The organism is Veillonella tobetsuensis, assembly GCF_001078375.1.
Classification (GTDB): domain Bacteria; phylum Bacillota; class Negativicutes; order Veillonellales; family Veillonellaceae; genus Veillonella; species Veillonella tobetsuensis.
This window is the reverse complement of sequence record NZ_BBXI01000021.1, coordinates 57,672-173,014: the sequence shown is the minus strand read 5'-3', so window position 1 is coordinate 173,014 and position 115,343 is coordinate 57,672. Positions and strand designations below refer to the sequence as shown.

Sequence of the window (115,343 nt, the reverse complement as noted above, 5' to 3'; positions counted from 1 at the left end):
CGTCCGTTCTTTAAGATTACTAATAAGATTTTTGACTATCGAGATGAAGATATTCAAAATCCGCATCGTAGCACCGTAACGAGTGAGACACGCCTTGAGAAGGGCATTGAAAAACAGGTTGAAATCTGGGGCGAAGGCATGAGAGACTTTTACCAATCAGGCCCACAAGAAACGCGCCACATCAACAAGTGGCTGTCTAATATGTTTGGCGATTACTATACGCGTAAAGGCTTGACTACGCGTCAACGAGAAATGATTACCTTCTGTTTCCTCATGGCCCAAGGTGGCTGTGAAGCACAGCTAAAGGTTCATGTTATTGGTAATTTAAACGTCGGAAATGACAAGCAATATTTGATTAGCATTGCATCTCAGTGCGTGCCATATATTGGGTATCCACGCGTGTTGAATGCATTAACTTGTATTAATGCTGGCTTTGCAGAGTGGGCGGCTAGTCAATGATTTTTAAATTATAAGGAGTGTTATGATTCTTTCTGGTTTAAGTTTAATTATGATTATCGCCTCAATTCCGGCGCTAATCATCGCTGCGGCGGGGCATGAATATGCTCATGCAAAGGCAGCAGATTTATTGGGTGATCCTACGCCTCGTATGATGGGACGCCTTACGATGAATCCTTTTGTACATCTCGATCTAGTTGGTTCCTTAGCCCTTATTATCGGTGGCTTTGGATGGGCAAAACCAGTTATTGTAAATCCTACTAATTTTAAGGACCCACGGACCGATGACATGATTGTGTCCATAGCAGGCCCTATGGCTAATATTTTGATGGCCTTTATTGCGTATGTTATCATGCGAAGCTTAGATGTAGTGGGTTTATTAGAGAATGAGTCTCTGTACCTCGTATTGTTACTCATCGTTGTGTATAACATCAACTTCGCCATCCTTAATATGATGCCCATCCCACCGCTTGATGGCAGTCATATTTTGATGAACTTTTTGCCCCTAAAATGGCAAGTTCATATAGCTCGATTTAGTATCGTTTCCTTGCTCATTTTAATCGCTATTTTGAATTCCCCTATTGCAACTCGTATTTTCGTGCCATTGCAAAAATCTATTTTAGGGGGTTTTGAAAGCATCGTTAATTTAGTGCTCTAGTATTGGTAAACATTTATATGTAACTGGGACGGTAACAAACTATAACCCCATTAAAATATAGCCCCTTTTATTAAAGGGCTATAACAAAATAGTCCATTACACTAAAAAGGCTATTAGTTGATTGTATTTGATCAACTAATAGCTTTTTTGTGTTTTAAGCAAAAAGGGTCCCGAAGGACCCTTTTCGTTGGTATAATAAAATATATGCTAAATGCGACCTTGTTCTTTTAGTTCTGCTAGTAATTTTACAATGCGTGGGCCACAGCCTTTGCCGCCACAGGCACCGGTACCGGCTCTAGTGGCTTCTTTTACAGCAGGAAATGTATGAGCACCATTAAAAATGGCCTCTTTAATCGTTTTTCGTGTAATGCTGCGGCATGTACACACCTTTGTTAATTTATCCAGAATCGCTTCTGGCACTTGGTTATTTTCAAATTCCATATATTCCTCTTTGACTCACGTGAGTCATTATACACTAAATTACATCGAAACTTTACGATATAGTTTAGTATAGCATATATGAGGTTTATTTGTTAAGTTATTTCGGAGGTTCTGATGTTACGACGTATATTAGCAGCGACTATGGTTGGTGCACTAGCGCTAACGGCAGGCTGTGCTTTATCGAATCCGTTTGCTCACAAGGTGGAGGCTGTCACTTATGAATCGGTGGCACAGAGCGAGCTTTCACAAGAAGAAAAGGTAGATACATTAGTGGCGAATATGTCCGATGCGGACAAGGTAGGCCAATTGTTAATGATTGGTATTCATGGAAAGACACTAAATGATGATGCAAAGTTTATGCTCAACGAATATCGGGTGGGCGGTATTATTTTGTTCGACCGCAATATGGAAAGTAAGGAGCAGGTGAAAACGCTCATCACCGATATTAATAAGGTAAGTAGAAATGCTGGTCTTACGCCATTATTTATTGGTATAGATCAAGAGGGTGGTGCTGTGGCGCGCATGGACGATCAGTTGATAAAGGTGCCGCCAGCAGAAGAGTTAGGACAAGGTACTGCCAGTGATGCGGCTAATTTGGCAAAACAAGTGGGAACTGAGTTAAAAGACCTTGGTTTTAATATCAATTTTGCGCCTGATGCGGACTTGGGATTGACCTATGGTCGCTCCTATAGCACAGATCCTGACCGAGTTGTACAATTCGCTCATGCTATCGGCGATGCGTACGATGCATCTGGTTTATGGTATTCGTACAAGCATTTTCCAGGCATTGGTAAAACCGATGTGGATTTGCATGCGGACACGAGCATTGTACCTGCATCTAAAGATACCTTGCTCACTGAGGATACAAAGGTATTCGTAGATCTCATTCAGCAATCTAAACCGAACACATATATGATTATGGTATCTCATGCGATGTATCTGCAAATTGATCCAGATTATCCGTCTAGTCTCTCTAAGAAGATCATCACCGACTGGCTTCGTAAGGATATGGGCTATAAGGGCGTTGTTGTTACCGACGATATGGACATGGGGGCCCTCGCTAAACACTATACCTTTGGTGATATGGCGGTGCAATCCATCCAAGCGGGCAGCGATATCCTGCTCGTGTGCCATGAGTATGAACATATGCAGGCCGCTTATAATGGGCTTATGAAAGCCGTCAAAGACGGAACCATCTCCAAGGAACGCCTTGATGCATCGGTGAAACGGATATTGCTTATGAAATTGAGTTATGGTATATAAATACTAGTGTAAACCATAGTATATAGTGTATTCATAACAATATAGTATCAACTCCATACAGGATTTTTTGATACCGATAGAGAATTAATAAATATAGTTATTCTCTATCGGTATATTTTTTGCGTTAGTACGCGTTAGGAGTGATGTATATGGTTAGAAGAATTATGTTGAACGGTACGTCTTATTTTGGGCAAGGTGCGATTCAAGAAATTGTGAACGAAATTAAGAATCGCCATTTTAAAAAAGCTCTCGTTACATCTACACCTGATTTATTTGAGTTTAAGGTAGCTACAAAGGTTACGGACTTACTCGATGAAGCAGGTATTGAATATGCTATTTATGACGGCATTAAACCAAATCCTACCATCGAAAATGTAACGGCTGGCGTTGATGCATGTAAAGCGGCTGGTGCTGATGTTATCGTTGCTGTTGGTGGCGGTAGCCCTATCGATACAAGTAAAGCGATTGCAACGATTATTACGAATCCTGAGTTTGCCGATGTACGTAGCCTTGAAGGTTTAGCGCCTACTAAGAACCCTTGCTTGCCAATTATCGCTGTAACAACTACGTCTGGTACAGCTGCAGAGGTTACTATTAACTACGTTATTACAGACGTTGAAAAAAACCGTAAATTCGTTTGCGTAGATCCTCATGATATTCCAATTGTAGCTATCATAGATCCTGACATGTCCGCGTCTATGCCGACAGGTCTTTGCGCAGCAACAGGTATGGATGCTCTCGTGCATGCCGTAGAAGGCTATATCACAAAAGGTGCGTGGGAACTCACTGATATGCTTCATTTGAAAGCTATTGAAATCATCGGTCGCTCTTTACGTAGCGCTGTAGCAGGTGACTATGCAGGCCGTGAAGCCATGTCAGTTGGCCAATACATCGCCGGCATGGGCTTCTCTAACGTAGGTCTCGGTATTGTTCACTCCATGGCACATCCATTGAGTGCTGTATATGACATCCCTCATGGCAAAGCTTGTGCAATGCTCCTCACTGCAGTTCTTAAATTCAATGCGCCTGAAACAGGCGAAAAATATCGTGAAATCGCTCGCGTTATGGGCGTTGCTGATGTGGATGCGATGAATCAAGAAACCTATCGCCAGGCAGCTATCGATGTAATTCAAAAATTAGCTGACGATGTAGGTATTCCTAAATCCCTCAGCGAAGCAGGCGTGAAACGGGAAGACATTCCATTCCTCGCTGAATCTGCTTTTAACGACGCATGTACGCCAGGTAATCCACGAGATGCAAGTTTAGAAGAAATCATAGGAATTTACGAATCCATTTTCTAAGTTAGTATAATCTTATAACAATACATAGCAGCATCTATACGGCCGGTTTTGCCGATATAGATGCTGTTTTTATGAAATTATCCACAAGAGTATTCTTGAAAAAGTAGGGATACGCAAGTATACTAGTTATAAATATACTGATTATATTTATTCTGTTTTCGACATAGTGTATAAGGAGGCGAATCTATGAGGTTATGGAAACTAAATAAACACAGCTCTACCTTGGCAGATATGTCGATGAATCGTATTTTGCTATCTGAACTCATCGTCAAAGGGGCATTAGTAGGTATTATTGCAGGCTTTTTCGGAGCTGCTTATCGGTACTTAATTCTCGAGTCCGAGCATGTTAGGTGGCATTTGATGGGCGATATTTCTATCGAATGGGCCATAGCCTGGCTCATTGCCATGGTAGTGTTTGCTTTTATTATCGATCGATTGTTGACGTGGGCACCATTATCTGGCGGTTCAGGTATTCCTCAAATTGAAGGGGAAATGCTCGGTTTATTTGATATGAAGCCATATCGCACGCTTATTTCAAAGATGATAGGTGGCGTATTGACAGGCTTTGCAGGATTTTCTGTGGGGCGTGAAGGGCCAGCCGTACAAATAGGGGGCTCTGCTGGTAAAATCGTATCCTATTGGATGAACTCTGGATTGCGTGAACAGCGGATTCTTACCTCCGCTGGAGCTGGAGCTGGTCTGACCGCTGCCTTTAGCGCACCTGTATCCGGCGCCATGTTCGTCTTTGAAGAGGTGCATAAGAGTTTTTATCCATACCTCGTCATTCCTACCTTTGTGGCTACGCTCATATCGAACTACATTACGGTAACTATCTTTGGTCTTACGCCGGCCCTCGGATTTTCCGTAACTTCAGGGATGCCGCTTGATTATTTTCCGGTTCTGCTCGGTGTAGGTATTTTAATGGGGCTCTGCGGTGTATTGTTTTGCCGCATGATATTTGCCTTTAAGCGTTTCTTCGAGTGGATGAAATGCTCTCGTTTCTTAAAACTTGTGATTACTTTTGTGACTGTGGCCGTTATCGGCTTTGATTCCCAGCTTTTATTGGGCGGTGGCAATGATTTAGTAGGGCAGCTAGCCTTTCAATCTCATGGTGTATTGCTTCTCGGTGGCATTGTGCTGGGTAAAATCTTGCTCACTACCTTTTGTTATGGCAGCGGCGCACAGGGCGGCATCTTTCTACCGATGCTTGTTATCGGTGCATCAGCCGGTGCTTTTTGTGAAAGCCTGCTTTCATCCATGGGATTAATAGCTCCAGATTTTGTACCTCAATTTGTTCTTTGTGCCATGGGTGGCATACTAGCGGCCGCTATGCGCACCCCAATTTTGGCGATTTTACTCGTTCTTGAAATGACGGATAGCTTTTCCAATATCTATGCTATTGGTATCGTTACTATCGTGGCGTACTTGGTGGCAGAAATGCTGAAAGAACCACCTATTTACGATTCCTTATTACAAGCTATGAGCGGTCAAAGCAACTTAGAAAATGTGCAAACCTTCTTCCAAACTAAGGTTCCTGTGGTGGCCTCTTATATTAATACACCATTACAAGACCTTAATTTGCCTGATGGAACACTCATCGTTAGCATTCGCCGGAATGGTACATACATCGTGCCTCTTGGCGATGTGAAACTAGAATCGGAAGATGAACTGCAAGTCTCTTGTGAACGAGGACGTTTAAAAGCAGCAAAATCGTATTTCCAATCTAATTAGCTTTAAATCGTTTTGGACTGAGGTCCTACTAAAAAAGCCTCCACCGGCCGGGTCTGACTTCGGCCTACGGCCTTCGCAGGGCCAAAGTCGTTTTTTTAGTAGGACCTCAGTCCTTTGTCATTTAGAACTATTAAGATTAGAAATATGATTTTGCTGCATTATTACAGACAGTAGAGGAAGGGACCCGAAGTCGTTTTTTCGAGGCAGCTCACCTTTTTTATTTCTTCAATTATAGATTGGGAATACGATTTAGCTGCTTCTGAGTTTTTTTGGTATACTTATTATAAATATAACAGGAGGTGTCGATATGAAGACGTATTCTTTTCCATATGATTATAAAAGTGTAGATGTGTCTATTGATGAGCGGTTTGTGCAGGGGGTTCTTGTGTCTAATGCGGCGGCGTATAAGGCAGAGAAGAGTCCCGCTGAGCTTGTTGAGGATGCGCTTGATCACCCTATTAATAGCCCTTCTTTAGAGGAGTTGGTAGCAGGAAAACGCAATATGGTTATCATTACGAGTGATCATACGCGTCCTATGCCTAGTAAGGTGACGTTGCCGATTTTGCTTCGTCGCATTCGTGCAGTAAACCCTACGATTGATATTACGATTTTAATTGCCACAGGCTTTCACAGACCGATGTCTCACGAAGAGATGGTAAATCGTTTTGGCGAAGATCTTGTTAAGACTGAAAACATCATTAACCATGATTCTGAAGATGCAGCGAATATGGTGGAAATTGGTACATTGCCGTCTGGCGGCAAGTGCGTCATCAATCGTTTAGCAGTGGAAACAGAATTACTCATTTCCGAAGGTCTAATTAACCCTCATTTCTTCGCAGGATTCTCTGGCGGTCGCAAATCCGTGCTGCCGGGCGTTGCATCCAAGGTTACAGTGCTTGCAAATCATTGTGCTGAGTTTATTGAAAGTGAGCATTCTCGGACTGGTAAAATCGACGAAAATCCAATTCATAAGGATATGTTGTATGCTGCACGAACAGCGAATTTACAATTTATTTTGAATGTTGTCATCGACAGCAAAAAGGAAATTATCAAGGCTGTAGCAGGCGATTGTGTAGATGCGCATAAGGCGGGCTATGAATTTATTCGCTCCTTGTCTTCTGTGAAAGCTATGCCTGCAGATATCGTTATTACTAGCAATGGTGGATACCCATCGGATCAAAACCTATATCAATCTGTTAAGGGTATGACTGCTGGCGAAGCATCTTGTAAAGATGGTGGTGTGATTATTATTGCTGCATCCTGCAAGGAAGGCCATGGTGGTGAGGCTTTGTATGAAGCTATTAAAAACATGGAAAGCCCTCAACAAATTTTGAACGATATCCACGGTGTACCGCGTAATGAAACTAAGCCATACCAATGGAAAATTCAAATCTTAGCTCGTATCTTGAATCATTTTAAGGTTATCGTTGTTACCGAAGATTGTGACCATCAAGTCATCTGCGATATGCATATGACTCCTGCATCCACATTAGAGGAAGCATTGGGCATTGCACGAGGTATTATGGGAGAAGATGCATCGATTACCATCATTCCTAATGGGTCTACAGTGATTGTAGAGTAGGAGTATTCTTATGACTGATAATATAGTTTTATTCTATCTATTTTTTATCGTAGTTGGATTTTTTACGGCTATGCTTGGCACTATTATTGGTGCCGGCGGTGGCATTATATTTGTGCCGCTATTCATGTACTGGTTCCCTGAGTGGAGCCCATCTATGATTGTAGGGACCTCTCTATTTTCTGTTATGTGTAATGCCATTTCGGGATCGATTGCCTATCTTAGACAGAAAAAGGTATACATTAGTGCGGCCCTCATTTTTAGTGTGGCAACCTTTCCGGGGGCCATCTTAGGGGCTCAAATGTCCGATGAGTTTTCTGGACCGGGATTCAAATTTGCCTTTGGTTGTTTCCTGTTGTTTGCATCCTTCTTGATTGGCTTTAAGAACTTTGGTAAGAAGGGGGAACGCAAGGAAGAATCCCTTTCAATGGACCAAGTAAGCTATAATAAGCCTGTAGGTATCGGCATTAGTATCATCGTTGGGTTCATTTCCAGTATCTTAGGTATTGGTGGTGGTTTAATCCATGTGCCGGCCCTCATCTACATCATGGGATTTCCTACTCACTTGGCGACGGCTACGAGCCATGCCATCTTGGCGGTATCCACCGCAGTAGGCGTTATTACCCATCTCTTAGAGAACCATATTGTGTTTAGCATCGCCATTCCTGCTAGTATTGGTGCCGTGTTTGGTGCTCAAGCAGGCGCTCAAATTTCAAAACGCCTCAAGGCAAAGGCCATCTTGGCTCTTATGAGTATCGGTATCTTTGGCTTGGCTGTGCGGCTCATTATTGTTTCTGGAATTATTTTGCTATAACTAAAATGCATATATAAATTATATTGATAATTTTTAATATAATTTATGCAGAATACCATTTAAAAATGTATAAATATAAAAATATGCTTCCTTGTTACTATCTTATAAAAATAGGCGTATTCTCTTAAGAATCTCTAGATTTTTGAGAGAGGTATATGTAGCTGAAAAGAATGATATAGATATATTTTTATTGATACTTTTTAGTTAAAGTACAAATGAAGAACCAAGAAACTGAAAGTGGATTTCAACTAGGTATAGATTTATATGATGGAACTATAGAATTTATATTTCATATATAACTTATGCATAATTGTAGCGGTTGAAATGAGAAGGGCGTATACTAAATATACAAGATTTTACCCTTAAGATAGGATTGGAGGAAATTCAAGTGAGTACGCTTATTAGAGATTACGAACGCTTTGCTAAAGAGGCAAAAATGATTTGCAAAGATCGTGTGTATACGGATTATTTACGTCGTTATGCATATGGTGTAGATGCATCCTGTTATAGTTATTTACCAAAGGTGGTTGTAAAGGCAGAGGATGAACAAGAGGTAAGACGCCTTATTCGTTTATGTCAACAATGCGGCACACCATTTACATTCCGTGCGGCTGGTTCTTCTTTGTCTGGTCAGTGCTCCAGTGAAGACGTGCTCATCGTATGTAATGATGGCTTCAAGAAAATGGAAGTTATCGACGATGGCAAAGCCTTAAAATGTGAGTGCGGTGTTATTGGTTCCGACGCGAACGATTTATTGAAACCGTACAATCGTAAAATTGGTCCAGATCCTGCAACGCTTGCAACAGCATTAGTAGGCGGTATTTTAAATAATAACTCCTCCGGTATGTGCTGTGGTACGGCGCAAAACTCTTATAAAACAATTCGCTCCATTCGCGTTGTTTTATTAGATGGCTCTATTCTTGATACATCCGATCAAAAGAGCATCGACCAATTCCTCAAAGAGAAACCTCAAATGGTAGAAGATATCTTGCAATTGCGCAAAGAAATCTTAGCCGATGAAGAATTGACTCATTTGATTCATCACAAATACAAAATTAAAAACACTACAGGCTACGGTTTAAACTCCCTTGTAGACTTTGAAGATATTATAGATATCATCAATCACTTGTTCATCGGCTCTGAAGGCACATTGGGCTTCGTATCTGAAATCGTGTACAACACTGTTGAAGACGTACCTCATAAAGGTTGTGGTCTTATGTTCTTCAGCACATTGAACGATGCATCTCTTGCGGTTGTAGCATTGGCTAATATGGGGCGTGAAAAGGTTGTGGCTGCGGAAATGATGGACTATCAATCCTTGCGCGCTGTTCAACGTCTTGAAAATGTACCTGACTTTGTTCGTGAAGTGCCTGAAGGTACGAGTGCTATCTTGTTCCAAACTGAAAGCTATTCCAAAGAAACAGTAGATGAAAACTTGGCTTTCATTAAAGAACAATTGAAAGACATTCCAACAGCTATTCCAAGTCTTTATTCTCAAGATCCTAAAGAATACGATTCCTGGTGGGCTATTCGTAAAGGTATCTTGCCAATTGTTGGTGGTCAACGTAGAAAAGGCACCACTGTTATTACAGAGGATGTTTGCTTCCAAATTGAAGACTTCACTAAAGGCATAGAAATGCTTACTGAATTATTCTACAAATACGATTTCGTAGACGGTGGCGTAATCTTCGGTCATGCCTTGTCCGGTAACGTTCACTTTAACATCACTCCTGACTTCAGCGACCCTAAAGATACTAAGAACTTCGGCGATTTAGTAAAAGAAATGTCCGAACGTGTATCTGGCTTTGGCGGTTCTTTGAAAGCTGAACATGGTACAGGTCGCATGGTAGCACCTTTCATCGAAATGGAATGGGGTAAAAAAGCGTATGAAATTAACCGTCGCATCAAAGCTATCTTTGACCCTGAACGCATCTTGAACCCTGATGTTATCATCACTGATGATCCAGATGTGTACAAGAAAAATCTTAAAGCACAATGCGCTATCGACGATGCTTTCACAATCTGTATGGAATGTGGTTTCTGTGAAAAACATTGTCCAAGCCGTAATTTAACATTGACTCCACGTCAACGTATTGCGTTGTTACGCGAAACAAAACGCCTTGAAGATGAAGGTAATTATGCGCTTGCCGCTGAGCTTAGAAAAGGCTATGAATACTATGGTATTGAAACTTGTGCAGCATGCTCCATGTGTAAAGGCCTTTGCCCTCTTAGCATTGATACTGCACAAATCGCATTGTCCATGCGTCGCATCGATCCTCCTGCACCAGAATTGGCTAAAAAAATCTACAACAATTTCTCTACAACTATTGAAATGTGTCGTGCCGGTGTGAGCCTCGAAGGCATTGCAGGTTCTATCATTACGCAAAAAGCAATCTCTAAAATTACAGAAGGCTTGCATGGCGTAACGGGTATTACACCATATGTTCCTAAAACAACACCTAAAGCTAATCGTTATAAATTGAGAAACCGCATCAAACCTACTAACTTTGAAAAGGTTGTATATTTCAGTACTTGTGCGAACCGCGCATTCAAGCCTAACCAAGGTTATGACGATGACCGTAGCTTGCAACAAGTTGTAGAAAGTCTCTGCAACAAGGCTCATATCGATATTATTTACCCTCAACATATTGAAAATCTTTGCTGTGGCTTGAGCTTTGAAAACTATGACGACGTTCATGAACGGGCTGTCAAAGACTTGCATGATGCATTGATGAAAGCATCTCAAAATGGTAAATACCCAATCGTAATCGACCATAGTGCATGCTTCAATCACGCTTTCAAACATATGCCAGACTTAGAAATCAACGATATTTCTGAATTCTTGTGCAAATATGTTGTACCGCATCTCGACATTGAAAAATGCGATGAACGCGTAATCGTACATAAACAATGTAAGATTAAATCTTTAGGCAAATCTCAATACATTGAAGACTTGGCTCGTCTATGCACAGACCATGTATTTAACATCAAATCCTTCGCATGCGATGGTTTCGCTGGTCAAAAAGGCTTCTTTACACCAGAACTTAACAAATCTGCTACAAAAGACCTTGCTGGTGAAATTGCTGAATACGGTGCTACACTAGGCGTAAGCTCCAGTTCCACATGTGAAATTGGTCTTGGTGAAAGCGGTGGCATCCCATTCGTAGGCGTTGCATTCCTATTGGACCGTTGCTCTAAGGCTAAGAAATAATACTTGAATAAGATTCTAGTATTATCTATTAGGGGTTTGTTTTTCTATTAAGTATGATATACTATACGTAGGTAGTAGAGTGTATGAAATTACCTACAATATAACAAAAAAAGGACGAGTGGCAGCTCGTCCTTTTTCTTATATTATTATGCTATACATCTTGGAGATTATTTAAGAATGGAATATATGATATGAGAAGCATTTTATCTATATTTGTACTACTTATATTTATTAGTGGTTGTGGATTAAATCAGAATACAAATAATAGTAATATAGAAAGCAATACTACGAGTTCAAGTACACCCTCTAAAGACAGTAGTAAAGTGACTAATCTAGATAATCATTTAGTTACCGCTAAACAGGCTTTATCTGCTGGGGATTACACTAAAACCATCGAGGAGGCCACAGCCTCGATTAAAGATAACCCTAATAATTCCGAAGCTTATTCTGTGCGAGGTTTCGCAACGGCTTTACATGGCGATACAGCTAAAGGCTTAGTAGATACTAAAAAATCTTATGATTTAGATCCTAATAATGTGGCTAATTACTACAACATGGCTATGGTGTACAAGTTACAAGGCCAATTAAACGATTCTAAACAGTGGTTTGAAAAGGTATTAGAAAAGGACCCTAGTAATACTTGGTCCGTCTATGGTATTGCTACCATTTATGCAGACCAAGGGGATGATACTAAGGCCCTTGATTGGCTTGAAAAGGCGATTAAAATTGATCCATCTGTAAAAGCTGTGGCAGCAGAACAAGACCATTTCGAGCGCTTTCATAATAATACGCGATTTAAAACATTAGTTGGATTATAGCCTTATAAAACTCGAAAAGACTAGATTATTGATAGTAATGGGATTGTCATAATGGATAGTAAACAAATGTAGTCCTAATTTTGCTGAGCAATTAATGATATGAATTTACATTGTTTTCTCTACTAATGCTTCTTGTAGAATTTGCGAGAAATTGATACCTTTCGCTAGCGCTCTATCGTTAAGCCATGCAGGAATGGTTAAGGTTTTCTTTACGGATTTACTGTTTTTAGCTAAATCTATATCTGTTTGAACTAATGTAGGGTATGTGGTATCTGTGCATGGTAAGTCGCGAATAGAGGTTGGAGTAGGTAAGCTTTGTCCATCCTCTAGCGCGCCTAAAATATATAGCTCCATCGCTTCTTGTGCATTGGTTACTAATTCTGTTAGTGTTGAGCCCGTACTACTTGTATATTCTAAGTCTGGAAATTCAGTCCAGAAACCATCAGCGTCGTCATGGATTATGGCAGGGTATATAAATTTCATAGTTCCTCCTTATTTTAGTCCTGTTCTCTTCAAAATGGCATTTAATAAACCTATAGGTACATCTTTGCCATGTACGGCAATCACTTCGACTTGGTCATCTTTTTTTAAACGATGATGACTTCCTCGTTGGCGTACATCCTTCCAACCATTTTTTAACAGTAATTTCAGTAAATCTTTGTCCTTCATAGGCTCTCCTTTTATAGTAACACGTATATACGTATAAAACAATTGACAGGAGTATTACTTATCTCATCTGTAGTCTAGCACCGTTTTTAGCTGTATAGTGGTGACCATTGCTCACCTAGGTTCCTATTAGTTACTTGACTTTTTTGCTTTTTAATGATGCATGCGTTTTGGTTATTATATATGACTTTGAGTTATAACTTATATTTTGGTACATATGATTTACTGTTATATTCATTGACTTTGTGCATATTTTTACACTATATTGGACTTAGAACAACGAATACAGAGAATAGGTGTCGCAAGACTTAATAGAGAAATCGGTACAAGCCGATGCGGTCCCGCCACTGTAAGGACGAGCCTGCTTTCATACATGTCACTGGAGAAATCTGGGAAGGCGAAAGCGAGGTGATGACCCCGAGCCAGGAGAACTGCCTATTTGATAATCACCGTTATGTACCTACGAGCGATAGGAAGGGGATTGAGGTATGCTTTTTACAATAGTTTTAGTGTACCATTCAATATGTAACCTAACGTGTCACTCTCGGGTGGCACGTTTTTTTTATTGCCACGCTAGAGGGTCGTTCATATATGGCATAGGCTTAATAGTTTGACTGGAGATTCATCATCATGATGGACATATATTTGGCACCTATGGAACTCATATACGAAGCAACTCACTGGTACGGTGCGCTGTTCCCCTGTATGGTTTCAAGTTGAAAAGGAGGCACATATATGTCTGACAAAAAGACTTCAAAGGACGCTGAACGCGATTTACTGGCGCCTGTATCCTTTGATGAATTTGAGAAACCTACGTATGAACGATGGCAGGCTGAAGTTGAAAAGGCGTTAAAAGGTGGCGACTTCCATAAAAAGATGTTCACTCCAACTTATGAAGGTATTACGCTACAACCAATTTATACACCTGCATTGCATGCGGAGAATATTCCAAAAGGTGTTTACCCTGGAGCTGGACAGTTCCTACGTGGCACAATAGCCAGTGGCTATATTAAAGAATCTTGGGGCGTATCCCAATATGTTGATGATTCCTTGCCTAAGGATGCTAACCATGCAAGTTTATACGAAATTGTAAAAGGTGGCACCATCCACAATATTCGTCTTGATGAGGCTACACGCCATGACCAAGACGTACAAGTAGGCGCATCCGTTGGTGTGGGCGGTACTTCCTTGTCCACAATGGATGATTGCAGCCAATTAATTGAACGATTCAATTTTAAGGAAAATCCTTTATATATTGAAACTGGTGCATCTGCAGCCATTTTGCTCGGTATGTTGTCAGCAACTGTAAAAGCTTCTAAAAAGCAAACATCCGATTTGAAAGGTCTCGTTGGTGCAGATCCTATCGGCGTGTGGGCAAAAGACGGTGCATTGCATATGTCTTTGGACACAGCGTTTGATGAAATGGCGCATACTGTTGTGTGGGCTAAAGAACAAGCTCCAGAACTTAGAACAGTACTCGTATCTGGCGATGTGTACGCTAACGGCGGCGCTAACGATGTACAAGAGGTTGCTTATACATTGGCAACAGCCGTTTGTTATGTACGTCAATTGGCACAACGCAACATCGATATGAAAACCATTGCTAAGAGCATGATGTTCACATTCTCCATGGGTGCTAACTTCTTCATGGAAATCGCTAAATTACGTGCGTTGCGCGTACTTTGGGCTCGCATCATGGAAGAATTTGGTGCGGAAGAACAAGATCGTGCAGTTCATGTACACGGCAGAACATCTGCTTTCACAAAAACCGTATACGACCCATATGTAAACTTGTTGCGTAACACAACACAAGCATTCTCTGGTGTTGTAGGTGGTCTCAATAGCCTTGAAGTTTCTCCATTTGATCAACCAATTCGCAAATCCGATGAATTCTCTCGTCGTATTGCCCGTAACATTCAAGTTATGTTGCAAACTGAATTCGAATTGCGTCAACCAGTTGACCCTGTAGGTGGTTCTTGGTACGTAGAAACATTGGCAGCCGAATTATGCGAAAAAATTTGGGCTGAATTCCAAACTATCGAATCCAAAGGTGGCATCATTGCTGCATTGAAAGAAGGCTATCCACAAGCGCAAGTTAAGTCGATTCTTAACGAACGATTTAAAAATCTTGCGTTCCGTAAAGATGTGGCAGTTGGTAACAACATGTACGCTAATATGACGGAAGAATTGTTGGATCCAAAACCTGAAAATCAAGAAACATTACGTCAAAAACGTGTAGCTCATCTTGAAGAATACTTGGCTGGTGCAGATCAAGATGCTCTTGTAAAAGCACAAGCTACGTTAGAAGCAAGCACAACAGAACCAGGTGCGTTGATTGGCCTTATCGAATTGGGTGCATTACACAAAATGACAATTCGCCAAATTCGCAGTGCTTTAGAGGCGGGCGATATTTCCTCTGAAACTATCGAACCAATTACTGCACATCGCTGGACTGAACAATTTGAAGCACTTCGTATGCGTACTGAAGCGTATAAACAACGTACGAAAGACAATGTGAAGGTATTCTTGGCTAATATGGGCCCTATTCCTCAACATAAACCTCGTGCGGACTTCTCCACAGGCTTCTTTGAAGTAGCGGCATTCGAAGTAATTAAAAATGATGGTCATGAAACAACGGCTGATGCGGCAAAAGCGGCTCGTGAAAGTGGCGCCGATGTGGTAGTTATCTGTTCTACAGATGATACGTATCCTGAATTGGTTCCACCACTTGCGAAAGAATTGAAAGAAACTATGCCGAATGTAACGGTTATTTTGGCAGGGGCACCTTCTAAGGACCTAGAGCCTGTATATCGTGAAGCAGGTGTAGATGATTTCATCTCTGTTCGTGCAAACTGCTACGCTATTTTAAATACGTTACAAGATAAGAAAGGGATGTGAGCTCATGTTTAAAAATCCAGACTTCTCCTCTCTTGGCTTGGGATCTCAGTCTGCCACATCGCGCGATGCATGGCTTGCTGAACTTCAAAAAGAAACAGGAAAAAGCTTTGAAGACTTATATAACACGACAATGGAGCAAATCCAATTAAAACCTCTCTATACAGAGATGGATTATGAAGGGATGACACACCTTGATTATATGGCTGGTGTACCTCCATTCTTGCGTGGACCTTATCCTACAATGTACGTAACTCGTCCTTGGACAGTTCGTCAGTACGCTGGTTTCTCCACAGCAGAAGAATCCAATGCGTTCTATCGTCGTAACTTGGCAGCGGGCCAAAAAGGGTTGTCTATCGCCTTTGACCTTGCTACTCACCGCGGTTATGACTCCGATCATCCTCGCGTAGTAGGTGACGTTGGTAAAGCGGGTGTTGCGGTAGACTCTATCCTCGATATGGAAATTCTATTCTCCGGTATCCCTCTTGACCAAATGTCCGTATCCATGACTATGAACGGCGCTGTATTGCCAGTAATGGCGTTCTACATCCTAGCAGGTGAAGAACAAGGCGTTGATAAAAAGGTTATGGCCGGTACAATTCAAAACGATATCTTGAAAGAATTCATGGTACGTAATACTTACATTTATCCACCAGCTACGTCCATGCGTATCATCGGTGATATCTTTGCGTACACATCCCAATATATGCCTAAGTTCAACAGTATCTCCATTTCTGGCTACCATATGCAAGAAGCGGGTGCTACTGCGGATATCGAATTAGGTTACACATTGGCCGATGGCCTTGAATACATCCGCACAGGTGTAAATGCAGGCCTTCACGTAGATAAATTCGCACCACGCTTGTCCTTCTTCTGGGCAATCGGTAAAAACTACTTCATGGAAGTGGCAAAAATGCGTGCGGCTCGTATGTTGTGGGCTAAGATTATTAATAGCTTCGGCTCTGAAAATCCTAAATCCATGGCACTTCGTACACATAGCCAAACATCTGGTTGGTCCTTAACAGAACAAGATCCATTCAACAACGTAGCTCGTACATGTATGGAAGCGATGGGCGCCGCATTGGGCCATACGCAATCCCTACATACAAATGCGCTTGACGAAGCCATCGCGTTACCTACAGACTTCTCTGCACGTATTGCGCGTAATACACAACTTTACATCCAAGACGAAACTAAGGTATGTAAGGTTATCGACCCATGGGGCGGTTCCTACTATGTAGAAGCCTTGACTGATGAATTGATTCGTCGTGCTTGGGGCCATATTCAAGAAATCGAATCCCTTGGCGGTATGGCGAAAGCGATTGACACAGGTCTTCCTAAGATGCGTATTGAAGAAGCGGCGGCTCGTCGCCAAGCTCGTATCGACTCTGGTCGTGAAGCCATTGTTGGTATCAACAAATACCGTCTAGATAAAGAAGATCCATTGGATATCCTCGACGTAGATAATACGGCTGTACGGGAAGCGCAAATTCGTCGTCTCGAACAATTGCGTGCTAACCGTGATGAAGACAAGGTTCAATCCTGCCTCGAAGCGATTACCAATGCTACCGAATCTGGTGAAGGCAACTTGCTTGCCCTTGCACTTGAAGCCGCTCGTGCTCGTGCATCCTTGGGCGAAATTTCCTTTGCTGTTGAAAAGGTTTGTGGCCGTCATAAAGCGGTTATCCGCTCTATCTCTGGCGTATACTCCAGTGAATATGAAGATGACGATGTTATCAAAGAAGTACGTCAAATGGCGGATGATTTCGAAGAACTCGAAGGTCGTCGCCCTCGTATCATGATTGCTAAGATGGGCCAAGACGGTCATGACCGTGGTGCCAAAGTTATCGCTACATCCTTCGCGGATATGGGCTTTGACGTGGATATCGGACCTTTGTTCCAAACTCCAGAAGAAACAGCACAAGATGCGGTGGATAATGACGTTCATATCGTCGGATTTAGTTCTCTTGCGGCAGGTCACAAAACATTGTTACCTCAACTTGTGGAAGAACTCAACAAGCGAGGTCGTGGAGATATTTTGGTTGCCATCGGCGGCGTAATCCCTGCTCAGGACTATGAGTTCCTACGCGAACATGGCGCAGTGGCTATCTTTGGCCCTGGTACAGTTTTGCCAGTAGCGGCGAAAAAATTACTAGAAACATTGACTAGTCACGTTCAAGACGAGTCTCATGACTGATAATAAACGGCCTACTCCGGATGAATTGCGCAATACACAGGATGCAACTTTCACCACTGGTGAAGGTAAGGCCCCTGAATTAGGTGTAAAAAACGCAAGCACTGAGGGTAGTACGTATCGTCCCGACTGGGTGCCAGAAGATGCAAAGAAGGATGACACCTTTGCGTGTCATGTGATGAAAGGCGTTAAGGAAATGCACGACGGCCTCTTATCTAGTTCAGCTCATCTGGCTCCAGCGGTATGTCCCGTACAGCGGCGAAAGAAGTTAACTGTCGCTGATTATGTACGCGGTATCGAGCAGGGGGACCGCGTTATACTTTCACGGGCTATCACATTAGTAGAAAGTAATAATAAGGACCATTTCAAACTAGCTCAACAAGTATTGCAAGCCGTATTGCCTCGTACGGGCAAGGCGTTGCGCATCGGTATTACTGGTGTGCCTGGAGCCGGTAAAAGTACATTTATTGAAGCCTTTGGTAATATGCTCATTGAAGCCGGTTACAAGGTTGCTGTACTTGCCGTTGACCCAACAAGCCAAGTTACAAAAGGCAGTATCTTGGGCGATAAAACGCGGATGGAAACGTTGACGAAACATCCAGAAGCGTATATCCGTCCATCGCCAGCTGGTGGTACACTAGGCGGTGTAGCTCGTAAAAGTAGAGAGACTATGCTACTTTGCGAAGCTGCTGGATATGATATTATCCTCGTTGAAACCGTTGGTGTTGGGCAAAGCGAAGTTACTGTGCGCTCCATGGTAGACTTCTTTATGCTCATCGTCTTAACTGGTGCAGGCGATGAATTGCAAGGCATCAAAAAAGGCGTTATGGAATTGGCTGATGCTATTGTGGTCAACAAGGCTGATGGGGATAACCTCAAGCGAGCTCTCATTGCTCGTAGCGATTACGATCGAATGTTACATTACATTCGTCCAGCTACGGAAAAATGGAAAACCCAAGCCTATACTTGTTCAGCCGTTACAAAGGACGGCCTCGACGAATTGTGGGATGTTATCCAAGAATTTGCTGAACAAGGCAAAGAAAATGGCGTATTCTTAAAACGCCGTCAAGAACAATCCCTTCGTTGGGTACGTGATATGATTGACGAACACTTGCACAACCTATTCTTTAACAATGTAGTCATTCAAGGTCGTATGGGCGAGGTAGAAGCTGCAGTTTTAGATGGCGAAATGAGTGAATCTCAAGCCGTTGAAGAACTGATAGGCGTATTTGATAGATCATTGAAATAAATGATTATAATACGATACCTCTTTGATTAAACAATCAAACCAATACATAACTTTATATAAAGGCATAGCATCTATTTTGAAATCGGTCACTTAATCGATAGACCATTATAGATACTATGCTTTTTTATTTTTTTTCATCAAATGCATAAGTATTACTTTCGTAAAAGTTATACATAGGATATAATTTAATTATAGATGTATTTTATGGAGTTTAATAAAGGAGAGATTTATTTTGAATCCAGTAGTAAAGAAAATTACAACAGCAGTATTGTGTGTGACCGCACTCACATCTCCATTGTTCTTGACTGGCTGCAGCTTCTCTAAGGTTGCCAATAGCGTACAACAAGGTGTTCAAAAGGGATCACAAGAAGACGTTAAAGTGTTTAACAACTACATTAAAGCCGTTGGCGATTTTAATAGTCATACAGTACGCTTTGGCTATGCTATTGGCCCAGACATTCAAAAACTAAGAGAAGGTCAACATTTAACAAGCTTTATGGCACCACATTTTGATTCTTTACAAGAGAAATTACAAGCCGCTAAAGATGCTGGCGTGCCATATGATGATATGAAGGAACCTCTTGATAAGGTATTAGCTGTATTAAAGGATATTGTACCAGTAGCCAGTGAATTGGATACGTACTACCAAACTAATACATATAAAGCAGATAATTATGCTAAAGAACAACAATTAGGACCTAAATACGTTCAATTATATGATCAGTTCTATGCAGCGTATAACCAATTAGATGCAGTAATCCATAAACATAATACGGAAAACCAACAAGCGCACTTAAAAGAACTTAAAGAGTCTGGTAAGAAAAATGCAGCGGCAGCTCAAGAAGTTCATTTACGTTTAACTGCTTTATTGGATGGCTTTGAAGAAGGCAAGCAAATTGATGTAAATGCAGCTAACCAAGAGTTACAAGGCATCATGGATGTATCTAATAGTATTACTAGTCCGGAATATAACAGTGCTAAGAATTCATTAAATACAGCTATTGGTAGAATTCGTACATTCATAGGTGATCAAACAAATGATCATTACAATGATATGATTGAATCCTACAATAGCTTCATTGGCAGCATGAATCGTTTGGATATGAACAAACTTGATAAATAATATCTAACTATGTACGAACATTGTGCGCATTACTTGTGAAAGTCCATGTCTCATAGGAAGTACTAAACTGTAGATATAAAAATTTCATACAAAGGTACATAACGGATGTACCCTCAAGGGCTACCTTAAATAGCAATATTATTTGAGGTAGCCCTTTTTGTGTCTTTACCCATACTAGATCTGTTTTGTGTTCTCATATACAGCGTCTAGTATATTTTTACCCATCTATGGAGAGTCGCATATGTTTTGATGTTTTGAAACGTGGTATAATTATTAGATAGAGCCTGTATGGGTGTGGCTTTTGGAGGTTAGTATGAGTAGTAGTATTACACATTTATTTCTAGCTGGTGGTTTTGTTATGTATCCACTGGTTATGTTCTTAATCGTTACTTTGATGATTGGTATTGAACGATTTTTATTATATCGTCGCTTTCATAAAGATATGCGCCAATTTACAGCTGTTTTGGGCAATCATCCAGGCTGGATTATGTTACCTACTGTGCTAGAACGGGATACAAAGGAGTTAGGGATTCTTTTTGCTCGTGCTTTGCGCAACGCTAAAAACTACAATGGATTGGAAAACCGCTTGCAGGATTTGGTAGGCTATACTGATGAACGATTGAAACGAGGCCTTGGGTGGCTTAGTATGATTGTTACCATGGCACCTTTGCTTGGCTTGCTCGGTACTGTTCTAGGTATGATTCGCGCCTTTGCTGTTGTAGGTGGCGATATTGGGGCGCCCACCATCATTACTGGCGGTGTATCTGAAGCCTTGGTGGCAACGGCGACGGGCCTTACTGTTGCAATCATTGCTCTTGGCTTTCACAGTTACTGTGCGGCTAAGGTGAACGATTTCATCGTGGCATTAGAGCATGAATGTGGCACTATCCTCGATGCGTACAATGAGGAACACGACCTATGAGGCGGCGCACATTAGGGGTAAAAAAAGAGCCTACCATAATGATTATCCCCATGATTGATATCGTATTTTTTTTATTGGTATTTTTCATGGTTGGCACCTTGTACATGAATACGGAACAACAAATTCCCTTAAACTTGCCGTCCGCATCCACATCGACTGCGAAATCGATCGAACCAATTACCATTACTCTTACAACATCGCATAAACTCTACATTGATAATCGGGAAATCTCTCCAGATCGCCTATCTCAAGAGGTGCAAGCCATTGTGCAGACAACGCCACGTCAGGCTTTTGTCATTCGCGCTGCGAAGGACGTGTATTATAACGAGGTTATCGCCTTGTTGGACATGCTGAAAGTAAACGGCGCTAAGTACATTAGTGTTGCAACGGATCGGAAGTGATTCTATGTTTGAATCGCATTATTTACGACCCTTTTTGATAGCCCTATTTATCAGTATTCTTATGGTAACGGGGATGGGACTGTCATTAAAAGGCATGGGCGGTACCGGTGCAGGCCAAGAGGCAGCGGAAATCAGCTTTGATTTGGCTGATGTTGGTGAAAGCGAGCATGCGGATGAACATTCTGTGGTAACACCTCCACAGATGCCAAAGCCATCTGAAGATGCAGATGCAACGGAGGTAATAAAACCACAAAAACCTCAAGCCAAGCCTCAATTGGAGGGATTAGATTCGACTAAAAAGACGGATGATCCACAAAAGGAAAAGAATACTAAACGTGAGTGGGCTGTTCCTAAAGCCATTGAATCAGAGGCTAGTGGTGGTGAAACGGGTGTTATTGCCCATCAAAATTCATCATCATCTAAAAAACTAGTAGGCAATACTACATCTACGGACCCCAACGCACAGGGTAACGGTATTGATGATACGAATAAGGATTTATCCTTTTTTGCTGATGCACTCCAGCTGTTAACACCAGGTCAACGGGCGTGGTTAGAACAACCGGAGATTAATCCTACCGAATATCTACGACAAGTGCGAGAACAAGGCAAAGCTTCCTCCATCCGCGGAAAAGCGGTTGTGCGTGTTAACTTTGACGCAGATGGTAATGTTATCGTAGGCGTTAATACGCCGCGCATTGTTGAGTCCGGTGTTCCTCCAGATGTACGGGACGAAGCGCTGCGTATTATCAAGACGAGCGGCAGTATTGTTAATAAAAAAGGACAGGTCGTGGCATTAGCGATTCCTGTCGTGTTGGGACAATAAAGAGGCATACCTCACATACAAGAATGTATGTAAGATATGCCTCTTTGTTATTTCTTAATCAAGTTTTTTGTACTGTTAAAGATTGCGTAGTAAATGATGACGCCACCGATGAATAATGTCACTTGCATTTGTGTTGTGTATTGGTCCACACGCCATAATGCAAAGGCATAAAAGAACATGGTGATGAGCATAATTAAAAAGGATAAGATGCGACGCACATTCGTATGAACTACATGCGATGTACTGATGCGGTCTCTATTAATGGCAACATATGCAAGGGAAACGATGATATCAACAGCATATACGCTTAAAATCCAATTGACGGGTACATCGTTAAATACGAATAGGCCAATGACAATAAAGCTGATGAGAAAGAATGCTTTAAATATAGTTTCTGGCATCGTTGATTCTTTTGGTTTTGGTGTGCGTTCCTTGTGTTGTTTCTTTGTCATACGGGTCTCCTATGTGTACATACAGTAGTGATATGCTATTAATTCGTTACTGTATACGTTTTTACATTATTACTGTAATGTTTTCGTATTATTACTGTAATATTTCTATATTACATAAATTATAAATGTTTACACGCTGTATCATGTAATCTATACCTTACTATTATAATAATAAATTACAAATGAATCCATAAGCAAATTAAATACCGAACATTAAGAAAAACTAATATATATATTATTCGGAAAATTACATAAGATTTATTGAACCAAGCTTTCACATATGGTACAATTATCGTATAAGAAATCTAGCTTTCATCATGCAAAGGAGACATCATGATACCACGTTATACACGAGAAGAAATGCGCCATATTTGGAGCGAACGCAACGAGTTCGACACAATGTTATTGGTTGAAACATTGGCATCTGAAGCGCAAGCAGAGCTTGGCATTATTCCGAAGGAAGCAGCTAAAATTATTCGGGAAAAAGGTAATTTTGATGTTGAAAGAATTCACGAAATTGAACGTGAAACAAATCATGACATCATTTCCTTTGTAACTGCTGTGGGCGAATACGTTGGCCCTGAAGCGGCTAAATATATTCACCTTGGTTTGACATCCACTGACGTTAAGGACACTGCCCTTGGCTATATGATGAAACAAGCTTGCGATATTTTGATTGAAGATTTGAAACAATTACACGCTGTGTTGCGCCGTCGCGCTGCAGAATTCAAACATACGCCTATGATTGGTCGTACTCACGGTATTCACGGCGAACCTACTACATTCGGTTTAAAGATTTGCCTTTGGATGGCAGAGGTAGAACGCGATATCGAACGCATGGAACATGCTCGTAAAAGCGTTGCTGTTGGTAAATTGTCCGGCGCTGTTGGTACATACTCCAACATCGACCCATTCGTAGAACAATACGTATGTGAAAAACTAGGCCTTGAACCTGTTAAAATCGCGACGCAAGTCGTACAACGTGACCGTCACGCTGAATTATTGTCCACCATCGCTGTTGTAGGCGGCACATTGGACAAAATCGGCAAAGAAATCCGTCACTTGCAACGTACAGAAGTGCGCGAAGCGGAAGAATACTTTAGCCCTAAACAAAAAGGTTCCTCCGCGATGCCTCATAAACGTAATCCTATCACTTGTGAAAGAATTTGTGGTATGGCTCGTTTATTGCGTGGTTATGCACAATCTGCGTACGAAGACCAAGCTTTGTGGCATGAACGCGACATCTCCCATAGCTCTGTAGAACGCGTTATCTTACCAGATGCAACCATCGCGTTGAACTACATGCTTCACCTAACAATCCGTACCATCGATAAATTGTTGGTATACCCTGAAACAATGCTTAAAAACCTTAACCTTACAGGTGGCCTTGTATTCAGCCAAACCATTTTGACACACCTTGTAGACAAAGGCGCAGTTCGTGACGAAGCATACCGCTGGGTACAAAAATACGCTATGGAACGCTGGCTCGAAGGCAAAGACTTCGCGACAGGTCTAAAATCCGATGAAAACATCAAAAAATACATGACCGACGAAGAAATCGATGCATGCTTCGATCCTTATAAACTATTGAAACACGTAGATACAATAATGGCTCGTTTCGGCCTATAATCCTTAATGTATAGGATGGTCCGTCCAGAAAGCCGACACGCTACTGCGCTACGCGGAGCCCGAAGTCGTTTTCTGAACGGACCATCCTTTTTACATTAAACCTTCTATGCCGAAAACGAGCCATAGAGCAAATAGGGTAAAGTCGTTTTGAGGAAGGTATCCGTCCTTTTCGCTATAAGTTCTATGCCGAAACGGGCCATAGAGACAGACAGGGCAAAGTCGTTTTGAGAAAGGTATCCGTCCTTTTGCTATAAGTTCTATGCCGAAACGAGCCATAGGGAGAAGGACAGAGTCGTTTTCTGAACGGACCATCCTTTTTGCATTAAACTTTCTATGCCGAAAACGAGCCATAGAGCAAACAGGGCAAAGTCGTTTTGAGAAGGGTACCCGTCCTTTTTTGTTTATCGTAAGTGCCGCATTTTCTTACGGTGCTTCATAATTATTATTAGTTAGAAAGGGGCTAGGCTAAGTAAAAAACGACTTTGTGTTTCGCCCTAGTGTGTATTTTGTTATGGGGTTTTTGTTTGGCATGCTTGGTATGGGGATAAGGGCGAAAACCGTTTTGAATGATGGATGATGAGGGTTCAAAAAACGACTTTGGCCCTGCGAAGCCCGAAGGGCGTAGTCAGACCCGGCCGGTGGAGTTTTTTGGAGCCTCATCATCCATAGCTATAGTTGTTGATTTATCCCAATAAAAGGAGGATACATGAAAAACACCATAAGAAAATACGCACCTCCTATCTTTCACTGTATTAACGACTTCGGTCAAGGTTCACTGGCTGCGCTTATACCATTTTTTATTACGAACTTTGGCCTTAATTATTATCAATCGGCTTCCATTATTTTCTGTAATACCGTGGTAGCGTCTATTGCTCAGCCCATTTTGGGGTATGTAGCGGATCGATGGCGCGTGCCTTGGTTTATTCCGGTAGGCTTTACAGTGACTCTTGTGTCTATTAGTGCTATGGCGCTGGCTACGAACTATGAAATGATTCTTGCTTTGTCTCTTTTAGCCGGCGTAGGAGCAGCGTTATTCCATCCTGAGGCGGCTCTTTTGGTGAATCGCACGCAATCCCATGAAATTGGCAACGCCATGGGGCGCTTTGCTGTGGGCGGTAGTGCGGGGTTTGCGTTAGGACCTCTCATTGCAGGGGGCGTTTATGTCTTTGGCGGACAATTTCTCTGGGTGTTTACAGCCATCGCTTTACTGGGCGTATTAATGTATATCTATGCTTTCACGGATAAGGCCGATGTGAGTAATGCTAGTGTCTGTGAAAGCCATTCTAAATCTGTTGCTATTGGCACTAACGATTGGGTGAGCTTCGGGAAGTTATTCTTTGTCATAGCCTCAAGGTCTATACTGTTTTCTGTGCTGTCTATCTTTATTCCAATTTTGTATATTACCGTTATTAATGGTGAAGCCGGTGCATCGAGCTTGGCACTTACGATGTACTTTGCCATGGGGGCTGTCCTTACCTATATGGGTGGTGCACTATCAGATAAGCTAGGCTTTCTAAAAACAGTGCGTTTAGGCAATATTATATTTTTACCATCCGTATTAGTGTTTATCTTCGTACCGAATGCATGGGGATTCTTTGGTGCCATGATACCGATGGCCTTTGGCGTATTCTCGCAATACGGCCCTATTACCGTTCTAGGCCAAAAATACCTTGCTAAAAATGCAGGTTTTGCATCAGGCATTACATTGGGCCTCGGCATTACATTAGGTGGCCTTGTAGCGCCTTATATTGGACATTTAGCAGATATTTACGATGTACAAACTGCATTAATGACCTTGATACCTGTTGGTGCGTTAGGATTATTAATGAGCTTCTGGTTGAAAGAACCTAAATAAAATAGAATTCGTGTAATCTTTATTTAGTCTTTTCGTGCTTTGCTATTATGTTGTATAATAACTATGGATTAATTTGACTTTCACATTTGGAGGACATCGATATGGCAACAAGTATGGTAATCGGCACTCAATGGGGTGACGAGGGTAAAGGTAAAATCGTTGACTGGATCGCGGAACGTGCTGACGTTGTAGTGCGTAGCCAAGGCGGTAACAATGCAGGTCACACTGTTGTGGTAGATGACAAAGCATTTGCGCTTCGTTTATTGCCAAGTGGTATTTTGTACGATAATAAACAAAATATCGTTGGTACGGGCGTTGTTATTGACCCTAAGGTGTTATTACAAGAAATCGAAGGTCTTGAAAAACAAGGTAAATCCGCAAAATCCCTTCACATTTCTGACCGTGCTCATGTCATCATGCCATACCATATCGCTCTTGATATGGCCGAAGAAGCATCCAAAGGTGATGCTAAAATCGGTACAACTAAAAACGGTATCGGTCCTTGCTACGCTGATAAAATCAACCGTATTGGCATTCGTATCTGCGATTTGTACGATATGGAAACGTTTAAACAAAAATTGGCGTACAATGTTGAGTTTAAAAATAAAATGCTTACTAAGGTATACGACGCTGAACCTGTTAATTATGATGAAATCCTCGCGGATTACACTAAATATGCAGAGGCTTTGAAACCTTATGTAACAGATACAAATATCGCTGTATTGAAAGCGATTCAAGAGGACAAAAAGGTATTGTTCGAAGGCGCGCAAGCAACTATGCTCGACCTTGATCATGGTACATATCCATTCGTAACATCCTCTCATCCAATCGCTGGTGGTGCTTCCACAGGTGCGGGTGTAGGTCCTAACTATTTGAAAAATATCTTCGGCGTTGTGAAAGCTTATGCAACACGCGTTGGTGCAGGTCCATTCCCTACAGAGCTTCTTGACGAAACTGGCGAAAACCTTCGCAAACTTGGTCATGAGTTCGGTACTGTAACTGGTCGTCCTCGTCGTTGTGGTTGGTTAGACCTTATGGTTGTAAAATACGCTGCAGGTCTTAACAGCCTTGATTACTTGGCTATTACTCGTTTAGATATTCTTGATACGTTCAAAGAATTGAAAATCTGTGTAGGTTACAAATTGAATGGTAAAGACGTAGAAGGCTTCCCGGCTAACTTGAAAGATCTTGAAGTATGCGAAGCAGTATACGAAATATTACCAGGTTGGGAAACAGATATTTCCGGTATCCGTTCTTACGACGAATTGCCTGAAAACGCGCGTAAATACGTAGAACGTATTGCAGAGGTAACTGGTGTTCCTTTGGGTATCGTATCCGTTGGTCCTAACCGTAGCCAAACAATCGATCTTGTTAACGTATTTTAATCTGCTGTAGCAAATTATTATAAAAAATAATAAGCGGAGATTCTTATTAGAGAATCTCCGCTTTTATGCGTATTTTCTATCTCATAAATAAATTTAATTATTCAATTAAAATATTTTAATGAGAATAAAAAGAAAAAAATAGATTTAGTTATTAAAATAGTATATAATAGTATAAAAGTAGATTGATAATTTTTGATGTATATTGAGGAGTTTTTCTTATGGTTGAAGTTTCTTATGAACGTTTGGCAACGATTTTTAAAGCGCTCAGTGATGAAACAAGATTACATATTATAGATATGTTGTCCTGTAATGAGTTGTGTGCAGCAGATATTTTGGCAAGTTTTAATTTGTCTCAATCCACATTGAGCTACCACATGAAAATCTTAATTGATGCTGGCGTTGTAAATTCTCAACGTAATGGTCTTTGGACTCGCTATTCCATCAATGAAGATACATTTAGCGACATTTTGGAAATCATTCCACAATTGTACAAAACTAAAGACGAATGCATTTGTGCACAAATTAAATACTGCCGTCTTGATGAACACGAACAAGACGCGTAATCATGAGACGCTGGATTATGCATGTTGATATGGATGCTTTCTTTGCATCCGTAGAACAACTGGATCATCCTGAATATAAAGGCCACCCCGTTATCGTGGGTGGTCTTTCTTCGCGTGGCGTCGTAGCTACTGCATCCTATGAGGCCAGAAAATTTGGGGTCCATTCGGCCATGCCTATTTCGAGGGCGAAGAAACTTTGTCCGCACGGCATCTACGTGTATCCGAATATGGCTCGCTACAAGGAGATTTCCCAGATCATTCACAAGGTGATGGAGGAATTTACACCTATCATTGAGCCCTTATCTCTGGATGAAGCCTTCTTGGATGTTACGGGTATTACCCATAAATTTACGGGCCCTAAGGCTTTGGGCCGTGCTATTAAGGACCGCGTGTTTGAGGAAACGGGGCTCATCATTTCGGCGGGTCTGGCTCCGAATAAATTCCTTGCTAAGCTGGCATCTGACCTAGATAAGCCTGACGGTCTTGTGGTCATTCCTTATGGTAAGGAATATGAAAGCCTCGCTAATTTGCCCATTAAACGTATTTGGGGCGTCGGGCCAAGTACAGAACGGCGCCTTAAGGATGGTGGATTCTCGTTCATTAAAGATATTCAGGCTTTACCTGATGAGACCGCTTTAGTGCCTTATGTGGGTAATCAGGCGCGGCGGGTGTGGGAATTGGCTCGAGGCATTGATGAACGCCCTGTAGAAACGGATCGGCAAATACAATCAGTAGGTAATGAGGAAACCTATGAATATGATGTAGAGGATCCTGCTGTTATCGACTTAGAACTGCATTACTTTGCCAATCGTGTAGCGAAACGATTGCGTAAGTATGGCTTGATGGGGCATACCGTATCGATAAAGGTACGGTACAAGGATTTTAAAACCGTATCTCGACAGAAACGTCTTGATTCGTCCACGGATCAAGAACGTGTTATTTATGACACTTCGGTATTGTTATGGAATAAGCTGATGCGTGATGCACTCTCTGCTAAGCAAGAAGAGCAAGATGTGATGGGTGCTACACCTAGGCCTAAGTTTGATAATTCTATTCTTGAAGTGCCTGTTAAACCAATTCGCCTCTTAGGTGTGACAGTCAGCGGACTTTCAACAGAAGGCATTGTACAAGATGATTTATTCTCTATTGGAGCGGATGAAAAAGATGAGAAACTTTCAACAGTGCTCGATTCATTAGCATCTAAATTCGGTGAAGGGGCTATCATGAGTGGAGCCCTTTGGCGACGTGCTCATGGAGATGGTGGAGAACGGCGAAAACGGTCGGAATTAAAGGCCGAAATTGATTTAGATACTGAAGAATAAAAATCTTTCATGAATAGAATCATTCGTGATACAATGTACGTATACAGCAATGTGTATATGCAAGAAAATATCTGCAAGAGAGGTATAAATATGAGTATATTTCGTGTGGCCATTCATTATGGCGTAAACAGCAATGGGTTTTTAGCTTATGATACAGATACAAAAACTGTGACTATAGACCTACCTGAACAAGAATGGATTGATAAGGTTCATGCATACTTAAACGAAGAACATACTATTGAGAATGCAACAGGTCTCGATACATATGAACGTGTACAAGTAAAACCTTTAGAATCCTTGGAAAACTTTAAATTAGCTCTTACACGCATGTGGGTTGCCATCGACGTACAAGTCGACTGGAGCCGCCCAGCGTAATTAAAATGAACCCCTTCGTAGCCATGTTGGTGCTATAAAGGGGTTTTCTTATTGTGGCTATAGTTGGAGTGCGTATTTAAATATTACTCATCAAATTTCTTATTTGTTAAGTCCTGATACATAAGCTTAGCGATTTCATATTGTGGATCACCGGCTTGTAGTTGGTGTGAAGGTAGTTTAAATACGGCCTCAGCTATTTCGTTTTTCTTGATATCGATGCCTTTTACATCGTCAGAACGGCTTATAGAAATTGTATGGGTTGTTGGATTTATGAAGTACGCATTTACATCGATGCTGAAAGCTTTGTTTTCATCTTTTCTCATGATTGTACGTAAAATCATAGCTGAGATAGCAGTAGTACCATCCTTTTCGCCTAATAGCTGTTTAGAGGTGTACTCTACATAATCTGCATAGACATAAATATCGCCAGGTTTGGCCTTATCATAATCTTGTGTATAGGCTTCTACCAAACGCAAATCGAGTTGCCTACCAAATGGTCGAGAGAACATTTCGCTTTGTAAGTCCCGTGTTTCACTAACAGGTGGATAGAACGGTATAGGCGTTAAACCTTTTAGCATATCTGTGCGAGTTTCGTTTTTCCGTTTAGCGCGCCGTTCCGCAGTGACCTTGTCTAAGCGTTCACGCTCTTTTAACATGGCCTTTTCTTGCTCTTCTTTAGATTTATAAGTTTTTACGGATACAACACGGTTACCAGACATAGTGACTGTCGAATAGATTGGTTTGCCGTTAGTAGGTTTTCCCTCAGAAGCATCAAGCGTAGATTGTACTATGGCTGGTGTTGCGCTTTCAATTGATTTTCTTAACCCTGGAATATTGGCGTAATCCATATCAACCACAGCAGTATCTGTGCTTTCACTTGGCTGCGCAGGTGTAGCCCCGTACGCGGATGATATAGCTAAGACAGCTAATAGTGAACTGGTAATAATCAATCGTTTACATAGTTTCATTACACATACCTCTTTTTATAAGAACTCTCTAATACTATCAACAGCTGTATTATAGCATAGTTCTTGCGTAGATAGATTTAAAAACGATATAATAAAGTATACATGCGTCTATAGCTCAACCGGACAGAGCGCCAGTTTCCTAAACTGCAGGTTGTGGGTTCGATTCCCTCTAGGCGCACCATAGAAGATGAATCAGGCATAAGGCTTTTTCCCTTATGCCTATTTTTTTGTTTGAAGAAATCTTTGCTAATATAGAATACTAATTGAATAATAGTGATTCGTTCTATTTTTATGATAATATAAAAGTATGTAAATTAGATTTTCTAATATTAATAGCCAATATGTATAGGGAACCTTGGGGGCATAAAATGCAACTTACATTAAAACAGCAAGAGAAAGCAGCTAAAGAATTTGCCAAAAAATGGGAAAATGTTGGAGATGAGAAACAAGACACTCAACGATTTTGGATGGATTTACTTCAAAATGTATATGGGATAAATAATCCTGCTGATTTTATCGGCTTTGAACAACGTGTTCAGCTAGGTCATACTAGTTATATTGATGCTCTGATTCCGGCTACACATACTATGATAGAGCAGAAAAGTTTAGGGAAAGATCTTAATGCTCCGATTAGACAATCTGATGGCACACTTTTAACGCCCGCAGAACAAGCCAAACGCTATGCAGCTGCATTACCATATAGTGAACGCCCAAGATGGATTGTAAGTTGCAACTTTAAAGAGTTTCATGTATTAGATATGGAACGGCCAAATGATTCTGCGGAAATTATAGAATTGAGCAAATTAGGGACTGAATTTTATAGACTTAATTTTTTAGTTGATGTTAAAAGTAGTCATATAGAACGTGAGATGGAAATCTCCAAGGGCGCAGGGGAGCTTGTGGCTCGACTATATGATTCATTGTTAGAGCAATATAAAGTCAATCCTTTATTAACAGAAGAAGCAATTTTACATAATATCAATAAGTTATGTGTACGTTTAGTATTTTGCTTATATGCAGAGGATTCAGGGCTATTTGGTAAAAAGAGCTTGTTTCATGATTATTTACAAGATTTTCAACCCCATCAAGTTAGAAATGCATTGATGGATTTATTCCGTATTTTAGATACAGAAGAATCTAATAGGAATCCCTATGAGAGTGAGACCCTATTAAAATTCCCTTATGTGAACGGAAGTCTTTTTAGTGACCCTGTTGAAATTCCTCAATTTTCAGAAGATGCAGTTAATTTGATATTACAAGATGCATGTAATTTTGATTGGAGTGAAATTTCACCAACAATCTTTGGGGCTATTTTTGAAAGTACGTTAAATCCAGATACACGACGTCATGGTGGTATGCATTATACCAGCATTGAAAATATTCATAAGCTAATAGATCCATTATTTTTAGATGAGTTTAGAAATGATTTTAAAGAAGCTATGTCTAGAAAAGATGGGAAAAAGAAAATCCAACTACTAAAGGCCTTACAAGATAAAATGGCATCCAAAACGTTCCTTGATCCTGCTGCGGGTTCTGGTAACTTTTTAACAGAATCATATTTATCATTGCGTCGATTAGAGAATGATATTTTAAGAGAGACTATTACGGACTCATCTGGTACAGGAATATTAGGCTTTGATGAAGAGGAATTTGATCCTATTAAGGTTAGTATTCAACAGTTTTATGGTATAGAAATCAATGATTTTGCTGTATCTGTAGCCAAAACAGCTATTTGGATAGCTGAAGCTCAAATGTTTAAAGAGACCGAAGCTATTATTCATAAAGAAATGGATTTTTTACCGTTACATAATAATGCGAATATACATGAAGGTAATTCGCTTAATATGGATTGGGCAGAGATAGTTGATTCTAATGTTTTATCATATATTATGGGTAACCCTCCATTTGTTGGTGCAAAGATGATGAATAAGCAACAGAAGTCTGAGATGTTAGTATTGTTTAATAAAACTTCTAGTGCTAAGTCTTTGGATTATGTTGCTGCATGGTATAAAAAAGCTGCTGAATATATGAAAGATACAAAAATTCATGCTGCATTTGTATCAACAAATTCGATTACGCAGGGGGAACAAGTCCCGATTCTTTGGGAACCCCTTATGCAAGAAGGAATAATTATAAACTTTGCTTATAAGAGTTTTATATGGGATAGTGAGGCAAATTTAAAAGCACATGTGCATTGTGTAATTGTCGGATTTAGCTATGAAGAATTAAAGAATAAATTACTATATAGTGATCAAAGCTGTAAATCTTGTAATCATATTAATGCTTATCTAGCTGAGGCACCAGATGTTTTTGTAAAACGTAGATCAAAACCATTGGCGAATATACCTACATTGATTTTAGGGAATATGACATATGAAGATGGTAATTTGATATTGTCTGAAGAAGAGAAAGATGAGTTAATTTGTGAGAATCCGATTGCTGAAAAGTGGATTCGACCTTTTTTAGGTGCATATGAGTTTATTAATAGAAAACAAAGGTATGTTCTTTGGCTTCAAAATGTTTCTCCTAAAGAGATTAATAAAGTTAAATCTATAAAAGAGCGAGTTGCTAAAGTTTATGAGTTTAGACAATCCTCTAAGAGAGTAAGTACAAAGCAAGGCGCTAACTATCCATCTTTATTATTAAATATTACACAGAAGGATATAGATTATAATAATTTTATCTTTATTCCTCGTGTATCATCAGAGCGTCGTAGATATATCCCGATGGGCTTCCTACCATCAACTGTTATGATTAGTGATGCAGCATATTTTTTACCTTATGCAGATTTATATATTTTTGGGATATTAAACTCAAATGTTCATATGGCTTGGATGCGTGCAGTTGCAGGTCGTTTAGAAATGCGATATAGATATTCCAATTTTATTGTTTATAATAACTTCCCTTGGCCACCGTTAAATGAAAATCAAAAGAAAAAAATAGAACAAACTGCACAAGCAATTCTTAATGCACGGGAGTTATATCCAGATTGTTCTTTGGCAGACCTTTATGATGCTGTTTTGATGCCTAAAGAGTTAAGAGAAGCTCATAGAGCTAATGATAGAGCTGTTATGCAGGCATATGGATTTGATACTTTAATGACAGAAGAAGAATGTGTAGCTGCACTAATGGAATTGTATGAAAACAAGATAAAGAGTGGTACATAATGTGATATATGTAGAGTTAAAAAATACATATGTGTAAAGTTTTAAATCTAGGAGTGTAAATAATGTTGAAGAAATCTTTGGTAGCAATATCTTTGGCTTGTGTGTGTAGTTTGTTTATGGCTCCCACTCAAGTATTGGGGAGTGATGGTTATATTTCTACGAGTGAGTACTTTATTGGGGGTACTCAACCAGGAGCATTTGAGGAGAATGTTTTACAATCATTGGGCGAGCCAACAGAAAGATATAAGGGGGACTATACTTATACAAAAGGAGGGCCATTTGTAAAGTATACGAATCAGGAAATCTTATTTTATAACGGAATTGGCCTTACAGTTGCAGATATATCTGTAGGTTCTGATAATTATGGTCGTAGGGTGGCCTTGATTCTATTGCTTGATAGAAGTGGTACAACGCCATCTGGGCTAGCAGTAGGAGATAGTATACAAAAGGTGATAGAACTATATGGGTTGCCAATGGGGTCTGCACGAAACTGGAAAGTAGATAAAAGCACACGTTTTGGACCTTATAAGTTTATGTATGATGAAATCTATAGTTATAGAGTTAAGGCGACACGTACCTCTTGGGATGATATGGAAGAAATGGACGTTTATACCTACAAAGGACGAGTTACGGCAATTTGTTTGTATACTGGGTATTAAAGATAAGGGAAGTGGAAAATGTCATATTGCAATTTAAGGTTGAATTTAGGTTTTAAAGCCTAAATTATAACATAAAAACATAAAAATTAGGTTTAAAAACCTTAAAGTGATATAATAGATATAGAATTAGGTTTTAAAACCCATTTTGAGAGGAGGCTTGTGCATGTCATTAGTTTCGCGACCGTATTATTTAGATTTTCTTCGAAGACATAAAGATAGACCTATCATTAAGGTTGTTTCTGGTATACGGCGTTGTGGTAAATCTACGTTGTTTAAGCTGTTTCAAGATGAGTTATTAGCCGATAATGTAACTGCCGAACAAATTATTGATATTAATTTTGAGTCGATGGAGTATGATAAATTAAGAGATTATCGGGCTTTATATGAATACATTAATGAACGGATTATTCCAAGTAAAAAGATGTATCTATTCCTCGATGAAATTCAGCATGTACCATCGTTTGAGCGTGTAGTAGATAACTTCTTTGTACAAGATAATGTTGATATATATATTACAGGTTCTAATGCTTATTTTATGTCCTCTGATATGGCTACACTTCTCACAGGTCGCTATGTACAAATTGAGATGCTTCCCTTGTCTTATAAGGAATATGTTGATGCCTATAGTGAAAGTGGGCTTTCACGGATGGTCTTATATGAAAAATATGTAAGTGAAGGCTCATTCCCAGGGCTTTTACATATGTCGGAAAATTGGCAAGGTCGGCAGGATTATTTACAAGGTTTATTTAATACCGTTGTTTTAAAAGATATTGTTGATCGATTAAAAATTGCAGATATTAAATTGCTTGAAAGTATTGTGAGATATATTTTCGCCAATATTGGTAGCTTGATTAATCCCACAAAGATTGCGAATTCATTAACAAGTGCAGGTCGAAAGGTAGATAACAAAACTGTAGAACGTTATCTTAGGGGCTTAGAAGATAGTTTACTGTTATATAATACAGAACGATTTGATGTGCGTGGCAAAGAATTATTAAGATTACGTCCTAAGTATTATGTAGTGGATATGGCTTTTAGGCAACTATTACTACCTGATATTAACCGTGATAGGGGTCATGTATTAGAAAATGTTGTATACCTTGAGTTGCGGCGTCGAGGATATACAGTATATGTTGGACAATTAACAAAGGGAGAAATAGATTTCGTTGCTCAAAAGCCTGGTGGCATATTAGAGTACTACCAAGTATCAGAAAGTGTATTGGATCCAACTACTAGAGACAGAGAGTTAGCACCATTAGAAGCGGTTAAAGATCAGTATCCTAAATTTTTACTCACTATGGATGAGCTCTATAAACCTCATAATTATAATGGAATTCAGCAATGTAATGTATTAGACTGGTTATTAGGGATGTGATAATTCACATCCCTATTTTTGTATCTATATGTTGTTATTTAATATACTTATAAATCATGCTATTTAATTTATAAATAATGCTATAATAAGATAAAATAGGATATTTGTATACAGTTGTTAAGTAAAGGTGCATCATTATGAGTTTTTCCAATTGGATTCAAGCAAAATTATTCGACAATTACGAAGAGTGGCGTTTGAAGAGCCCTGATTATAATCGGAACGGTTTTAACATAGTAGGAATAGATAATACCTTACAGGCTATGCATGATGGATTTTTTATGTATATAGAATTATACCCACCTTGTGCCATCGATGGCTGCACTGCGATGAAAGCACGTGTAGGAAAAACACCGGATGCAGTAGATATATTCTTAGATATTAATGATAAAACCTATCGTATGGCAGATGTAAGTTATCCTGATGCGGTACAGATGATGCGGGCTTTTGTGAAGAAACGTCGGTTGCCTGACCGTAGCCTGTTTGTAGAAACAGTAAAAATAGATGTTAAACAAATTAAGTCAACTTTTGCAGAGTTAGCAGCGTTATTACTTGGCGATACGAAACAAGCTAAATCTTTCATGTCCAAGGTAAAGCTAACATCTATGGATGATATAGAAGATGATTGGTGGAACCTCTATGAGAAACTACAGTCTAAAGGTCGCGCTGTAGAGATATCTTTAAAAATTGAATTAGAGGATTTTCTTTATCATGTGCAGAAGTTAATACGTAACAAGTCTTTAGATACTAGCGAAAATCTAACTATTGATACAGCCGCATTTGATGACAGTCAATGTATTGGGGACTGGTGCGCACATTTTAATTCCACGTGGAAAAACCATAAGTTAGTAGGTATGGACATCGGTACAGATAGTTTGGTGCTCATGGTACTTTCAAATGAGGAATTTAAAAGAGCCCAAGAACTAGCGAAAGAATTATTACATAGAATCGATGTAGCTGAACGTTTGTGATGTAACGAAAATTATAATGTAGTGGCACGATTATAATGTGGCCGTATCTATAAAAAGGTTGTAATTCTTAACTGTAAACAATTTGCACTGTATAAATGTGATGAATAGGAGAGAATCATATGAGTGTTGTACGTCTACCAGAATATGAAGCAGAGTTTGAGCCGGAAGTATTTGAAATTTATGCATTACCGCGTAGTGATGCGAATGGGGCTAGTCCTTATTTAGATAAGTACCATAGACCGCTGGTGTCTACCGATGCTATCCTAGATACTCGGACGGGCGTGCTTGACCGTAGTGAAGGCATTTTGACGTGGATTATTGAGGGTCTTGACGATAGATGGGGTTATTCTTTTGAGCCCCATGGGGTCTATAAATTGTTAGTTAAGAAAGCAAAACCATTAGAGGACTTGGGCTATATGCGTCCCTCTTGGAATAATCGCTATTATGTACTTGAGGTCTTAGAGGAACATGCTAAACATAGCGAGTTAGAGGCGTTGTCAGCTTATTTGAAAACTCCTAAATACCTTCATACTGACAGGGGTGACTTCCTGTTAAATCGAGAGTATCAATATTACACAGCGAGAATTGATGATTATGCATTCACCCTTGATGTAGACGAGGGTTCTGATGAAAGCTGCACCGTGGCGTTATCGGCTTTCAATAAAATCGATAATTTCAAAGCATTTGAACAGCGAATTAGTACCTATATTAGTGAGACCTTATTAGACCTCGCTAACGATTGGCTCGACAATGATGACCAAGATCCAATTACGGCAGAAATATTTGCTAAGCGTATTACTATGGGCGAATTGGCGTTTCGTAATGATGGCACCATAGAGGTCTATTATGACGATGATGATATTTTCTGGGGACACTGCATCATAGCCAATATTGATGCGGATGGGAACCCTGTTAGTGCGGATATTGCAGGATAATAAACTAGTGAAGTGTGGCGAACTAGTGGGGTATCATAATGATAAAATCTGAATTAATGACATTATGGAACGTTGAAAGCTGGGCAGTAGAACCGTATGGCGTTTATTTCGTATCTCGACGATTGGGCACTAATCGTTTAGAGAATGTAGGACAAGCCTTTCAAAACCTCAATATTAGTTGCACCGATTATACTGAGGCTGAGGTGCTTTCACTACCAATGTGGGAACAATTATATATTCAATTAGATAAATTAGACCAATTAGCACAGGAAATCATACAAAAGGAAATATCGCAAGAAGAGTCTGTTGTGCTAACACTAACGGATATAATGTTAGATAAATCAGGTTGTTACGACGCATTTGCACTAGGTTATGATATAGGTGAATCCCCAGCAGGACATCTATATGCTTTGGTTTCTTTTGATGAAAACTTTACGGCTCAACAAGATGTGATTTATGAAACCTTATAGAGTTGTATTAAAGTGGTGACACGGGTGTTGTAGACTACCTAAAAAATAAGTGATACATAGGAGAGAGACGATGGAAAATCTGTATAAAGAATTAAGAAGCTTTTTTGCCAATGATATTGACCTAACTGATTTGTTTGATTCCGAAGCTATCATCTGGATTGACTGGCGCGAGTATGACGAAGATGTGGTGAACTATTTCAATGATATGATGGATGAGCCTATCGATATTAAAACGGTTAGTAATGGCAAGCCCTATGGTGACGATATTGTGCTAAAAAAGGGCGATAAAGAGCTGCAAATTCCTTACGGTGATGAGCAAGATCGAGATGTGACCATCAAATATTTCAACGACTTTATTAAGCCTGATTATGAGGTGCGTTGGTTTGTTGAAAGCCTTGGCAACGATACACTCGGCTTTACCGTGCTTTCAGTGTCAGAATGGGCCAAATTAGATGGTGAATTTGGGGCGGATACGGTTCGCTATTATTTTGAACCTATCGATTTTGAAAGCGACATGTTTAATCTCGGCATGGATGAAGTCTTTGCGTTGCTTGCGTTACGAGAAAATAGTGAAGGCGTTAATACTCAATTTAGTACACAATTAGACTGGATTAGAATCATAAATAAAGAAAAGACCTTGGCTGAACAAAAAGAGAACGGACAAATTGACTTGAAACAATACATGGTCGCTAAAAAAGAACTACAACAGATTAAGGATGACTTTGTAGCAACCCATGGCGAGATGGAATAAGAGCTGTTGTCCTAAAGGAGATTCATATGGCTATTGACGGTGTGAAAATCATAGATAGTGATGATGGCCATGATATTTATAATGCCATTGTTGAACGGTACAAGGATGGTGTCAGTGTCGATACCATAATTTCTGAAATCTTAAGTGAGAAACAAAATTTTTGTACTGATGAGTTTTATACAGAGATTTATTGGACTGCGATGGCCTATTCGTTGTGGAAGATAGGGCATCTACCAGATAATGTTAAAGAGAAAGCATTAAATATAATCGCTCAGGGCCCTCACGAGTTTTGGCTAGAAATCGATGATAAGGCCCCTAAACAGCGTCAAAAGGTATTGGATAAGTTAGCCGTACAGCTACAAAGTGAAAATCTGAAGCCGCTTAAGGTTCGTAAATCTAAAATAAAGAGAGAACCTCATTTTAAGGAGGGCGATGTATTAGCTGTTAAGTTTGAAAACGAGTATGGTGCTATATTTGTCTCTGACGTAGATCAGTCACCGCGGAAAATCGAATATCATTTAGCCTGTACGCGGCTTTTACAAGAAGAAAAACCAACAATGGAAGAGTTTCTAAACAGCAAAATCACATGCCGAAAAGATAATACAAATCTTGCTATCGATACAGACTGTTGGTTCAATCATAAGGACTTAGGTATGTTGCTAGATGATTTGGAAGTCATCGGAACCGTTGAACTCTATCCGTGTAAACTATGGAAACTAGCACCAGCAGGTACGTTGGAGGATATCTATGAGGAGATTACAGATAATCCTAGGGTTGGAAAACTGCGTCTCGTAGATACTTATGAACTGGTGAAAGAGGTTATTGAGAAATTATAAAGATAGATACATGAAAATGTAATTATAAAGGTATAACTAAAATGGATACAGCAATTCAAACATATATAGAAACTGTACAAGTCAACGATATACCGTGGCATCGGTTAACGACCACCTACGGATGTGCCACAGATTTCCCTGAGGCGCTTGATGTGTTGTGGAACATGGAAAGCATTGAAACTGTTGATGCGGCTGGTGAGGCGTTAGAACTCAATATTGAGCACCAATCAACGTTGTGGCATGCGACACCATTCGCGATGATTTTCTTGCTTCGTATTTTTAAGAAAGCTCAAGAAGCGAGCGCTCATAATGCGGTAGCGCAGTATTTAGCAGAACAATTGGTTGAGTTGTTTACTGTGATTGCTGAGTGCATTCGAGATGGTCTTATGCTAGAGCATGCAGATCCATTGCCGAACTTTGAGGATATGCTCAACGAAGAATACCTTTGGTCTGAAGAATATGATGAAGACGAAGACGTTCTTAGATTTGAGGAAGATGACGTATTCCCTGATGATTTATTCTTTAGCTTTTATTATTACTCCCTGCAAATACTTTTGTTAGCTATTCCGCTATTAGATACATCTGATGAAGGAGAGGCTAAATTGCTAGGATTAATTTCTGCTAATAGGAGCGTGTAAGATGGACTATTTAGATATATTGCGAAATGATGCCAAGTTAGCTGAAGATTTTGATACGCTATTCGATTTTCGTTTGCTAGATGCGTTGGAGGAACGTGATACTGCTGAAGGTCGCTGCACATTCTCTTTGCCGGGAATGGCATTTGCTGTAGATGGTGCTGGCGGTGAATATCATCTATTGGAGGACGGATCCATAGGTTATTGGAGTAGCGAGGGTGCTGCGGGCCGTTTGGCTGAAAGTATGGATGATTTGTTTTATTTGATCGTTTTTAGTATTTGTTGGCATGATTACTGTGACTCAAGTAAGTATGCTGATGCGACAACACTTGAAGAATATGGTCAAAATAAGCAGTTGGACATTATCTCTTATTCGCCGATGGAACTTTGGGAACCCATTGTGAAAGCTTTGCATATGCCCATAGACATGAAACTTTCACCTGTTTTACAGAAATTCTATGATGCGGCGCATCGTGAATCTGTATATGCTTGCTATTTCCATGAAGATGATGGGAGCATTACGGAATCAGAACATCTATTTTTCTAGTGTGTAGAAGGATTTGTGAAAGGATTTAATTATGGGACTTATTGCAAATTATAGCTGTTTAAGCGATGTAAATTTAAAAGAGCTTAAAGCCATGGGCTCAGAAGAAGAGGAAATTCTTGAAAGCGTTGAAGAGTGGAATGACGATGATGAATTATTGCTCGATATCGACAAGATGTGGGATGTGCTCCATTTCATGCTAACTGGTGTGGGCACTGATCATAAAGACGATAAAAATCCTCTTAGCCAAGCGGTACTAGGCGTAATGGCTGTTGAGGCTATATCAGACTATGTAGCATATACAGAACACAATCATTTAGCCAATATCGTGGCAGCTCTAGATCAATTTGATATTGAAAGTGCACTCGAATCTTTTGATATGAAAGCCTGCAAAGAAGCAGAATTGTATCCAAATATCTGGGACTATGAAGAAGAAGAGGAAGAAATCAAAGACGAAATTTTTCACGATTTTGAACAAATGAAACGCTTTTATAAACAAGTGCTAGAGGCTAACGGGCATGTGCTTGTATCGATTTGCTAAGAATATAACAAACCAGTATCCATAAAGCTATTAATGAATACTGGCAATGATTAGTAATTTGAAAGTTTTTATGCTAATTGTATTTTGGAAATTTTATTATGGAATCGAGAATAGTTATAAAGGTATAATAATTATTCTCGATGTTATTTATTTAATAGGGTTGTTTTGGTGCTTTAGGATTAAAGTAAAGATTGTAGGTTTTATAAAACGCAAACATTGCTGAATGGTAGACTGGGGATAAAAAGCCCGGTATTTCAGGTTCTTGATGTAAAATTTCGGTAGGCATAAAACTAGAACCATCAAAATTAAAGGAGGAAGTGGAGTTGACTTTATATTTTAGTCCAGTATCCATATTTATTCTATTAGCTAATTCTTGTTTACTCATACCTGATTTCAATAAAGTTCTTATATTATTATCATAATTATAAAAGAATGTTTCGTCTGTTTGCATAATAATATTATGTTGATATGATACTAGGAGCGTATTTGCATTAATTACATAATATGGTGGCGCATATCTTATTGATTTTATACTATTTGTATCTACATACTCTTCTATTTTTTCATCTGAATATACTAAAGTATATTGGTTGGGATTGTTATGAATATCATTTAGTGAAACAGCATGACTAGTGAGTGGTATTAGTATTAATATGATTGGTATTAGTAATAGTCGAAGCATTATAGGATCCTTATTTGATAAAAATAAATTATTTTTCTATGTTTATAATAATTATATCAAATGTGGTTTGTTATGTGCACAGAATGTTAAGTCTTTTGATATTAGTTTGTTCTTGGGAAGATAGTATAAAGATGGTACATAAAAATGGATAAAGCGCGTAAAAAGGAATTATTAAAAGCTTATGCAGACGAGCAAAGGCAATCGTTTAAAGATAGTTTACCTATGGACGAAGAATTATTTTGGAATCTCTTTGATTATGTAGACGAGAAATTAGAAACAAATGACGGTTGCGATCATAGTTTGACTTTCACAAGAGAATTTTTGGAAAAGCAGAGCATAGATGTTGAAAGCGTACTAGACTGGATTATCAACGAAGGTGGCGGTTGTGATTGCGAGGTTCTCTACAATGTAGAGGAACGTTTTGAAGAGTACCGTTAATAGCATTTTCTATAGTTAATTCCTTTTATTTGCAGGTGTTACCAGAAAGGTTTATAGTATAGGCATGTGATGGATATAGTCACATGTCTATTTTTTATAAGGAGGACGCTATGCAACACGTTCAAACCCGCAGTACTACATCCGCGTTAGTACTCACAGCCGTATTGATTGCCCTCGCAACACTGTTTACCATGTACACGAAAATTCCAGTACCTGGCATTCGCGGCTATTTCAATGTTGGAGATGTTGTTATCATGACATCCGCTTTATTATTAGGTCGAAAATATGGCGCCTATATTGGTGCTATCGGCCCAGCGTTAGCTGATTTATTCCTCGGCTACGCAGTCTTTGTACCAATCACCTTTGTGGTGAAAGGCATTGAAGGCTATCTTGTCGGTACTGTCTATAACAATAAGACAACTACTTCTGCTTTGGTAGCAACTGTCGTAGGTGGTATTATTATCGTAGCAGGCTACTTCATCGCCGAATACTTTGTCTTCGATCCAGGCGTAGCCATTGCTAGTATTGTGACTAATACCATTCAAGCCGTTATGAGCGTTATTATTAGCATGATTCTCTATGCTATCTTGCGTAAACGCCTGGGGTAGTAAATTGACAGCCTCTAGAATTCAGACTATACTATAAGTACAAAAGAGCCAGTTAACGTGTTCTAGGCGTTAGGCTCATCAAAGAATTGAGAAATTTGATAAACCTAACGTGTCTAAGTATTGCAGCACTTAGTCTTAAACGTTAGGTTTATTTTTTTGCTTAATTTACATTAATATTTTTTGTTGAGCAAAAACATTAGTTCGATATATAATATAATTAAGATAGTCGACGAGGTTGGGTCGCCCTTTTCTTTGAAGGGGGTGAAGCCTATGAGTGCCTACGAAATCATTATGATTGTCCTTGGGATTTTAACTGTAGTTATTTCCTTTGGCGCATTGATAGTGCTGATTTGTCGTAATAACGACAAATAGCCCTTCGTTACCAACTGGTAGCTGAAAACGAAAGGCCATTTCTGCATGTTTTATAATGTTTTGGGATGAGCCTGACGGAACCACTCGTCGACTATCTCTTTACTACATTATAAAGGGGTTGACATATATAGTCAATTCGAACTAGAGATGTAAATTGACAGTCTCTAGAATATATCTTAATAGAAATTATTGTGTTGTGTGTTATGATTGGTGAACGTTTATGCTTAGAGTTATATGTTTGTTTTTATTGTTAGTTGTTTTAAGTCCTTTTTCTGTTTTTGCAGATGATATGGAACCAGATAACAATGAGCTTTTTTCATTTTTGAGTAAAATAGAAGAACAGAAATTCATTCCAGTTGAGGTAATGAAAAAGATGGGTGTTAGTGGACCGTATAGTGTTCCATTGACTATTACTACAGATGCTCAAGGAAATGTTATTTCTGTTGAATTAACGCCTAATCAGGACCTATCTGACGACACGGCTTATTTGGAATTAGTTCAGGTTGCTAAAAATATAGTATGGAATGTAGGCAATATTGGTGTCGAGAAAGCGACAACTGTATTAGTATCTTTTGAATTCAGTTTACAATAGTGTTGTGAATAATTAAATGAATCATCGAAGTCTCATCTATAAGGCTTTCATAGTCATAGGTATAATATGGTATAATACTTTCATTATGTAGTGAAAAAGGAGAGCTAAATGGCAAATTTACCTAACTGCCCTAAGTGCGGCGACGAATACACATACGAAGACGGTCATATGTTTATCTGCCCTATGTGTGGCAATGAATGGACAGCGGCTGACGCACAAGCTGCAGCTGAAGCAGGTATCATTCGTGATGCTAATGGCAACGAGCTATCTGATGGCGATACAGTTGTTGTTGTAAAAGACCTTAAAGTAAAAGGTGCGGGCATCTTGAAACAAGGTACGCGTGTTAAAAATATTCGCCTCATTACTGGTGCTAGTGATGGCCATGATATCGATTGCAAAATCGATGGTTTCGGTGCGATGGCATTGAAATCCGAAATGGTTAAGAAAATCTAACTATGAAAAATCCCTACTAATTATGCATTGGTAGGGATTTTTTCGTGGTATAATTAAAGTGTAATGTGTTATGTAGGTTGTATGATTGAGAGGAGTAACTATGATATCTCAGGAGGAATTAAAAAAATTTACATATAATCTCTTAGAAAAACGAGGGGTTACGATTCAAGCGATTGCTGACATTGTGATGAGTATCCAACAACCTTACATCCCTGATCTGACGATGGACGAATGTTTAGAAAGCGTGCAGGCAGTCCTTGAAAAACGGGAAACGCAGAATGCAATTATTACGGGCATAGAATTAGATATATTAGCGGAACAAAAGAAATTGTCTGAGCCACTGCAAAGCTTTATGACGCGTGACGAGGCCTTGTTTGGCATTGATGAAATCCTCGCCTTATCTGTTGTTAATCTCTACGGATCCATTGGTTTCACGAACTATGGTTATATTGATAAGGTAAAACCTGGCATCATTAGAAATCTTGATAGCCAAGTTGATGGTCATTGTAATACATTTCTTGATGATTTAGTTGGTGCCGTGGCGGCCGCTGCAGCAGGTCGCATTGCCCATAATACACCAAATCGGGTACATCATGTCATTGTGGAGGGATAAAAAATGAATGTATTAGTCGTAATTGATATGCAACATGATTTTGTGGATGGTGCTCTTGGTTCTCCGCAGGCGCAAGCCATAGTGGACAATGTGCGTCAAAAAATCGCATCCTTTGATGGGCCGATTATTTTTACGCGAGATACACACACTACCAATTATCTTGAAAGCCAAGAAGGTCAGCACTTACCTGTGCCACATTGTGTGAAAGATACGGCTGGTTGGCAAATTATGGATAGTTTAGTTGAAGCAGCAGAAGAACGCAATACCATCTATCCTCATATGATTATAGATAAACCGAATTTTGGTTCCTTTGAATTGGTAACGCGACTACAAGGTATGCATACCGCTGAACCTCTTGAAAGCATAACTTTAGTAGGTCTTTGTACTGATATTTGCGTCGTATCGAATGCAATATTGCTTAAAACAGGATTGCCAGAGGTTCCCATTCATGTGGACTCCAAGTGCTGTGCTGGGGTTACACCAGAGTCTCATGAAGCAGCATTGGCTACGATGAAAATGTGTCAGTGTGTTATTGATTAATAAAAAATTTCCTTTCCATTGCCATTAAAGGGTGTCGATTATATACTATCGATACCCTTTTTCTTGTGTACAAAGCAAAATGGTTTTATTCAATAGGTGGGAATATATTGACGATTCTCTATATAGATAGTACAATATATAAATAATGATAATTCATATCAATTAAAACCATACCATGAATATGTTGCTTGTTGATGAGCATGTATTTGGATGTAATTAATTGATTCTATAATACTGATGCAGGTGCATCGAATTGCTTTCAGAAAAACGATATATAGTTTTAACATCGTTCTACGCCCTAATTATAAGGAGGACTATTATGAAACCTTTCGAACTCGCACCATTACCATATGCTTACGATTATCTTGAACCTGTTATAGATGCAGAAACAATGAAATTGCATCATGACAAGCATCATTAAGCGTATGTTAATAATTTGAATGCTGCTATTGCGAAATATCCTGATCTTCCATATGGTTGTGTAGACTGCATCCTTGGCGACATCGCTAATGTGCCAGAGGACATCCGCCAAGCGGTTATCAACAATGGTGGGGGTCATAAGAACCACACTATGTTCTGGGAAATCATGACAAAACCAGATACTTCCAAATTGCAAGGCCCTTTGAAAGAGGCTATCGATGCTGACCTTGGAGGCTATGATGCTTTTGTTGAAAGCTTTTCTAATGCTGCAGCAACACGTTTTGGATCTGGTTGGGCATGGCTTGTTGTCAACAAGGACGGAAAATTAGAAGTAACATCTACTGCGAACCAAGACAATCCTTTGTTAGAAGGTAAAACAGCCATTCTTTGCTTGGATGTGTGGGAACATGCATACTACTTGCACTACCAAAACCGTCGCCCGGATTATATCAAGGAATTCTTCCGCGTTATTAACTGGGATAAAGTATCTGAAAACTACGAAAAAGCATTGCAACCTCAGCATCAATAAGATAGCTTTAAATCCTCTCAAAACTAGATATATTTTAATAGATAACGGATAGTTGATATATTCTCCTCCATACTTGACTGGGGATATATTATCTATCCGTTATTTTTATATAAAAATTTTGATATTTTTAGAAAGAACTTTCAAAAGTATAGCCATGGATACAGATTTTCTAATCGATATCGTTTATCATAGGGTCATAGGTTATGTTAGATAAACCTTTCACAGTATATATTGCCTTGTATACACAGTGGTACGTATAGAGGGCTACTCACATAAGTAATAAACAATATTTTTGACGCGAGGGGATCAAAATGGAAAAGAAATTAGATTTGTCCAAATCCGTATATGATTTGGTAAAAGAATATCCTGAAGTAATAGATATTATGAAGGGTTTAGGGTTCAGTGAAATCACTAATAAAGTGATGTTGAACTCTGTTGGTAAAATCATGACCATCCCGAAAGGGGCTAAAATGAAGGGCGTATCCATGATCGATATCGTGAGCGCATTCATGAAAGCTGGTTTTACCTTAGAAGGTGAAATGCCAAATCTACAAGGTGATGAAGCAGCATCTGCTAAGGATGCTCCTGTAGAGACTGCTGCTACTCAAGTAGAGTCATCTAATGCTAATGACAATGCAGAAGCTAATGCTACTAAAAAAGTAGAAGCTAATGCAGAGAATACTGTTACAGATAGCGAACGTGTAGAACAATTGAAAGGTTTCTTGAAACGGTTAGGTACTGGTGAAGAGCTTGGTGCTGTTCGTGAAGACTTTGCGAGCCAATTCAAACATGTTGAGGCCAGTGAAATCATGAAGGCTGAGCAAGGGCTTATGCGTGAAGGGACACCGCTTGAAGAGGTGCAACAATTATGTGATCTTCATTCTGCATTGTTCCATGGTTCTACCATCCATGAACAAATGGATGCGGAACATGCTAAGGTTGAGGCTGTGCTTGAGGCGCAAGAAAAGAGCCAAAGCGTAGTGACCCTCATTGAAACTGTAGGTCATCCGCTCAACCGATTGACAGAAGAAAACAAAGCTCTCGATACGTTAATTGAGTCTCTTAAGACTAAGGTGGCGAATCAGTCTATAATTTTAGAGGATGTGAATGCAGTACGCCAAGTATCTATTCACTATGCTAAAAAAGGCGACCTTCTATATCCGCACTTAAAAGTGGCCTATGATATTTCTGGGCCATCCATGGTTATGTGGACTGTGGACGGCGATATTCGCGATACATTTGGTCGACTAGCTAAGTCTGCTACCTTTACAGAATCTTGGTATGAAGACTTTGATGCGGTCCTAACTCGTGCACAAGAGATGATTTACAAGGAACAAAATATCCTATTCCCACTTTGTGCGGAAAACTTTACAGCTCAAGAATGGTACCAAATTTACAAAGATACCGCACAGTATGAAGAAATCTTTGGCGTAGAACGCGTTGTTTGGACAGAGGCAGAACTTGCTTTGGCTGATAGTCATGCACCAGCCAGTGCAACAGATAACACCATTGCTCTTATCGGTGGTAGCATGACCCTAGAGCAACTAGATACTATGCTCAATACAATGCCAATGGAGGTAACCTTCGTTGACCATGAAGATATTAACCGTTATTTCAACGATGGTGAAAAGGTATTCAAACGTCCTACTACAGCAATTGGCCGGGACGTGTATTCCTGTCATCCGCCAAAGGTAGAACCAATTGTACGCGGTATCATTGATTCTTTCCGCAAAGGGGACCGCGATAATGTGGCCGTATGGCTTGAAAAACAAGGCCGTCCATTCTATGTAAACTACATGGCTGTACGCGACCAAAATAATAACTATATTGGTACATTAGAACTCGTACAAGACATGCAATTTGCAAAGGATCATTTCGCTAGATCTAAATAAGAAAATTATATAATCTGACCATATACAAAAAAGCTGCTCTAGGACTGATACTATAGCAGCTTTTTATATGGGGAGCAGATTTTTTATAGATTGCATAGGGCTAAGGTTGTATATGTTCAATGATGCTATGTGTAGCTACCTTAATATTGGTTAAACTTGTTGCTAAGTTTAGACGCACAAAGGTGGCGTAGCTTTCACCACCAAACCATTCGCCAAAGCTAGGGGCAATGCGGCATTGGTTTTCAAATACATCGTGCATATCGTCAGCCATTACGTAGGCGCCAAAATCTATCCATACCAAATAGGTGCCATTCATAGGGCTAATGCGTAGCTTAGGTAGGGCAGATAGTAGCTCACGACATAGATACTCGTAGTTTTCACGAATGACTGTGAGTGCAGCGTTGAGCCAAGTCTCGGCTTCTGGATGGGTGTAGGCCGCCGTGATAGCCGTTTCTGCGATAACGTCCGAGTCTGTATGGTATACAAGTGCTTTATATGCATTGTATTGGCTCCGTAATTCATCATTAGGGACGATGACCTCCGCATGGTGTAGACTGGCCATATTGAACGATTTTGATACAGAGGACATGGTTATCATATTATCCGCATAGGCTCCGTTAGATACGGATAAGGCTGACCTAAATGGAATAGGGCCTGTGATAAGGTCTTGATGAATCTCGTCGCTGATGATGAGTACATCGTGGCGTTTACAGATGCTAAATAATTGGGCCATTTCTGCTTCGGTCCATACGTGACCTACTGGATTATGCGGATTACAGTGAATAAATAGCTTCACATCTCGTTGTATGATGGTGGATTCGAATGCGTCGTAATCAACCGTGTATCGATTGTCCGTGGTACGCCTCATAGCTATTGGAACAATATGGCGCTGTGCATCGCTAGTGCTCGTATCAAAGGCACCGTATACAGGACTTAGAACGGCAATGGCATCATTTGGTTTTGTGAAAGCCCCAATACTCCACATAATGCCTGTAATGACATTTGGAGCGCTGGTGAGCCAGTCCTTAGACAAATTACAATTATGGCGACATTTGTACCAATTGATGACCGCATCTAAGTAATTAGGATTTGTCATGGTATAGCCTAAAGGCGTTGTTTTCACATAGTTTGCAATCGCCTCTTGTAGGCATGGTGGCGTCATGAAATCCATGTCTGCCACCCACAGTGGTAATAAATCGGTGCGACTAAATTTTAAGTGCTCACCGTCCCATTTGCGGGAATGCGTACCGCGTCGGTTTATATAGTATGTTTTGGTAAAGTCTGTTGTGTTCATGGTAATACCTCATTTGTTGTATTGTATGTATGTATTATAGCAATAAACGTATATAAAATAAGCATATTGTAGCTCAGCTTCTTGACGGAGTTCGCTTTCACAATTTAAAATGTACTATAGAATAGTGTGTGTCTGACCAGTGACCACACTCATATCGAATGGTTACAAATGATAAATTCTTGGCCGTATATAGTGGGCGATGTTCATATGTGAGTTTACTTCATCGAACTATGCCGCTATATGGAAAGGCTAATATAAGTATAGTACTGGATCCTGTTAAGGAGGCATGTGCCATGAGTAATGAATTGAAACCCCTTCACTTTGATGCGGATTACACGATGGAGGAGGCGCTCGCTGAGGCGAAACGCTGTCTAAACTGTCCAAAACCGTTGTGCCGTATGGGCTGTCCTATTGAAAACGAAATTCCTCGTTTTATCCAAGCCATCGCGCACGGTAACTTTGGTTTAGCCAATGATATCTTGGCGGAACGTACAAACTTGCCAGCCATCTGTGGTCGCGTGTGCCCTCGTGAAAATCAATGCGAAGGTAACTGTATTATGAATAAGGCTAAGAAACCGCCTATCAACATCGGCAAATTGGAACGTTTTGCTGCCGATTTTGAAAGCATCAATGAATTGCGCAAACCTAAGAAAATTAAACAAGATCTTGGCAAAGTAGCCGTTGTTGGTTCTGGCCCTGCGGGCTTATCCGTTGCAGGTGATGTAGCGAAACTAGGTTATGATGTAACTGTATTTGAAGGTCAATCCGAACCAGGTGGCGTATTATTATTCGGTATCCCAGAATTCCGTTTGTCCAAATCCGTTGTACGCCGTGAAATTGCTCGCCTTAAGGGTTTAGGTGTTAAATTCGTATGTAATACATTTATCGGTCAAGACAAATCCCTAGATGATTTATTCGCCGAAGGATTTGATACTATCTTCATCGGTACTGGTACGCATATTCCTCAAGAAGTACGCATGGAAAATGATCAAATTACAGGCGTATTCCAAGCGATGTACCTCTTAACTAATGTACAACTTGTAGAGAATGGCGAACTTGAAAAAAAAGCGATTCCTGTGAAAAAAGGGGACCGCGTTGTTATCATCGGCGGCGGTAACGTAGCGATGGATGCGGCTCGTACATGTGTACGTTTAGGCTGTGAGTCTGTCACTGTAGCCTATCGTCGTAGCCAAGAACAAATGCCTGCATTATTATCCGAATACGAAGAAGCGCGTGCCGAAGGTGTTCAATTCCAATGGTTCGCATCTCCAGTGGGCGTAGAAGGTACAGATAAGGTAGAAGGATTTAAATACGAAGTGATGGCCCTTAATGAAGATGGTGCTGGTATCCATGGTACAGGTAAATACCAAGTTATGCCTGTAGATAAAATCATCATCGCTGCTGGTCATAAACCTAATGCACGCCTCGTTGGTGAAGGCAATAACCTCCGTGTTGACGAAAAAGGTTATATTCTTACATCCGAAGAACCATACGGCATGACAAGCCGTGAAGGCGTATTCGCCGGTGGTGACGTAGTACATAAACCAGCCACTGTAGTACTCGCTATGCGCGAAGCTAAAAAAGCTGTTGATGGCATGGTTAAATACATGGAAATTAAACGTGCTATGACCATTGCAGAAGCGAATAAATAAGAAAATAATGTACAAGAATATACTTGTATAAGTGTATGTTTATGCGACTATAACATAATATGAATAATAATCCCTTGTGATATGAATGTATTGCAAGGGATTTATTTTTATATGTCATCACTAATCAAGTTATTGTGGTCCCCTATAAAAATTTGCCGTATGTTGAGGTCAAAGATTTGCTATCATTGTGAGTGGAAGGTGAGATTTCTATGACGTTTGACATCGTATGTAGTGAAGCACAGTCAGAAAAGGCTATCCAACACTTAGGCGTTCTCATTCTATTATGGCGCCGGCATTTTCAGATGACTCAACAAGAATTAGCAAGACGAACTGGATTACTGCAGTCTTATATCAGTGGATTGGAGAAGGGGAATGTTGATCCTCGTATATCTACACTGTGTAGAGTAATCAGTGGCTTTGAAAATATGACACTTGATACCTTTTTCGCGGGACCTAATGTGGGGTTTATTGATTTTCACGCCATAGAACACAGACATATGGAATTTCATTGATGCATATCTTGGAGGACTAAACTAGACATTACTATTGATATACTACAAAGAAACGGGGCACATATTACTGAGTGCCCCGTTTCTTTATTAAAATCCTAAATCCTCATTGATGATAATAACCTCCATGGTTTGCATGTTGCGCATTTTCTTGTAATAAATCGTTAAGGCGTTACAAATCCTGTCAGGCGAACCACAGTCGTAGCATTTTTCTTCTAGCTTGGCACAAGGATTGAGGGAACTTTTTTTATTTTTTTTGCTGTTCAGAGGTGCCGCCACATTGCGTGCTCGGTAAATAGCCGAGGCTAAGTCAGGCGTAATTTTGTTACGTCCCAGTACGAAAAAGACCTCTTGCGATCCAAATAGAGAGGCTGCTACACGATTACCGGTGCCATCGATATTGACCATTTCACCTGTTTGAGCCAAGGCGTTAACAGATGTGAGGAATACTTCGCGGCCCATGGTGCGTAATGCGGTATCCCGGAAACTTTCACCAGGTAAAGGTCGCTGTATATCTGTTATGTCCTTGTTGACCTCGGATAAGGCATCATGAACCTTGAGCTCCATTAGAGTGCGGGAATCGCCAATGGCTACGCTCTTATCTTGAATACGAGATTGTAAATAATCGACAGCTTCAACGCCTGTTTCGAAATAGTTGACCACAAATTTATTGCGCTCTAAAGCCTTGATGGTTTTCTCTATATCGATAGGAGTATCGTTGAGTTGAGGATTGATAACTGCGTTGATTGTTGTTTCTGTATTGGCCATGAGTCCTCCTAATAATATATTAGTAGAAATCTTTCTGCTTCTATTGTAGCAAGAATGATCGAGTTAGATAGTTTTATTAATACTATTGTATCGTTTATATGGATGGCATTCAATATAATGAAATCCAAAATGATTGTTAAAAATTAGAAAAGTTGGAATGGATTCCAACTTTCAACAAAAAGGAATAGAATTAGGAATGATAGGCTAACAAATAAATTTTACTTTTATCAATAGGTTGAATTTGCTATAATAATAGTATTGATATGGCATAAAGCCAATGTTAAGGAGGCAAAAATCGTGGATTTAATTCAAAAATTAAAAGACCAAGTAAAACCATTAGGTAAAAAAATCGTGTTGCCAGAATACCAAGATGAACGCGTATTGAAAGCAACTGAAATTATTTTGAAAGAAGGTTTCTGCACACCTGTATTGGTAGGTAATCCTGCTGAAATCGCTGAAGCTGCTAAAGCTGCTGGCGTATCTGTTGAAGGTGCTGAAATTATCAATCCAGCTAACTACGATCGCTACCAAGAAATGGTTGATACATTCGTAGAATTGCGTGCTAAAAAAGGTATGACTCCTGAAAAAGCTGACGCAACTATGAAAGGTGACTGCTTATTCTTCGGTGCTATGCTTGTTCGCCTTGGCGTAGTAGACGGTATGGTTGCTGGTTCTGCAACTCCAACTGCATCCGTATTGCGCGCTGCATTACAAGTTGTAGGTACTAAACCAGGCCTTAAAACAGTATCTTCTACAATGGTTATGTTCACAGACAAAAAAGAATATGGCGATGATGGCATGCTCATCTTCTCCGACTGTGGCGTATTGCCTAACCCAACTAGCGAACAATTGGCTGATATCGCAGAATCCACTGTAGAAAAAGCTCGCAAAGTTGTTGGCATGGCTGACCCTCGTGTATCCATGTTGTCCTTCTCCACTAAAGGTTCCGCTTCCACTCCAGAAGTAGACAAAGTAGTAGAAGCTGTTAACATTTTGAAAGAACGCAATGTTGACTTCAAATTCGACGGCGAATTACAATTGGACGCTTCCATCGTTCCTTCCGTAGCAGAAAAGAAAGCTCCTGGCTCTCATGTGGCTGGTAAAGCTAACATTTTGATCTTCCCTGATCTTCAATCTGCTAACATTGGTTACAAATTAGTTCAACGTTTTGCTGGCGCTGACGCTATTGGTCCATTGATTCAAGGTTTGGCTAAACCTATCCATGACCTTTCCCGTGGCTGCTCCGCTCAAGACGTTGTAGACGTTGCGGCTATCGCTGCTGTTGAAAGCATCTAATTTCAACTTCATTTGATACGTTTCAATGACATATTAAAAAGCTGATTCTTCGGAATCAGCTTTTTGTTTAGGCAAATGGCTTCAAATAGTGTATTATTAAATTATCTAGAATAATACTAATCTTGATGTATTATTTATGACACATGGCATCAATATCTGCGAGTGATGTTGTACTTGAAAGCGTAAAAGGAGAGAACTATGATTTCTGTATTCGACACAAATCCTGTTACATTTGAAGATAAAGGTCGTACATTAACTATTAGTTACAATGGTGTGCTCTGTAAAGATGCAAATGGAAAGGTTATAACTGACATTGATTTTGAAGATGTAAATGAGCTATATCTTACAAGATATCTAAATTCAAATAGTAACTATACGATTATGTTTAGAGACCATAATTGGAAAAATATAAAAGGCCAAGATTTAGATACGGACCGTACAGAATCTAATGCTGGTCATAATATTCGTGAAACTAAAGCGATCATTGCTGCCTTTGCTCGCCATAAATTGACAGCGGAATTCCCTGCAAATTTAGATACCCTTCAATTGCCACTTGATTACTCCTACATGGGGAAACGAGAAATCACCATTAAAAATGGTGTTATCTCAAATGGTAAGATTGATATCCCTATTAATGAAATTCGCCGCGTAATATGTGCATCTAATGGTACAATTAGTAAATTGTTAGTCTATAAAGAAGAAAAACCTAGTTCCTTCTTCAAAAAGATTTTCGACAAATGTGATATGAAAATCACCTTGAATGCCATTACATTACCGTTATTAGAAGCCATCGTAACGCGCAATACAGGTCATGGCATCGACTTCAGTCGCGGTAATGGCTTTGACCAAAAGGATTCCAACTATATTATTATCCGCTATCTTGACTCTGGATTCTTCCTTGAGAAAGGCGGCACAGCACCTACAGAATGGCAGAAAACAGCTGCTGAAACAACCGCTAAATTTGGCTATGATGTGAAAACATTATTGGGATAACATCCGCTAACATAGAGGCATTTGTTAAGGAACTATGTAGTGTAAAAGACTGTATAACTAATATAGTAAATATGAAATAAGATATCAAAAGAACCACTAGTTTTTACTAGCGGTTCTTTTCGTGTATGGGGAATCAGTGTTGAATACTAATTGGAAAGTTTTCAAAAAGTTTTGTACCCTAAAAAAAGATACCATAAAAGGCTTGCAATACGATAAATTTGTGATATGATTTGAACTACATTAGAAAGAACTATTTCTAATCCTGAAATGGAAATAGTAGTATAGCTATACATAGTTGAGCTTAGCTATAGAGGTTTAGCTTTGTTATAACGAGCTACTTAAGCTATATAGAGAAGGAGAATTATAATGACAGAGCAACTCGTAAATGTTCATGATTTAGTGGGCCGCTGTCCTTTTGCAACGAGTCAAAAGTTATTAGCCGGCAAATGGTCTTTATTGATCATGCACGAATTAGCCGAAGGACCTGTGCGTTTCCGAGAATTAGAGCGCCGCTTACATCCAATTACACAAGCAACACTAACAAGAGCCTTGCGCCAATTAGAGGATGATGGCCTCGTACACCGTGAAGTATACGGTACTATTCCACCAAAGGTTGAATATAGCCTTACCGAAGTGGGGGCTGGATTTAAAACAGTTCTTGCATCCCTTGAAACTTGGGGTAACCAATATATTGACTATATGAAAGCCGCTGGCCGCATGTAAGAAATGTCAGCGGTATTTCTTATCCTTGTTCCAAAAATCAATTCGTATTCTTCATTATACCTAAATTTTCTAATGTACTAAGTGTAGGAAGGCCCTGTTTTCAAAAAACGACTTCTCTCCCAAAAATTAATTTGTATTCTTTATTATACCTAAATGTCTCTAATATACTGAGTTGAAGTAAAGATGGTCCTACCAAAACGACTTCGGGCTCCGCGAAGCGCAGTAGCGTGTCGGCTTTGGTAGGACCATCTTTACGCTGTCCTCAACCACGTATATAGAAAAATATGGTATAATAAATAATACGAATGATATAAATTCTCATTAAGCAAGAGGTATTGATAATTATGTTAGATGTAACTTTTCTTGCACACAGTGGCTTCCTCGTAGATGATGGTAAGCGTTGCTATGTGTTTGATTATTATAAAGATCCTAATAATATTGTTTGGCAACTGGCTAAGCGTGGTCGTGAGCTGTGGTTCTTTGTGAGTCATACTCACGGAGATCATTTTAATCCGTCTATTACAGAATTTGATGGCCCTCAAACGCGCTATATTTGCCATCAAGATGTGCCATTAGAAGGTAAGGTTCGCAAGTGTATTACCATGCGTCCTGGTCAAGATGCCACATTAGATGATGTAGGTATTCATATGTATGGCAGCACCGATGAAGGCGGTTCCTTCTATGTGAAAACGGATACAGCAAATATCGACTCTGACTCTATCTTCCATGCCGGTGATCTCAACTGGTGGCACTGGCTTGGCGATACGCCCGAGAACAATGCAGACGCAAAGCGAATGGCTTGGCGTGAGTTTAAGGAACTAGAGGGCTTGTCTGTAGATGTGGCCATGTTCCCTGTAGATAATCGTCTCGAAGATGCTATGGAATGGGGCAGTATTGAATTTTTACGCCGTGTAGAGGTGAAGAAAGCATTTATTCCAATGCATCTAAATGGTCCACTATGGACTCCATCTGTGTATTTTAACGCTCTCTTTGGTGATATTCCTGTATGGGAACCTCAAAGAGAAGGGGATGAATGCACCTTTTAAATATACTTTCACAATGTGTAGTATGTGAAAGTTCGTGGCCCACGTGGCACTACGTTATATGGGGAGAGTCTATATACGTAATTTAGCAAGTTAGGATCAAGTGATGATGAAAACTAAACCAATGGCAACATTATTATTAGTTGTTATGGCGATTATATTCTTAATTTCATATCCCCAACGACACGATATGTTTTGGGCTTTTGTGATGCACATCTCAGGGGCTGCTATGATTGGTGGTCTTGCAGACTGGTATGCAGTGACGGCACTCTTTACTAAGCCCTTAGGTATTCCTTTCAAAACGGCTATTTTGCCACGTAGCAAGGAGCGACTTATTCAAATGGGACGTACCATGCTTAGCGAGGAATTACTTCGTGTGCCACAAATGTACTATGCCATCAAAAAAGAGCGCGTTATGGTCCGTATCATTGAATACGGTATGAGTGATGTTGGGCAAAAACAGATTAAAGATCTTTTATATGGTGTTGGTAATCAAGTATTATCCCATATGGATATTGAACCAATGCGTAAAGAGATTAACAAGGCTGTTTATAAAGGTATATCTAATTGGAAGGCAACGCCTCTTGTTATCTTATTTGGTCGTTGTATGTTAGAACGCCATACTGCTAGTGTGTTCTGGCTCTATTTTAATCGTACTTGTCAGCGTGTTATTGCATCTAATCAGGTATATCCGTACTTGTATCGCGTTATGCTAGACATTATGAAAACCTATACGAAGGACTCTTTCTTCCGTGAGCTGGCTATTGCCTTTGGTGGTGATGGGCTTTCACCAGAACGATTGGTGGAAACGGTACAGAGAAAAGCGGTTCAATTCCTGAAGGAAAATGAGTCCATCGATTCTGCGCTAGGTCGCTACGTATGGGGGCAAGCGATTCGATTCTTTAATAATCTGGAAACAAACAAGGAATGGCAAGCCTTTATTGAAGAGCATAAGGATCAATGGGTTAAAATGGTTCTTGAAGAATGGGAAGGAAAGCTCATCGATGGCGACACGCTTGATTGGGCACGTCTCATGGATATTTTGATTGACCGTTTTAATGTTCTTGGCAATGAAATTCTTCTAAATCCTGATAAGCAGGCGCCATTTGAACGATTCTTCTTGTTGCGCAGCATTCCGTGGTTACAAAAATTGAATCCTCTTATCGACAGTGTGGTGGGACAAGAATTGTCTCGTTATTCGCCGGATGAGATTACCCAAATTGTACGTGGGAAAATGTATTATGATTTACAAATGGTCCGTATTAATGGATCCCTTGTAGGGGCCGTTTTGGGCGGTCTATTCTATGGCCTTACGACCCTTGTTAAGGGGGTGATCGGATGATTCGCTACTTTAAATCACTTACCTTGAAACAACGAGCTAATGGTATTTTAGGCCTGATGGCGGTGCTCTATTGCTTCGTCTTTATCGGTCAGTTTTTCTTTGATAGTGAAAGCTGGTACCAACCGTTATATTGGGCGGTGCAATCTGCACTCATCGGCAGTGTAGCGGACTGGTTCGCTGTGACTGCACTGTTTCGTAAGCCTCTAGGATTTCCCTATCATACGGCGCTGATTCCACGCAATAAAGACCGCCTTATTAATGGTGTTATTAAGCTTGTAGAAACGAAGATGCTTACTAAAGAGCGTTGCCAAGTGCTTTTGAATAAGGTGGAATTTGTACCTTTATTTGAAAAGTTCTTACTATCTCCAGAAGGGCAACGGGCAGCACGCCTCGTCATTCATCAAGGTTTGCATTTGTTGTGGAAATCTCAAAGTAATGAGGAATGGGCTCAATGGGGAGCGAAACGTATACGAGCATTACTTGAAAAACATTCGTTGGTACCTGTGTTAAAACATGTGTTGCTCGATTTATGTGAGCATAATCGCTACGAAGGTATGGTTGTACAGGTATTGAATGTAATTCAAGAACGGATTAATCATCCAGCTATGGTTACTTGGTTGACTGCTGTTGTAGCCGAAGAAGCGCACAAGAAAAAAAGAAAAGGCTTTTGGTCGGATTTTCTTATTTCTATGTCCGAAGCTACAGATGTTGTTAATTACCATGAAATGGCAGAGGCCATTGTTCAAGAGTCCTACGCTATGCTTGAAAATTGGAAGCGTCCTAATAGTCCGGAACGGACTGCGTGGCTTCGCCAATGGGTCGATCCTATTCGCCATATTGAGGAGAATCATGAAGTTTGTGGAGCTCTCGATGAGGCTTGGGAACGATGGATTCGAGAACAGGATTGGGAATCTATCATTGAAAACCATTTATGCCCTTATGTAGAGGAATTGCTACTCGTAGGGGATGAAAATGGTGAAACGCCAGCTCAAGTCCTCGTCAATATTGCCCTTGAACTCTGGGCTGTGTATGGACAATCAGAAGACCTTCGAAACCGTATTGAAGTCACATTACACGATATTGCACGATACGTATTAGAACAAGGCTATGACCTTATTGAAACTATCATACGCCAAGTGTTAGGTGGCCTTAGTACAGATAAATTTATTTACTTTATCGAGTCTAAGGTGGAGGATGATCTGAGTTGGATTCGTATTAATGGTGCTATCGTGGGCGCTGTAGCAGGTCTTGTTACCTGGATTTTCTTGGAATATGTGTATACGCCATTTATAGGGGCTTTCATTTAATACACATTAGCATTTCGTAGTGTTTCGAAGCCCATAACATATTACGTAAAAACACCCTTCTAAATAACAAGTTACTCTCGCGTATGAGGGATAACCTTATCTAGAAGGGTGTTATATTTTTGTTATGTTAAATTATTATTCCATATCTTCTGTATCGGATAGTGGTAGTGTGATGATAAATGTAGTAAATACACCTAACTCACTTTTAGCCGTGATTGTACCATGATGCAAATGCACAACCTTATCTACGAAATAAAGGCCGAGGCCAATACCGTGATTAGATTTTTTATTGCGTGACTGCTCTGTTTGGTACATCCGATTAAATATCTGAGACAGATTGTCTGCTTCGATACCAATGCCATTGTCGGTTACTTCGATGACCAAGTATAACTCGTTGCGTTTGGCGGTTATATCTATAGTGGATTTTGTAAATTTAATGGCGTTATCGATGAGATTTGTTATAGCGCGACGCAGTGATACTTCGTGTCCTGTAACAACTAAATCGTTATCGATAGAGGAGTTAATGACAATGTTTTTCTCTGCACATAAACGGGTGTAATCGTGGACTAGGTTATTTAACATAGTACTTACGTCTACAGGGGCCACATTCATTTCATAGTTATTTTCTAATCGCGCCACATCTAATAATTGCGACACAAGAGAGGACATGAATTTAGCTTGCTCTAAAATATGAACAAGACCTTCCTTCATTTCTTCCGGTGTTCGCGCGTATTTAATGGCATATTCGCTTTCAGCTTGAATGACTGCAATAGGAGTACGTAATTCGTGGGATACGTCCGAACTAAATTGCTTTTCCCGATTGGATGAATCCTCGAGACCTGATAACATACGGTTAAATGTGGTGGTTAATTCATAGACCTCATCTCTTGCGATATCCGGTAATTCAATACGACGACTAAGGTCGTTATTTTTACCGATAACCTTTGCCGTATGTGTTAATTTACGCAAAGGTTTGAGGCCTTTTTTGATGAATATATAACCGCCGATTGAAGATATGAGTAAAGCGACGATAATAAGCAATAATAAAGTGTAAATCGTGCTACCATTTTGATCGGTGATTTTTTGGCTCGTAATGGCACGCAAAAATCCCCGATAATTTGGTGCATTAATTGGTACATCGTAATAGTAGAAGGTCATGCCATTGGCTTGAATTTCGCCGACCTGTCCAAGGGATAAATTAGACTGATTTGGGAATCCATCTGGCAGATACCCTTTCGTAATCAAGCCGTCCTGCGTGTAAACAAGATAAAATGTTCCGTCTTCGTAGGGCTTGAACTTGCGGATATCCGTTGACATCATAAGCGTTTGTTGTTGTAGACGTTCTCGGATTTCCGTATTATGTGCTGTACCTATATAGTTGTAGTAAAAAATGGACATGAAAATTAAGAGGATACTCAATAATAATGTGTACCATAGCATAATTTTCAAAGTCAAAGGCATACGATTCCATAGGTGCTTAAAAGCACCTGACATAGAATTAAGGTCGTGACCTTGGTCCTTAGTTTTCAGTTTTGAGGACATATCCTACTCCACGAACGGTTTGAATTAATTTCACATTTTCATCCGTGTCAATCTTTTTACGTAGATCCTTAATATATACATCAATTAGATTAGAGTAGCTTTCATAATCGTATTCCCAAACATGATCAAGAATTTGTTGACGGGATAATACGATGTTTTCATTACTTGCTAAATAATACAATAAATCAAATTCTTTAGCTGTTAATGTAATAGCTTCGCCGTCGCGTTTTACTGTACGTTGAGGTACATTGATAGTTAAAGGACCAACCTTAATATCATTTTGTGCATGGCGAGCATTACGACGTGCCAACGCATAAATACGAGCTGTTAACTCTTCAAGGTCGAAAGGTTTTACTAGATAATCATCAGCACCAGTATTTAGGCCTGTCACCTTATCTTGCAAGGAATCTTTCGCAGTTAACAATAAAACCGGTGTTGTATTGCCTTCGTTACGAATTTGTGCCAGTGCACTGATACCATCTAATACAGGCATCATGATATCCATAACAATTACGTCATAGCTAGATGTATTTACATAATCGATAGCTTGTTGACCGTTGAAACATGTATCAACAGTCATATTTTCTGCACGTAAATATTTGGCCGTAATACCATTTAGCATTTCTTCGTCTTCTACAAGTAAAATCTTCATATGTTTGTTCTCCTTATGTATGATTAAATTATATAACTCTCTCTTAATACTATCTAATCACTAATCAGTTTCCGTTATGTGAAAGCTACAACACGTTAGTGATTAAAATAATATTAACATATATAAGTTATATTATATAACTATTTTATCTATTATCATACCTTATACAAGTGGAATGAGTGAAAAATGAATGTAATAAGTAGTATTTTATAGGTTTATTCAGCGTTGAGGTGAATTTATCCATATTTTATCTAGCTTTTGTAGTGTTCTACGATGGGAAGTATATCGAAGATTGCCGTTTGTGCATAGTTGAGGCAGATTTTACGAAATTTGAAAGGTGTAAAGAAAATCACAATAAAAACTTATGATAATAATTATCAAAAGAAAAAACTATACTAGAATCGAGATGTTTTGATATGTATAAGCGTTTTGAATCCTATGTGGTTTTAGTAGGAATTTAAAAATTTTGATGTTATAAAATGGACTTATTGGATTGATATACGTAGCAAAACATTGTGTTTAGTTGGTGTATTTGAGGTGCTTATATAGGAAAAAATTCGGAACCGAATTGATATAAATGATATACATAAAAGTAAATAGAATTACATTCCTAGATAATCAGATTGTTCACAATATTTCACTAAAAATATGAATTGATATAGAATATCAATTAGATTCATTGAAATTAATTATGCATAATAAGGTTTAGACATACGGTGAAATGCTCTCTATAATTATATGTAAAGCTATAAGAGAAATCGCACATGTGTGAGGTTTTCTCTTTAAGGAAAAATGATTAGGTTATCAAAAATTTTTATAAGGTTTTTGAATCTAGATAGTCTAAGAAATTTTCTTTTTATAGGTAGTTATGAGGAGGTCATTATGGAACAGTTTGATGTTCTAGTAGTAGGTAGCGGTGGCGCTGGTCAACGCGCGGCTCTTGAAGTAGGTCGTCGTAAAGGCTTAACTGTAGCACTTATTACTAAAATTTTCCCAACTCGCTCTGCAACAGCAATGGCGCAAGGCGGTGTAAATGCTTGTTTGAATAACGTAGCAGCTGAAGATACTGTAGAAACACATACTTTCGACACAGTAAAAGGTTCTGACTATCTTGGCGACCAAGATGCGATCGAATTCTTCTGCTCTCGTTGTCCAGAAGGCGTACTTGAAATGGACCACATGGGTGCTCCATTCTCCCGTACAGAACAAAACAAAATTGCGCAACGTAACTTCGGTGGTCAATCCTATCCACGTACTTGCTACTCTGCGGATAAAACTGGTCACGTTATTTTGCACACTACTTACGAACAATGCTTGAAAGAAGGCGTACACTTCTTGCAAGAATGGTACCTTTTAGATCTTGTTAAAGACGCAAACGGTCACGTTGGTGGCGCAGTTGTGTGGAACATGAAAGAAGGTAAAGTAGAACAAATTAAAGCGAAAGCTATTATCTTGTCCACTGGTGGTGCAGGTCGTATTTTCTGGACTCGTACTACTAACCCATTCCTTTCCACAGGCGATGGCATGGCAGCAGCATTCCGCGCTGGTAATGGTTTGAAAGATATGGAAATGATCCAATTCCATCCAACTGGTCTTGGTCGTACTGGTATCTTGATGTCCGAAGCGGTTCGTGGTGAAGGTGGTTACCTTCTTAACGCTGAAGGCGAACGTTTCATGAAAAAATATGCGCCTAACAAAATGGAATTGGCATCCCGTGACGTTGTAGCGAAAGCAATCGAAGATGAAATCGCTGCAGGTCGTGGTTTCGGTTCTGGTCTTAACGCATACGTAGTAGCTGACCTTCGTCACTTAGGTCCTGAAGTTATCATTGAAAAACTTCATGGTATCCGTGACTTGGCTATGTGTTTCGAACATTGTGATCCATTAGTACAACCAGTACCTATCCGTCCTACTTGTCACTATACAATGGGCGGTATCGACGTAGTGGACTACAAAACTTGTGCATGTGAATTGCCTGGTTTGTTCTCCTCCGGCGAAGCTTCTTGTATCTCCATCCATGGTGCTAACCGCTTAGGTGGTAACTCCTTGGCTGACGGCGTAGTATTCGGTAAAGTATCTGGTGCTGGTGCAGCTGACTATGCTGAAACACATGAACAACCAAACGTAGATGCAGAATTGGCTGCAGCTGCTAAAGCTTGGGAAGCTAAATTCACTGAAGTAACAACTCGTGAAGGCGGTCGCCCAGTTGTAGAAATCCGCGATGCATTGGCTGATGCAATGTGGAATAAAGTAGGTATCTTCCGTAACGAAGATGGCATTACTGAAGCATTAAAAGAAATCGATCAATTAATCGAAGATTACAAAACTTGTTATGTAGGTGACCCTGAACGTACTTACAACATGGCATTCGTTAACTATTGTGAAATCGGTTCCATGTTAACAGTAGCTAAAGCTATTGCTATGGGCGCTTTACACCGTCGTGAATCTCGTGGTGCTCATATCCGTGAAGACCATCCAAAACGTAATGATGAAAGATACTTAAAACACTCTTTGATCAAATTGGGTGCTAACGGCGAGTACGAATTGACTGAACGCGACGTAGTGTTCACTAAATACGAACCACAAGAAAGGAAGTACTAAGATGAGACAAATCACCTACCATATTCACCGTTACCAACAAGGTCGCGCGTTTGTACAGACTTTCAAATTTGATTATGAAGCTGACCGTACAATTCTTTGGGGCCTTCAAAAAATTAAAGATACTCAAGATCCAACTTTAACATTCTTGGCAGCTTGCCGTTCCGCAGTTTGCGGCGCTTGCTCCATTCGCGTAAATGGCGAAGCAATGCTTGGTTGCGAAGCTAAAATCGACGAATTAACAGAACGTTATGGTACTGATGAATTGACAATTGCACCAATTGGCAACTTCCGCGTTATCCGCGACTTAGTTGTTGACTGGGAAGCAAAAGTTGATCGTTTGAAAACAGTTGCTCCTTGGATTTTCCTTAAAGCAGAATTCAACGAAGGTGACAAAATCGTTCGCCAAACTCCAGCTGACTTCAAAAAATTCGTTGCTGGTACAGAATGTATCCTTTGTGGTTGCTGCGCATCTGAATGTAACAAATTGACTGCACGTCAAGATGACTTCTTAGAACCATATGTATTCACAAAAGCTAACCGTTTCGTATTGGATAGCCGTGATGATGCACCTATGGCTCACATTCATCCTGCATTCGACAATGGTCTTTGGAAATGCGTTCACTGCATGAACTGTATCTCCCGTTGTCCTAAACACTTAAAACCTGCTCAAGATATTTCCAACTTGCGTAAAGAAGCTACAAAAGCTGGTCTTACTAACAGCAAAGGCGTTCGCCATGCAGTTGCTTTCAAAGACGATCTCTACAAAACTGGTCGCTTGAAAGAAGTTTCTATGAGCTTGAAATCTGATGGTGTTGTTGATTCCGCTAAACAAGCATTCTATGCTTTACGTTTGTGGAAACACAGCAAAATCAATCCATTCGAACTTGTAGTACCTCAAAAACCTGTAAATGGTATTGATGGTGTTCGCAGACTTATGAAAGCAGCTGAGGAGGTAAGCAAATAATGAAATACGCATTTTTCCCAGGTTGCGTTCTTGAAAGCGCTGCCAAAGAAGACTACTTAGCAACAGTTGCTGTAGCTAAAAAATTAGGCATCGAGTTGGAAGAACTTGACGGTTGGACTTGCTGCGGCGCGTCTCATGTTCAAGACATCGCTCCAGAAATTACATTGGCTACTAATGCTCGTAACATTGCATTAGCAGAAGAAAAAGGTTTGAACCTTTTAACTGTATGTAACACTTGTACTTTGATGCTTCGTGAAGCAAAAAATGAACTTGATGCTAACGAAAAAGAAAAGAACGAAGTTAATAAAAAATTAGCTCAAATTGGTAAACAATACCGCGGCACAACTGATATCACTCATTTCTTATGGGTATTGATTCGCGATTACGGTTTGGACAAATTGAAAGCTAAAGTTGTTAAACCTTTAACTGGTTTACGTGTAGCTGAATACTATGGCTGCCATATTCTTCGTCCTCAAACTGAAATGGGTTTCGAAGACTATCAAATGCCTACATCCTTAGCAGAATTGATTTCCGCTATCGGTGCTACACCAATCGACTTCTCCCGTAAATTAGATTGCTGCGGTTTCCATGCTGTATACCCTGCACATGATTCCGTAATGCAAATGACTGGCTCCATCAACAAAGATGCAGCTACAGAAGGCGCAGATTGCGTAGTAACTCCTTGCCCACTTTGCCAAATGCAACTTGATATGTTCCAAAAAGAAGCTAAAGAAGTTGTTGGCGGTGGCAAAGATATGCCAATCTTACATATGTCTCAATTAGTGGGTCTTGCTCTTGGCATCTCCCCTGAAGAAATGGGCATGCCTAAACGTCACTTAACTGATACTGCAGCAGTGACAAAATTCGTAGGTTAATTCGTTTGATTTAGACATAGCCTAAGTTGGCTCAATGAAGATCTAAATCCAAACCTATTATCATAATTACCGTAAAGACCCCCTGGCCTTGGCTAGGGGGTCTTTATTTGATGATTCACAGCTTTTATTATATAATAGATAAATAAATATTGAAGACATAAGGGGGTCTCATGAAAGAAGCCTTATTAGATTATATTGATCATAAGTTGAATCAAGAAGATATGGGCCGTGTATTTCCAATTACTTTTCAGGGAAAAGAGTATTTTGTGAAACGTGATATTAGTAATTATCGGTCATCATGGGTAAAGCCATCACCTCGTGCGGCTTTTGATCACGAATTTTATATGATGAACTTTGTTCGTACTCAATTGCCTTTAGCACCTGAAATCATAGGTTTTAGAGAACATTATTTTGTTACGCCTAATTATGGGAAAAACTTAACGTATTATGGGCATTTGCCACAGGAGCATCCTGAAGACTCTTCTCTAGAGGATCTGGCTATCCATGTGTTTTACGCCTTTGGTAAAGCTCTTGGTATGCTCCATGATTATGGTATGGCTCATGGCCGTCCAGCGCTAAGAGATATCGTGTATAATCCGGATACAGATGACGTTATGCTATTAGATTGGGAGAATGCACGACGTTGGTATGAATTTACGCCTGCAGGATGGGATCTGTTGATTTTTATTCACAGTTTTATTCGTGAAGGCGATTTGCCACAGTCCTATCTCTATGCAGCTATGAATGGCTATAGCACTGCTAGATGTGCACAAGAAACCGTACTTCATGTGAAAGAAGTGTTACACAAGCGTGACTATCTATTTAAATTCTGTCGCCTGTTGGAACCGTTCCATTTTGTAGACACAGAAGCAGCCGTAAAATCATTTGATTTTATACAAGGACTAAAAACTGAATAACTGTGTATGACTAGTTGATTCTTGCAAAAACAGAATACTAAGGATGCCGCAAATGGCCCTCCCGTATGGTGAGGGTCATTTTATTATGGTAAAATAGATTGTATACATGGTGATATTGTTACCAGCATTAGTTAGCATTAAAAAATCATAAATCCGGTGTAGGGGAGTTATGACGAGGTATAACAAGTGGAATATATTATTTCGTTTATGGAAACGTATGGCTATGCAGCTATGTTTATTGCGATGGTTCTAGAAAATGCGAATATACCGATTCCTAGTGAAATTGTTCTTGGTTTTGCAGGGTATTTGATTGCTCAAGGCGTATTTGAATTGCATACAACTATGGTTGTAGGTACGCTAGCAGGGATTGTAGGATCCATCCTATCATATTGGATGGGCGAATATGGTGGACGTCCTTTGTTGTTGAAATACGGCAAATATATATTCTTTAATGAGCATAAATTTGAACTAGCTGAGAAAATGTTTAATAAATACGGTGGTGCCGCCGTGTTCTTTGGTCGTTTATTGCCAGGTGTTCGTACATTCATTTCCTTCCCAGCTGGTATGGCTCGTTATCCGATGTCACATTTTGTGGTTTGGACTGTATTAGGTACGGTTCCTTGGACGATTTTATTGGTGTATTTAGGTAAAGTTCTCGGTGAAAACTGGAAAGATCTTATTGAATATAATCATGAGTTCTTAATTATTATGGTTGCTGTATTTGCAATTATTGCGGCTGTAATTGGCTATAAATATTACAAAAATCGACGTAAATCATAAGGAGATTGTAATGAAAATATCTCGCTTAACATTTGTGTTGTTTGTTTTCTGGTTGGCGTTTTTTATGGTCGCTAATAATGTGCTACCTGTAACTGATCCAGTAGAATCGAATTATGCATTAACCGCTAAAGAGATGGTGTTGTCTGGAGATTGGTTATCGCCGCAAATTTATGGGACCTATTGGTATGATAAGCCAATTATGATTTATTGGCTTATCGCTTTGGCATTTAAAGTGTTTGGATTTGCTGACTGGGTTGTACGTTTACCAAGTGCCATATTCGGAGCTTTATCAGTGGCTACAATGTTCCAAGCTATGCGGTCCCTAAGTGGCCGTTGGCTCGTAGGTTTAGTAGGGTCATCAATTCTTGGTACATCACTTATGTTCTGGGCCGTTGCACATGGCGTTATTACCGACATGGTATTGCTGTATACGTCCTTGATGGTGATGGTATTTGCCTATGATGGGTTAAACAATAACTCTAGTAAATCTATGATTGTAGCCTATGTGTTCTCTGCGTTAGGCGTTCTTACAAAGGGACCAGTGGCACTTGTATTGCCAGGGCTTATTCTTCTCGTTTATGTAGCGCTGTATCGCTCTAAACAAATGTTGCTGCGCCTCTTTGATTGGAAAGGTATTCTCGCATTTTTAATCGTTGCATTACCATGGTATCTCTATATGTATAGTACCCATGGTCAAGATTTTGTAAATGGATTTTTAGGGCTTCATAATGTAACGCGTGCTACTCAGTCTGAGCATCCCGAGGATAATGTATGGTGGTATTACATCGCTATATTTCTGGGGGCGTCCTTACCATGGACGGGCGCAGTTATTTATGGCATTATAGCTGGATTTAAGTTGCGTCATAAGGGCTATGTATATAGCTTGTGCTGGGGGATTGGAACGGTTTTGTTCTACTCTTTGATGGCCACAAAATATCCTCTTTATACATTTATAAGTCTTGTGCCATTTAGTGCACTCGGTACATTGGGGGTTTTGAAAGCGTTACGTCCGGGGCGTTCACGCTATGTGCCTTGGATCATCATAGGTCCTACACTTTTATTGTGGGTGGCGTATGTGGTTGCATCTTTCTTTGCTCCATGGGGGTACTATGGCTTGTTATATGTGTTTGCCGGTGTATCTGTGTTGGGATTGTTATGGTTCTGGTGGAGCAAACAGCGTTATCGCCTCATAAGCGTTGTTGTTATCGGTACTATGTTAATTTCTTCTGTCGTTGTTGTAGAAGGGCTGGTACCGCTTATAAAACAACGTAGTTCGGTTAATATACTTCCTGTTGTGGAAAAATATAATGGGAATGTGTATTACTATAATGGTTATAGTACCTCTGTTGTGTATTATACCGGTCATAAGGTTATCCGGATTAAGGGTGATAGCAGTCGCTGGGACGACAAGGATAAATTGAAACAACGCAGTGCTGAATGGGATAAGAAATATCTTATGGAACAAGTGTCTGAAGAAGACTTCGTTAAATGCGTAGCGGAGGGCAAGCAACTCATGCTTGTTGTTCCAAAAGGTGAAAGAAAACACTTTAGACAATCCGCTATTGCACCATATGTGGGTGAGTATAGTGAAACTGATACTGCTGAGATTTATATTTTAAATAAGCGACAATCTTATATTGCAGAGTAAAATGTTTTTGTTATAAATAATATCTTTGCTTGTGAAAGTAGCACCAACTGCTAGATGCAGTTGGTGCTTTTTGTATCCTAAAAGTTTACAAGTTTTTACTACAAAAATAAAACCTATAATATTAATATGTTTTGTTGACAGAGTAAAAACATATTGATATAGTAGGTAATATAATTTTTTAGGACGAGGTGCTCTAAAGCCATATTTCATCTAAGGTTTAGAAAAGTGCGAAAAACGGCATGTGACGCCCCTTGTTATGAGATAGAAAGAGGGGAAGTTATGAAGAAAACTTGGTATCTAATCATTGCGGCTGTTCTCTTGGTTATCGGTGGTATCACGTATGGCTATCATGAGTACAATAAACCAAAGACGGCACAGGAACTAAAGACAGTACGGGTAGCGTATTTACCAATTACCCATGCATTGCCAGTATTTGCCATAAAAGAACTAGAAACAGCGGATGGTCCTGTTCATGTAGAGCTTGTTAAGTATGGATCTTGGCCAGAGCTCATGGATGCATTAAATACCGGTAAGGTAGATGCTGCATCGGTACTCGTTGAGCTAGGTGTAAAGGCTCGTGAACAAGGCATTGATGTTCGTGCTGCTGCACTTGGTCATACAGAGGGCAATATTATCATCGTAAATAAGGATATTAACTCTGTACAAGACTTGAAAGGCAAATCCTTTGCCATCCCTCATAAACAATCTACCCAAAAAATTCTCGCAGATCTTATGCTAGAGAAAGCTGGTCTTACCGAAAAAGATGTGCAAATCGTTGAAATGAGTCCTCCTGAAATGCCATCTGCTCTATCGGTAGGACAAATTGCTGGGTATAGTGTAGCCGAACCATTTGGCTCTCTAGCCCTTGAAATGGGAACTGGGAAGGTCTTCGAAGATCCTGACCACTTATGGCATGACAATATTTGCTGTGCCCTCGTATTTAATGGTCAATTCATCGATGAACATCATGACTTGGCGAAAGCTTTCACCAAGGCCTATCTCGATGCAGGTAAATACCTAGATGAGCATCCAAAGTCACAAAAAGAAATTGCCTTAAAATATTTAAAGTTTAAGGATCCTATTATTGAACGTTCCTTACAAGTGATTGGGTTTGGAGATTTAGCCCTTACAGAGGACCGTTATAATGCGCTTGTGCATCATATGACGCATATTGATTTGATTAAAAAGGTGCCGAGTTATTCAGAGTTTGTAGATACATCATTGTTACCATAGGAGGAGGACCATGAAGAAATATACATATGTGCCGGGTTCATTTATCGTAGCGTGGCTGATTTGGGAGTTAATCGTTCGTCTGGGCGGTTTTAACGAAGCGCTATTGCCAACGCCGTATAAGGTGTTGGCCGGCTTTGGTGAACTCATTGGAGACGGTGTCCTCTTTAAGGATATTGCAGATAGTTTAGTACGGTTCTTCATCGGTTACATCATTTCTGTTGTGGCTGGCGTATTCTTCGGTCTTATCTTGGGTTGGTACAAGGGGATTTGGAACTACATCAATCCAATCGTTCAAGTCATTCGACCAATTTCTCCTGTGGCGTGGTTGCCGTTTATCGTTCTCTTCTTCGGTATCGGCCAAGCACCGGCCATCGTTATCATCTTTATCGCAGCGTTCTTCCCAGTGCTGTTATCCACGGTGTCTGCCATCCAAAATATCGATCCTGTATATATCAAGGTAGCGCGCAACTTTGGTATTAAACAGCCAGAACTATTATTTAAAATTGTATTACCTGCCGTATTCCCTGGTATTGCATCGGGCCTTCACATCGCCCTTGGTACAGCGTGGATTTTCCTTGTAACAGGGGAAATGGTAGGCTCTCAAACGGGTCTTGGCTTCCTCATTATCGATATGAGAAATAACTTGCGTAACGATCTTTTAATGGTAGCTATTTTAACCATCGGTTTCGTTGGGCTTTTACTCGATTGGGGCGTGTCCCTCATCGAAAAATGGATTTACAAACGTTGGGGTATTGAGAAATAGGAGGTGGCCTCATGGGTTACATTTCAGTGCGCAATGCACACAAGGAATTTATGAAAGATGGGGAACCACTCACCATTCTTGAAGATATCAACTTAGACATTGAAAAGGGCGAGTTTATTTGCCTCTTAGGCCCTTCTGGTTCCGGTAAAAGTACGCTATTAAACGCTATGGCGGGCTTTGAGCTCGTTACATCTGGTTCCATTACTATCGATGGTGAAGAGGTAAAAGCCCCTCAACTCAGATATGTAACGGTATTCCAAAACTATGGCTTGTTGCCGTGGCGTACGGTGGAAAGCAATATTGAGCTAGGCCTTGAAAGTAAAAAGGTGCCTAAAGAAGAGCGTCCCGCTATCATCGATAAATACGTTAAAATGGTAGGCCTCGATCATGCTCGCAATCGCTATCCTGCAGAACTATCTGGGGGCATGCAACAACGTGTATCCATTGCCCGTGCACTAGCGGTGGATCCAGATATTATCTTTATGGACGAACCACTAGGCGCTCTTGATGCGTTGACACGTATCAACTTGCAAGACGAAATCTCTCGCATCTGCCGCGAAGAAGGTAAAACTGTTGTATTCGTTACCCACGACATTGAAGAAGCCGTAGTCCTTGCAGACCGCGTTGTAGTACTATCTGCAAATCCAGGTCGAGTACAAACTATCATCCCTGTAAACATCATCGACAGAACAGACCGTACATCGGCAGCCTTTGTTAATATACGGAACCACATCTTCGAACAATTCCAACTAGCAAAAGAAGACAAAATCGAGTTCTATATTTAGTTATATACACCTCAAAAGAAACACCCAAAAGTTTATACTCTTGGGTGTTTTATAATGGACAAAATTCTAAAATAATGTATATATATTTCTTATGCAATTCGTGTAATTATGATGTATAGTAGATATATATCGGTAATAACATATGAAATTTAAATTGGAGGCTGTATGTCTTTATTTGAGTTAGAGAAGACCTTGTCTTTTGATGAATATATAGCAACCTTTGATGCGGAGCGTGTGGCGAAGGTGCGCGGTTTTGTGGATTGGCTCTCCCAGTATTCTGGTAGTCTTGTTCATAATCCTTGGGGTGAGGTAAATCCTGATTTAGAGATTGTCGCAGATGATTTTGATGCGGCTCAAGTGCGTCGAGATAATTTGGTGGCTTATTTATTGCCGCGCTTAGGTCGAGCTAAGGTCTTTGTTGTGGCTGAGGCAGTAGGATATCAAGGCGGACGTTTTAGTGGCATTGCTATTACTTGTGAAAGAATGCTATTAGATAAGCACAAAACTATTCGTGCGAAGGATATAACACCTATTCGCTTAGAACGAACGAGTTCTCCTACTAGCCCTTTGTTAAAAGGAACACAGCAAAAGGACGGCTTTAACGAGCCTACTGATACTGTGGTGTGGAGTGCTATTGTTGAAAAGGGTATCGATCCCTATGATACATTGTTGTGGAATATATTCCCATTCCACCCACATAAGGAAGGAAATCCACTGACGAATCGCACACCTACGGAGGCTGAGCAAGAACTCGGTTGGGAGTATACAAAACGCCTATTAGAGCTACATCTTGAGTTGAGAGGAGAAGAGCCTCTTATGCTAGCAGTAGGACAAAAGTCTGCTGATACAATGGGTAAATTTGGTTTGCCTGCCATTGGTTTGCGCCATCCTGCAAATGGTGGTGCTAATCTATATAGACAAGGATTTGCTAATGTGATTGAGAGTTGTGGTTTTGCCTCGTTGTAGATACTGTGCGACTACTAATAGGTCTTTGGTAGAGTTTCTGATAAATAGTGTAATAGCGTTAGCATAAGAGGTACTCTTTTGTTAACGCTATTTTTGTGTTACAATAATAATAACGTATGAAAGCGAGGCTTTCATCAGAACGATCGGATTATAATGAACATTAAACGGTAACGAAGAGAACGTAACGTCGCGGCTGACGCGTTTAATGGTACACTATACTCATTTGCACGAGGCGAATGGACAAAAGGACTTGAACGGTAACAATTGAGTTGCGCTATTTTTGCGCCCATTTGAAAGACGCTGCTGGATAGCGCCTTTTTCGTTTGTCCGTTCCCCTGTAAAGATCAAATTTTAATGATAGGTGAAATTATATGTTAAATAAATTAATGAACAAAATTTTAGGAGGAACTGTGAATACAACAGATAATCAACATACTGCACAAGTGACTGCAGTAGAGACGGCTCCGTCTGCTCGAGGTGAGCAAAAAACAATGCGCCGTCGTACTAACACACGTCGACCAGCTGGCGATAGTCGTAATACAGACCGTCGTAGCGGTGAACGCCGTTATACGAGTGAATCTAATCAAAGTGGCGAAGGTCGTCAACGTCGTACCACAAATACTAGAACGAATACACGTCGTCAACGACCTATAGGTGAGCAAGGCGAGCAACAAGGTACGGAACGTAGAATTCGTCAAACTCGCGCACCTCGTAGTGGTGAACAAATTCGCCGTACAGATAGAAATAGTGAAAATACACGTAATACACGTGGTGCAAGTAATACACGTAATACACGCACACGTAATACGACTGATGGAAACCGTAATGAAAACGCTAATAACCGTCGTACTCGTACTAATAATCGGCCTATGGCTCGCAACCAAGAGGCGCATTTGGATTTGATTGGTCGTCAACCGGATGGCTCTAATAAAGGGAAATTCCAAATTATCCCTCTAGGTGGCCTTGGGGAAATTGGTAAGAACATGACCATTTTCCAATATGAAGACGAAATCATCGTTCTTGACTCAGGTCTTGCGTTCCCTAGCGAAGATATGTTAGGTGTGGATATTGTTATTCCGGATATGAGCTATATCATCGAGAATAAGGACCGTGTGAAAGCCGTTGTTATCACTCACGGTCACGAGGACCATATCGGTTCTTTGGCATATCTTATGAAAGAGATTGACTGCCCTGTATACGCTACAAATCTTGTGTGTGGCTTGATTGAAGGTAAATTCAAAGAACACAAAGTGTCTCCTAAATGCCTTCGCATGATTGCTGCTGGTGATGAAGTTCAAATTGGACAAGTAACAGTTGGTTTTATTCAAACAAACCATTCTATTCCTGACTCTTGTGCCGTATACTTCGACACCCCAATTGGTACGATTCTTCATACAGGGGACTTTAAAATTGACCAAACACCAGTTGATGGCCGTTTGATGGATATGCACAAATTTGCAGAACTTGGTAACAAAGGCGTATTAGCGTTGATGTCCGACTCTACAAATGTTGAAAAACCAGGTACTACTGGTTCTGAAAGCTCCGTAGGTCCTGCTATTAAGCAAGCTGTTGGTGAAGCGAAAGGTCGCGTTGTATTAGCAACATTTGCGTCTAACGTATCTCGTATCCAACAAGCAATTGATGCGGCGGTTATGTATAATCGTAAGGTTGTTGTTATGGGTCGCAGTATGGTCAATGTTACAGAAATCGCACAAGAACGCGGCTACTTAGACATTCCGCCAAATACGATTATCGATGTAGATGTAATGCACAACTACACAGATGATCAAATCATGATCTTAACAACTGGTTCTCAAGGTGAACCAATGGCAGGCTTGTCCCGTATGGCTACAAGTAATCACCGCACCGTAGAATTGGCACCAAATGATACTGTTATCATCTCTGCTACACCAATTCCAGGAAATGAAGGTGCTGTTGGTAAAACTATCGATAACTTGCTTCGCTTAGGTTGTCACGTTGTGTATGGTAAAGATCGTGGCATTCACGTATCTGGCCATGCGAGCCAAGAAGAGCTTAAAACAATGCTTAACCTTGTGCGACCAGAATACTTTATCCCAGTTCATGGTGAGTATCGCATGTTGCGTCGTCATGGTGAACTTGGGGTAGCTATGGGCGTAGATCCTAAGAAAATCCTTATCGGTGACAATGGTCAAATCTTTGAATTTGATAAAGATGGTGGCCGTAAAGGTGGCCGTGTACAAGCCGGCGCTATTTTCGTTGATGGCCTCGGTGTTGGTGATGTAGGTAATATCGTTATCCGCGACCGTCAACAATTGGCACAAGAAGGTATGGTTATCGTTGTTATGGCAATGGATACTGCGTCTGGCACTATCATTGCCGGTCCTGATCTCGTATCTCGTGGCTTCGTATACGTTCGTGATGCAGAAGAGCTTATGCTCGAAGCAGAGCGTCGCGTTCATCAAGTATTAGATGATTGCGAAGCGCAACGCATTAAAGATTGGACTACAATTAAACAAAATGTTCGCGATGCATTGGGCAAATTCTTCTATGATAAAACACGTCGTAGACCTATGATTTTGCCAATCATTCAAGACGTACACTAAATAATATATCCCTCTCAAGCATAGGTGCCACGATATAAATGGAACAAATGTCTTGAGAGGGATATATTTGTTACATCTTACTATAAGTAGCGTATTTGCTACCGTTCCCTACTATATAGGGTATTTGAAGTTACCCTTTTAAACTGCTATAATAAAAGGATAACTGGTATCCTTTTATTGTTGGATGGAGTATTATGAATCAAACAAATACAAGAGCTATGGTGGAAACGGCGTTTGTTAGCGCTATAGGCATCATACTCACGGCTATTAGTGTATATTTACCTGTATTTGGGTTTTTATCTTTTTTTGTTACCCCCGCAGCTATTGGCATAATTGGTACAAAATGGGGCTTTAAATATAGCGTTGTAGGAACTATTGTTATTTTTCTTTTATCTACAATGTTATTTGGCATATTTAATTCGCTTACGGTTGGATTGTTTGCCTTGGTAGGTGTTGGCGTAGGGGCCGGACATAGACTTTCCTGGAATACGCTTAAACGTTTATTAGTGCCAAGTATAATGATGTTTTTTGCAGTACTCTTTACAATTGTGGCATCTTATACTGTGACAGGTGTTGAGTTATCGTCTGTAGGACCTACGTTGGTAGAACAAGCACAATCGCTTGCAAATGAGGCTATGGAAGTAAATCCTAGTATTACACAAGCACAAGCTGATGAATTTGTTGAAAGTGTACAAAAGAATGTCGACACTTTAGGTGATATGTTCTTTATGGCTATCGCAATAGCGGCTACCGTATATACTTATGTTACAATCCAAATATCACTTTGGCTTGGCCATAGATTAAGACTTTCAATACCTGCTTTTTTAGCAGTTGAGCAATGGAGAATGCCTATATGGGGGGCCGGTATCTTTGCTCTTGGTATTATAGGTTTCCATGGAGCCTCCTATGTGCATTTAGATAATCCTTTGGTTATTGCTATTAGTAAAAATTTACTATTACTTGGTAATTTTATTTGCTCTATTCATGGTTTTGCTGCATTAGCAGATATTATGACTAGCTATCGAGTGAGTAATAAAGCAAAGTGGATATTGCTTTTTGCTTATACTTTGATATTCTCTCAAGCATTAGTTATACTCGGTATTATAGATATGTTTTTAGATTTAAGGTCTCGTTTTAACCAACGAGGTTATTAATAGAAAGGAGGTTATTATGAAATCCTTTCAACGTAGATGGGAAGTTTTAGAAATCACCATCATTGCTGTCATTACGCTACTATTATTAATCATAGCCTATTTAAATTGGCTGCTGGCAATATTGGCCGCTATTATCGTGGTCGCAGTGTATTTGATTAACTATAACACCATTCATAACAGACGTCGCCTCGCTAGAGAACAATTTAGTGCGATGACAAAAAATGTGACTCAAGCATCAAACTTTGCATTGCAAAACCTCCCTACTGCAATCGCCCTTGTTAATAAACAAGGCACCTTAGTGTGGAACAATAGCGTGTTTGCTGACTGGGTTACAGTAGATTGGAATAAAATGCAGAAAGTATCTGCTTTGATTCCGGGCTTTAGAATTGATAAAATCTGGGGCAAATCTGGATTTTTAAAAGAACACTATGGAGATAAATATTTCCAAGTGGTTTACAAATTTATCGATCCTCGTGATACGCGCCCTAATGCGGATCCAAATGATGAATTGACGGAACACGCAGTCATGGCCTTGTATTTTAAGGATATTACAGATATTGAACGAGCACGTATTAAGGCGGAAGAAGAACAGCCTGTATGGGGCATGATTCAAATCGATAATATCGAAGAATTGACAAAGGGCCTTAGTGATAGAGAATACACGAACTTGTGGGCTGATATCAATAATATCGTGGTGGATGAAATCGATAAACATGAAGGTTTCATTCGGAACTTCCAAGATGATATGTACACATTTGCCATTTCTCGGGGCGCTTTGCAAGACATGGAAAACAACGGCTTTAGTGTGCTTGAACGTATCCGTAAATTGCCTTCTCCTCGTCAAGTGCCTGCTACGATTAGTATCGGGATTGGCGAAAAAGCAGGCTCTGTTAAGGATGTGTCCGAACGTGCTCGTGCAGCCCTTGATATTGCCTTAGGGCGCGGTGGTGATCAGGTTTGCATTATGGATGGTGAAAGCACCCGCTTCTTCGGAGGCAATACAGCAGGTGTTGAAAAAAATACGCGCGTTCGTGCTCGTGTGGTTAGTCAAGCCATTCATGAATTGATGAATGATTCTGACAAAATCCTTGTTATGGGTCATCAACGTGAGGACTATGATGCATTAGGTGGTGCTATTGGCGTCGTATCAATTGCACGTACTCTTGGTAAAGAGGTGCGATTAGTACTTTCAAAAGAAACAAATGCTATTGATAAAATGGTACATGTTCTTGTGGAAGACGAATTTTGGAAATCTCATATCATAACGCCTGCAGAAGCAAAATTGTGGGCTGATGCGAATACATTGGTCATCGTTTGTGACACGCATAGAACACCGATGGTAGCAGCGCCAGAGGCTCTTGAAGTATCTGAGCGACGCATTGTCATCGATCATCATCGTCGAGCAGCAGATTTTATTGAAAATCCATTGCTTACGTATTTGGAACCAGCTGCATCATCTACGAGTGAGCTCATAACAGAACTTGTACAATATGCAGGAGTTCCTGTGAAACTTTCAAAAGCGGAAGCCACAGGTATCTATGCGGGCATCGTATTAGATACGAAAAACTTTAATCAACAAACTGGGGCTCGTACCTTCGAAGCGGCTGCATTCTTACGTCGTGCAGGGGCGGATATTGAACGGGTAAAAGAATTATTTATTGAAACCTTCGATTCTATCCAATTGCGTGCTAAAATGGTATTTGAAGCCAATCGTACTGAAGGTATTGCTATTTCTGTGGCACCAGCAGGTATGAAGGATATGATGGCATTGGCCGCACAAAGTGCGGATATGCTCATCAGCAATGAAGATATTGAAGCAGCATTTGTACTTTACTCACTTAATGATGGCGGTATCGGCGTCAGTGCTCGATCTAAGGGCAAGGTAAATGTACAAGTTGTAATGGAAGCCTTGGGTGGTGGTGGTCACAGAACTGTGGCTGGTGCTCAACTACAAGGTATGACAATAGAGGAAGCGAAGACCGCTATCTTAGATAAGGCACTAGAAGCACTTCATTCCGCTGAACAAGAGGAGGAACAACCATGAAAGTAGTATTGTTAGAAGATGTTAAAAAAGTTGGTAAAAAAGGCGAAATCGTTGAAGTAAGCGACGCATATGGTCGTAATGTGTTGATTAAAAAAGGTCTTGGCCTTGAAGGTACAACAACAAATGTAAACAATGCGAAACAAAAACAAGAGTCTATTGCTCATCATAAAGTAGTAGCGAATGATGAAGCTAAAATCTTGGCGGCACAACTTACAAAGGTTGAAGTAACTGTAAAGGTTCGCATGGGCGAAGAAGGCCGTGTGTTCGGATCTGTTACTGCGAAGGACATTTCCGATGCGGCTAAAGCTCAATACAAGGTAGAAATCGATAAAAAGAAAATTGAAATTAAAGAACCGTTGAAAACATTAGGTGTTCATGATGTTGTGGTTCGTGTACATCCAGAAATTACGAGCACTATTAAGGTCAACGTAGTCGCTGAATAATCTTCGAATCACCATGCTCACAGAGTGTGGTGATTCTTTTATATGCGATAAGTGATATATAACTCCTTGGTTTGGGAGGATAGTCTTGATGGGTTTAGGGGAGAATAACATGGACGTACGTATTCCTCCGCATAATGAAGATGCGGAAAAGGCCGTATTAGGTGCGCTGTTGACGGATGGCTCGTCATCAGGTGAATCTGTGGATATGGTAACAAGTATCGTAGATCGGGATGATTTTTATCGGGATACACATCGTATTATTTATGATGCTATTTTAAGCCTCGTAAAAAGTAATAAGACCATTGATTTTATCACCTTGAGTGAAGAATTAGAGCGCCGTAAAAAGCTAGATACCGTTGGTGGTATTGCTTATATTACATCCCTTGCTAATGAAGCAACGGGCTATAATATCGAAGAACATGCACGGATTATCGCAGAAAAGGCGCAAATGCGCCGCCTTATTGATGCGGGTAATAAGATTGTGGGCATGACCTATGCGGGTGAAGAAGAACCATCTATTATTATGAATAAGGCAGAACAACTCGTTCTCGATGTAGGTGGTCAAACTCAGTCTGAATCAAGCTTCTCACCCATTGGTGATGTGGTAATTACAAATCTTGAGAGACTTAATAAACTGCAACAGCAAAAAGGAGCCCTTACAGGTGTGCCAACAGGCTTTAAAGACTTAGATTTTACATTAAATGGTTTGCAAAAATCAGATCTTATCCTAGTAGCGGCTCGTCCTGCTATGGGGAAAACAGCTTTTACCTTAAATATCGCGCAAAATGTAGCGATGGGGGTGCATGGTAGTGTAGCCTTTTTCTCTCTGGAAATGTCCAAGGAACAATTGGTTGGTCGTATTTTGTCCTCTGTAGCCGGCATTGAATCCGATAAATTGCGCAAAGGCGATATGGATACAAATGATTGGGGAAAAGTGTTGACTGCGGCTGAGGCGATGAGTAAAGCTCCGCTGTTTATTGATGATACAGCAGCCCTTACAGTACAAGATATGCGTGCTAAATTGCGACGCCTTAAGGTTGAACATGGCCTCGATCTTGTTGTTGTTGACTATATTCAGCTCATGCAGGGCCGTAGCTCTAGTAAAGGTAGCGAAAATCGTCAACAAGAGATTTCTGAAATTTCGCGTAATTTAAAGCTCATTGCTCGTGAGTTTAATGTGCCGGTTATTGCGTTATCTCAGTTATCTCGTAGTGTTGAAAGCCGACCAGATAAGCGTCCTGTATTATCTGACCTTCGTGAATCTGGTTCTCTTGAACAGGATGCGGATATCGTTATGTTCTTATATCGTGATATTTACTATAATCCGGAATCAGAGGCTGGCAATGAGGCGGAAGTCCTTATTCGTAAGCATCGTAATGGTGCCGTTGGTACAGTACGACTCCTATTTATGGGTGAGTTAACACGTTTCCGCGATACCGTTAAAAAAGATATGGGGCCGGAACAATAATATATAGGTAGTTAACATACAAGCAGCTAATATTAGATACTATATCTAATGTTAGCTGCTTTTTGTATGTGCCCTTCAAAAATAGAATTACAAAGCAAACATATGTTTGAAAATATATAATGTTTTTGATATACTAATTATAGAAAGTATTCTTTTTGGAATTTAAGTATCGGTCAGTTATTTAGTGTTTTAAGGAGGTGTTTATATGGGGGTTGCTGATATGAGTCGGATGTATATGTGCATTGATTTAAAGAGCTTTTATGCATCTGTAGAATGTGCCGATTTGGGTGTAGATCCCTTTACAACACCTTTGGTGGTGTCCGATAACTCTCGTGGTAAGGGTGCGATTACGCTAGCTATTTCTCCGGCCCTTAAGAAATTGGGGGTTAAGAATCGGTCGCGCTTATTTCAAATTCCTCCGCACATCGAGTACATCACCGTTAAACCACATATGAAGCGTTATATGCAGGTGTCGGCACAGATTTATGGGACTTTACTAGAGTATATATCGCCTGAAGATATCCATGTATATTCCATCGATGAATACTTTATTGATATTACATCATACACCAAGCTCTACAAGAAAACGCCTCGTCAGTTAGCACAGATGCTGCTTGATGCAGTGCTAGAGGCGACTCATATTTATGCTACTGTTGGGATTGGAACGAATCTATTTCTTGCTAAAATTGCCCTCGATATATTAGCTAAGCATGCATCTGATTTTATTGGGTACCTTGATGAAAATCTCTTTAAAGAGCATATTTGGCACCATCAACCGATTACAGATATTTGGCAGATTGGCAGCGGTATTGCAAATCGATTGCGCAAGTTTGGCGCCTTTGATTTGCATGGCATCACGCAGGTGCCAGAATATAAACTGTATAAGGAGTTCGGTGTGAATGCAGAGCTGTTAATCGATCATGCCTGGGGGCGTGAAAGCTGTACTATTTCAGATATTCATGCCTATAGGCCGTCTAAGCATTCACTTTCACAAAGTCAAATTCTTTTACGCAACTATACAGCGGATGAGGCACGATTGCCGATGCGAGAGATGGTAGAATCCTTAGTCCTTGAACTATTGCAAGTTAAGGCTGTTACGAAATGTATTCATGTCCATATTGGGTATGCGGCAGAGGATTTAAAATCGACTGGCGGTTCACGCACCTTAGCACATTATACGGATTCGTTTCAAGAGCTATGTCCTGCTGTACTATCCTTATTTGATAAATATAAAAGGCCCCATGAGCTGATTCGGCGTATCGCTGTTAGCTTTGAAGAGCTCGTGAATAAATCAGCAGTACCTACAGAAATGGATTTATTTAGTGATGCTTTAGATGAGACCGAAGAAAAGGAAGAACATATACAGCGAGCAATGCTCAACATTAAAGGGCGATTTGGCAAAAATGCCATACTGCGTGCGTCTAGTCTGCAAGAGGAAGGAACCATGCAGTTTAGAAATACCTTGGTTGGCGGTCATAATGGAGAATAATGTAACTATATAGTATTTAGTTTAATGGGGTTATTTACTATGAAAGGAAAAATGTCCCGCTTACAACGGGCGAAACAATTTATGCCCTTTGCCGCATTGAAGGGATTTGAGACTTTATTATCAGCTGTTGCAAGGCCTAAGGAGGCGCGTGTGGAGTTGTCAGAGGATCAATTAGAGGAGCTAAATCGTACTATACAATCCTTGGTGGAAGGAGATTTTGTACGAGTGCTTTATTATACAGGTCATTGCTATACGGAATTAGTAGGGACTATCGAGGCGATAGGTAAACCTGCACATAGCCTATCTGTTGAGGGGGTAGCTATTGCGTATAAAGATATAAAAGAAATCAATCTCTATGACTGAAGTATAGTGGATGCTAGAAGTATAAAAATTAAATACTAGATAAATATGTTGAAATAGCCTGTTCTCGAGTATTATGAGTACAGGCTATTTTTCTATCATTTATTGTCATAATTTATCTTGGTAATTCTTCTTGACAGACCTTATGAATTCGATTAAAATAAACATATGAACAGATATTCATATAAGTAAAAATATCTGATGAAAAATGTTTAGGAACATATCTAACAAGATATGGGCCAAGATATGTCTAATAAGTATTAGAAATAGACAATAAATTAACTTATAATACAGGAAAGAAGCTTTCACTATTATCAAAGGAGATATCATGGAAGAAACATTATTGCTGAAGGATTTAAACTGTGCGAACTGCGCAGCAAAAATTGAAGATCGCATCCGTAAAATGGATGTTGTAGAGACTGCAAATTTCACAATTGCTACACATCAATTAAAATTAACCGGCTCTTGGGAAGACCGCGAAGCTCTTAAACGTGACATTCAAGACATTTGTGATGCCATTGAAGAGGGTGTAACAGTAGCCGATTACGAGCGTAAATCTAAAGCGGCTATGGATGACCACGGTCATGATCACGATCACGGCAGTGATGCAGTAACAATTGCAGTTATCGTAGCAGGCTTGTTATTCATGGCCTACGAAGGGTTGACTACAGTTGTGCCGTCCATCGGCTTGCCAGAGTCTATCGAAACTCCAATTTACTATATTGCCTATATTCTTCTTGCGTTCCCTGTATTGCGTATCGCAGGTCGCAATATCTTAAAAGGCCAAGTGTTCGATGAAAACTTCTTGATGTCTATCGCTACATTGGGCGCTATTGCTATCGATGCATTGCCTGAGGCCGTAGGTGTTATCTTGTTCTACCGTATCGGTGAGTTCTTCGAAGAAAAAGCAACAGATCGTAGCCGTACAGAAATCATGAACGCTGTTGATATGCGTCCACAAGAGGTGCGTGTTGTTGATACATGCTGTGGCGGTGAAATCGTAGTTATGGCTCCTGAAAAGGTTGAGGTAGGCAGTACTATCGAAGTTCGCCCTGGCGATTTAATTCCTTTAGACGGTACAGTGCTTGAAGGTGAAACTCGCGTTAACACAGCTCCTGTAACAGGTGAACCTGTACCGGTTCGCGCTGTACCTGGTACACAACTCATGTCTGGTTGCATCAACGAATCTGGTCGCATTACGATGCGCGTTGATAAGGTTCTTGAAGAATCCATGGTTACAAAAATCCTTGATGCCGTTGAAAATGCAGCATCTTCTAAACCTAAAATCGACCGTTTTATCACGCGTTTCGCTCGCGTATACACACCAATCGTTGTAGCTCTTGCATTGGCTGTTGCTATCATCCCGTCCCTTATTACTGGTGAATGGCATAAATGGATCTACACAGCCTTAACATTCCTCGTTATTTCTTGCCCATGTGCATTGGTGCTTAGCGTGCCACTTGCATTCTTCTCCGGTATCGGCAATGCGTCTAAACATGGTATCTTGCTTAAAGGTGGTCGCGTTATCGAGGCGTTGGCTAATGTGAAAGCAGTAGCTCTTGATAAAACTGGTACCATCACATCTGGTGAGTTTAAAGTTCACAGCGTAGAAACTGTAGGCTCTCATGTGAGCAATACTCAATTGTTGTCCATGGCGGCAGCTATTGAAGCCGTTTCTACGCATCCAATCGCAACAAGCATCGTGTCTGAAGCAAAAGAACAAGGCATTACTGTAGAGGCTTCCGACTTCGTTCAAGAGTTGGCAGGTGAAGGTATGGTAGGCATGACTGATGGTCAACAAGTTCTTGTTGGTAACCGTCGTCTTATGGAACGCTATGCGGTTCAAGGCTATCCAACAGAAGCTACTGAATATGGCACAGAAGTTCTTGTTGCAGAAGGTAATACATACTTAGGTCGTATTATCATCGCCGATGAAGCTCGTCCTGATTCTGCTGAAGCGATTGCTGATCTTAATGGTCAAGATATTAAAACTGTTATGCTTACAGGTGATGCTGAAGCAAGTGCAAATTACATCGCTAAAGAAACTGGTGTAAGTGCTGTTCGCGCTCAATTGTTGCCTCAAGATAAATTGTCCGTAGTACAAGATATTCGCTCTGAATATGGTCCAACTATGTTCGTAGGCGACGGCATCAACGATGCTCCAGTACTTGCAGGTGCTGATGTTGGTGGTGCGATGGGTAGCGGTGCTGATGCGGCTATCGAGGCAGCAGATGTTGTGTTCATGCGTCCATCTTTGACTGCTATTGCACACGTTCTTGACTTGTCCAAAGCGACATTGCGTGTAGCGTGGCAAAACGTAGTATTCGCTATTGCTGTAAAAATCCTTATCATGGCGCTTGGCCTCATGGGCTATGCATCCATGTGGTGGGCAGTATTTGGTGATACAGGCGTATCCATCCTTTGTATCTTGAACTCTATTCGTATCTTGCGTCGTCAATAATAAGAAATTACTTTTCATAGAACTAACTCATACACAAACATATATAACGTATATAACGTATATATAACATACATATATAACTCTCTCATACAACTTATACATATAGATACACACTAAAAAGATTCCTCTATTGGCCGATAGCCTCAAATGACTACTACTGGCTGATAGGGGAATCTTTTTGCTTTGCAGTGACTATTTAGCTATGTAATACATAGGGGGAATCATACATAATAAGAGGCAAATTGAGAGAGTAGTAAGACGATTTTGAAAGTAAAACTTTCACAAGAGAATTGAATAGTACACTCAAATAGTATATAATTTTAAAGATAAGATACAGTTTTTCTGCTCGAAAGGAGGGATAACATGATTACGGTGTACAAGCACATAGAAGAAGAATTAGTAGCCGATTACACGGTATCAGATGCCACAAAAGGTTCATGGGTAAATTTGGTGAACCCAGACCCCGATGAGTTATCCCTTATTAATATTTTGACAGAAATCCCAACAGACGTTTTAAAGACCGCTCTCGATATGGAAGAACGTTCTCACGTGGAGTTAGAGGACAACTATATTTTTGTAGTTATCAACATTCCTGTTGTTCGCGGTAATGATATGTACGATACGGTGCCACTTGGTATCTTCTTGACCCCGGATTTCTTTATTACGGTCTGTCTTGAAGAATCTGAAGTATTATATCCATTTATTTCCAATCAGATTTCTACGTTCTATACATTTAAAAAAACACGGTTCTTGTTTCAAATTTTGTATCGTACAGCAACGATGTTCTTGCGTTACTTGCAACAAATCAATCGCCGTACAGATGATATTGAAATCCAATTGCGTCATACCACAAAGAACAAAGATTTTTTCCAATTGTTGGAATTACAGAAATCCATGACGTACTTTACATCCGCTTTGCGTACTAATGGTACCGTTATGGAAAGACTATTGCGTTTACGTGGGCACAGTTCCTACAAACATCTTCTCAAAATATATGAAGAGGATGAGGATTTACTAGAGGACGTTATTATCGAGAATAAACAGGCCATGGAGATGGTTGAAATGTACTCCAATATCTTGATGAACATGATGAACGCCTTCACATCTATCATTTCTAATAACCTCAACATGGTTATGAAAATGTTGGCAACTCTTACCATTACAATGGCGGTGCCAACTATCATATTCAGCTTGTGGGGTACCAATGTAAACTTGCCGTTTCAAGAGGATCCAAATGGATTTTATAAGGTAGTAGCAATATCCGTAGTCTGCTCCTTAATTGCTATCTTCGGTATGTGGAAAAAAGATCTTTTCTAAAGGATATAATGAAAAGCTAAGATACATGAAAAAGGCTGGCGCAAGGCCAGCCTTTTTGGTCCCTAGAAAGAAGCGTATAATGTTCTAAGCTCATTACATTCAGTTGTTGCACATTATCATAAAAATCTGCTATAATATACCATTATGGAGAGGTGTCCGAGTGGTTTAAGGAGCTGGTCTTGAAAACCAGTGACTCCGCAAGGGGCCGTGGGTTCGAATCCCACCCTCTCCGCCATTCAATTTTATATATTACTATACTTGGTAAGGCAATTGGAGCCCGTGCCTTGTATAGTACTATAGAGAACCCTTTATCTAATCGGTAGAGGGTTCTTATTATATATTAGAGTATGTTAACAAATGTCAATATATGTTTAATAGCTTTGTATGAAATTAGATATAGGTTCAATTATTGACGATGTTTGATATATCTTTTATACTTATAGTATCAAAAGCAGTATTACTAGTCATTTGACCGACCGCTTGGCTATTGCCACTCTGCGTTGGGGGACTAGTAGTACTGCTTTTTTGTATGCTTTATTAATAGATAGCCTTAACTTTTCTTAACTGCTTAATACGGTATGTTTTGATGTAACAGTAATGTAACAGTAATGTAACATTGATGTAACAGGTTTGTAACGCTATTACATTCTATTAATAGTAAACCTTAGTTTTCTTTAGTCCTTTTTTAGGATATTCGGTTTATTAGTTTTTAGGGTATCTGAAATGTTGAGTTATTGAAAGCATCTAATATATAAAAAGCCCCCATTTTTTAGAATGGTGGGTTTGTTTCTGTGTTATACTATGAGTGTTACTTCCCTAGACTGGTAACAGAAAGGGGGTTAGGCTGTGTTAGAGTTATTCATATCCTTAATTGTATCTATCATAGCAGGTGTAACTTGTCACTACATTTGCAAGTGGCTAGATAGATACTTCAGCAAGTAACTAGCACATATAAAAAAGACGGTATTCGCAGTACCGTCTTTTTTCTTTTGCGTTAAGCAATGTTAGTTATTCATTTCCTTAGTCAATTATTATAGTACATCAGATACTTAATTTTGTAAAGTGTTAGATACTCACTCATTCTCATTGATAGTCGATGCTTTTCAGTCATAGTGAAATAATTACTTCCGATAATATATACTTAGTGGAAGTAAAAACGGAAGTTATTATAAGAATGTACAATTTTGACGATGTACAATATACAGTTATTCTTTCTGCTTTTTTGTCCTATAACCCAAATATTAGTGTATAGATAATTTAAGTAGGATTATTGCTTGCTGCTGCTGTACATAAAGGTACAGGTAGTCAGTCCAATAATCGTACTTATGATTTTAAGATAAGTGATATAAATTTATTTGTCAAGAAGTGTAGTAAGAGGTAATTCTCCATACTTTATCATATATATTACTCTGTTGTGTGATGATAAATAGAAAGAGTTTGAAAAACTCTTTCTATTTATAGTATGATAGCTTTATATGTTATTTTACTATAGAAAGGAACTCGTATGAGTAGATTTGGTTTCTCACGAACTCAGATTTTAATTCTTGTTAGCGTATGGCTAACGTTTTTGATTAGCTTTGTAATGCGTCTATCTTGGGCGTCTTTGATGCCTATTGTTAATGAAGCATTGAGCTTTACACCTCAAATGGGGACTTCTTATTTATCCGCCTTTTATATGGGCTATGCTATTATGGTGTTACCAGGCGGTATCTTAGCAGATAAAATTGGTTATCGTCATACCATATTAGTAAGCTTGCTTGCTATGGCGGCAATTACGGCGTTGATGAGCACTATCGATAATTATACCTATGGCTGGGTATTACGTTTCTTATTAGGCCTAGTATCTGGACCTGTACAAGCATCTTGCTTGAGTGCTATTGGTGATTACTTTGGTCCTAATCAACGGGGGGCAGCAGTTGGTATTTTCATGTCCTGTACATCTTTAGGTTTGGCTACTGTAAATTTATATGCGCCATATGTAGCAACTACTTATGGTTGGCAAAATGCCTTCCTTTTAACTGCTGTATTGCCAATTCTTGTTTTTATACTCAGCTATTTTACGGTTCGCAAGCCAAGTGCTGATATTTTGGCACAACGTGAAGCCGAGGCGAGTGCAGGTTCTGCCCATGTAGGCGAAGAAACTTCTTTAAAAGAAAACTTACTTCATGTTTTGAAAAATCGCAATATTCGTTGCCTCGCATTTGCTGGGTTCTTTGCGACCGGTGCTACCTGGGCCGTAGCTCAATGGTCAAATCTCTATATGGTTAAACAATTGGGCGTAAATGCTATCTATGCTGGTCATGTTATGTCTATCTTCGGCTTAGCTGCACTTATTGCAAAACCTACAATTGGTATTTTATCCGATATTTTACCGATTAAGAAAAATCATTTAGCGGCTCTTGTTATGTTCCTCTTTGCGCCAGCATTATTGCTGTTTGCGAGCACAACAAATCCGGATATGCTATTTGTTACTGGTCCAATCCTCGGTGTAGGGGCATTTATGCATAGTGCGCTAACAAATGCTCTCGTTGTACAATCTGCAGCACCTCATTTGCGCGGCACTACAGCTGGTTTCGTAAACCTATTTAATCAAATCGGTGTTATGTTGGCGCCTATGGTCTTAGGTAGCATGTTAACTGCCACAGGTAGCTATCAATCTGCGTTAATGACCCTAGGTATCGCTCCAGTCATCGGTGCTACTGCATTGTTCTTTGTGCGCCTTAATAAATAATTTGCCCTAACATTTAATTTTGGGCTTGAGAAAGTCATAAAATAAACCCTCATCCATAATTGTTGTAGATGAGGGTTTGTTTATGTTGAAATTTTGAATTAATGAGGTCCTTGACCTCCGCCGCCACGGCTGCCATTTCCAGAATTGCCGCCGTTACGACCGTCATTATTTGGTGATCCCTTATCGCGACCTGTATTGTTTCGACCAGTATCGTTGCGAGCTTTGCCATCTCGAACTTTGTTATCCGCAGGTCCTTTCTGTGAAGGAGGGGCTTGCATTTCAGGATGAGACATATTACGATTTGGATTTTGGGGCTTAGCTTGTTGCATAGCAGCAAAATTAGGGGAGAAGCCTCCGCGATTATTAAAGCCCCCAACGCCAGGACCGCCTACATGACCAGGTTGCAAACTTGGTTGTATCTTCGTCGGTGGTGCTGGTGGTGCTGGTATTACTCGGTCCATCGGAGTCGAGATAACCAAATCTGTAGGTGGCATAAGTCCAAATAGAGGCGTATGCACACTGTGATTCACCACCGGAGGGAATACCCTCGGTGGAATATATGGATTATCGTAAGTATACGAAATTTTTTCCATTTCTACAGAGGTATTGTATACAAATTCTCCAATACGTTGGGATGGACTATTTTGTGCAGCCACATGTTGACCGTAATCCTTGGCCAAGCGTTGTTGTGGTAATGTATCAATAGGATAACCGTTTTGTGCATAGTATATCGGTTTTGATACCTTCCACGCTGTCATCGTAATTTGTGCATTAGGTTGTTGTTTGTAAAATGTAAAGTTTGTATCAAAGTCTGCGATTACATTATTTCTTGTATATAGACTTAATAGCCTTGCTTGTACAGTCTTATAATTCGCAGCGGTCTGCTTAGTATGAATAGAGCTGAGATCGATATACATACGTTCTGTATCGCTAGAATAAGCAAGTTGGTATTGATTTGGTTTTTGCTCGATTTCATACTGAGATATGGCAAATCCTGATTGCGAGGTACACAATAGGGTTCCCACGAGAGCTAGTAGATATTTCATTGTTATTCCCCCTCTCCATGCGAAAAAAGTGTACCATACTGTACTTAAGATTTCATGAAAATGAGTAACATATTGTACTTTATACATATATATTTTACAATGTAGATGACCGAATGTATAGTGGAGGAATTGATGAATATAATATGTTTTGGTGATAGTATTACTCGTGGATATGATGTGAAAGCAGGTCTTGGCTGGGTTGAATTATGTAGTGCCGCCTTACCTACATATCATATAGAAAATCATGGTATAGATGGTTTGTCTGTGCAAGGCTTACTAAACTATATAGAAGCTTGGGGCATAGATAAGGATTATAAAGATAATCGTTATCTATGCATTATGTGTGGAACTAATGATATTTTACAAAATCGCGATAGCGATTATGTATATAATAAACTGATTAAAGTTATAACTATAGCTAGTCAAAAAGGACAGGTCATCATTGGCCTAGAGCCTCAAATTGATAGTGAAATGGATGGGCTTAATCATGTGGTGGTCGATGTGAACAAACGACTGCTTTCATACGCAGCAGAAAACAATATGAAAACAATTGATTTTTACAGAGTGCTCCACGAAGCAGATCAAATAGGACAAATCGTATTCGCTGGTGAGGTACATCCAAATGAACGTGGTTATCGATTAATGGCCTATAAAGCATTAGAAACTTTTACCCGTTTATAATATAAATAGTATAGCAGGCATATATGGGCCTGATAGTGATCCATGTTGCATATTTATAATGACAAAAAGGACTGTAAATAGAAGTCGGTTATACCGCACTTTTTACAGTCCCTTTTCATTATATTTAGATGTTGTTAGAGATAGCTGGTAGTATCTCTACATTAGAGGTCTATTATCTACCTTGTTTTACACTTTTTTCGTTAGCTGCTTTTGCAGAGGCAGCGATGGAATACGCTGTACCTTTTACTAGTTCATAAGATTCGCCACTGTTGCCGGAAACGGTAACTGCTGCTACTGTATCTTCAGTAATGGCAAACATAGCTGTTGCATATGGATGTTGAGCACCATTAGGTACTGTTACAGCACCGGATTTTACGACGATGAAACGACCATTGTTGTTATATACATCATAGTTAGCAGCTTGTTTCACACCATCATAGCTTTCATTATAAGCAAATAATGTGGACACTTCACCTACGGATACATGACCAGTTTGTTGCATGGACCGCAATTTAGTTGCTGCTACAGAAGTTGGTTGTGTCATGTTAACAGTGATGCGTAAAGATGTGTTGTTTACGATTGCTTCCGTGATTACATTTGTTGTGAATACGTTGGCAATACCGTTACCAGCGCGGTTGTAAGAACTTGCAGTTTTTACTTGGTAACCATTTGTATAGGCTGGTAAATCAAATGTGTAAGAACGACCGTTTAACAATACATCAAAAGCATTTAATTGATTGCTTCTATATGTGGATACATAACCATTGCCACTTCTGCTGAAAGAAAGTGTTGCTGGTGCATCTACCGGTTGTTGTAACGGTGCATTAGGATTTGGAATTGGATCCATAATTTGCATACCTACAGCAGTTGTTTGTGGTGCCACAAAGATTGGATCGCCCAATTCTTTAGATACAGGCATTTGTTGGCTCATATCACCAGCGGTGTAAGGTACAACTGGTAATGGAGAGTAGTTAGGACGTGGAGGTGTTGCCACATAACCTGCTTGAGCTACTGGTACAGTATTTGCTGGCATATATTGGTATTGGGACTGTTCTGCTGCAGCACGTTCATAGGCGCGTGCATTAGCATCCATATTTGCTGCAAAAGCTGAGAAAGAGATTGTTGTTGCTGCCAATACGGCAAAAGCCGTAGCAATACGTTTTGTATTCATTGTGATTAACTCCTAAATTGTTATTAATACAAAAAATTATAACCTTAAATAATATTTCATTTTACATTCATTATACACCACGGTGTTAAATGTGTAAATAAAATATAAACAAATTTAATTTTTTTATTTTCGTAAACAGAATAATGTATAAATCAAATTTTGTCAAATATCAATTTAGGTATTTAATGGTGTACAATAGTATATATATTTATATGTCATATAAGTTACTACTGATATCTGTTTTTAGGGATGACGGAATGAATTATTAGTAGTGGGAGGTAGTATGAGTATTACCATGTATTATGGTCGCGCTGGATCTGGCAAGACCCGTGCCGTATATGAACGTATTCGGCAGGTTATAACCGAGTGTCCAGGTGATCCTATTATATTATTGGTTCCAGAGCCAGCAACATATCGGGTAGAGCGGGAATTAGCAGAATTTATGCCCCAAGGTGGCTTTACGACGGTGCGCGTTGTAGGGTTTGGCCGCTTAGCCTATCAGGTGTATCAATCGATAGGCAATGTGAAAGCCCATCAGCAGAGCATATCTCAATTGGGACGCTCTATGCTCTTGAGTCTTGTAATGAAGCGAAAAGGTGCTGAACTAGGCCTATTATCACAAGCTGCCAAACGGCCTGAGTTTTCGTCGGTCTTGCAAGGCTTATTTTCCGAGTTTCGCTCCTTTCGCATAGGGCCTGATGAATTAGAAGCAGGTGCACAGCGCGTATCGAATAAGGTATTGCAGAAAAAATTACGTGAACTAGCATTATGTATGTCAGCCTATGAAGAGGAATTGCAGCTTCATGGCCAAATTGATGGAGATCCTATTATGGATCTCGTTCATGCACTACCACAGTCTCCATTGATGGAAAACTGTCATATCTTTGTAGACGGATTCCACTGGTTTACACCGGTTCATTTTGAGCTGTTGTACATGCTCTTTGACCTTGCTGTAGAATCGGTAATTACCGTTGATCTACCGGCTGACCCTAAACGGATTTTAGCCAATAAAGGGCATCATGGCATCTTCAATCGCTCTGTTGAAATCTTAGAAAATCTATATAACGAATATGGCTCAAAACTATCCTTTCAGGCCTTTAAGGGGCATAGAGGGACGCCTGTATTGCAAGTTTTGGAGGAAAATTTCTTTCACAGTAAACGAAATACAACAGATGAACATGTACCTCTAGTGAGCGCCTATAATCGTGAGCGCGAGGCCGATTGGGTGGCTCGTGATATCCTTGCGTATATTGAAAGTAGTCCTACTGCACGCTATCGGGATGTGTGTATCATGCTCCGTGAATCGGAGACCTATGGGGATACATTAGAAAAGGTATTTACCCGATATGGGATTCCTCACTTTGGAGACCGTCAACGGCCTATGAATAATCACCCTCTAGGGGAATTGATGACGGATTTGCTCGGTATTGTTAAGCATAGCTACAGTCGTGATATTATGTTCCGTTTATTAAAAACGGATTTAACGCCTCTAACTCGTGAGGCGGTAGATGAACTGGAAAACTATGTGCTAGAATTTGGCATCAATCATTTACAGTGGGAACGAGATACTTGGTCCTATATGCGTCGTGTATCGGGACTTTCAGAAGAGGAACAACCAGACGCACCAAGACATGAGCGGGTAAACGCATCGAGACAGACCATTATGGACATCTTGATACCATGGTTTGATTTTGCAACGTCTTGCGAAGCCCATACGGGGGCCGAGTGGTGTAAGCACATCTATGCGGTTCTCGAAGAATTACAAGTGCCACAGCGTCTCTATGAATGGTCGTTAGATGCTGAGCGAGACGGTGATTTAGAATCTAAGGCTAGTCATGAGCAAATGTATAATGCGGTCATCGGATTCCTCGATGAAATGATGGTCTTAACCGATATGGAAACATTGACACTGGACGAGATGATAGCCCTCTTAGAAGAGGCCCTTGATAATGTTCACTATTCGATGATTCCACCATCTCTAGATCATGTGGCAATTACAACTATTGAACGGGCATATAGTCAATCATGGCCAAGGGTCTATGTGATGGGCCTTAACCAAGGTGTATTTCCTCAAAATATGGGGGATGAAGGCTTAATCAAGGATAGAGAGCGGGAGGCCCTTGCTGAAGCGGGCATCGTTCTTGCAGAAGGTGCTTTACCGAAGGCGTTCAATGAAAACTTTCTTCTCTATTTAGCCATGACGCGGGCAGAACAGCATTTAACTATATCCTATGCTGGCTCTAATGATGAAGGAGAAGGTCTTGAAAGTTCTCTCGTTATTAAACGGTTACAATCCCTTGGTTTCTGTACGTCGCCTGTAGAGGTTCCTTTCACCATTCAAGATGGTACTGAAGATAATTATTTATGGCGTCCATACCAAAGTTTATCCCTCTTATCTGAGCGTTGGGGCGCTTTGTTTAGTGGCGTACCTGTGTCGCCATTGTGGTGGGGACTCTATAATTGGGCTCGCAATGTTGCGGCCTACAGACCGCGCTTAGAGGACGTGAGCCGTGGTATTCGCGACAATAATGATGTACCTATTATTGCACCAGAATTAGTGAATGGCCTATTCCTTAAACGGGGCTATATGTCTGGGTCCGTAACGCGCCTTGAAAAATATCGTCAGTGTCCATTTAAATTCTATGCCCAATATGGCTTACAATTGGAACCCCGTAAGGTACGTTCCTTTGGGGCCCCAGAAATTGGTACCTTTTTACATGCCAATTTAGAACGGTTAGGAACACAACTATTGTCTGAGCATAAGCAATGGCGTGATTTAGATGAAACGGCACAGCAGGAATTATGTGCTCGCGTAGCAGCAGATATATTAGAAGAGAATCGCTATGATGAGGATGAGAAGACGGCCTATGATAAGGCTATTGAAGAGCGCGTTGTTAGAACATTGCAGAAAACAGTATCACGCCTTGTAGATTGGTCTAGTCGGTCCTCCTTCGATACGATGTATTTAGAACAAGACTTTGGACGTCCTAATGGCTGGGAATCTATTAAGGTACCTCTTGGTGATGATCGTTATTTGCGACTGGTTGGTCAAATTGATCGTATCGATGAATATAAACGCGATGGTCATACGTACGGCATGGTTATCGACTACAAATCGGGTAGTACATCGGTGAATGCACAGGAAATATACTATGGTCTAAAATTACAATTGATGACCTATCTCTTGGCACTAGAATCGGCTTATGAAAAACATCACGATCAACCGATGACACCAACTGCCGTTGTATATACATATGTGAAAAATCCACGAACTCCAGCTAGTGAACCTGTGTCCTATGAAGAAGCTAAAGCTTTGGCTGATACGAATGGGGCCCTTAACAATAAAGGATATTTTACAGATGATATCGATATGCTGGAAAAAATGGATGAAAAATTGCTCACCTATAAGGGTAAGGGGCCTTATGTGCCTGTTCGTATTACTGGTAAAGGGACTATTCATTCAGGAGATATGAAAATCGTTAAATCCTCCGGTGATTTTGATATCATGTGCCGTTATACCGAATCGATTATGGCAGACACCGGCTCTGCCATCGGCAAAGGTAAATTTCCTATTGCCCCATATCAGTTGAATAAGGCTATTCCTTGTTCCTATTGTGATTACAAGACCGTATGCCGATTCGATAATGAACGTAATCAGTACAATTATTTAACGTCTCTAAATGAGGCAAATGCCCTAGAGAAAATGCATGAAGCTCTAAATGGCACCTCTGGAAATGTAGCATCCGGTGTTACTTCTGAACATATGGTGTCGAGTGCTGCTAAGTTACTAGGTGAAAGTGTTAATAAGGATAGTTCTATGACAGGAGGTGACGACAATGGGCGTTAAATGGACACCAGAGCAGGAGTCTGCCATCATGTCCCCAAAGGACAGTAATTTAGGGGCCCAAACATTGCTCGTTGCCGCTGCTGCTGGATCTGGTAAAACGGCGGTTCTCGTAGAACGTATCATAACACGCTTGAAAGATATGGATAATCCCTTATCTGTACAAGAATTGATGGTCGTTACTTTTACAAAGGCCGCTGCTGCTGAAATGAGCGCTCGTATTGGCGTTGCTTTGGCGAAGGCTATGGAAGCAACCGATGACAAGGTATTACAAGCGCGCTTAGAGCGGCAATTGAACCTATTGCCATCGGCACATATTTCTACATTACATTCCTTTTGCCAGTGGGTAATCCGCTCGTATTTCTATAAACTTGATATTCCGCCTACGGCTCGTATCGGTAATGAAGCGGAAATGGCCCTCTTAAAACAAGAGGTGTTGGAAAACCTATTGCAAGAGGCATATGAACATAATGAGTATGGTATTTTTGATTTATCTGACTTCTTTAGCGATGATAAGTCTGATGCGGGCTTGCAAGATAAGGTACTAAGCCTCTATGAATTTGCCATGTCTCAATCGAACCCAGATGGGTGGATGCGTCGCGCCGTGGAGCCTTATAAGGAGGCTCAAAATCAAGATTTACGATATACCTTATGGGGCAGTGCCATGTGGGATGAGCAACAGGCCGAAATCGATCGTATTGCAGACCGCATCGAACAGATGCAACCTTTACTTGAAAGCCCTGTAGGCCCTAAGAAATGGGACAAGGTGTACCAAGAACAATTAGCCGCATTAGCCCAATTAAAAGGGGCGCAGACCTGGTCCGATATGGTCGATGTATGCCATAACCTAGATACCTTTACAAAAGCAAGTTTTACAAGCCTTGGCAAAGCCTTAGAAAAGGGAGAAGTAGATGGTGCGTTAGCAGATGAATTTAAATCACTTGGTTCCCAAAATAAGGATAGCTTAAAAGGAATGAAAAACGGTCTATTTCATATTGATGAAGCTGTGCTGCAACAGCAATTTGTAGACCAGTATCCGCTCATTCATAATCTGGTAGAGTTAACCATTGCCTTTCATAGGGCTTATAATGAGGCTAAAAAAGAACAAGGCATCATGGACTTTAGCGACTTGGAACACCTCTGTTTGGCACTCCTTGTGGAACCTGGTACCGAAGATGACCCTCAACCATCCGAAGTGGCCCTTGAGTTGCAGGATACTTTCAAAGAAATCATGGTGGACGAATACCAAGATACGAATGGTGTACAAGAAACCATTATTAATCTTATTTCTCATATAGATAACCGATTCTACGTAGGCGATGTGAAGCAAGCTATTTATAGTTTCCGTATGGCGGATAGTTCTCTGTTTATGCATAAGTACAATACGTACGGACTCGAGAATGACGCTGTAGAGCGTCGCATCGATTTGGCAAAGAATTTCCGGTCCCATGAAAATATTTTGACCACTACGAATTTTATTTTTTACCAAATTATGACCCAAGAGGCAGCAGAACTTGATTATGGTGAAAAAGAATCGCTCATACCAGGCCGCATCGTCGAGGATGCACCTGCTAATTGGGTGGGCGGCGCCGTAGAATTGCATCTTTTGGATACTAGTGATACGAACAGTTCTGATGAAAGCGATATTGGAGCGAATGTAAACGATACGGAATCTATCGGTGATGAGCCAGAGAATAATGAACGGGAACTAGATTTTATCATTCAGAAAATCAAGGAATTGCACGCATCTAAAAAACAAGTGCAAAATCCAGATGGCTCATTCCGTCAAATTCAATGGCGCGACTTTGCCGTGTTACGTCGGTCCCTTGCAGGATGGGGAACACGAGCTGTAGCTGCCATGCGTCAAGCGGGCATCCCAGCTGTTGTTAATGAGCGCGATGGCTACTTTGAAGCACAAGAGATTCAATTGCTCTTGTCATTGTTACAGATTATCGATAATCCAGAGCAGGATTTGCCGATGGCTGCCGTATTGCATTCTGGGCTGGTAGGTCTCGATGCCAATGAACTCGGTGCATTGCGACTTACTGGAGAAGGCTCTTTATGGTCCCTTATGCCTATTTATGCCGAACAGGCCCAGGATGAACGGTTAGTACAATTCCTCGAGCATATTGAGCATTGGCGTACATTGTCACGCCGTCATGGCGTAGCTGATTTGTTATGGGATATATACGAAACCTTGGACTACGTGAACTATGTGGGGGCCATGCCGAATGGCCTTGTGCGCCGCGCAAATGTGATGGCCCTCTATGAAAGGGCTAAGGGTTTTGAATCGTCTGGGTTCCGCGGCCTCTTTAGATTCCTTCGTTTTGTTGAAAGCTTACGCGATAGCAATCAGGATATGGCCGTTGCCAATGTGGTTACCGAAGCGGATGATGTAGTGCGTCTCATGACCATCCATAAGAGTAAGGGCCTTGAATTCCCGGTTGTATTTCTTTCAGGGGTACAAAAGAAATTCAATACCATGGACTTTAACTCCCCACTGTTGGTCGATAAAAATGCTGGTATCGGATTGAAGGGCTATTACCCAGATATTCGTGTATCCTATCCATCTATGCCGTGGCTCTATTGTAAATCTGTTAAATCGGATGCTATGAAAGCCGAAGAACAGCGTATTCTCTACGTGGCATTGACTCGGGCACGGGATAAGCTATTCCTAACGGGGTATATCAACAAGGAAATTAAAAAGGAAAAGGGGATTGGTGCTCATATAAAAAATGCGGCATTGACCCAGACCCAAGCATTAGGTGTAGATCTAATTAAAGCTGGCAACTCCTATTTACATTGGCTGCTCATAGCCTTCGCTCGTCATTTAGATGGGGGCGGTCCATTACGCAATAGTATCGAGCTAGAAGGAGCTATAAATTTTGATTTACTGGACCGTCAATGTAAGGTGAAGGTAGAAATCCATGATGGTTCTCTGTATGGTGACCTAGACTATAAGGCTGATGTGGATGAAACAACTATCAATACAGTTCGCGCTTTAGGAAAGGTGAATGATGTAGAATTGCCAGAGGAAATTGTACAGCGATTTGCTTTTACCTATCCTAATCTTGTAGCCTCTAAGACAACAGCTAAGATTTCTGTGAGCGAATTGAAACGACGATTTGCCGAACGTGATGCGGAGGCAGTATCGGCTACGGTATTAGATACAAGTATTCCTGCTATTAGTGAAATAGAACTCGCTGATTCCGTATTTGGACGCAAGCCGATGGCCATTGCTGACGCTGAGGAAATTGTAACGGGTGCGCAATGGGGTACCTTAATGCATGAGGCTATGCAGTGGCTACCAGTGCAAAAGTATACACAAAAGTCTATGACTGATATGCTCGATTCTCTGCAAGCAGAAGGCAAGTTTAGCGATGATGAGCGTAGTCTGTTAAGTGATCGTAGCCTATATGGGTTCTTTAACTCTGATCTTGGTAAGCGTCTTATTGCATCAAAACGGGTAGAACGGGAATTGCCTTTTAGCATGCTCTTTGATGGAAATCGCGTGTATCCTGATGTAGAAGAGGGGGAACGATTGTTTTTACAAGGTATTATCGATACTGCCTTTGTTGAAGATGATCAATGGATTCTTGTAGACTATAAGACGGATCGTGTTAAAAGTGGGGATGAACTAGTTCATCGCTATAAAATACAAATGGACCTCTATAAAGAGGCCCTTGAGACCTTAACAGGCATGCCTGTTAAAGCAAGTTATATTTATAGTTTCCGTTTACACGAAGCCGTTTTGTTATAACGCATATAGGAAAAAAGCCATTTAAAATGATAAGAACCCCCTTTGCTGGACAACCAGTAAAGGGGGTTCAATCGCTTAGATAAGCGACTTTTTCTTTTGATGTTTGGTAGGTGCAAATACCTTGAGGACTTGAGGTAAAACCTCAAGGTCTACTGGCATAGATGGACCTGCATCACCATCCATGTTGGTTGGTAAATCACCTATATTACTTAATAATTCAATATGAGCTTTTTGTACTGTTAGCGTAGTCGTATTACTTGAATTATAGATGGCTCCACTTAGAATGAGCGGTAAGACCTTGAAAATATCTAGAATAAAGTATTCTTTAAAGATAACGAGACGCATATAACCATCATCGACAGAGGCCTCCGGCATAAAGCGTTCAAAGCTAGATACCACATTGGTGAGTAGTGCTAGCACTAGTGGTGATTTACAAATAAAATCATCCGTCTCTGTTTTGACACGGTATGTATAATCCTTTGTGGTGAATAGAGCTTGACCAGCACGCAAAAAGTAAGCCAGAGGACCTAAGATGCGCTTTTCCTTTGGCGTTACCTCTTCGATAACCTTTGGAATGACACCGGCTGCAATATTATTGCAGAAGTATTTATCATTGCAACGACCAATATCGATGGAGCGAACTTGGTTGATATCGAGGCGGCGAATTGCCTCTAATGGCCGTTGTGGAATGCCAAGAGCACGAGACATATCGTTAACGGTCCCCACAGGGATAAAGCCAAAGGTTGCTTTGAATCCCCCTTGTGCGATGCCGTTAACCGTTTCATTTACAGTTCCATCACCGCCCATGCAGAATACGGCATCAAAATCATCATCACAGGCCGCCTTGGCAAAACGAGTTGCATCATTAGCACCCGTTGTGAATTTTATTTCAATTGTGTCAAAGAGGGTACTCAATTTCCACTGTAAATCAAGGGCATATCGGCGTGCTGCACCGCCACCAGATACAGGGTTAATGATAACCAGACAACGACTCATATTGGTAACTTCCTTACTTTTAAACTATGACCATCTAGAAATTGACAGTCATATGCGCGAGATTTATAATTAGAGTGTATGTAACTATTATATATGCATGTGTTTGTATATAAAAATGCTTACATTTTATTATACTAATTTTAGGCGTTCATTGAAAGTATGAAAGCAAATAAACGTTAGAGGGGACCTAGGCTAGAAATATGACAAAAGACGTGAAAGGTACAAAAGAACCAAAAGAGATGTATCATTTTTCCGCTGTAGATTCAATTGAACGATTGCCGTTAAGTGAACAAGTTTATGTAACTTTGAAACAGGCTATTTTAACAGGGGAGCTATTACCGCACGAAAAACTAAATGAAGTTAAAATCGCAGAACAGCTTAAGGTAAGTGCAACGCCAGTTCGCGAAGCTTTCAGAAAATTAGCAAAAGATAATCTTGTTGTTATCGTGCCATGGAAGGGTGTTACGGTTAAAGCGGATACACCAGAAGAAATCGTGGCGCTATACCAATGTCGCGAGGTTATGGAAGGTTTGGGGGCTCGTTTGTGTGCCCGTCACGCCACACCAGAGCAAGTAGAAGAACTTAAGGAATTGTGCCGCGAAATGCATGCTATTGAGGATGCAACTGCACGGGTAGAGGTTAACAGCCGATTCCATAGCATGATTGCGCAATTTTCAGGCAATGAGCGCGTTGTGGATTACTTATTAGATTTCCGTGAACGTGTAAATCGCGATATGTACTTGAGCTCCTTCAATGCAGTGCGCACTCATGACTGCGATGACGAACATGATCATATCGTAGACGCTATTGAACGCCATGACGAAGTGGCTGCAGAAAATGCGATGCGTCAGCACATCAATAATGCGTTTATCTTTAAGCGGGCTAATGCGGAAATACAAGATAAAAAATTAAATGAAGTTTAGTAATTAAATAGATATATTAAAAAGGACCCTAGTTAGGGTCCTTTATTTTGCAAAGTCATATATAAGATACGTAAGGGGTTAGTATATTTTATATATGTAGTACATGTTAGTAGGAATTATCTTGTTTTCTAATGATTTTTATAAAATGAGGTTATTTTTATGATGCAAATATCAAAATTGAAAGTAAGTATGATTCAATTATATCTCTAGTATATATGTGCTAACTACGTTCTAGAGTTCTTTCTTAAGTTCCAAAAAGCGCTGATGTGCTAATCGGAAAAATTCGACTCTTTCATAATGCTTTGAAAGATGTCTATTACAGGATTTGTAGTCTTGCGTACGAAGACGTAGCAATTGACTAATAGAAATGTTGAGGCAATAGGCGATTTTAAAAACCACCTCGATGGACACACCTGAAATACCGTGTCCACATTCTAACTTGCTCAAATAGCTGCGGCTAATGCCCACGACATCGGCCAATTGTCGTTGTGAAATGCCCATCGACGTGCGCAGCGTAGATATTTTATGGCCCAAGCACATATACTGCTGCTGAAATTTTGGGTCCTGATAATGATTTCGTCGGTAGGCAGGCATTGTAAGTGTAGGATCTTTCATACGACCTCCTTTCCGATTCCTACCTTGTGCTTTTAGTATACTTAGCAAATACATTGTTGACTAATACGTAATATATGATAATTATTATGTATATATGATAATTACACGAATCGTTAAAGTGATGGAGTACTATTATGGAAAAATATATGGCTATCGCCTGCGGTGGTGCCTTAGGAGCACTAGCGCGATCGATGGTAGGCGAATGGGTAATGGCACGGTTAGGACCGTATCCATTTGGCACGATTGTAGTTAATTTAATCGGTTGTTTGATTATAGGCATCATCTTAGGTGCCTATCTGTGTAGACCTGATTGGCCTCAATGGGTTCGGTTTTTCTTGGTCGTTGGTGGACTTGGGGCTTTTACGACGTTTTCCACATTTGCCTTTGAACTATTGCAATTATTGACGGCTGGTGACTTTGGGGATGTACTATTCTATGGTGCTGTACAAATTTTAGGAGGTTTAGTACTCTGTGCCATCGGTATGTGGTTTGCCAAACTCGTATGTGCGTAAATGCATATTAGCCGCTATCATCCATATGATATAGTAAATGTATTACCATATATTACGTTTGCTATGCATAAAATAGAATCTATGTTGAAAGGTTAAACTATGAAAGAAATAAACGTACAAGATGCTGTGGGGCATGCTTTGGTACACGATATTGTACGCATTGTTATCGGCGAGGTGAAGGATACGCCATTTCGCCGCGGCCATGTGATTACAGAAGCAGATGTGCCAAAATTACTCGATCTTGGTAAAGAACATATTTATGTGATGGAACCAGAAGATGAAGGTTTCCTCCACGAAGAAGACGTGGCCCGTGCCTTGTATACTATCGCAAAGGGTGACCATATGCACGATGGTCCTATGGCACAAGGTAAAATTGAGGCCATCGCCGATGTAGATGGTCTACTCAAGGTCGATGTAGATAAACTATACGCTATCAATAGCATCGGCGAATTGACCATCGTTACAAAATTGAATAATACGCCCGTAAAAGCAGGCGATAAAATCGCCGGTATGCGTTGTATTCCATTATTGCTAGAAGAACAACAAATAACAGAGGCTCAAAAAATAGGTGGACCTATCTTAACTATTAAGCCATTCGTGCGCAAAACAATGGGCATCGTTACAACAGGTTCTGAAGTATTTGAAGGACACATTAAAGATGCGTTTACACCTATTATCGAAGAACGTTGTGCAGAATTTGGGGTGAAAAAAATCGCCCATGAAATCGTAACAGATAACACGGACGACATTGTGGCAGCCATCGATAAGGTGAAAGCAGCGGGTGTAGACATTATATTCTGTACCGGCGGTATGAGCGTAGATCCTGATGATTTAACACCAGGCGCCATTAAACGCTACGCAGATCGCGTAGTGACATACGGATTACCTGTACTGCCAGGCTCTATGGTGTGCATTGCATACTGTGCTGATGGCACACCAATTTTAGGCGTACCAGGCGGTGTATTGTTTAGCAAACCAACGGCCTTTGATGAAATCGTGCCACGGCTCATCGCAGACGATAAAATTACAAAAGAAGATTGTATCTGTATGGGGCATGGTGGGTTCTTAGGATAAGAAGTTACAATGATCAATGAAATGCTTATAGAAAAATGGATATTTACAAATGAATTTATGATTATTTATTATTATTAAAAACAGTATGTAACAGTATGCAATATAAAGGACTTTTAGTGATGAAGTTAAAAACAATTTACTCTGTTTTTTGGTACTTATTTTTAGGCTGCTCTTTTATATGGCTAATTTGTGGATTAAGCTACAATTTTTTTTATAATGATAAAGTTGAGCAGTCTAGAGTAGAACTGACGCAAGCTTTAAATGCATATTTTCCTCGAGAACAATACATGATTACTAGTGAAGTATATGAGGCGAACAGAAGAACTCTTTTATCAAAAGGCTTAGCAATTAAAATAAGGAAAGATTCATTACATAAAGATATAAAATCAATAAAACCTATAAGTGGGAATTGGACGTTAGTTGACCAAACTAAGAATCGTTATGTATATGAAAATGAATTATATAGAGTATATGTAACAAAGGATCCATTAAATGATGGATATATTGTAGTGTTAGCACGTAATAATTGGTTAGAACTATTGCATTTATAATTAAATTGGTTTTGATTAATATACCCTTTATTTAGTAGATTACTTTTAACTAGAGGGCCTACTATAAAAAAGAAAGAATGTCGTGTCTGTAGCAATAGAGGTCATTAGAATTGGCGACAAACGACCATCTGGATTTGGGTTTTCCTATAGTATAAATGGAGAACATTCAGCTTTATTCGTATATTAAAAGGCCAGAGCAAATGCAAAGTCTTCAATTGTATGAGCAAAAATTAGAAACTATATCCTTGAAAAAAGTAAATGAAAAGTATTATGCATCTGGTAGAGCAGCTCAAAATAATAGTCTTGAAATTACGTATGACTCTCTTACAATTGACGATGTTAAAGGGATACTTTCAAAACAAAATATAGACTGGAATGAAATAAGCAAGAATCGTATTGTTGGACATGATTATGAGACTAATGTTTTTATCGAACTATTAATAGTATAATTGGGAAGTCATTTGATGTAGGTGTGACAATGGCTTCGTATGGAACAAGGTAGAATAAATGATATATAAATGCTTACGCTTGGGTGGGGTTTTAGTTTTAATAGGTTTACTGATTTTGATACTATTTTTAGTAGTAAGTAATATATTTTGTGATAAACATGAGAATCAATATAAAGGATCTATAGTGGTTATTGATAAAAATGTGGTATTTTATGATTCACAAAATATAAATAGACAATATATTTTCGATATCTCACCAATAAAATCAAATGCAGATAATATAATAACTGATGTATTCTGGTCTAAAAGTAACTTGTTTTTTATTCAAAAAGTACGCAATGGTATACATGTAGATTGGTATTTAATAAATACTTCTAGTGATAAAATTCAAAAATATCATATATATACTGGCAAAAACTATAGCATTTATCAAGTATGGAATGATAAAAATACTATAGTTTTTAATACATCTAATGGATTTTATCAATTGAATTTAGAAACTGCAGATCTAATAAGATTAGATTTAGCGGCTGATTATAGTAGTATTATAACTAATGAATATTTAGTGTATAATAGCTGGCCGGCTCAAAACTTATTTTCTAATGATAGATTTTATGTAGATTATTTGAACGTTGAAATTCATAATTTATTTTCTAGACGTTTAGGGATTAAAGGCATTGTAGATAATATTGCTATAGTTCAAGTTTTACCGAATACATCTAATCCTGAACTAATTAGTACATCTGGTTTTTTAGATAGTTTAAAGTACGGTGTTAATGCCTCTACATTTTCAATCTTTTATTTAGATTTAAAACAAGTAAAGTTTGTAGAATTAAGTCTAAAAGAGAAAAGAAAGGGCTATCTGAATATCAAATATATAAATACGGATTATGATGAACAACTATTAAGTCATTTTCAAGATGTAATTAATAGTCAGGCTAATTTCATTATAAGTCGATGAGCTAGGATGGAGGTTTTCTCGGGTTATAGGACAAAACGTGTTGGTACTTTAATCCCAAATATTAAAAGATAATTTGTCATAGTTATGCAAATCATCCCAAGAAATGGCATCACCTCAACCCAACATCTATTTGTAATTCCCTTTTGTTATTAAAATGATTTTTTACCTAATGTAGGGTGGCTACAACGTTTTAATGTTAGCGTATCAATCATATGAACCGCTTCATCCAATGTAAGGTCCTCTCGTTTTGTAGGCGTTTCGAGGACCGCCAATGGATGGTCTGTGCCTACCTCGCCGGATGGCAAATAGATATATTCTTGATTGATTGTATCGCCGAAGATATAGCCTGCTTGTAAATGCTCTTTATGAATGCGACTCATAATGCTCCTTATATCGTATTGTATTTATAAATCTCAATGTTTCACATATGATGTAACATAAGAATCTTGATTACAGTATTTTTTGTATTTTAAATTCTGCATAGTCTGCAGAAACGAGTTCTAATTTAGTATTTCCGTATGTAGTTGGGATTCGTTTGAATGAAATTTGGTCGTGTAAATGGCCAAATATACATATATCTACATGATAGCGCTCCATGAGGTCTGTAAAGCCTGATGGGGCGTTGTTTTCGTTGAATGGTGGATAATGTAACAGTAAAATACGTGTTACAGGTAGTGGCTCATCTGTATTCTCTGTTTCACCGTGTTCCTTTTGCAACGCTTGGATAGCGTGTTCCATTTCCTGCAATGCCGCTTCGGTACGCATAACTTCTCTGTCATAGATAGATTGATCTGTATCCGGTTCAAAGCTAGCATCATCAGGACAAATATATCCGCGGGTGCCACCAAAGGCTAAGATACATTGATGTTCGGTAGACTGGCTTTCACCAGTTAAAGCATTAACCTGAGTGGTGAGATTGATGATACGGGCAGTACCGTGGCCTTGTAAAAAGGTTATAGCATCGCCCATGGCATTTTTCATTTTGTTGACAGAGGACCACCAATAATCGTGGTTGCCACGAATCATAAATTTTTGGCCCGGAAGGCTAGCGATTTCCTTGAGGTCATAAAGCGCTTCATCGAGGCGCAAAGCCCAGCTCATATCACCAACAAGAAAGATAATGTCCTCATCGGTGACGGTGGTGAGCCAATGTTCTTTTATACGTTGCCAATGATTGTCCCAGTGGGGACCGAATATGTTCATCGGCTTAGTAGGTGGATTACCTGATAGATGAAGGTCTCCAATGGCGTAAATGTTCATATATATCCTTACTAGAGTCCTCTAACCTACGGAACTCGTAGTAGAGAACTCTTATTTTAATTCAAAATAGGGGGTAATATTCCGCAAAATCTTAGCAGCTCGTTCATCGTTGCATGTTTGTGGAATTTTATAGCCCACGTAGAGCGGCGTTGTAATATAGCGAGGAATTACCTTGATATATTCGTAACCGTCCTCTAGTTGGTAGAAGAAATAGTTATAAGACTGGGAATATTTTGCTAAGCTATCTAGTACGTAGCGCACAGTTTGTTGTAAACGCATGGTAATAGATTTAGCAGGTGTATCTGGTTTAAAACGTAAATTATATTCAAAGAATCCTATAATAGGGTGTTTGGATAAGGTAATGCGAATATCCTGATCTTCGTGTAACAACCAGCCGTTCATGTTTTCAACGGTAATATCCTCGTGATAATCATAGGTGCGTAGGCCTATAATCTGGCTATGTGGGTGGCGTATAGAACCGCCAGACATGGGGCCGTGATTTTTAAAGAATAGAACGGATTCAAATTCTTTGGTGCTAATTGTTTCATGCCATTTATCCATGCCAAATTGAATAATACGTGTTGCTTCGTCGAGAGAGAGGGTAGATAATTCCCCTTGATCGCCTTCTGTTTCGATAATAACCGTAGGCCATGTATCCTTGAGAACTGGGTATTTATTCATGAGCCATATGATATGACCATCTTGAGCCAGAATATCTGTTAAATTTGACCGGTCGCAGAATGGACAGCGCACACTTGCGTCACGCATATTTACAGGCTTTGTACGCCCTAGTGCAATGTCAAATATAAGTGGTTCGTTCATGGTGCGCCTCCTTTCATCTCATATCTTTAATCATACCATAAATGACAGTACTACACATGAAATAATGGTATAATATATTTATAATCTTTACCAAATTATAGGAGGTCATATGAAACCTACAACCTTGGTATTTCCCATAGACGAACAACATAGAATTTTGCTGGGCCGAAAGAAACGCGGCTTTGGCGCTGATAAATATAATGGATTTGGCGGTAAAATCAATGCTGGTGAAAGCTTTCGCCAATGCGCTGTGCGCGAATTATATGAGGAATCAGGCATACGCGTTGATGCGTCTAATCTAGAATGCGTCGCCCTTTTTGACTTTCAGTTTCCTTATGATGAAAGTTTAACCCATGTGGGCTATGTATATTTTGTGCGTGTTACCGATGTAAACCCCATTGAATCAGACGAGATGGAGCCGCATTGGTTTACATTGGCCGATGTCCCTTATGAGCATATGTGGGAAGGGGACCGTACGTGGCTTCCTATGCTATTAGAGGGCAAGTTGTTGAAAGGGCCTATCCGTTTTGGTCCAGATAACAGTCATGTTGAGGACATGCGTTTAACAGAGGTCGACACAGTCATGGAAAGTGAACTGTTGGCCCGTATTGATGTATATATTAATGAATAGAGTGTAGTGAAAGTATAGGTAGTGCTTTCACATACACCTATATTGAGGAACTATGAAAGAGATGAATAACCCCAAGTGGGTGCCACAGTTGTTGGCGTGGTATGATGTGAATAAGCGGGATTTGCCGTGGCGTGACTGCGGCGACCCTTATAAGGTATGGGTGTCTGAGGTGATGAGCCAACAGACCCGCATTGAGGCGATGAAGCCCTATTATGACAACTGGATGCGTTTGTTTCCTACATTAGAAGAGTTGGCAAAGGCATCCGAAGATGAAGTGGTCCACGCTTGGCAAGGCCTTGGTTATTATAGCCGTGCTCGGAATCTACGCCTAGGCGTACAAGATGTGGTGAATAATTATGGTGGTGTTGTGCCTCATAATCGGAAGGAAATGGAATCTCTAAAAGGCGTAGGCTCCTATACGGCAGGTGCTGTGCTATCCATGGCCTATGGCGAACCAGAGGTAGCTGTTGATGGCAATGTGTTACGTATCTATGCTCGTTTGTACGGCATATTCGATGATATTTTGGGTACAAAGGGCAAGAAGGCCATAACTGCTATTGTAGAGGATACGTTACCTCATGATAGACCAGGCGATTTTAACCAAGCCTTGATGGACTTTGGTTCAGCCGTATGTATCCCTAAGACGCCACGCTGCGGTGAGTGCCCTATCGTCAATATATGTCATGCGTACCAACATAATGTAACCGATCAATTGCCTGTGCGTATCAAGAAAACAAAGGTTGTAGATGTGCCTGTTTTTGTAGGCATCCTCAGCTATGGTGACTATTATTTACTACATAAACGCCCTAATCGAGGCCTGTTGCGTTCCATGTGGGAATTTCCATCTGTAGAAAATGCGGATTCCTATGATGCGGCAGAATCTGGGGTAACAGAACTTGTAGGAATGTTGGGATTTGAACTATCCTTGCAACCGGTTATTGTGAAAGAATTAACTCATGTATTTTCTCATCGCAAATGGTTTATGAAGGCCTTTCGAGGCGATTTGCAGTATACTGGAGACCATACATCAATTGAAACGATACAAAAGCAATTACCGAAGGATTGGATGCTTATCAAACGGGAGGAATTCGCCGATTATGCTTGGGCGGGACCTCATGGTAAATTGACAGAATTATGTCCTATTGTAGAATAAATTTATGAGACGAACACTGATTTTATCTCAATGTATTAGCCATTACTTGATATACAGTTAGGAGCGTATATGCAATTAATTATAAATACTGTGTTTCTCGTGGTGCTAGCCATAGCCTTTCTAGGCTTTTGGGGATTGTACCTCTATTTATGGAAACCGAAAAAACTATGGCCTGCATGGCTGGCCTATATTTTGGTAGTCGCTGGTTGGTTCTGCGCGGTGCGATACTATTTCTTATACCAAGTTGATCTATACGGCACACCATGGTATGAATGGCTTAACTTGTTTAGAACGGAAAGCTATGGCGTAGTATTCGCCATATTCTTGTGTATACCAGTTTTCATTGTATTGGCCTTGATCTATGCACTGGTAAACCGCATCTCCCATAAGGTTCCCGTCGAAGAACGGACTGGGCGCCGAGCTTTCTTTAGAACCGTAGGTACCCTTTTACCTTTGGCTGCCATGGGTGGTGCTGGTTATGCTGCCTATGAAGGACAACGAGAAATCGTTGTAACCCATGAAAGCTTTGGTTATACCAATCTACCGTCAGGACTTGCAGACTATAAGATTGTACAACTCAGTGATATCCATATTGGGCCAAGCATCGACCTAGATGACTTTGACGAAATCTTGCGATTAGCACTATTAGAACACCCAAACCGCGTTGTCATCACCGGTGACCTTATCGACAAGATACAATGGCTACCTGAAGTTTGTGATCGCTTAAAGGTATTTGCAAAACAAATTCCTGATGGCGTAGACTATATCCTTGGCAATCATGAATTCCATCACGATGTCAATAAAATCGTTGATGATATTAAAACAAAAACGCCATTAAACGTATTGATTAATGATAACATCCAAATCATGGGTGGTAAACAACCGGTCTATATTGCTGGCGTATCCTATGACAATGAACGGCGTAAAGAAAACCGTGAAGCCATGATTGATAAGGCATTGTCCGGTATCCCTAATAATGCCTTTGTTATTCTGTTGGCTCACCATCCAGAATTCTTTGATGAAGCCATCGAACGCAATGTGCCATTAACCTTGTCAGGCCATACTCATGGTGGACAAATTATCCTCTTTGGTATGCCTTGGGTACCGATTGGTACACCATATGTAAAAGGTCGCTATACAGAGAAAAATAGCGTATGCTACGTCAATAACGGATCTGGACACTGGTTCCCTATTCGTATTAACTGTCCGAGAGAAATTACGGTTATTACGTTCTTTGACGGAGTAGCTTAGGTAGTGGCTTTGCTATATTAATAGCTATAATATTTAAGCAATTTTAGATGATTAAAGTTCATAATAAAACGAGGTATTGTATTTGGAATACGATACCTCGTTTTATTATATGAAGTTATATAAGAGTTGTGATATATTAGAAATGAACTTTTAATAATGTTGAGTGCAGAAGCGAGTGTGTTAACAGATGATTCCGTTGTCTATTTATAAAATTGGAGTTCCTGTAGGTTTATTTACTTATTATATATTTAGGTTGTTCAGAATTTATATTTTAAAAAGTAATATGGAGTTGAAATTCCCAACTCTATATACTCTTTTTTTAGGCTTAGGGATTCCGGCAAGTCTTTTTCTCATAGTGCAAACATTTTTTATTCCTGATTTAGTTGATTACCTTAGTTTACTCTATGTAAATGTAGGTATTTTATTTATTGTTGAAATTATTTCAACATTCAAACTTAAATCCTCAAAAAGCTATTCTAATGCAAAGGTTTTTCGGTATTATTTATATTTCATGACAGCCATATTATTGTGGATGATATTTAATTGAATGATTGACTAGATTGAAGCATTTGTTATTGCAGGGCTATTTTATAGGTGTAGATTAATGTATAGTAAATTTTTTATCTACAAGGTTATTATATGTACTATTCCGCTTATTCTTATGGATATAGCCTTTATCTACTCAATGATCACTGGTGGATACGAAGGAAATCTAAAAGCAACAATACTAGCGGTGATAGTATTCCACATACTTTTATATCTGTTAAGTCATAAACAAGTAAAGTTATTAATACAAGTATTTAAACGAAATGGATTTAAAGAGATTAATAATCTATTCAATATGAATATGTTTTTCTAATCGTATTTTTTACGGTAGTAATAGCTATAAAACTTATGAGGTAATAGAAACGTAAAAAGTGGAGTATAGAAGAGTATTTATATAGAGTTCTTTTGTTTGATGGAGACAGTAAAGTGAAAAGTATTTTTAAGTTTTTCTTTTATAGTATTATAATCGTAGCTATTATATTTCCTATAATTTTGATTTTATATCGTCTTTTAAATGGTATTCCAATTAATGGATTATTAAGCTCATTACCATATGTATATCTTGGTGTAGGAATATTTTATGTTTTAGGATTTCTTATTATTAAATATGTAATGAAGTCATAATTGAGCCTAATGAACTGGGAAGACCTACAGTAGAATTATAAAATAAGAAATATGGAAAATATAAAAAGATAGATGAGGTAAGATATCATGAATAACATAAGGATTCCAATATATAAAATATTAGCCATATGTTTTTTAGTGGGACTTAGTATAATTTATTTAAATTTTTATGGAACACATACCGAACTAGTAGATTCTTATAGTTTAGGTCGCTATCGAATTGTGTTTGGTGGAATGCTAGAGGATAGCACATATAAAACTAGATTGGAATTTTCTAAAATTTCTCATAAGGTTGTATTTCCATATTTATATGTAAAAGGAGATTCGGGTTATACTAGGGTTTTATTAACACCAATAGGCATAGATATTTTAAAGATACCCAATTACTCATTTTATGATACTGATAATATAATAGAGGATATTGATAGCATTAATCACTTAAAACGTGTTTATGGTAATTCTATATCTATAAAAGATGATCTAAATCAAATTAGTGAAGCAGATAGAATTATATTTGAATCATTATAATGAATGTGGATAGCATAAGGTAGTTCTTTGATTGGAATGTATTTTATGTTTAAAATGATGCTTTTAAAGGTGCATTATTGTAGAATTTCGTTAATCTATATGTAATGTTGCTATAAGACATATAAAACCCAAAAAGACGCAATAGTCTATCCTTCAGTAATAAGTTTTACTGAAGATTTCAAGACTATTGCGTCCTTTTATTTTCCGTTCATTTGAGGTATGAGAGGATGTTATAGATATGTCAAAGAGATGTGAGAGGTTTATTTCATGCGAACTGCTTCAGCAAATTCGTCTTCGGTCATGAGTTTTTCTTCCAAGATGATTTCTTTAATAGAGCAACCGCGTTTGTATGCTTCTTTTACGACCTTAGCACTCTTATCGTAGCCGATGTATGGTGTTAGGGATGTAGCAATCATAAGGGATTGTTCTACGAAGAAGTTGAGTTTTTCAGGTACGAATTCTACGCCGTCGATGCAGTGTGTTGTGAAAGATTTCATCGCATCTGCAAGGAGGCGACAGCTTTCAACAAAGTCATAAATCATGATAGGCATGTACACGTTCAATTGGAACGCACCGCTGCCTGCACAGAGCGTTATAGTTGTATTATGGCCAAATACTTGGGCGCATACCATGGTCAAAGCTTCACATTGTGTAGGATTTACCTTGCCTGGCATGATGGAGGAGCCCGGTTCGTTTTCAGGTAGATGCCATTCGCCATAGCCGCAACGAGGGCCAGAGCCTAAGAAGCGAACGTCGTTAGCGATTTTGAATAGTGTTGTAGCCAATGTGTTAAGTGCACCGTGAGCCATCATGAACGCATCTTTAAGAGCGAGTCCTTGGAATTTGTTATTCTTCACGCGGAATGGAGCGCCTGTTACCTCTGGCAATACAGTTTCCATAACGTCTAGATAGCCTTTAGGCGTGTTTACACCTGTGCCGACCGCAGTGCCGCCAAGGGCTACGTCGAGTAGGTTGTCAGCGTTTTGAACGAGCATAGTTTTAGCAGTTTTTAAGCCGTCCACAAAGGCGCTGATTTCTTGGTCCACCATGATGAAAGTTGCATCTTGTAGATGTGTACGACCAACTTTTTGCAAGCCTTTACCTTTTTCTTGCAATTTCTCGAAGGATGCGATAAGTCCGTCTAATGCAGGGATTACGCGTTTTGTAATTTCAAAGTACGCGCAGATATGCATTGCCGTAGGGAATGTATCGTTTGTGCTTTGACCGCGGTTTACATCGTCGTTAGGATGGAGCGGGTTGCTTTCATCTAACTGTTTAGCCCGGTGAGCGATTACCTCGTTCACATTCATATTAGTTTGTGTGCCAGAACCTGTTTGGAATACCGTTAACGGGAACTCATCATCCCATTTGCCGTCTACAATCTCATCTACTACTTGAGCGATGAGCTTTGCTTTTTCCTCAGTTACTGCGCCACACTTAGCATTAGTTAAAGCACATGCTTTTTTTACAAGCGCAAGCGCTTTGATTTGTTCAATAGGAATGCGGTGATCACCGATTTTAAAATTATTGAACGAGCGTTGCGTTTGAGGTCCGTAAATTCGTCTAGCGTCGACTTCGACTGGTCCCATTGAATCATATTCAATTCTTGTTTCCATAATGTTTACAACCTCCTTAAAAGACATGCCGACCATATTGTCGGTTCTTTTTTATTATATGCTATAAAAAGAAAAAATATAATAGAAAATGATAATAAATACCAATTAGATATAATTAAGGGGATATAATTACCTTTATACATAGTATTCTTATACAGGTGAAAGGTTAAAGGTTCTCAAAATTTTATAATGACAGGACGATGGATGGGGCGGCGTAGTGGGAGTTTTTTGGTACATATTATTTTCTACCGTGTATACATAATCAGAATATAGGGATTTTTATTGTCAACATCGCTTTAACACGTTAAAATGGAGATAGCTTATAGTTATTTTTTTTAGCGGAGGTAAGTACTTATGAAACACGATTTTATGAGCCATGACCTTCATTTGCCGGAACTTACGTTTCGTGGGATGTTACTAGGGGCACTGATTACCCTAATTTTTACAGCATCTAACGTATACTTAGGTTTGAAGGTCGGGTTGACATTCTCGTCATCCATCCCGGCAGCC

Annotated in this window: 100 protein-coding genes, 2 tRNA genes, 1 pseudogene and 1 riboswitch (2 of these 104 cut by a window edge); of the genes and pseudogenes, 85 read left to right on the top strand and 18 right to left on the bottom strand. The window is 39.9% G+C overall.

Translation table 11 applies throughout. From position 1 onward, the window contains the following. Positions 1-459 carry the 3' portion of a carboxymuconolactone decarboxylase family protein gene (locus VEI_RS08780; protein ID WP_059364371.1) on the top strand. It extends 312 nt beyond the left edge of the window, so the window shows 459 of its 771 coding nt (coding positions 313-771); its start codon lies off the left edge, out of view; it ends in the stop codon at positions 457-459. A gap of 22 nt (positions 460-481) precedes the next feature. Further along, on the top strand, positions 482-1,114 hold the full coding sequence (locus tag VEI_RS08775) for a site-2 protease family protein (RefSeq protein WP_059364369.1): 633 nt from the start codon (positions 482-484) through the stop codon (positions 1,112-1,114). Between the two features lie 207 nt (positions 1,115-1,321). Here VEI_RS08775 and VEI_RS08770 read toward each other — a convergent pair whose 3' ends face one another. Next, complete coding sequence (locus tag VEI_RS08770) at positions 1,322-1,555, bottom strand: (2Fe-2S)-binding protein (protein WP_005378014.1); 234 nt, start codon at positions 1,553-1,555, stop codon at positions 1,322-1,324. Positions 1,556-1,669: 114 nt separating this feature from the next. On the opposite strand from VEI_RS08770, the gene VEI_RS08765 reads away from it, so the two are divergent. From VEI_RS08765 to VEI_RS08735, 7 genes are all read left to right on the top strand, one after another. Then, complete coding sequence (locus VEI_RS08765; protein WP_059364367.1) at positions 1,670-2,818, top strand: glycoside hydrolase family 3 protein; 1,149 nt, start codon at positions 1,670-1,672, stop codon at positions 2,816-2,818. A 149-nt stretch (positions 2,819-2,967) separates the two neighbouring features. After that, positions 2,968-4,119, top strand: coding sequence for a lactaldehyde reductase (fucO, locus tag VEI_RS08760; protein WP_059364365.1), 1,152 nt, complete (start codon positions 2,968-2,970; stop codon positions 4,117-4,119). Between the two features lie 186 nt (positions 4,120-4,305). Beyond that, on the top strand, positions 4,306-5,850 hold the full coding sequence (locus VEI_RS08755) for a ClC family H(+)/Cl(-) exchange transporter (protein ID WP_059364363.1): 1,545 nt from the start codon (positions 4,306-4,308) through the stop codon (positions 5,848-5,850). A gap of 307 nt (positions 5,851-6,157) precedes the next feature. After that, the gene (gene larA, locus VEI_RS08750) at positions 6,158-7,432 is read left to right on the top strand and encodes a nickel-dependent lactate racemase (protein ID WP_059364362.1); all 1,275 of its coding nucleotides are present in this window, start codon (positions 6,158-6,160) and stop codon (positions 7,430-7,432) included. Positions 7,433-7,442: 10 nt separating this feature from the next. After that, entirely contained in the window at positions 7,443-8,243 is an 801-nt protein-coding gene (locus VEI_RS08745; protein ID WP_059364360.1) for a sulfite exporter TauE/SafE family protein, read from the top strand. 388 nt (positions 8,244-8,631) lie between these two features. Then, positions 8,632-11,454 carry an FAD-binding and (Fe-S)-binding domain-containing protein gene (locus VEI_RS08740; protein ID WP_059364359.1) on the top strand — a complete coding sequence of 941 codons (2,823 nt, stop codon included), beginning with the start codon at positions 8,632-8,634 and terminating at the stop codon, positions 11,452-11,454. A gap of 191 nt (positions 11,455-11,645) precedes the next feature. Continuing rightward, positions 11,646-12,272 carry a tetratricopeptide repeat protein gene (locus tag VEI_RS08735; RefSeq protein ID WP_059364357.1) on the top strand — a complete coding sequence of 209 codons (627 nt, stop codon included), beginning with the start codon at positions 11,646-11,648 and terminating at the stop codon, positions 12,270-12,272. A gap of 105 nt (positions 12,273-12,377) precedes the next feature. Here the strand turns inward: VEI_RS08735 and VEI_RS08730 are convergent, their stop codons facing one another. Together VEI_RS08730 and VEI_RS08725 are read right to left on the bottom strand one after the other, a co-directional pair. Then, on the bottom strand, positions 12,378-12,755 hold the full coding sequence (locus VEI_RS08730; protein ID WP_059364356.1) for a type II toxin-antitoxin system HicB family antitoxin: 378 nt from the start codon (positions 12,753-12,755) through the stop codon (positions 12,378-12,380). Between the two features lie 9 nt (positions 12,756-12,764). After that, positions 12,765-12,941 carry a type II toxin-antitoxin system HicA family toxin gene (locus VEI_RS08725; RefSeq protein WP_059364354.1) on the bottom strand — a complete coding sequence of 59 codons (177 nt, stop codon included), beginning with the start codon at positions 12,939-12,941 and terminating at the stop codon, positions 12,765-12,767. A 274-nt stretch (positions 12,942-13,215) separates the two neighbouring features. Next, positions 13,216-13,391: riboswitch (cobalamin riboswitch) on the top strand. Between the two features lie 282 nt (positions 13,392-13,673). Here VEI_RS08725 and VEI_RS08720 point away from each other — a divergent pair. From VEI_RS08720 to VEI_RS08690, 7 genes are all read left to right on the top strand, one after another. Next, positions 13,674-15,836: a methylmalonyl-CoA mutase family protein gene (locus VEI_RS08720; RefSeq protein WP_059364352.1), complete on the top strand. Its 2,163-nt coding sequence runs from the start codon at positions 13,674-13,676 to the stop codon at positions 15,834-15,836. Between the two features lie 4 nt (positions 15,837-15,840). Next, positions 15,841-18,030: a methylmalonyl-CoA mutase gene (gene scpA / locus VEI_RS08715; RefSeq protein WP_059364350.1), complete on the top strand. Its 2,190-nt coding sequence runs from the start codon at positions 15,841-15,843 to the stop codon at positions 18,028-18,030. Then, a complete protein-coding gene (meaB, locus tag VEI_RS08710; protein ID WP_059364349.1) occupies positions 18,023-19,276 on the top strand; it encodes a methylmalonyl Co-A mutase-associated GTPase MeaB in 1,254 nt (417 codons plus the stop codon). The genes scpA and meaB overlap by 8 nt, the downstream gene beginning before the upstream one ends. A 232-nt stretch (positions 19,277-19,508) precedes the next feature. Then, the gene (locus VEI_RS08705; RefSeq protein WP_059364346.1) at positions 19,509-20,399 is read left to right on the top strand and encodes a DUF3829 domain-containing protein; all 891 of its coding nucleotides are present in this window, start codon (positions 19,509-19,511) and stop codon (positions 20,397-20,399) included. A 313-nt stretch (positions 20,400-20,712) separates the two neighbouring features. After that, on the top strand, positions 20,713-21,321 hold the full coding sequence (locus tag VEI_RS08700) for a MotA/TolQ/ExbB proton channel family protein (RefSeq protein ID WP_059364344.1): 609 nt from the start codon (positions 20,713-20,715) through the stop codon (positions 21,319-21,321). Beyond that, positions 21,318-21,722 carry an ExbD/TolR family protein gene (locus VEI_RS08695; protein ID WP_059364342.1) on the top strand — a complete coding sequence of 135 codons (405 nt, stop codon included), beginning with the start codon at positions 21,318-21,320 and terminating at the stop codon, positions 21,720-21,722. Before VEI_RS08700 ends, VEI_RS08695 begins: the two co-directional genes overlap by 4 nt. A 61-nt stretch (positions 21,723-21,783) precedes the next feature. Further along, the gene (locus tag VEI_RS08690; protein WP_059364507.1) at positions 21,784-22,545 is read left to right on the top strand and encodes a hypothetical protein; all 762 of its coding nucleotides are present in this window, start codon (positions 21,784-21,786) and stop codon (positions 22,543-22,545) included. Between the two features lie 47 nt (positions 22,546-22,592). Here VEI_RS08690 and VEI_RS08685 read toward each other — a convergent pair whose 3' ends face one another. Beyond that, a complete protein-coding gene (locus VEI_RS08685; protein ID WP_059364340.1) occupies positions 22,593-22,997 on the bottom strand; it encodes a hypothetical protein in 405 nt (134 codons plus the stop codon). A 333-nt stretch (positions 22,998-23,330) separates the two neighbouring features. Here VEI_RS08685 and purB point away from each other — a divergent pair, with 333 nt between their 5' ends. From purB to VEI_RS08655, 6 genes are all read left to right on the top strand, one after another. After that, complete coding sequence (gene purB / locus VEI_RS08680) at positions 23,331-24,626, top strand: adenylosuccinate lyase (protein WP_059364338.1); 1,296 nt, start codon at positions 23,331-23,333, stop codon at positions 24,624-24,626. Positions 24,627-25,332: 706 nt separating this feature from the next. Next, the gene (locus VEI_RS08675) at positions 25,333-26,481 is read left to right on the top strand and encodes an MFS transporter (protein WP_059364336.1); all 1,149 of its coding nucleotides are present in this window, start codon (positions 25,333-25,335) and stop codon (positions 26,479-26,481) included. Positions 26,482-26,582: 101 nt separating this feature from the next. Beyond that, on the top strand, positions 26,583-27,866 hold the full coding sequence (locus VEI_RS08670) for an adenylosuccinate synthase (RefSeq protein WP_059364334.1): 1,284 nt from the start codon (positions 26,583-26,585) through the stop codon (positions 27,864-27,866). A gap of 218 nt (positions 27,867-28,084) precedes the next feature. Further along, positions 28,085-28,429, top strand: coding sequence for an ArsR/SmtB family transcription factor (locus VEI_RS08665; RefSeq protein WP_059364332.1), 345 nt, complete (start codon positions 28,085-28,087; stop codon positions 28,427-28,429). A gap of 2 nt (positions 28,430-28,431) precedes the next feature. Then, on the top strand, positions 28,432-29,751 hold the full coding sequence (dinB, locus tag VEI_RS08660) for a DNA polymerase IV (protein WP_223209361.1): 1,320 nt from the start codon (positions 28,432-28,434) through the stop codon (positions 29,749-29,751). A gap of 90 nt (positions 29,752-29,841) precedes the next feature. After that, positions 29,842-30,126 carry a hypothetical protein gene (locus VEI_RS08655; protein WP_059364327.1) on the top strand — a complete coding sequence of 95 codons (285 nt, stop codon included), beginning with the start codon at positions 29,842-29,844 and terminating at the stop codon, positions 30,124-30,126. Positions 30,127-30,209: 83 nt separating this feature from the next. On the opposite strand, the gene VEI_RS08650 is transcribed toward VEI_RS08655, so the two are convergent. After that, entirely contained in the window at positions 30,210-31,094 is an 885-nt protein-coding gene (locus VEI_RS08650; protein ID WP_059364325.1) for a hypothetical protein, read from the bottom strand. Between the two features lie 104 nt (positions 31,095-31,198). On the opposite strand from VEI_RS08650, the gene VEI_RS08645 reads away from it, so the two are divergent. The 12 genes from VEI_RS08645 to VEI_RS08590 all read left to right on the top strand — a co-directional run bounded on the left by VEI_RS08645 (position 31,199) and on the right by VEI_RS08590 (position 41,975). After that, a tRNA-Arg gene (locus tag VEI_RS08645) sits at positions 31,199-31,275 on the top strand. A 187-nt stretch (positions 31,276-31,462) separates the two neighbouring features. Then, a complete protein-coding gene (locus tag VEI_RS08640) occupies positions 31,463-34,261 on the top strand; it encodes a DNA methyltransferase (protein ID WP_059364323.1) in 2,799 nt (932 codons plus the stop codon). Between the two features lie 62 nt (positions 34,262-34,323). Further along, on the top strand, positions 34,324-34,920 hold the full coding sequence (locus VEI_RS08635) for a hypothetical protein (RefSeq protein ID WP_059364321.1): 597 nt from the start codon (positions 34,324-34,326) through the stop codon (positions 34,918-34,920). 163 nt (positions 34,921-35,083) lie between these two features. Beyond that, positions 35,084-36,295, top strand: coding sequence for an ATP-binding protein (locus tag VEI_RS08630; protein ID WP_059364319.1), 1,212 nt, complete (start codon positions 35,084-35,086; stop codon positions 36,293-36,295). A 137-nt stretch (positions 36,296-36,432) separates the two neighbouring features. Then, the gene (locus VEI_RS08625; protein ID WP_059364317.1) at positions 36,433-37,263 is read left to right on the top strand and encodes a DUF6630 family protein; all 831 of its coding nucleotides are present in this window, start codon (positions 36,433-36,435) and stop codon (positions 37,261-37,263) included. A gap of 119 nt (positions 37,264-37,382) precedes the next feature. Next, positions 37,383-38,198, top strand: a complete 816-nt coding sequence (locus VEI_RS08620; RefSeq protein WP_059364314.1) for a DUF2262 domain-containing protein — start codon at positions 37,383-37,385, stop codon at positions 38,196-38,198. A 38-nt stretch (positions 38,199-38,236) separates the two neighbouring features. Next, complete coding sequence (locus tag VEI_RS08615) at positions 38,237-38,668, top strand: hypothetical protein (protein ID WP_059364312.1); 432 nt, start codon at positions 38,237-38,239, stop codon at positions 38,666-38,668. Between the two features lie 70 nt (positions 38,669-38,738). After that, positions 38,739-39,419: a hypothetical protein gene (locus VEI_RS08610; RefSeq protein WP_059364311.1), complete on the top strand. Its 681-nt coding sequence runs from the start codon at positions 38,739-38,741 to the stop codon at positions 39,417-39,419. A gap of 26 nt (positions 39,420-39,445) precedes the next feature. Then, on the top strand, positions 39,446-40,255 hold the full coding sequence (locus tag VEI_RS08605) for a hypothetical protein (protein WP_059364309.1): 810 nt from the start codon (positions 39,446-39,448) through the stop codon (positions 40,253-40,255). 41 nt (positions 40,256-40,296) lie between these two features. Continuing rightward, positions 40,297-40,893 carry a hypothetical protein gene (locus VEI_RS08600; protein ID WP_059364307.1) on the top strand — a complete coding sequence of 199 codons (597 nt, stop codon included), beginning with the start codon at positions 40,297-40,299 and terminating at the stop codon, positions 40,891-40,893. Position 40,894: 1 nt separating this feature from the next. After that, positions 40,895-41,437, top strand: a complete 543-nt coding sequence (locus VEI_RS08595) for a hypothetical protein (protein WP_059364305.1) — start codon at positions 40,895-40,897, stop codon at positions 41,435-41,437. A gap of 31 nt (positions 41,438-41,468) precedes the next feature. Beyond that, on the top strand, positions 41,469-41,975 hold the full coding sequence (locus VEI_RS08590; RefSeq protein ID WP_059364304.1) for a YfbM family protein: 507 nt from the start codon (positions 41,469-41,471) through the stop codon (positions 41,973-41,975). A 151-nt stretch (positions 41,976-42,126) separates the two neighbouring features. On the opposite strand, the gene VEI_RS08585 is transcribed toward VEI_RS08590, so the two are convergent. Beyond that, positions 42,127-42,657, bottom strand: a complete 531-nt coding sequence (locus tag VEI_RS08585; RefSeq protein WP_059364302.1) for a hypothetical protein — start codon at positions 42,655-42,657, stop codon at positions 42,127-42,129. Between the two features lie 144 nt (positions 42,658-42,801). Between VEI_RS08585 and VEI_RS08580 the strand changes: the two genes are divergently transcribed. From VEI_RS08580 to VEI_RS08545, 8 genes and pseudogenes are all read left to right on the top strand, one after another. Next, positions 42,802-43,095, top strand: coding sequence for a DUF2695 domain-containing protein (locus tag VEI_RS08580; protein ID WP_059364300.1), 294 nt, complete (start codon positions 42,802-42,804; stop codon positions 43,093-43,095). Between the two features lie 110 nt (positions 43,096-43,205). After that, positions 43,206-43,703 carry an ECF transporter S component gene (locus VEI_RS08575; RefSeq protein ID WP_059364298.1) on the top strand — a complete coding sequence of 166 codons (498 nt, stop codon included), beginning with the start codon at positions 43,206-43,208 and terminating at the stop codon, positions 43,701-43,703. A gap of 694 nt (positions 43,704-44,397) precedes the next feature. After that, on the top strand, positions 44,398-44,667 hold the full coding sequence (locus tag VEI_RS08570) for a type VI secretion system contractile sheath small subunit (RefSeq protein WP_137661537.1): 270 nt from the start codon (positions 44,398-44,400) through the stop codon (positions 44,665-44,667). 108 nt (positions 44,668-44,775) lie between these two features. Then, positions 44,776-45,120: a zinc ribbon domain-containing protein YjdM gene (locus tag VEI_RS08565; protein WP_059364294.1), complete on the top strand. Its 345-nt coding sequence runs from the start codon at positions 44,776-44,778 to the stop codon at positions 45,118-45,120. Between the two features lie 100 nt (positions 45,121-45,220). Continuing rightward, complete coding sequence (locus VEI_RS08560; protein ID WP_059364293.1) at positions 45,221-45,733, top strand: phosphatidylglycerophosphatase A family protein; 513 nt, start codon at positions 45,221-45,223, stop codon at positions 45,731-45,733. A 3-nt stretch (positions 45,734-45,736) separates the two neighbouring features. Further along, the gene (locus tag VEI_RS08555; protein ID WP_059364291.1) at positions 45,737-46,273 is read left to right on the top strand and encodes a cysteine hydrolase family protein; all 537 of its coding nucleotides are present in this window, start codon (positions 45,737-45,739) and stop codon (positions 46,271-46,273) included. Between the two features lie 319 nt (positions 46,274-46,592). Further along, positions 46,593-47,222: pseudogene (locus VEI_RS08550) on the top strand (superoxide dismutase). Positions 47,223-47,533: 311 nt separating this feature from the next. Continuing rightward, entirely contained in the window at positions 47,534-49,114 is a 1,581-nt protein-coding gene (locus tag VEI_RS08545; RefSeq protein ID WP_059364289.1) for a DUF438 domain-containing protein, read from the top strand. A 100-nt stretch (positions 49,115-49,214) separates the two neighbouring features. On the opposite strand, the gene VEI_RS08540 is transcribed toward VEI_RS08545, so the two are convergent. Further along, on the bottom strand, positions 49,215-50,408 hold the full coding sequence (locus VEI_RS08540; RefSeq protein WP_059364287.1) for a MalY/PatB family protein: 1,194 nt from the start codon (positions 50,406-50,408) through the stop codon (positions 49,215-49,217). Between the two features lie 293 nt (positions 50,409-50,701). Here VEI_RS08540 and VEI_RS08535 point away from each other — a divergent pair, with 293 nt between their 5' ends. Together VEI_RS08535 and VEI_RS08530 are read left to right on the top strand one after the other, a co-directional pair. Further along, a complete protein-coding gene (locus VEI_RS08535) occupies positions 50,702-52,060 on the top strand; it encodes an NAD(P)-dependent oxidoreductase (RefSeq protein ID WP_059364286.1) in 1,359 nt (452 codons plus the stop codon). Positions 52,061-52,269: 209 nt separating this feature from the next. After that, on the top strand, positions 52,270-52,572 hold the full coding sequence (locus VEI_RS08530) for a helix-turn-helix domain-containing protein (protein WP_059364284.1): 303 nt from the start codon (positions 52,270-52,272) through the stop codon (positions 52,570-52,572). A gap of 87 nt (positions 52,573-52,659) precedes the next feature. Here the strand turns inward: VEI_RS08530 and VEI_RS08525 are convergent, their stop codons facing one another. Further along, the gene (locus VEI_RS08525; protein WP_059364282.1) at positions 52,660-53,337 is read right to left on the bottom strand and encodes a lactate utilization protein; all 678 of its coding nucleotides are present in this window, start codon (positions 53,335-53,337) and stop codon (positions 52,660-52,662) included. Positions 53,338-53,634: 297 nt separating this feature from the next. Between VEI_RS08525 and pta the strand changes: the two genes are divergently transcribed. The 6 genes from pta (at position 53,635) to VEI_RS08495 (ending at position 60,041) form a co-directional block, all read left to right on the top strand. Beyond that, complete coding sequence (pta, locus tag VEI_RS08520) at positions 53,635-54,633, top strand: phosphate acetyltransferase (protein WP_059364280.1); 999 nt, start codon at positions 53,635-53,637, stop codon at positions 54,631-54,633. A gap of 198 nt (positions 54,634-54,831) precedes the next feature. After that, positions 54,832-55,626 (top strand): hypothetical protein, encoded by a 795-nt coding sequence (locus VEI_RS08515; RefSeq protein WP_059364278.1) that lies wholly within the window; start codon positions 54,832-54,834, stop codon positions 55,624-55,626. Between the two features lie 366 nt (positions 55,627-55,992). Further along, positions 55,993-56,349 carry a winged helix-turn-helix transcriptional regulator gene (locus VEI_RS08510; protein WP_059364276.1) on the top strand — a complete coding sequence of 119 codons (357 nt, stop codon included), beginning with the start codon at positions 55,993-55,995 and terminating at the stop codon, positions 56,347-56,349. A gap of 344 nt (positions 56,350-56,693) precedes the next feature. Beyond that, the gene (locus VEI_RS08505; RefSeq protein ID WP_059364274.1) at positions 56,694-57,395 is read left to right on the top strand and encodes an MBL fold metallo-hydrolase; all 702 of its coding nucleotides are present in this window, start codon (positions 56,694-56,696) and stop codon (positions 57,393-57,395) included. A gap of 103 nt (positions 57,396-57,498) precedes the next feature. Further along, positions 57,499-58,734, top strand: coding sequence for a DUF445 family protein (locus VEI_RS08500; protein ID WP_059364272.1), 1,236 nt, complete (start codon positions 57,499-57,501; stop codon positions 58,732-58,734). Continuing rightward, positions 58,731-60,041, top strand: coding sequence for a DUF445 domain-containing protein (locus VEI_RS08495; RefSeq protein WP_059364269.1), 1,311 nt, complete (start codon positions 58,731-58,733; stop codon positions 60,039-60,041). Before VEI_RS08500 ends, VEI_RS08495 begins: the two co-directional genes overlap by 4 nt. A gap of 135 nt (positions 60,042-60,176) precedes the next feature. Here the strand turns inward: VEI_RS08495 and VEI_RS08490 are convergent, their stop codons facing one another. After that, positions 60,177-61,583, bottom strand: a complete 1,407-nt coding sequence (locus tag VEI_RS08490) for a sensor histidine kinase (protein ID WP_059364267.1) — start codon at positions 61,581-61,583, stop codon at positions 60,177-60,179. Next, positions 61,561-62,235: a response regulator transcription factor gene (locus VEI_RS08485; protein ID WP_059364265.1), complete on the bottom strand. Its 675-nt coding sequence runs from the start codon at positions 62,233-62,235 to the stop codon at positions 61,561-61,563. Before VEI_RS08485 ends, VEI_RS08490 begins: the two co-directional genes overlap by 23 nt. Before the next feature lie 882 nt (positions 62,236-63,117). Between VEI_RS08485 and VEI_RS08480 the strand changes: the two genes are divergently transcribed. From VEI_RS08480 to VEI_RS08380, 21 genes are all read left to right on the top strand, one after another. After that, on the top strand, positions 63,118-64,836 hold the full coding sequence (locus tag VEI_RS08480; RefSeq protein ID WP_059364263.1) for an FAD-binding protein: 1,719 nt from the start codon (positions 63,118-63,120) through the stop codon (positions 64,834-64,836). Position 64,837: 1 nt separating this feature from the next. After that, positions 64,838-65,800: a succinate dehydrogenase/fumarate reductase iron-sulfur subunit gene (locus VEI_RS08475; protein WP_059364261.1), complete on the top strand. Its 963-nt coding sequence runs from the start codon at positions 64,838-64,840 to the stop codon at positions 65,798-65,800. Continuing rightward, positions 65,800-66,675 carry a CoB--CoM heterodisulfide reductase iron-sulfur subunit B family protein gene (locus tag VEI_RS08470; protein ID WP_059364259.1) on the top strand — a complete coding sequence of 292 codons (876 nt, stop codon included), beginning with the start codon at positions 65,800-65,802 and terminating at the stop codon, positions 66,673-66,675. Before VEI_RS08475 ends, VEI_RS08470 begins: the two co-directional genes overlap by 1 nt. A 170-nt stretch (positions 66,676-66,845) precedes the next feature. Continuing rightward, positions 66,846-67,592 (top strand): BUD32 family EKC/KEOPS complex subunit, encoded by a 747-nt coding sequence (locus VEI_RS08465; RefSeq protein WP_059364256.1) that lies wholly within the window; start codon positions 66,846-66,848, stop codon positions 67,590-67,592. 186 nt (positions 67,593-67,778) lie between these two features. Further along, on the top strand, positions 67,779-68,372 hold the full coding sequence (locus VEI_RS08460) for a DedA family protein (protein WP_059364254.1): 594 nt from the start codon (positions 67,779-67,781) through the stop codon (positions 68,370-68,372). Positions 68,373-68,382: 10 nt separating this feature from the next. Next, positions 68,383-70,020, top strand: coding sequence for an ArnT family glycosyltransferase (locus VEI_RS08455; RefSeq protein WP_059364253.1), 1,638 nt, complete (start codon positions 68,383-68,385; stop codon positions 70,018-70,020). 279 nt (positions 70,021-70,299) lie between these two features. Further along, on the top strand, positions 70,300-71,253 hold the full coding sequence (locus VEI_RS08450) for an ABC transporter substrate-binding protein (RefSeq protein ID WP_059364251.1): 954 nt from the start codon (positions 70,300-70,302) through the stop codon (positions 71,251-71,253). A 10-nt stretch (positions 71,254-71,263) separates the two neighbouring features. Further along, positions 71,264-72,016: an ABC transporter permease gene (locus VEI_RS08445; RefSeq protein ID WP_059364249.1), complete on the top strand. Its 753-nt coding sequence runs from the start codon at positions 71,264-71,266 to the stop codon at positions 72,014-72,016. An 11-nt stretch (positions 72,017-72,027) separates the two neighbouring features. Beyond that, positions 72,028-72,801: an ABC transporter ATP-binding protein gene (locus tag VEI_RS08440; RefSeq protein ID WP_059364247.1), complete on the top strand. Its 774-nt coding sequence runs from the start codon at positions 72,028-72,030 to the stop codon at positions 72,799-72,801. Between the two features lie 165 nt (positions 72,802-72,966). Then, a complete protein-coding gene (locus tag VEI_RS08435) occupies positions 72,967-73,767 on the top strand; it encodes a uracil-DNA glycosylase (protein WP_059364245.1) in 801 nt (266 codons plus the stop codon). A gap of 410 nt (positions 73,768-74,177) precedes the next feature. After that, positions 74,178-76,352, top strand: coding sequence for a ribonuclease J (locus tag VEI_RS08430; protein ID WP_373275774.1), 2,175 nt, complete (start codon positions 74,178-74,180; stop codon positions 76,350-76,352). Between the two features lie 194 nt (positions 76,353-76,546). Beyond that, on the top strand, positions 76,547-77,506 hold the full coding sequence (locus VEI_RS08425; RefSeq protein ID WP_059364243.1) for a DUF2232 domain-containing protein: 960 nt from the start codon (positions 76,547-76,549) through the stop codon (positions 77,504-77,506). A gap of 16 nt (positions 77,507-77,522) precedes the next feature. Next, complete coding sequence (locus tag VEI_RS08420) at positions 77,523-79,550, top strand: DHH family phosphoesterase (RefSeq protein WP_059364241.1); 2,028 nt, start codon at positions 77,523-77,525, stop codon at positions 79,548-79,550. Beyond that, complete coding sequence (gene rplI / locus VEI_RS08415) at positions 79,547-79,993, top strand: 50S ribosomal protein L9 (RefSeq protein ID WP_059364239.1); 447 nt, start codon at positions 79,547-79,549, stop codon at positions 79,991-79,993. Before VEI_RS08420 ends, rplI begins: the two co-directional genes overlap by 4 nt. A gap of 109 nt (positions 79,994-80,102) precedes the next feature. Then, positions 80,103-81,461: a replicative DNA helicase gene (gene dnaB / locus VEI_RS08410; RefSeq protein WP_059364504.1), complete on the top strand. Its 1,359-nt coding sequence runs from the start codon at positions 80,103-80,105 to the stop codon at positions 81,459-81,461. A 205-nt stretch (positions 81,462-81,666) separates the two neighbouring features. After that, positions 81,667-82,950 (top strand): Y-family DNA polymerase, encoded by a 1,284-nt coding sequence (locus VEI_RS08405; protein ID WP_082161473.1) that lies wholly within the window; start codon positions 81,667-81,669, stop codon positions 82,948-82,950. A gap of 39 nt (positions 82,951-82,989) precedes the next feature. Then, positions 82,990-83,313 carry a YolD-like family protein gene (locus tag VEI_RS08400; RefSeq protein ID WP_059364237.1) on the top strand — a complete coding sequence of 108 codons (324 nt, stop codon included), beginning with the start codon at positions 82,990-82,992 and terminating at the stop codon, positions 83,311-83,313. 325 nt (positions 83,314-83,638) lie between these two features. Next, the gene (locus VEI_RS08395; RefSeq protein WP_059364236.1) at positions 83,639-85,771 is read left to right on the top strand and encodes a heavy metal translocating P-type ATPase; all 2,133 of its coding nucleotides are present in this window, start codon (positions 83,639-83,641) and stop codon (positions 85,769-85,771) included. A 363-nt stretch (positions 85,772-86,134) separates the two neighbouring features. After that, entirely contained in the window at positions 86,135-87,088 is a 954-nt protein-coding gene (locus tag VEI_RS08390; protein ID WP_059364234.1) for a magnesium transporter CorA family protein, read from the top strand. Positions 87,089-87,234: 146 nt separating this feature from the next. Then, positions 87,235-87,323, top strand: a tRNA-Ser gene (locus VEI_RS08385). Positions 87,324-88,592: 1,269 nt separating this feature from the next. Further along, positions 88,593-89,819, top strand: coding sequence for an MFS transporter (locus tag VEI_RS08380; protein WP_059364232.1), 1,227 nt, complete (start codon positions 88,593-88,595; stop codon positions 89,817-89,819). Between the two features lie 98 nt (positions 89,820-89,917). On the opposite strand, the gene VEI_RS08375 is transcribed toward VEI_RS08380, so the two are convergent. Then, on the bottom strand, positions 89,918-90,865 hold the full coding sequence (locus VEI_RS08375) for a hypothetical protein (RefSeq protein ID WP_059364231.1): 948 nt from the start codon (positions 90,863-90,865) through the stop codon (positions 89,918-89,920). 132 nt (positions 90,866-90,997) lie between these two features. On the opposite strand from VEI_RS08375, the gene VEI_RS08370 reads away from it, so the two are divergent. Then, positions 90,998-91,546: an SGNH/GDSL hydrolase family protein gene (locus VEI_RS08370; protein WP_059364228.1), complete on the top strand. Its 549-nt coding sequence runs from the start codon at positions 90,998-91,000 to the stop codon at positions 91,544-91,546. Between the two features lie 172 nt (positions 91,547-91,718). Here the strand turns inward: VEI_RS08370 and VEI_RS08365 are convergent, their stop codons facing one another. After that, on the bottom strand, positions 91,719-92,717 hold the full coding sequence (locus VEI_RS08365; RefSeq protein WP_059364226.1) for a hypothetical protein: 999 nt from the start codon (positions 92,715-92,717) through the stop codon (positions 91,719-91,721). Positions 92,718-93,000: 283 nt separating this feature from the next. Here VEI_RS08365 and VEI_RS08360 point away from each other — a divergent pair, with 283 nt between their 5' ends. Next, positions 93,001-96,564: a PD-(D/E)XK nuclease family protein gene (locus tag VEI_RS08360; protein ID WP_059364224.1), complete on the top strand. Its 3,564-nt coding sequence runs from the start codon at positions 93,001-93,003 to the stop codon at positions 96,562-96,564. Then, complete coding sequence (gene addA, locus VEI_RS08355) at positions 96,554-100,321, top strand: helicase-exonuclease AddAB subunit AddA (protein ID WP_059364223.1); 3,768 nt, start codon at positions 96,554-96,556, stop codon at positions 100,319-100,321. Before VEI_RS08360 ends, addA begins: the two co-directional genes overlap by 11 nt. Positions 100,322-100,396: 75 nt before the next feature. On the opposite strand, the gene VEI_RS08350 is transcribed toward addA, so the two are convergent. Further along, positions 100,397-101,317, bottom strand: coding sequence for a diacylglycerol/lipid kinase family protein (locus tag VEI_RS08350; protein WP_059364216.1), 921 nt, complete (start codon positions 101,315-101,317; stop codon positions 100,397-100,399). A gap of 200 nt (positions 101,318-101,517) precedes the next feature. Between VEI_RS08350 and VEI_RS08345 the strand changes: the two genes are divergently transcribed. Next, positions 101,518-102,240, top strand: a complete 723-nt coding sequence (locus tag VEI_RS08345) for a GntR family transcriptional regulator (protein ID WP_059364214.1) — start codon at positions 101,518-101,520, stop codon at positions 102,238-102,240. 231 nt (positions 102,241-102,471) lie between these two features. On the opposite strand, the gene VEI_RS08340 is transcribed toward VEI_RS08345, so the two are convergent. Further along, positions 102,472-102,855 (bottom strand): helix-turn-helix domain-containing protein, encoded by a 384-nt coding sequence (locus VEI_RS08340; RefSeq protein ID WP_059364213.1) that lies wholly within the window; start codon positions 102,853-102,855, stop codon positions 102,472-102,474. A gap of 134 nt (positions 102,856-102,989) precedes the next feature. Between VEI_RS08340 and crcB the strand changes: the two genes are divergently transcribed. The 5 genes from crcB to VEI_RS08315 all read left to right on the top strand — a co-directional run bounded on the left by crcB (position 102,990) and on the right by VEI_RS08315 (position 106,402). Next, on the top strand, positions 102,990-103,367 hold the full coding sequence (gene crcB / locus VEI_RS08335; protein WP_059364211.1) for a fluoride efflux transporter CrcB: 378 nt from the start codon (positions 102,990-102,992) through the stop codon (positions 103,365-103,367). 99 nt (positions 103,368-103,466) lie between these two features. After that, on the top strand, positions 103,467-104,441 hold the full coding sequence (locus VEI_RS08330; protein ID WP_059364209.1) for a molybdopterin-binding protein: 975 nt from the start codon (positions 103,467-103,469) through the stop codon (positions 104,439-104,441). A gap of 119 nt (positions 104,442-104,560) precedes the next feature. Beyond that, positions 104,561-104,992, top strand: a complete 432-nt coding sequence (locus VEI_RS08325; protein WP_059364207.1) for a hypothetical protein — start codon at positions 104,561-104,563, stop codon at positions 104,990-104,992. Between the two features lie 200 nt (positions 104,993-105,192). Then, the gene (locus VEI_RS08320; RefSeq protein WP_223209360.1) at positions 105,193-105,441 is read left to right on the top strand and encodes a hypothetical protein; all 249 of its coding nucleotides are present in this window, start codon (positions 105,193-105,195) and stop codon (positions 105,439-105,441) included. A gap of 58 nt (positions 105,442-105,499) precedes the next feature. Then, a complete protein-coding gene (locus VEI_RS08315; protein ID WP_059364202.1) occupies positions 105,500-106,402 on the top strand; it encodes a hypothetical protein in 903 nt (300 codons plus the stop codon). Between the two features lie 149 nt (positions 106,403-106,551). Here VEI_RS08315 and VEI_RS08310 read toward each other — a convergent pair whose 3' ends face one another. From VEI_RS08310 to VEI_RS08300, 3 genes are all read right to left on the bottom strand, one after another. Next, positions 106,552-106,782, bottom strand: coding sequence for a hypothetical protein (locus VEI_RS08310; protein WP_005378024.1), 231 nt, complete (start codon positions 106,780-106,782; stop codon positions 106,552-106,554). A gap of 70 nt (positions 106,783-106,852) precedes the next feature. Further along, on the bottom strand, positions 106,853-107,662 hold the full coding sequence (locus tag VEI_RS08305; protein ID WP_059364201.1) for a metallophosphoesterase: 810 nt from the start codon (positions 107,660-107,662) through the stop codon (positions 106,853-106,855). 51 nt (positions 107,663-107,713) lie between these two features. Next, positions 107,714-108,484: a DUF4931 domain-containing protein gene (locus VEI_RS08300; protein ID WP_059364199.1), complete on the bottom strand. Its 771-nt coding sequence runs from the start codon at positions 108,482-108,484 to the stop codon at positions 107,714-107,716. A gap of 109 nt (positions 108,485-108,593) precedes the next feature. Between VEI_RS08300 and VEI_RS08295 the strand changes: the two genes are divergently transcribed. The 4 genes from VEI_RS08295 to VEI_RS08270 all read left to right on the top strand — a co-directional run bounded on the left by VEI_RS08295 (position 108,594) and on the right by VEI_RS08270 (position 113,217). After that, a complete protein-coding gene (locus VEI_RS08295) occupies positions 108,594-109,115 on the top strand; it encodes an 8-oxo-dGTP diphosphatase (protein WP_059364198.1) in 522 nt (173 codons plus the stop codon). 52 nt (positions 109,116-109,167) lie between these two features. Continuing rightward, a complete protein-coding gene (gene mutY, locus VEI_RS08290) occupies positions 109,168-110,268 on the top strand; it encodes an A/G-specific adenine glycosylase (protein ID WP_059364195.1) in 1,101 nt (366 codons plus the stop codon). A gap of 69 nt (positions 110,269-110,337) precedes the next feature. After that, entirely contained in the window at positions 110,338-111,519 is a 1,182-nt protein-coding gene (locus tag VEI_RS08285) for a metallophosphoesterase (protein WP_059364193.1), read from the top strand. 1,257 nt (positions 111,520-112,776) lie between these two features. Further along, a complete protein-coding gene (locus tag VEI_RS08270; protein WP_059364187.1) occupies positions 112,777-113,217 on the top strand; it encodes a hypothetical protein in 441 nt (146 codons plus the stop codon). Between the two features lie 260 nt (positions 113,218-113,477). On the opposite strand, the gene VEI_RS08265 is transcribed toward VEI_RS08270, so the two are convergent. Next, positions 113,478-114,833, bottom strand: coding sequence for a class II fumarate hydratase (locus VEI_RS08265; protein WP_059364186.1), 1,356 nt, complete (start codon positions 114,831-114,833; stop codon positions 113,478-113,480). A gap of 354 nt (positions 114,834-115,187) precedes the next feature. Between VEI_RS08265 and VEI_RS08260 the strand changes: the two genes are divergently transcribed. After that, positions 115,188-115,343 carry the beginning of an OPT family oligopeptide transporter gene (locus VEI_RS08260; RefSeq protein WP_059364184.1) on the top strand. Its footprint extends 1,923 nt past the window's final position, so 156 of the gene's 2,079 nt are visible here — the first part of the coding sequence; it begins with the start codon at positions 115,188-115,190; its stop codon lies beyond the right edge, outside the window.

Excerpts from the sequence above, each read along its gene's own strand:
- VEI_RS08510 (WP_059364276.1), top strand. The coding sequence starts at position 55,993 with ATGACAGAGCAACTCGTAAATGTTCATGATTTAGTGGGCCGCTGTCCT.
- purB (WP_059364338.1), top strand. The coding sequence starts at position 23,331 with ATGATACCACGTTATACACGAGAAGAAATGCGCCATATTTGGAGCGAA.
- VEI_RS08315 (WP_059364202.1), top strand. The coding sequence starts at position 105,500 with ATGATATATAAATGCTTACGCTTGGGTGGGGTTTTAGTTTTAATAGGT.
- VEI_RS08775 (WP_059364369.1), top strand. The coding sequence starts at position 482 with ATGATTCTTTCTGGTTTAAGTTTAATTATGATTATCGCCTCAATTCCG.
- VEI_RS08595 (WP_059364305.1), top strand. The coding sequence starts at position 40,895 with ATGGACTATTTAGATATATTGCGAAATGATGCCAAGTTAGCTGAAGAT.
- VEI_RS08435 (WP_059364245.1), top strand. The coding sequence starts at position 72,967 with ATGTCTTTATTTGAGTTAGAGAAGACCTTGTCTTTTGATGAATATATA.
- VEI_RS08475 (WP_059364261.1), top strand. The coding sequence starts at position 64,838 with ATGAGACAAATCACCTACCATATTCACCGTTACCAACAAGGTCGCGCG.
- VEI_RS08405 (WP_082161473.1), top strand. The coding sequence starts at position 81,667 with ATGGGGGTTGCTGATATGAGTCGGATGTATATGTGCATTGATTTAAAG.
- VEI_RS08605 (WP_059364309.1), top strand. The coding sequence starts at position 39,446 with ATGGCTATTGACGGTGTGAAAATCATAGATAGTGATGATGGCCATGAT.
- dinB (WP_223209361.1), top strand. The coding sequence starts at position 28,432 with ATGAGACGCTGGATTATGCATGTTGATATGGATGCTTTCTTTGCATCC.
- VEI_RS08500 (WP_059364272.1), top strand. The coding sequence starts at position 57,499 with ATGATGAAAACTAAACCAATGGCAACATTATTATTAGTTGTTATGGCG.
- VEI_RS08690 (WP_059364507.1), top strand. The coding sequence starts at position 21,784 with ATGGTAACGGGGATGGGACTGTCATTAAAAGGCATGGGCGGTACCGGT.
- VEI_RS08770 (WP_005378014.1), bottom strand. The coding sequence starts at position 1,555 with ATGGAATTTGAAAATAACCAAGTGCCAGAAGCGATTCTGGATAAATTA.
- dnaB (WP_059364504.1), top strand. The coding sequence starts at position 80,103 with ATGGACGTACGTATTCCTCCGCATAATGAAGATGCGGAAAAGGCCGTA.
- VEI_RS08725 (WP_059364354.1), bottom strand. The coding sequence starts at position 12,941 with ATGAAGGACAAAGATTTACTGAAATTACTGTTAAAAAATGGTTGGAAG.
- VEI_RS08345 (WP_059364214.1), top strand. The coding sequence starts at position 101,518 with ATGACAAAAGACGTGAAAGGTACAAAAGAACCAAAAGAGATGTATCAT.
- VEI_RS08505 (WP_059364274.1), top strand. The coding sequence starts at position 56,694 with ATGTTAGATGTAACTTTTCTTGCACACAGTGGCTTCCTCGTAGATGAT.
- VEI_RS08425 (WP_059364243.1), top strand. The coding sequence starts at position 76,547 with ATGAATCAAACAAATACAAGAGCTATGGTGGAAACGGCGTTTGTTAGC.
- VEI_RS08465 (WP_059364256.1), top strand. The coding sequence starts at position 66,846 with ATGAAAGAAGCCTTATTAGATTATATTGATCATAAGTTGAATCAAGAA.
- VEI_RS08525 (WP_059364282.1), bottom strand. The coding sequence starts at position 53,337 with ATGGCCAATACAGAAACAACAATCAACGCAGTTATCAATCCTCAACTC.
- VEI_RS08295 (WP_059364198.1), top strand. The coding sequence starts at position 108,594 with ATGAAACCTACAACCTTGGTATTTCCCATAGACGAACAACATAGAATT.
- VEI_RS08545 (WP_059364289.1), top strand. The coding sequence starts at position 47,534 with ATGGAAAAGAAATTAGATTTGTCCAAATCCGTATATGATTTGGTAAAA.
- VEI_RS08650 (WP_059364325.1), bottom strand. The coding sequence starts at position 31,094 with ATGAAACTATGTAAACGATTGATTATTACCAGTTCACTATTAGCTGTC.
- VEI_RS08655 (WP_059364327.1), top strand. The coding sequence starts at position 29,842 with ATGAGTATATTTCGTGTGGCCATTCATTATGGCGTAAACAGCAATGGG.
- VEI_RS08340 (WP_059364213.1), bottom strand. The coding sequence starts at position 102,855 with ATGAAAGATCCTACACTTACAATGCCTGCCTACCGACGAAATCATTAT.
- VEI_RS08470 (WP_059364259.1), top strand. The coding sequence starts at position 65,800 with ATGAAATACGCATTTTTCCCAGGTTGCGTTCTTGAAAGCGCTGCCAAA.
- VEI_RS08615 (WP_059364312.1), top strand. The coding sequence starts at position 38,237 with ATGATAAAATCTGAATTAATGACATTATGGAACGTTGAAAGCTGGGCA.
- crcB (WP_059364211.1), top strand. The coding sequence starts at position 102,990 with ATGGAAAAATATATGGCTATCGCCTGCGGTGGTGCCTTAGGAGCACTA.
- VEI_RS08310 (WP_005378024.1), bottom strand. The coding sequence starts at position 106,782 with ATGAGTCGCATTCATAAAGAGCATTTACAAGCAGGCTATATCTTCGGC.
- VEI_RS08305 (WP_059364201.1), bottom strand. The coding sequence starts at position 107,662 with ATGAACATTTACGCCATTGGAGACCTTCATCTATCAGGTAATCCACCT.
- VEI_RS08285 (WP_059364193.1), top strand. The coding sequence starts at position 110,338 with ATGCAATTAATTATAAATACTGTGTTTCTCGTGGTGCTAGCCATAGCC.
- rplI (WP_059364239.1), top strand. The coding sequence starts at position 79,547 with ATGAAAGTAGTATTGTTAGAAGATGTTAAAAAAGTTGGTAAAAAAGGC.
- VEI_RS08540 (WP_059364287.1), bottom strand. The coding sequence starts at position 50,408 with ATGAACACAACAGACTTTACCAAAACATACTATATAAACCGACGCGGT.
- VEI_RS08640 (WP_059364323.1), top strand. The coding sequence starts at position 31,463 with ATGCAACTTACATTAAAACAGCAAGAGAAAGCAGCTAAAGAATTTGCC.
- VEI_RS08535 (WP_059364286.1), top strand. The coding sequence starts at position 50,702 with ATGAGTAATGAATTGAAACCCCTTCACTTTGATGCGGATTACACGATG.
- VEI_RS08765 (WP_059364367.1), top strand. The coding sequence starts at position 1,670 with ATGTTACGACGTATATTAGCAGCGACTATGGTTGGTGCACTAGCGCTA.
- VEI_RS08600 (WP_059364307.1), top strand. The coding sequence starts at position 40,297 with ATGGATACAGCAATTCAAACATATATAGAAACTGTACAAGTCAACGAT.
- VEI_RS08590 (WP_059364304.1), top strand. The coding sequence starts at position 41,469 with ATGGGACTTATTGCAAATTATAGCTGTTTAAGCGATGTAAATTTAAAA.
- VEI_RS08370 (WP_059364228.1), top strand. The coding sequence starts at position 90,998 with ATGAATATAATATGTTTTGGTGATAGTATTACTCGTGGATATGATGTG.
- VEI_RS08380 (WP_059364232.1), top strand. The coding sequence starts at position 88,593 with ATGAGTAGATTTGGTTTCTCACGAACTCAGATTTTAATTCTTGTTAGC.
- VEI_RS08565 (WP_059364294.1), top strand. The coding sequence starts at position 44,776 with ATGGCAAATTTACCTAACTGCCCTAAGTGCGGCGACGAATACACATAC.
- VEI_RS08755 (WP_059364363.1), top strand. The coding sequence starts at position 4,306 with ATGAGGTTATGGAAACTAAATAAACACAGCTCTACCTTGGCAGATATG.
- VEI_RS08395 (WP_059364236.1), top strand. The coding sequence starts at position 83,639 with ATGGAAGAAACATTATTGCTGAAGGATTTAAACTGTGCGAACTGCGCA.
- VEI_RS08490 (WP_059364267.1), bottom strand. The coding sequence starts at position 61,583 with ATGTCCTCAAAACTGAAAACTAAGGACCAAGGTCACGACCTTAATTCT.
- VEI_RS08670 (WP_059364334.1), top strand. The coding sequence starts at position 26,583 with ATGGCAACAAGTATGGTAATCGGCACTCAATGGGGTGACGAGGGTAAA.
- VEI_RS08440 (WP_059364247.1), top strand. The coding sequence starts at position 72,028 with ATGGGTTACATTTCAGTGCGCAATGCACACAAGGAATTTATGAAAGAT.
- scpA (WP_059364350.1), top strand. The coding sequence starts at position 15,841 with ATGTTTAAAAATCCAGACTTCTCCTCTCTTGGCTTGGGATCTCAGTCT.
- VEI_RS08360 (WP_059364224.1), top strand. The coding sequence starts at position 93,001 with ATGAGTATTACCATGTATTATGGTCGCGCTGGATCTGGCAAGACCCGT.
- VEI_RS08675 (WP_059364336.1), top strand. The coding sequence starts at position 25,333 with ATGAAAAACACCATAAGAAAATACGCACCTCCTATCTTTCACTGTATT.
- VEI_RS08745 (WP_059364360.1), top strand. The coding sequence starts at position 7,443 with ATGACTGATAATATAGTTTTATTCTATCTATTTTTTATCGTAGTTGGA.
- VEI_RS08635 (WP_059364321.1), top strand. The coding sequence starts at position 34,324 with ATGTTGAAGAAATCTTTGGTAGCAATATCTTTGGCTTGTGTGTGTAGT.
- VEI_RS08445 (WP_059364249.1), top strand. The coding sequence starts at position 71,264 with ATGAAGAAATATACATATGTGCCGGGTTCATTTATCGTAGCGTGGCTG.
- VEI_RS08610 (WP_059364311.1), top strand. The coding sequence starts at position 38,739 with ATGGAAAATCTGTATAAAGAATTAAGAAGCTTTTTTGCCAATGATATT.
- VEI_RS08365 (WP_059364226.1), bottom strand. The coding sequence starts at position 92,717 with ATGAATACAAAACGTATTGCTACGGCTTTTGCCGTATTGGCAGCAACA.
- VEI_RS08485 (WP_059364265.1), bottom strand. The coding sequence starts at position 62,235 with ATGAAGATTTTACTTGTAGAAGACGAAGAAATGCTAAATGGTATTACG.
- VEI_RS08555 (WP_059364291.1), top strand. The coding sequence starts at position 45,737 with ATGAATGTATTAGTCGTAATTGATATGCAACATGATTTTGTGGATGGT.
- larA (WP_059364362.1), top strand. The coding sequence starts at position 6,158 with ATGAAGACGTATTCTTTTCCATATGATTATAAAAGTGTAGATGTGTCT.
- VEI_RS08620 (WP_059364314.1), top strand. The coding sequence starts at position 37,383 with ATGAGTGTTGTACGTCTACCAGAATATGAAGCAGAGTTTGAGCCGGAA.
- VEI_RS08585 (WP_059364302.1), bottom strand. The coding sequence starts at position 42,657 with ATGCTTCGACTATTACTAATACCAATCATATTAATACTAATACCACTC.
- VEI_RS08480 (WP_059364263.1), top strand. The coding sequence starts at position 63,118 with ATGGAACAGTTTGATGTTCTAGTAGTAGGTAGCGGTGGCGCTGGTCAA.
- VEI_RS08330 (WP_059364209.1), top strand. The coding sequence starts at position 103,467 with ATGAAAGAAATAAACGTACAAGATGCTGTGGGGCATGCTTTGGTACAC.
- VEI_RS08400 (WP_059364237.1), top strand. The coding sequence starts at position 82,990 with ATGAAAGGAAAAATGTCCCGCTTACAACGGGCGAAACAATTTATGCCC.
- VEI_RS08625 (WP_059364317.1), top strand. The coding sequence starts at position 36,433 with ATGAGTTTTTCCAATTGGATTCAAGCAAAATTATTCGACAATTACGAA.
- VEI_RS08580 (WP_059364300.1), top strand. The coding sequence starts at position 42,802 with ATGGATAAAGCGCGTAAAAAGGAATTATTAAAAGCTTATGCAGACGAG.
- VEI_RS08265 (WP_059364186.1), bottom strand. The coding sequence starts at position 114,833 with ATGGAAACAAGAATTGAATATGATTCAATGGGACCAGTCGAAGTCGAC.
- VEI_RS08495 (WP_059364269.1), top strand. The coding sequence starts at position 58,731 with ATGATTCGCTACTTTAAATCACTTACCTTGAAACAACGAGCTAATGGT.
- VEI_RS08350 (WP_059364216.1), bottom strand. The coding sequence starts at position 101,317 with ATGAGTCGTTGTCTGGTTATCATTAACCCTGTATCTGGTGGCGGTGCA.
- VEI_RS08320 (WP_223209360.1), top strand. The coding sequence starts at position 105,193 with ATGCAAAGTCTTCAATTGTATGAGCAAAAATTAGAAACTATATCCTTG.
- mutY (WP_059364195.1), top strand. The coding sequence starts at position 109,168 with ATGAAAGAGATGAATAACCCCAAGTGGGTGCCACAGTTGTTGGCGTGG.
- VEI_RS08735 (WP_059364357.1), top strand. The coding sequence starts at position 11,646 with ATGAGAAGCATTTTATCTATATTTGTACTACTTATATTTATTAGTGGT.
- VEI_RS08695 (WP_059364342.1), top strand. The coding sequence starts at position 21,318 with ATGAGGCGGCGCACATTAGGGGTAAAAAAAGAGCCTACCATAATGATT.
- addA (WP_059364223.1), top strand. The coding sequence starts at position 96,554 with ATGGGCGTTAAATGGACACCAGAGCAGGAGTCTGCCATCATGTCCCCA.
- VEI_RS08665 (WP_059364332.1), top strand. The coding sequence starts at position 28,085 with ATGGTTGAAGTTTCTTATGAACGTTTGGCAACGATTTTTAAAGCGCTC.
- VEI_RS08515 (WP_059364278.1), top strand. The coding sequence starts at position 54,832 with ATGATTTCTGTATTCGACACAAATCCTGTTACATTTGAAGATAAAGGT.
- VEI_RS08375 (WP_059364231.1), bottom strand. The coding sequence starts at position 90,865 with ATGAAATATCTACTAGCTCTCGTGGGAACCCTATTGTGTACCTCGCAA.
- VEI_RS08730 (WP_059364356.1), bottom strand. The coding sequence starts at position 12,755 with ATGAAATTTATATACCCTGCCATAATCCATGACGACGCTGATGGTTTC.
- VEI_RS08530 (WP_059364284.1), top strand. The coding sequence starts at position 52,270 with ATGACGTTTGACATCGTATGTAGTGAAGCACAGTCAGAAAAGGCTATC.
- VEI_RS08390 (WP_059364234.1), top strand. The coding sequence starts at position 86,135 with ATGATTACGGTGTACAAGCACATAGAAGAAGAATTAGTAGCCGATTAC.
- VEI_RS08720 (WP_059364352.1), top strand. The coding sequence starts at position 13,674 with ATGTCTGACAAAAAGACTTCAAAGGACGCTGAACGCGATTTACTGGCG.
- VEI_RS08630 (WP_059364319.1), top strand. The coding sequence starts at position 35,084 with ATGTCATTAGTTTCGCGACCGTATTATTTAGATTTTCTTCGAAGACAT.
- VEI_RS08420 (WP_059364241.1), top strand. The coding sequence starts at position 77,523 with ATGAAATCCTTTCAACGTAGATGGGAAGTTTTAGAAATCACCATCATT.
- VEI_RS08450 (WP_059364251.1), top strand. The coding sequence starts at position 70,300 with ATGAAGAAAACTTGGTATCTAATCATTGCGGCTGTTCTCTTGGTTATC.
- meaB (WP_059364349.1), top strand. The coding sequence starts at position 18,023 with ATGACTGATAATAAACGGCCTACTCCGGATGAATTGCGCAATACACAG.
- VEI_RS08325 (WP_059364207.1), top strand. The coding sequence starts at position 104,561 with ATGAAGTTAAAAACAATTTACTCTGTTTTTTGGTACTTATTTTTAGGC.
- VEI_RS08270 (WP_059364187.1), top strand. The coding sequence starts at position 112,777 with ATGAATAACATAAGGATTCCAATATATAAAATATTAGCCATATGTTTT.
- VEI_RS08455 (WP_059364253.1), top strand. The coding sequence starts at position 68,383 with ATGAAAATATCTCGCTTAACATTTGTGTTGTTTGTTTTCTGGTTGGCG.
- VEI_RS08575 (WP_059364298.1), top strand. The coding sequence starts at position 43,206 with ATGCAACACGTTCAAACCCGCAGTACTACATCCGCGTTAGTACTCACA.
- VEI_RS08300 (WP_059364199.1), bottom strand. The coding sequence starts at position 108,484 with ATGAACGAACCACTTATATTTGACATTGCACTAGGGCGTACAAAGCCT.
- VEI_RS08685 (WP_059364340.1), bottom strand. The coding sequence starts at position 22,997 with ATGACAAAGAAACAACACAAGGAACGCACACCAAAACCAAAAGAATCA.
- VEI_RS08560 (WP_059364293.1), top strand. The coding sequence starts at position 45,221 with ATGATATCTCAGGAGGAATTAAAAAAATTTACATATAATCTCTTAGAA.
- fucO (WP_059364365.1), top strand. The coding sequence starts at position 2,968 with ATGGTTAGAAGAATTATGTTGAACGGTACGTCTTATTTTGGGCAAGGT.
- VEI_RS08700 (WP_059364344.1), top strand. The coding sequence starts at position 20,713 with ATGAGTAGTAGTATTACACATTTATTTCTAGCTGGTGGTTTTGTTATG.